At 72.7% G+C, this 112,300-nt stretch carries 98 protein-coding genes and 8 pseudogenes (1 of these 106 cut by a window edge); 48 read left to right on the forward strand and 58 right to left on the reverse strand.

Annotation, left to right across the window (positions count from 1 at the left end):
• The first annotated feature begins 379 nt into the window (after positions 1–379).
• Together ACIRNI_RS28050 and ACIRNI_RS28055 are read left to right on the forward strand one after the other, a co-directional pair.
• Complete coding sequence (locus ACIRNI_RS28050) at positions 380–2,404, forward strand: tetratricopeptide repeat protein (protein WP_403555558.1); 2,025 nt, start codon at positions 380–382, stop codon at positions 2,402–2,404.
• Positions 2,401–3,966 carry a phytoene desaturase family protein gene (locus ACIRNI_RS28055; protein ID WP_403555560.1) on the forward strand — a complete coding sequence of 522 codons (1,566 nt, stop codon included), beginning with the start codon at positions 2,401–2,403 and terminating at the stop codon, positions 3,964–3,966. The genes ACIRNI_RS28050 and ACIRNI_RS28055 overlap by 4 nt, the downstream gene beginning before the upstream one ends.
• A 64-nt stretch (positions 3,967–4,030) precedes the next feature.
• Here the strand turns inward: ACIRNI_RS28055 and ACIRNI_RS28060 are convergent, their stop codons facing one another.
• The 4 genes from ACIRNI_RS28060 to ACIRNI_RS28075 all read right to left on the reverse strand — a co-directional run bounded on the left by ACIRNI_RS28060 (position 4,031) and on the right by ACIRNI_RS28075 (position 7,408).
• Positions 4,031–4,207, reverse strand: a complete 177-nt coding sequence (locus tag ACIRNI_RS28060) for a hypothetical protein (RefSeq protein WP_403555562.1) — start codon at positions 4,205–4,207, stop codon at positions 4,031–4,033.
• A gap of 192 nt (positions 4,208–4,399) precedes the next feature.
• Positions 4,400–4,591 (reverse strand): antitoxin, encoded by a 192-nt coding sequence (locus ACIRNI_RS28065; RefSeq protein ID WP_355357711.1) that lies wholly within the window; start codon positions 4,589–4,591, stop codon positions 4,400–4,402.
• A 91-nt stretch (positions 4,592–4,682) separates the two neighbouring features.
• Positions 4,683–5,534 (reverse strand): arylamine N-acetyltransferase, encoded by an 852-nt coding sequence (locus ACIRNI_RS28070; protein ID WP_403555564.1) that lies wholly within the window; start codon positions 5,532–5,534, stop codon positions 4,683–4,685.
• A gap of 56 nt (positions 5,535–5,590) precedes the next feature.
• Positions 5,591–7,408, reverse strand: a complete 1,818-nt coding sequence (locus tag ACIRNI_RS28075; RefSeq protein ID WP_403555566.1) for a serine hydrolase — start codon at positions 7,406–7,408, stop codon at positions 5,591–5,593.
• A 150-nt stretch (positions 7,409–7,558) separates the two neighbouring features.
• Between ACIRNI_RS28075 and ACIRNI_RS28080 the strand changes: the two genes are divergently transcribed.
• The gene (locus ACIRNI_RS28080; protein WP_403555568.1) at positions 7,559–8,719 is read left to right on the forward strand and encodes a calcium:proton antiporter; all 1,161 of its coding nucleotides are present in this window, start codon (positions 7,559–7,561) and stop codon (positions 8,717–8,719) included.
• On the opposite strand, the gene ACIRNI_RS28085 is transcribed toward ACIRNI_RS28080, so the two are convergent.
• Both ACIRNI_RS28085 and ACIRNI_RS28090 read right to left on the reverse strand, forming a co-directional pair.
• Positions 8,709–11,099: a penicillin acylase family protein gene (locus ACIRNI_RS28085; RefSeq protein WP_403555570.1), complete on the reverse strand. Its 2,391-nt coding sequence runs from the start codon at positions 11,097–11,099 to the stop codon at positions 8,709–8,711. The genes ACIRNI_RS28080 and ACIRNI_RS28085 overlap by 11 nt on opposite strands.
• 104 nt (positions 11,100–11,203) lie before the next feature.
• Positions 11,204–12,295, reverse strand: coding sequence for a glutamate--cysteine ligase (locus ACIRNI_RS28090; RefSeq protein ID WP_403555572.1), 1,092 nt, complete (start codon positions 12,293–12,295; stop codon positions 11,204–11,206).
• 334 nt (positions 12,296–12,629) lie between these two features.
• On the opposite strand from ACIRNI_RS28090, the gene ACIRNI_RS28095 reads away from it, so the two are divergent.
• Positions 12,630–13,496: an RNA polymerase sigma-70 factor gene (locus ACIRNI_RS28095; protein WP_403555750.1), complete on the forward strand. Its 867-nt coding sequence runs from the start codon at positions 12,630–12,632 to the stop codon at positions 13,494–13,496.
• Between the two features lie 12 nt (positions 13,497–13,508).
• On the opposite strand, the gene paaK is transcribed toward ACIRNI_RS28095, so the two are convergent.
• Positions 13,509–14,795: a phenylacetate--CoA ligase PaaK gene (gene paaK, locus ACIRNI_RS28100; protein WP_403555574.1), complete on the reverse strand. Its 1,287-nt coding sequence runs from the start codon at positions 14,793–14,795 to the stop codon at positions 13,509–13,511.
• Between the two features lie 190 nt (positions 14,796–14,985).
• On the opposite strand from paaK, the pseudogene ACIRNI_RS28105 reads away from it, so the two are divergent.
• The 5 genes and pseudogenes from ACIRNI_RS28105 to ACIRNI_RS28125 form a co-directional block, all read left to right on the forward strand.
• A pseudogene (locus ACIRNI_RS28105) lies at positions 14,986–15,828 on the forward strand (alpha/beta fold hydrolase); the annotation flags it as partial.
• Positions 15,829–15,932: 104 nt separating this feature from the next.
• Positions 15,933–16,175, forward strand: coding sequence for a DUF397 domain-containing protein (locus tag ACIRNI_RS28110; protein ID WP_403555576.1), 243 nt, complete (start codon positions 15,933–15,935; stop codon positions 16,173–16,175).
• Between the two features lie 55 nt (positions 16,176–16,230).
• Positions 16,231–16,677 carry an ACT domain-containing protein gene (locus ACIRNI_RS28115; protein ID WP_403555578.1) on the forward strand — a complete coding sequence of 149 codons (447 nt, stop codon included), beginning with the start codon at positions 16,231–16,233 and terminating at the stop codon, positions 16,675–16,677.
• A gap of 121 nt (positions 16,678–16,798) precedes the next feature.
• A complete protein-coding gene (locus tag ACIRNI_RS28120; protein ID WP_355357744.1) occupies positions 16,799–17,299 on the forward strand; it encodes a hypothetical protein in 501 nt (166 codons plus the stop codon).
• 4 nt (positions 17,300–17,303) lie between these two features.
• Positions 17,304–17,702, forward strand: coding sequence for an RNA-binding S4 domain-containing protein (locus tag ACIRNI_RS28125; RefSeq protein ID WP_403555580.1), 399 nt, complete (start codon positions 17,304–17,306; stop codon positions 17,700–17,702).
• A 21-nt stretch (positions 17,703–17,723) separates the two neighbouring features.
• Here the strand turns inward: ACIRNI_RS28125 and ACIRNI_RS28130 are convergent, their stop codons facing one another.
• Both ACIRNI_RS28130 and ACIRNI_RS28135 read right to left on the reverse strand, forming a co-directional pair.
• On the reverse strand, positions 17,724–19,985 hold the full coding sequence (locus ACIRNI_RS28130) for a germacradienol/geosmin synthase (protein WP_403555582.1): 2,262 nt from the start codon (positions 19,983–19,985) through the stop codon (positions 17,724–17,726).
• Positions 19,986–20,118: 133 nt separating this feature from the next.
• Positions 20,119–21,861, reverse strand: coding sequence for a PP2C family protein-serine/threonine phosphatase (locus ACIRNI_RS28135; protein ID WP_403555752.1), 1,743 nt, complete (start codon positions 21,859–21,861; stop codon positions 20,119–20,121).
• Between the two features lie 241 nt (positions 21,862–22,102).
• Between ACIRNI_RS28135 and ACIRNI_RS28140 the strand changes: the two genes are divergently transcribed.
• A complete protein-coding gene (locus ACIRNI_RS28140; RefSeq protein ID WP_403555584.1) occupies positions 22,103–22,468 on the forward strand; it encodes an ANTAR domain-containing protein in 366 nt (121 codons plus the stop codon).
• Between the two features lie 68 nt (positions 22,469–22,536).
• Here the strand turns inward: ACIRNI_RS28140 and ACIRNI_RS28145 are convergent, their stop codons facing one another.
• Positions 22,537–23,655 (reverse strand): aminoglycoside phosphotransferase family protein, encoded by a 1,119-nt coding sequence (locus ACIRNI_RS28145; RefSeq protein ID WP_403555586.1) that lies wholly within the window; start codon positions 23,653–23,655, stop codon positions 22,537–22,539.
• 234 nt (positions 23,656–23,889) lie between these two features.
• On the opposite strand from ACIRNI_RS28145, the gene ACIRNI_RS28150 reads away from it, so the two are divergent.
• A complete protein-coding gene (locus ACIRNI_RS28150; protein ID WP_403555587.1) occupies positions 23,890–25,380 on the forward strand; it encodes a hypothetical protein in 1,491 nt (496 codons plus the stop codon).
• 52 nt (positions 25,381–25,432) lie between these two features.
• On the opposite strand, the gene ACIRNI_RS28155 is transcribed toward ACIRNI_RS28150, so the two are convergent.
• Positions 25,433–26,932 (reverse strand): PP2C family protein-serine/threonine phosphatase, encoded by a 1,500-nt coding sequence (locus tag ACIRNI_RS28155; protein ID WP_403555589.1) that lies wholly within the window; start codon positions 26,930–26,932, stop codon positions 25,433–25,435.
• A 417-nt stretch (positions 26,933–27,349) separates the two neighbouring features.
• On the opposite strand from ACIRNI_RS28155, the gene ACIRNI_RS28160 reads away from it, so the two are divergent.
• Together ACIRNI_RS28160 and ACIRNI_RS28165 are read left to right on the forward strand one after the other, a co-directional pair.
• Positions 27,350–28,369 (forward strand): NAD-dependent epimerase/dehydratase family protein, encoded by a 1,020-nt coding sequence (locus tag ACIRNI_RS28160; RefSeq protein WP_403555754.1) that lies wholly within the window; start codon positions 27,350–27,352, stop codon positions 28,367–28,369.
• Positions 28,370–28,519: 150 nt separating this feature from the next.
• Positions 28,520–29,443: a hypothetical protein gene (locus tag ACIRNI_RS28165; protein WP_403555591.1), complete on the forward strand. Its 924-nt coding sequence runs from the start codon at positions 28,520–28,522 to the stop codon at positions 29,441–29,443.
• On the opposite strand, the gene ACIRNI_RS28170 is transcribed toward ACIRNI_RS28165, so the two are convergent.
• The gene (locus ACIRNI_RS28170; protein ID WP_403555593.1) at positions 29,418–30,218 is read right to left on the reverse strand and encodes a VOC family protein; all 801 of its coding nucleotides are present in this window, start codon (positions 30,216–30,218) and stop codon (positions 29,418–29,420) included. The two genes, ACIRNI_RS28165 and ACIRNI_RS28170, sit on opposite strands and share 26 nt — an antisense overlap.
• A gap of 224 nt (positions 30,219–30,442) precedes the next feature.
• Here ACIRNI_RS28170 and ACIRNI_RS28175 point away from each other — a divergent pair, with 224 nt between their 5' ends.
• Complete coding sequence (locus ACIRNI_RS28175; protein WP_403555595.1) at positions 30,443–30,925, forward strand: hypothetical protein; 483 nt, start codon at positions 30,443–30,445, stop codon at positions 30,923–30,925.
• Between the two features lie 52 nt (positions 30,926–30,977).
• Here the strand turns inward: ACIRNI_RS28175 and ACIRNI_RS28180 are convergent, their stop codons facing one another.
• Complete coding sequence (locus ACIRNI_RS28180; protein WP_403555597.1) at positions 30,978–31,868, reverse strand: ribonuclease BN; 891 nt, start codon at positions 31,866–31,868, stop codon at positions 30,978–30,980.
• Between the two features lie 128 nt (positions 31,869–31,996).
• Here ACIRNI_RS28180 and ACIRNI_RS28185 point away from each other — a divergent pair, with 128 nt between their 5' ends.
• Entirely contained in the window at positions 31,997–32,998 is a 1,002-nt protein-coding gene (locus tag ACIRNI_RS28185) for a DUF3048 domain-containing protein (protein WP_403555599.1), read from the forward strand.
• Here the strand turns inward: ACIRNI_RS28185 and ACIRNI_RS28190 are convergent.
• The 3 genes from ACIRNI_RS28190 to ACIRNI_RS28200 form a co-directional block, all read right to left on the reverse strand.
• Complete coding sequence (locus ACIRNI_RS28190; RefSeq protein WP_403555601.1) at positions 32,985–33,437, reverse strand: DUF4383 domain-containing protein; 453 nt, start codon at positions 33,435–33,437, stop codon at positions 32,985–32,987. The two genes, ACIRNI_RS28185 and ACIRNI_RS28190, sit on opposite strands and share 14 nt — an antisense overlap.
• 84 nt (positions 33,438–33,521) lie before the next feature.
• The gene (locus tag ACIRNI_RS28195) at positions 33,522–34,613 is read right to left on the reverse strand and encodes a YihY/virulence factor BrkB family protein (RefSeq protein WP_403555603.1); all 1,092 of its coding nucleotides are present in this window, start codon (positions 34,611–34,613) and stop codon (positions 33,522–33,524) included.
• 30 nt (positions 34,614–34,643) lie between these two features.
• Positions 34,644–34,943, reverse strand: coding sequence for a hypothetical protein (locus ACIRNI_RS28200; protein WP_403555604.1), 300 nt, complete (start codon positions 34,941–34,943; stop codon positions 34,644–34,646).
• Between the two features lie 138 nt (positions 34,944–35,081).
• Between ACIRNI_RS28200 and ACIRNI_RS28205 the strand changes: the two genes are divergently transcribed.
• From ACIRNI_RS28205 to ACIRNI_RS28220, 4 genes are all read left to right on the forward strand, one after another.
• Positions 35,082–36,029 carry a GNAT family N-acetyltransferase gene (locus ACIRNI_RS28205; protein WP_403555606.1) on the forward strand — a complete coding sequence of 316 codons (948 nt, stop codon included), beginning with the start codon at positions 35,082–35,084 and terminating at the stop codon, positions 36,027–36,029.
• Between the two features lie 122 nt (positions 36,030–36,151).
• Complete coding sequence (locus ACIRNI_RS28210) at positions 36,152–36,343, forward strand: hypothetical protein (RefSeq protein WP_355357798.1); 192 nt, start codon at positions 36,152–36,154, stop codon at positions 36,341–36,343.
• 124 nt (positions 36,344–36,467) lie between these two features.
• Entirely contained in the window at positions 36,468–37,448 is a 981-nt protein-coding gene (locus ACIRNI_RS28215) for a TIGR03557 family F420-dependent LLM class oxidoreductase (RefSeq protein ID WP_355357801.1), read from the forward strand.
• 163 nt (positions 37,449–37,611) lie between these two features.
• Positions 37,612–38,052 carry a DUF2267 domain-containing protein gene (locus ACIRNI_RS28220; RefSeq protein WP_403555609.1) on the forward strand — a complete coding sequence of 147 codons (441 nt, stop codon included), beginning with the start codon at positions 37,612–37,614 and terminating at the stop codon, positions 38,050–38,052.
• 28 nt (positions 38,053–38,080) lie between these two features.
• Here ACIRNI_RS28220 and ACIRNI_RS28225 read toward each other — a convergent pair whose 3' ends face one another.
• The 3 genes from ACIRNI_RS28225 to ACIRNI_RS28235 all read right to left on the reverse strand — a co-directional run bounded on the left by ACIRNI_RS28225 (position 38,081) and on the right by ACIRNI_RS28235 (position 41,072).
• Positions 38,081–39,379, reverse strand: coding sequence for a phytase (locus tag ACIRNI_RS28225; RefSeq protein WP_403555756.1), 1,299 nt, complete (start codon positions 39,377–39,379; stop codon positions 38,081–38,083).
• 134 nt (positions 39,380–39,513) lie between these two features.
• Positions 39,514–39,714: a hypothetical protein gene (locus ACIRNI_RS28230; protein ID WP_403555611.1), complete on the reverse strand. Its 201-nt coding sequence runs from the start codon at positions 39,712–39,714 to the stop codon at positions 39,514–39,516.
• A gap of 95 nt (positions 39,715–39,809) precedes the next feature.
• Positions 39,810–41,072 (reverse strand): MFS transporter, encoded by a 1,263-nt coding sequence (locus ACIRNI_RS28235; RefSeq protein WP_403555612.1) that lies wholly within the window; start codon positions 41,070–41,072, stop codon positions 39,810–39,812.
• A gap of 132 nt (positions 41,073–41,204) precedes the next feature.
• On the opposite strand from ACIRNI_RS28235, the gene ACIRNI_RS28240 reads away from it, so the two are divergent.
• The 3 genes from ACIRNI_RS28240 to ACIRNI_RS28250 all read left to right on the forward strand — a co-directional run bounded on the left by ACIRNI_RS28240 (position 41,205) and on the right by ACIRNI_RS28250 (position 46,115).
• Entirely contained in the window at positions 41,205–42,308 is a 1,104-nt protein-coding gene (locus ACIRNI_RS28240) for a MerR family transcriptional regulator (protein WP_403555614.1), read from the forward strand.
• On the forward strand, positions 42,305–42,940 hold the full coding sequence (locus tag ACIRNI_RS28245) for a hypothetical protein (protein ID WP_403555616.1): 636 nt from the start codon (positions 42,305–42,307) through the stop codon (positions 42,938–42,940). The genes ACIRNI_RS28240 and ACIRNI_RS28245 overlap by 4 nt, the downstream gene beginning before the upstream one ends.
• Positions 42,941–43,028: 88 nt before the next feature.
• Positions 43,029–46,115, forward strand: coding sequence for a tetratricopeptide repeat protein (locus tag ACIRNI_RS28250; protein WP_403555618.1), 3,087 nt, complete (start codon positions 43,029–43,031; stop codon positions 46,113–46,115).
• Here the strand turns inward: ACIRNI_RS28250 and ACIRNI_RS28255 are convergent.
• Positions 46,099–47,151, reverse strand: coding sequence for a glucose 1-dehydrogenase (locus tag ACIRNI_RS28255; RefSeq protein ID WP_403555620.1), 1,053 nt, complete (start codon positions 47,149–47,151; stop codon positions 46,099–46,101). The two genes, ACIRNI_RS28250 and ACIRNI_RS28255, sit on opposite strands and share 17 nt — an antisense overlap.
• 226 nt (positions 47,152–47,377) lie before the next feature.
• Positions 47,378–48,277, reverse strand: a complete 900-nt coding sequence (locus ACIRNI_RS28260; protein ID WP_403555622.1) for an SGNH/GDSL hydrolase family protein — start codon at positions 48,275–48,277, stop codon at positions 47,378–47,380.
• Between the two features lie 320 nt (positions 48,278–48,597).
• On the opposite strand from ACIRNI_RS28260, the gene ACIRNI_RS28265 reads away from it, so the two are divergent.
• Positions 48,598–48,972, forward strand: coding sequence for a hypothetical protein (locus tag ACIRNI_RS28265; protein ID WP_403555624.1), 375 nt, complete (start codon positions 48,598–48,600; stop codon positions 48,970–48,972).
• Positions 48,973–49,102: 130 nt separating this feature from the next.
• Positions 49,103–50,029: an aminoglycoside phosphotransferase family protein gene (locus ACIRNI_RS28270; protein ID WP_403555626.1), complete on the forward strand. Its 927-nt coding sequence runs from the start codon at positions 49,103–49,105 to the stop codon at positions 50,027–50,029.
• Positions 50,030–50,088: 59 nt separating this feature from the next.
• Here ACIRNI_RS28270 and ACIRNI_RS28275 read toward each other — a convergent pair whose 3' ends face one another.
• The 3 genes from ACIRNI_RS28275 to ACIRNI_RS28285 all read right to left on the reverse strand — a co-directional run bounded on the left by ACIRNI_RS28275 (position 50,089) and on the right by ACIRNI_RS28285 (position 51,534).
• Positions 50,089–50,784, reverse strand: coding sequence for an SMI1/KNR4 family protein (locus ACIRNI_RS28275; protein ID WP_403555628.1), 696 nt, complete (start codon positions 50,782–50,784; stop codon positions 50,089–50,091).
• A gap of 133 nt (positions 50,785–50,917) precedes the next feature.
• Positions 50,918–51,040, reverse strand: coding sequence for a hypothetical protein (locus ACIRNI_RS28280; RefSeq protein ID WP_403555629.1), 123 nt, complete (start codon positions 51,038–51,040; stop codon positions 50,918–50,920).
• On the reverse strand, positions 51,037–51,534 hold the full coding sequence (locus tag ACIRNI_RS28285; RefSeq protein ID WP_403555631.1) for an NUDIX hydrolase: 498 nt from the start codon (positions 51,532–51,534) through the stop codon (positions 51,037–51,039). The genes ACIRNI_RS28280 and ACIRNI_RS28285 overlap by 4 nt, the downstream gene beginning before the upstream one ends.
• A 221-nt stretch (positions 51,535–51,755) precedes the next feature.
• Between ACIRNI_RS28285 and ACIRNI_RS28290 the strand changes: the two genes are divergently transcribed.
• Entirely contained in the window at positions 51,756–52,424 is a 669-nt protein-coding gene (locus ACIRNI_RS28290; RefSeq protein ID WP_403555633.1) for an isochorismatase family protein, read from the forward strand.
• Here the strand turns inward: ACIRNI_RS28290 and ACIRNI_RS28295 are convergent.
• From ACIRNI_RS28295 to ACIRNI_RS28305, 3 genes are all read right to left on the reverse strand, one after another.
• Positions 52,421–54,046 (reverse strand): alpha/beta fold hydrolase, encoded by a 1,626-nt coding sequence (locus ACIRNI_RS28295; protein ID WP_403555635.1) that lies wholly within the window; start codon positions 54,044–54,046, stop codon positions 52,421–52,423. The genes ACIRNI_RS28290 and ACIRNI_RS28295 overlap by 4 nt on opposite strands.
• Positions 54,047–54,207: 161 nt before the next feature.
• Positions 54,208–54,432 carry a ferredoxin gene (locus ACIRNI_RS28300; protein WP_403555637.1) on the reverse strand — a complete coding sequence of 75 codons (225 nt, stop codon included), beginning with the start codon at positions 54,430–54,432 and terminating at the stop codon, positions 54,208–54,210.
• Positions 54,429–55,625: a cytochrome P450 gene (locus ACIRNI_RS28305; protein WP_403555639.1), complete on the reverse strand. Its 1,197-nt coding sequence runs from the start codon at positions 55,623–55,625 to the stop codon at positions 54,429–54,431. Before ACIRNI_RS28305 ends, ACIRNI_RS28300 begins: the two co-directional genes overlap by 4 nt.
• Positions 55,626–55,815: 190 nt before the next feature.
• Between ACIRNI_RS28305 and ACIRNI_RS28310 the strand changes: the two are divergent.
• Positions 55,816–56,140: pseudogene (locus ACIRNI_RS28310) on the forward strand (GNAT family N-acetyltransferase); the annotation flags it as partial.
• Here the strand turns inward: ACIRNI_RS28310 and ACIRNI_RS28315 are convergent.
• Both ACIRNI_RS28315 and ACIRNI_RS28320 read right to left on the reverse strand, forming a co-directional pair.
• A complete protein-coding gene (locus ACIRNI_RS28315; protein ID WP_355357864.1) occupies positions 56,115–56,519 on the reverse strand; it encodes a hypothetical protein in 405 nt (134 codons plus the stop codon). The pseudogene ACIRNI_RS28310 and the gene ACIRNI_RS28315 sit on opposite strands and share 26 nt — an antisense overlap.
• Positions 56,520–56,528: 9 nt before the next feature.
• Entirely contained in the window at positions 56,529–58,895 is a 2,367-nt protein-coding gene (locus tag ACIRNI_RS28320) for a hypothetical protein (RefSeq protein ID WP_403555642.1), read from the reverse strand.
• A 356-nt stretch (positions 58,896–59,251) separates the two neighbouring features.
• Between ACIRNI_RS28320 and ACIRNI_RS28325 the strand changes: the two genes are divergently transcribed.
• Complete coding sequence (locus tag ACIRNI_RS28325) at positions 59,252–60,448, forward strand: hypothetical protein (RefSeq protein ID WP_403555644.1); 1,197 nt, start codon at positions 59,252–59,254, stop codon at positions 60,446–60,448.
• 18 nt (positions 60,449–60,466) lie between these two features.
• On the opposite strand, the gene ACIRNI_RS28330 is transcribed toward ACIRNI_RS28325, so the two are convergent.
• Positions 60,467–61,402 carry an AraC family transcriptional regulator gene (locus ACIRNI_RS28330; RefSeq protein WP_403555646.1) on the reverse strand — a complete coding sequence of 312 codons (936 nt, stop codon included), beginning with the start codon at positions 61,400–61,402 and terminating at the stop codon, positions 60,467–60,469.
• 61 nt (positions 61,403–61,463) lie between these two features.
• Positions 61,464–62,390, reverse strand: a complete 927-nt coding sequence (locus ACIRNI_RS28335) for an NADP-dependent oxidoreductase (RefSeq protein ID WP_403555648.1) — start codon at positions 62,388–62,390, stop codon at positions 61,464–61,466.
• Positions 62,391–62,812: 422 nt separating this feature from the next.
• Between ACIRNI_RS28335 and ACIRNI_RS28340 the strand changes: the two are divergent.
• A pseudogene (locus ACIRNI_RS28340) lies at positions 62,813–63,644 on the forward strand (phosphotransferase family protein); the annotation flags it as partial.
• Between the two features lie 99 nt (positions 63,645–63,743).
• Positions 63,744–64,340, forward strand: coding sequence for a hypothetical protein (locus ACIRNI_RS28345; protein WP_403555650.1), 597 nt, complete (start codon positions 63,744–63,746; stop codon positions 64,338–64,340).
• On the opposite strand, the gene ACIRNI_RS28350 is transcribed toward ACIRNI_RS28345, so the two are convergent.
• From ACIRNI_RS28350 to ACIRNI_RS28360, 3 genes are all read right to left on the reverse strand, one after another.
• A complete protein-coding gene (locus ACIRNI_RS28350) occupies positions 64,280–64,801 on the reverse strand; it encodes a hypothetical protein (protein WP_403555652.1) in 522 nt (173 codons plus the stop codon). The genes ACIRNI_RS28345 and ACIRNI_RS28350 overlap by 61 nt on opposite strands.
• Positions 64,802–64,885: 84 nt before the next feature.
• Positions 64,886–66,166: a bifunctional class I SAM-dependent methyltransferase/NUDIX hydrolase gene (locus ACIRNI_RS28355; protein ID WP_403555654.1), complete on the reverse strand. Its 1,281-nt coding sequence runs from the start codon at positions 66,164–66,166 to the stop codon at positions 64,886–64,888.
• The gene (locus ACIRNI_RS28360) at positions 66,163–68,052 is read right to left on the reverse strand and encodes an ATP-binding cassette domain-containing protein (protein ID WP_403555656.1); all 1,890 of its coding nucleotides are present in this window, start codon (positions 68,050–68,052) and stop codon (positions 66,163–66,165) included. The genes ACIRNI_RS28355 and ACIRNI_RS28360 overlap by 4 nt, the downstream gene beginning before the upstream one ends.
• 295 nt (positions 68,053–68,347) lie before the next feature.
• On the opposite strand from ACIRNI_RS28360, the gene ACIRNI_RS28365 reads away from it, so the two are divergent.
• The gene (locus ACIRNI_RS28365; protein ID WP_403555658.1) at positions 68,348–69,115 is read left to right on the forward strand and encodes an SDR family NAD(P)-dependent oxidoreductase; all 768 of its coding nucleotides are present in this window, start codon (positions 68,348–68,350) and stop codon (positions 69,113–69,115) included.
• A gap of 47 nt (positions 69,116–69,162) precedes the next feature.
• Positions 69,163–69,537, forward strand: coding sequence for a MerR family transcriptional regulator (locus tag ACIRNI_RS28370; RefSeq protein WP_403555660.1), 375 nt, complete (start codon positions 69,163–69,165; stop codon positions 69,535–69,537).
• A 281-nt stretch (positions 69,538–69,818) separates the two neighbouring features.
• On the opposite strand, the gene ACIRNI_RS28375 is transcribed toward ACIRNI_RS28370, so the two are convergent.
• Positions 69,819–71,021 (reverse strand): trans-sulfuration enzyme family protein, encoded by a 1,203-nt coding sequence (locus ACIRNI_RS28375; RefSeq protein ID WP_403555662.1) that lies wholly within the window; start codon positions 71,019–71,021, stop codon positions 69,819–69,821.
• Positions 71,022–71,085: 64 nt separating this feature from the next.
• Here ACIRNI_RS28375 and ACIRNI_RS28380 point away from each other — a divergent pair, with 64 nt between their 5' ends.
• Positions 71,086–72,555 carry a PLP-dependent aminotransferase family protein gene (locus ACIRNI_RS28380; RefSeq protein ID WP_403555664.1) on the forward strand — a complete coding sequence of 490 codons (1,470 nt, stop codon included), beginning with the start codon at positions 71,086–71,088 and terminating at the stop codon, positions 72,553–72,555.
• A gap of 69 nt (positions 72,556–72,624) precedes the next feature.
• Here ACIRNI_RS28380 and ACIRNI_RS28385 read toward each other — a convergent pair whose 3' ends face one another.
• From ACIRNI_RS28385 to ACIRNI_RS28395, 3 genes are all read right to left on the reverse strand, one after another.
• Positions 72,625–73,269: a response regulator gene (locus ACIRNI_RS28385; RefSeq protein WP_403555666.1), complete on the reverse strand. Its 645-nt coding sequence runs from the start codon at positions 73,267–73,269 to the stop codon at positions 72,625–72,627.
• Positions 73,260–74,243, reverse strand: coding sequence for a sensor histidine kinase (locus ACIRNI_RS28390; RefSeq protein WP_403555668.1), 984 nt, complete (start codon positions 74,241–74,243; stop codon positions 73,260–73,262). Before ACIRNI_RS28390 ends, ACIRNI_RS28385 begins: the two co-directional genes overlap by 10 nt.
• A gap of 299 nt (positions 74,244–74,542) precedes the next feature.
• Positions 74,543–75,205, reverse strand: coding sequence for a DedA family protein (locus ACIRNI_RS28395; protein WP_403555758.1), 663 nt, complete (start codon positions 75,203–75,205; stop codon positions 74,543–74,545).
• Between the two features lie 673 nt (positions 75,206–75,878).
• On the opposite strand from ACIRNI_RS28395, the gene ACIRNI_RS28400 reads away from it, so the two are divergent.
• Positions 75,879–76,403 (forward strand): EF-hand domain-containing protein, encoded by a 525-nt coding sequence (locus tag ACIRNI_RS28400; protein WP_403555670.1) that lies wholly within the window; start codon positions 75,879–75,881, stop codon positions 76,401–76,403.
• A 174-nt stretch (positions 76,404–76,577) separates the two neighbouring features.
• Here ACIRNI_RS28400 and ACIRNI_RS28405 read toward each other — a convergent pair whose 3' ends face one another.
• Both ACIRNI_RS28405 and ACIRNI_RS28410 read right to left on the reverse strand, forming a co-directional pair.
• Entirely contained in the window at positions 76,578–77,063 is a 486-nt protein-coding gene (locus ACIRNI_RS28405; protein WP_403555672.1) for an iron chaperone, read from the reverse strand.
• Between the two features lie 47 nt (positions 77,064–77,110).
• A pseudogene (locus tag ACIRNI_RS28410) lies at positions 77,111–77,422 on the reverse strand (glyoxalase); the annotation flags it as partial.
• A gap of 646 nt (positions 77,423–78,068) precedes the next feature.
• Here ACIRNI_RS28410 and ACIRNI_RS28415 point away from each other — a divergent pair.
• Positions 78,069–78,986, forward strand: a complete 918-nt coding sequence (locus ACIRNI_RS28415; RefSeq protein WP_403555673.1) for a S1 family peptidase — start codon at positions 78,069–78,071, stop codon at positions 78,984–78,986.
• Positions 78,987–79,372: 386 nt separating this feature from the next.
• Here ACIRNI_RS28415 and ACIRNI_RS28420 read toward each other — a convergent pair whose 3' ends face one another.
• From ACIRNI_RS28420 to ACIRNI_RS28430, 3 genes and pseudogenes are all read right to left on the reverse strand, one after another.
• Positions 79,373–80,494 (reverse strand): tetratricopeptide repeat protein, encoded by a 1,122-nt coding sequence (locus ACIRNI_RS28420; RefSeq protein WP_403555675.1) that lies wholly within the window; start codon positions 80,492–80,494, stop codon positions 79,373–79,375.
• The gene (locus tag ACIRNI_RS28425; protein ID WP_403555760.1) at positions 80,491–81,765 is read right to left on the reverse strand and encodes an ATP-binding protein; all 1,275 of its coding nucleotides are present in this window, start codon (positions 81,763–81,765) and stop codon (positions 80,491–80,493) included. Before ACIRNI_RS28425 ends, ACIRNI_RS28420 begins: the two co-directional genes overlap by 4 nt.
• Before the next feature lie 42 nt (positions 81,766–81,807).
• Positions 81,808–82,625: pseudogene (locus ACIRNI_RS28430) on the reverse strand (IS701 family transposase); the annotation flags it as partial.
• Positions 82,626–82,796: 171 nt separating this feature from the next.
• On the opposite strand from ACIRNI_RS28430, the gene ACIRNI_RS28435 reads away from it, so the two are divergent.
• Entirely contained in the window at positions 82,797–83,129 is a 333-nt protein-coding gene (locus ACIRNI_RS28435; RefSeq protein ID WP_403555677.1) for a type II toxin-antitoxin system PemK/MazF family toxin, read from the forward strand.
• A 42-nt stretch (positions 83,130–83,171) separates the two neighbouring features.
• On the opposite strand, the gene ACIRNI_RS28440 is transcribed toward ACIRNI_RS28435, so the two are convergent.
• On the reverse strand, positions 83,172–84,221 hold the full coding sequence (locus tag ACIRNI_RS28440; RefSeq protein ID WP_403555679.1) for a hypothetical protein: 1,050 nt from the start codon (positions 84,219–84,221) through the stop codon (positions 83,172–83,174).
• 344 nt (positions 84,222–84,565) lie between these two features.
• Between ACIRNI_RS28440 and ACIRNI_RS28445 the strand changes: the two genes are divergently transcribed.
• Positions 84,566–84,724 carry a hypothetical protein gene (locus tag ACIRNI_RS28445; protein WP_403555681.1) on the forward strand — a complete coding sequence of 53 codons (159 nt, stop codon included), beginning with the start codon at positions 84,566–84,568 and terminating at the stop codon, positions 84,722–84,724.
• 268 nt (positions 84,725–84,992) lie between these two features.
• Entirely contained in the window at positions 84,993–86,498 is a 1,506-nt protein-coding gene (locus tag ACIRNI_RS28450) for an NAD(P)/FAD-dependent oxidoreductase (RefSeq protein WP_403555683.1), read from the forward strand.
• 58 nt (positions 86,499–86,556) lie between these two features.
• On the opposite strand, the gene ACIRNI_RS28455 is transcribed toward ACIRNI_RS28450, so the two are convergent.
• Both ACIRNI_RS28455 and ACIRNI_RS28460 read right to left on the reverse strand, forming a co-directional pair.
• Positions 86,557–87,642, reverse strand: coding sequence for a DUF4253 domain-containing protein (locus ACIRNI_RS28455; RefSeq protein WP_403555685.1), 1,086 nt, complete (start codon positions 87,640–87,642; stop codon positions 86,557–86,559).
• A 40-nt stretch (positions 87,643–87,682) separates the two neighbouring features.
• Entirely contained in the window at positions 87,683–88,564 is an 882-nt protein-coding gene (locus ACIRNI_RS28460) for a barstar family protein (protein WP_403555687.1), read from the reverse strand.
• Between the two features lie 510 nt (positions 88,565–89,074).
• Here ACIRNI_RS28460 and ACIRNI_RS28465 point away from each other — a divergent pair.
• The gene (locus ACIRNI_RS28465) at positions 89,075–89,509 is read left to right on the forward strand and encodes a hypothetical protein (RefSeq protein ID WP_403555689.1); all 435 of its coding nucleotides are present in this window, start codon (positions 89,075–89,077) and stop codon (positions 89,507–89,509) included.
• A gap of 239 nt (positions 89,510–89,748) precedes the next feature.
• Here the strand turns inward: ACIRNI_RS28465 and ACIRNI_RS28470 are convergent, their stop codons facing one another.
• Both ACIRNI_RS28470 and ACIRNI_RS28475 read right to left on the reverse strand, forming a co-directional pair.
• Entirely contained in the window at positions 89,749–90,927 is a 1,179-nt protein-coding gene (locus ACIRNI_RS28470; protein WP_403555691.1) for a GDSL-type esterase/lipase family protein, read from the reverse strand.
• Positions 90,928–90,991: 64 nt separating this feature from the next.
• Positions 90,992–91,561, reverse strand: a complete 570-nt coding sequence (locus ACIRNI_RS28475) for a TetR/AcrR family transcriptional regulator (RefSeq protein WP_403555693.1) — start codon at positions 91,559–91,561, stop codon at positions 90,992–90,994.
• 110 nt (positions 91,562–91,671) lie between these two features.
• On the opposite strand from ACIRNI_RS28475, the gene ACIRNI_RS28480 reads away from it, so the two are divergent.
• A complete protein-coding gene (locus ACIRNI_RS28480) occupies positions 91,672–91,917 on the forward strand; it encodes a hypothetical protein (RefSeq protein ID WP_403555695.1) in 246 nt (81 codons plus the stop codon).
• 606 nt (positions 91,918–92,523) lie between these two features.
• On the opposite strand, the gene ACIRNI_RS28485 is transcribed toward ACIRNI_RS28480, so the two are convergent.
• Together ACIRNI_RS28485 and ACIRNI_RS28490 are read right to left on the reverse strand one after the other, a co-directional pair.
• Positions 92,524–93,939, reverse strand: a complete 1,416-nt coding sequence (locus ACIRNI_RS28485; RefSeq protein WP_403555697.1) for a vanadium-dependent haloperoxidase — start codon at positions 93,937–93,939, stop codon at positions 92,524–92,526.
• A 336-nt stretch (positions 93,940–94,275) separates the two neighbouring features.
• Complete coding sequence (locus ACIRNI_RS28490) at positions 94,276–95,319, reverse strand: saccharopine dehydrogenase family protein (protein WP_403555699.1); 1,044 nt, start codon at positions 95,317–95,319, stop codon at positions 94,276–94,278.
• Positions 95,320–95,446: 127 nt separating this feature from the next.
• Here ACIRNI_RS28490 and ACIRNI_RS28495 point away from each other — a divergent pair, with 127 nt between their 5' ends.
• The 4 genes and pseudogenes from ACIRNI_RS28495 to ACIRNI_RS28510 form a co-directional block, all read left to right on the forward strand.
• Positions 95,447–96,382 (forward strand): helix-turn-helix domain-containing protein, encoded by a 936-nt coding sequence (locus ACIRNI_RS28495; RefSeq protein ID WP_403555700.1) that lies wholly within the window; start codon positions 95,447–95,449, stop codon positions 96,380–96,382.
• Positions 96,383–96,438: 56 nt separating this feature from the next.
• Positions 96,439–96,675 carry a hypothetical protein gene (locus ACIRNI_RS28500; RefSeq protein ID WP_403555702.1) on the forward strand — a complete coding sequence of 79 codons (237 nt, stop codon included), beginning with the start codon at positions 96,439–96,441 and terminating at the stop codon, positions 96,673–96,675.
• A 19-nt stretch (positions 96,676–96,694) separates the two neighbouring features.
• Entirely contained in the window at positions 96,695–97,489 is a 795-nt protein-coding gene (locus ACIRNI_RS28505) for a hypothetical protein (RefSeq protein WP_403555704.1), read from the forward strand.
• Positions 97,490–97,512: 23 nt separating this feature from the next.
• A pseudogene (locus tag ACIRNI_RS28510) lies at positions 97,513–97,855 on the forward strand (pyridoxal-phosphate dependent enzyme); the annotation flags it as partial.
• A 348-nt stretch (positions 97,856–98,203) separates the two neighbouring features.
• On the opposite strand, the gene ACIRNI_RS28515 reads toward ACIRNI_RS28510, so the two are convergent.
• Positions 98,204–98,749 carry a hypothetical protein gene (locus ACIRNI_RS28515; protein ID WP_403555706.1) on the reverse strand — a complete coding sequence of 182 codons (546 nt, stop codon included), beginning with the start codon at positions 98,747–98,749 and terminating at the stop codon, positions 98,204–98,206.
• 260 nt (positions 98,750–99,009) lie between these two features.
• On the opposite strand from ACIRNI_RS28515, the pseudogene ACIRNI_RS28520 reads away from it, so the two are divergent.
• From ACIRNI_RS28520 to ACIRNI_RS28530, 3 genes and pseudogenes are all read left to right on the forward strand, one after another.
• A pseudogene (locus tag ACIRNI_RS28520) lies at positions 99,010–99,402 on the forward strand (flavoprotein); the annotation flags it as partial.
• Between the two features lie 304 nt (positions 99,403–99,706).
• On the forward strand, positions 99,707–99,958 hold the full coding sequence (locus ACIRNI_RS28525) for a hypothetical protein (RefSeq protein WP_403555708.1): 252 nt from the start codon (positions 99,707–99,709) through the stop codon (positions 99,956–99,958).
• A gap of 327 nt (positions 99,959–100,285) precedes the next feature.
• A pseudogene (locus ACIRNI_RS28530) lies at positions 100,286–101,397 on the forward strand (IS630 family transposase).
• A gap of 15 nt (positions 101,398–101,412) precedes the next feature.
• On the opposite strand, the gene ACIRNI_RS28535 reads toward ACIRNI_RS28530, so the two are convergent.
• Positions 101,413–101,721 carry an immunity 53 family protein gene (locus tag ACIRNI_RS28535; RefSeq protein WP_403555710.1) on the reverse strand — a complete coding sequence of 103 codons (309 nt, stop codon included), beginning with the start codon at positions 101,719–101,721 and terminating at the stop codon, positions 101,413–101,415.
• A 79-nt stretch (positions 101,722–101,800) separates the two neighbouring features.
• Here ACIRNI_RS28535 and ACIRNI_RS28540 point away from each other — a divergent pair, with 79 nt between their 5' ends.
• Positions 101,801–105,412, forward strand: coding sequence for a hypothetical protein (locus ACIRNI_RS28540; protein ID WP_403555712.1), 3,612 nt, complete (start codon positions 101,801–101,803; stop codon positions 105,410–105,412).
• A gap of 465 nt (positions 105,413–105,877) precedes the next feature.
• Here the strand turns inward: ACIRNI_RS28540 and ACIRNI_RS28545 are convergent, their stop codons facing one another.
• The 4 genes from ACIRNI_RS28545 to ACIRNI_RS28560 form a co-directional block, all read right to left on the reverse strand.
• The gene (locus ACIRNI_RS28545; protein ID WP_403555714.1) at positions 105,878–106,021 is read right to left on the reverse strand and encodes a hypothetical protein; all 144 of its coding nucleotides are present in this window, start codon (positions 106,019–106,021) and stop codon (positions 105,878–105,880) included.
• 109 nt (positions 106,022–106,130) lie between these two features.
• On the reverse strand, positions 106,131–107,306 hold the full coding sequence (locus tag ACIRNI_RS28550; protein WP_403555716.1) for an FAD-dependent oxidoreductase: 1,176 nt from the start codon (positions 107,304–107,306) through the stop codon (positions 106,131–106,133).
• A 670-nt stretch (positions 107,307–107,976) separates the two neighbouring features.
• On the reverse strand, positions 107,977–109,197 hold the full coding sequence (locus tag ACIRNI_RS28555) for a glycosyltransferase (RefSeq protein ID WP_403555718.1): 1,221 nt from the start codon (positions 109,195–109,197) through the stop codon (positions 107,977–107,979).
• 125 nt (positions 109,198–109,322) lie between these two features.
• The gene (locus ACIRNI_RS28560; RefSeq protein ID WP_403555720.1) at positions 109,323–110,195 is read right to left on the reverse strand and encodes an SMI1/KNR4 family protein; all 873 of its coding nucleotides are present in this window, start codon (positions 110,193–110,195) and stop codon (positions 109,323–109,325) included.
• On the opposite strand from ACIRNI_RS28560, the gene ACIRNI_RS28565 reads away from it, so the two are divergent.
• On the forward strand, positions 110,194–110,364 hold the full coding sequence (locus tag ACIRNI_RS28565) for a hypothetical protein (RefSeq protein ID WP_403555722.1): 171 nt from the start codon (positions 110,194–110,196) through the stop codon (positions 110,362–110,364). The genes ACIRNI_RS28560 and ACIRNI_RS28565 overlap by 2 nt on opposite strands.
• A gap of 666 nt (positions 110,365–111,030) precedes the next feature.
• Here the strand turns inward: ACIRNI_RS28565 and ACIRNI_RS28570 are convergent.
• On the reverse strand, positions 111,031–111,345 hold the full coding sequence (locus ACIRNI_RS28570) for a hypothetical protein (RefSeq protein WP_403555724.1): 315 nt from the start codon (positions 111,343–111,345) through the stop codon (positions 111,031–111,033).
• A gap of 263 nt (positions 111,346–111,608) precedes the next feature.
• Positions 111,609–112,300 carry the 3' portion of a LysR family transcriptional regulator gene (locus ACIRNI_RS28575; protein WP_403555726.1) on the reverse strand. The gene runs 265 nt beyond the window's last position, so the window shows 692 of its 957 coding nt (coding positions 266–957); its start codon lies off the right edge, out of view; it ends in the stop codon at positions 111,609–111,611.

Raw genomic sequence — 112,300 nt, forward strand, 5'->3', positions numbered from 1 at the left:
CCCTTCGGGCACGGGAGGTGCCCCCACCGCATGGACTCCCTCCTCCGCCTTGCGATCGCACGCACCAGACGCCGCTCGCTGATCCGGCCTGATCGGCAAGACACCCCCTAGCCGCTCTGCGCGGGCGGCGCGTGAAGCGCGTGAAGGGGCGGGGCCGGGGCATCAAGCCCCGGCCCCGCCCCTTCACGCCACCCGCGCGGGCCACTCGGCCGCGCCCCCTTCTCGCCCTTCGGCCCCGCCCGCGTTCCGTCCGGGCGGTGTTCGTGGCGTGGGACCGGCTCCGGGTACCCGGCCCGCCCCGTACACACTCCGGGCAGAGGCCGCCATACTGGACCGGCGGGGGAGGGGCGTGGCGAACCGACGGGGGCGAGAGCACGCTATGGGGGACACCAGGCTGATCCACGGACGCTACCGGTTGCACGAGGTGATCGGGCGCGGCGGCATGGGCGAGGTGTGGCGCGCCACGGACGAGGCGCTCGGCCGCCGCGTCGCGGTCAAGTGTCTCAAACCGCTCGGTCTCGGGCCGGGGCGCGACGAGAACCTCGTAGGCGCGCTGCGCGAGCGCTTCCGCCGCGAGGCGCGCGTCGCGGCCGCGCTCCAGCACCGCGGCGTGACGGTGGTCCACGACTTCGGCGACTGGGACGGCGTGCTCTACCTCGTCATGGAGCTCCTCGACGGCCGCGACCTCAGCAGGCTCCTGGAGGACGAAGAGCACCGGCCGCTGCCGGTCCACGACGTCGTCGACATCGCCGAACAGGTCGCCGACGCCCTCGCGTACACGCATCGTCAGGGCGTCGTCCACCGCGACCTCAAGCCGGCCAACATCGTGCGCCTCACCGACGGCACGGTGAAGATCTGCGACTTCGGCATCGCCCGCCTCGGCGCCGACATCGGCTTCACCGCCCGCCTCACGGGCACCGGTATTGCCATGGGCACCCCGCACTACATGTCGCCCGAGCAGATCGGCGGCGGGTCCGTCGACCACCGCAGCGACCTGTACTCGCTGGGGTGCGTGCTGTACGAGATGGCCACCGGGGCCCCGCCGTTCGACCTCGGCGACGCCTGGGCGATCCTCGTCGGCCACCGCGACACCCCGCCGCAGCCGCCGCGCGCCCACCGGCCCGAACTGCCCGAGTTCTTCGAGCGGATCGTCCTCGACCTGCTCGCCAAGGCCCCGGAGGACCGCCCGGACGACGCCGCCGACCTGCGCCGCCGCCTCACCGCCGCCCGAACGGCCGGTTCGGGCGACGCGCCCCCGCCGTACGCAGGTCCATGGCGGGACGGTCAGCCCGCCGGACGGCCCCTGCCGGACCGCGCGCCGCGCCTGCCCTCCTGGACGCGGTCCATGACCACCGGACCCAAGGCCGTCGGCACCAGCACCCTGCGCGCCACCCCGCCCGACCCCTCCGCCGGCCTCACCGGCCAGTGGACCGCCCCCCAGCCCCCGCCGTCGGCCCCCGAGCCGCACGCCGTGCTCGGCGCGCTCGCCGCCCGGCACCACGCGGCCCTCGGCCCCGACCACCCCGACACGCTCGCGGCCCAGCAGGAGATGGCGTACGTCCTCGGCTGCCAGGGCCGCCACTTCGAGGCGCACCAGCTGTACCGGCGCGTGCTCGCGGCCCGCGAACGCACCCTCGGCCCCGACCACCCCGACACCCTGCGCTGCCGCCACAACCTGGCGTACAGCCTCGGCCGGCTGGGGCGCCTGGAGGAGGCGTACCGCATGGCGGCCGACGTCGCCGCGGCCCGCGCCGGGCTGCTCGGCCCCGAGCACCCGGACACCCTGGCCACCCGGTACGAGGTGGCGCACACCCTCGGCCGGCTGGGCCGCTGGCCCGAGGCCCTGCACGCCTACCGCGAGGTCGCCGACGCCCGCGCCCGCACCCTGGGCCCGGACCACTCCGACACGCTCGCCGCCCGCTACGAGACCGGCATCAGCCTCGGCCGCCTCGGCCGCAGCCACGAGGCCCTGGCGCTCTACCGCGACCTCGTGGACGCACGCACCCGGGCGCAGGGCCCCGACGACCCGGAGACCCTGCGCGCCCGGCACGGCGTCGGCGTCAACCTCGGACGCCTCGGCCGCTGGGAGGAGGCGCTCGCCGAGGCCCGCGAGGTGTGCGCGATCCGCGAGCGGGTGCTGGGCCCCGACCACCCCGACACGCTCGCCAGCTGCCGCGAGGCCGCCGCCGCGCTGGGCTGGCTGGGCCGCTGGCCGGAGGCCCTGCGCGGCTACCAGCGGGTCGCCGCCGCCCGCGAGCGGACCCTCGGCCCCGCCCACCCCGACACACTCGCCGGCCGCGACGACGAGGCACACTGCCTGGAGCAGCTCGGCCGCCACGCCGAGGCCGCCGAGCTCCACCGCCGGGTCGCCGCCCACACGAGCCACCGCGGAGAGGAACCATGACGCCCTCGCGCCCGTACGACGCCGTCATCGTCGGCGGCGGCCACAACGGCCTGGTCGCCGCCGCCTACCTGGCCCGCGCGGGGAGCAGCGTCCTCGTCCTGGAACGGCTGCCCGCCACCGGCGGGGCGGCCGTCTCCACCCGGCCCTTCACCGGGGTCGACGCCCGCCTCTCGCGCTACTCCTACCTGGTGTCCCTGCTGCCGCCGAAGATCGTCCGCGAGCTCGGCCTGCGCTTCGCCGTCCGCCCCCGTCGCGTCTCCTCGTACACCCCCACCCTGCGCGACGGCCGCGTCGGCGGCCTCCTCATCGGCGGGGAGCGCACCACCCGGGAGTCGTTCGCCGCGCTCACCGGCTCGGACGCCGAGTACGCGGCCTGGCGGCGCTTCCACGCCCGCACCCGGCACGTCGCCGCACGCGTCTTCCCCACCCTCACCGAGCCACTGCCCACCCGGGACGCCCTGCGCGCCCGCGTCGCCGACGACGCGGCGTGGCGGGCCCTCTTCGAGGAGCCGCTCGGCGTCACGATCGAGGAGCACTTCCACGACGACCTGGTCCGCGGCGTGGTCCTCACCGACGCGCTGATCGGCACCTTCGCGGACGCCCACGACCCGTCCCTCGTACAGAACCGCTGCTTCCTCTACCACGTGATCGGCGGCGGCACCGGCGACTGGAACGTGCCGGTCGGCGGCATGGGGGCGCTCACCGACGCCCTCGCGGACGCGGCGCGCGCGGCGGGCGCCGAGATCGCCACCGGCCGCGAGGCGACGCGGATCGAGACCGACGGCCGCACCGCGGAGGTCACCTACCGGACCGGGGACGCCGAGGGCACGGTCACCGCCCGCCACGTCCTGGTCGGCGCCTCCCCGCACGCCCTCGCGGCCCTCCTCGGCGAACCCGCCCCGCCGCCCGCCGAGGGCGCCCAGCTGAAGGTCAACATGCTGCTCACCCGGCTGCCCCGCCTCCGGGACCGCTCCGTCGACCCGCGCGACGCCTTCGCGGGCACCTTCCACGTCTCCGAGGGGTACCGGCAGCTGGCGACGGCGTACCGGGAGGCGGCCTCCGGGCGGCTGCCGACCGCGCCGCCCGGCGAGATCTACTGCCACTCCCTGACCGACCCGTCGATCCTCGGCCCCGACCTCGCGGCACGCGGCCACCACACGCTGACCCTCTTCGGGCTGCACACCCCGGCGCGGCTGTTCACCGCCGGCAACGACGCCGCCCGCGCCGCGCTCCTGGAGGCCACCCTCGCCGAACTGGACCGCTACCTGGACGAGCCGATCGCCGACTGTCTCGCGCGCGACGCGGACGGCCGCCCGTGCGTCGAGGCGAAGACCCCGCTCGACCTGGAACGCGAGCTGCGCCTGCCGGGCGGCCACATCTTCCACCGCGACCTGGCGTTCCCGTACGCCGCCGACGACACGGACGGCGGGGAGGGACCCGGCCGCTGGGGCGTGGAGACCGCGCACCCCAACGTGCTGCTCTGCGGGGCGGGCGCGGTCCGCGGCGGCGGCGTCAGCGGCATCCCCGGCCACAACGCGGCGATGGCGGTCCTGCGCCGCTGAACCGCCGCCGGACGCACGTGGGGACGGGAACCGAAGCTCCCGTCCCCACGTACGTGGCGCTGCGTCAGCCGAGGTGGAAGTACCCGCCGTGGATCTGCCCCACGTGGACCTTGCCCGCCTTGACCTTGTAGCCGTCGAGCCAGCCGAGCTTGTAGTCGTCACCGCCCGCGGCCGCCGGGGTGGCGGAGAGGAAGCAGGCGGCCGTCAGACCGGCGAGGATCACCGAGATACGCCGAAGCATGGGTTTCTCCTTCGAGTTGAGGGGGACTCGACTCGACTGTTCACCAGCTGTCGGCGGCCCGCACGCCGAGGCGCCCGCCCGGGTGGCGCCACGCCGCACGGCACTCCCTCGTGCTTCGTCCGACCGGGGACACGGCACCGCGCCCGGGCGGGGGCCCGGGCGCGGGTGGCGAAACGCGGGGGTCGAGCCCGCTCAGGTGCGGGGCGGCTCCTGGCCGGGGTCGCGGCCGTACTGCTCCTTCAGCCTGTCCTGGCCGGTGTCGACCTGGCCGCTGTACTTGCCCTGCGTCTTCCGGTCGGCGACGTCGCCGGCCTTGTCGACGCCCTTGTCTGCCTTGTCCTCGTGGCCCTTGAGCATCTGCTTGAGCTTGTCCATCACGGACATAGGGTCATCCTCCTGGTCGTGACGTCCCCCGCCCCTCAGTCTCGCCGCAGCCTCCCGGATCCGCATCCGGGCACCCGTCCGGGTGACCGGTTCACCCCGTCGGCGCCTGTGCCCGGGCCGCGAGCCACGCCTCGTGCGCGCGCGTCACCCGCTCCCACAGCGCGGCCCGGTCCGCGGTGTCGAGGGCGTCCAGGTTCCGCCCGAAGACATCCGCGAGCGCGCCGTACCACTCGTCCGGCGTCCGCAGCGTCCGCTCGCTGCGCCCGGCCGTGTCGACGCGGGTGAGCACCCTGCCCCGGAGGACGTCCAGCCCCTTGGCGTCCCGGCGCAGCGCGGTGAAGGTCCCCAGGAAGGGGGAGTCCGGCGCGGTGGACAGCCGCACGTGCTCGGCGGCGAAGTCGGCCATCGTGGCCGGCCGCCCTGCCATCTCCATGACCGGGAACGGGCCGCCTTCGTTGAAGAAGGTCCATCCCCCCGGCTCGGTGGCGGAGGGCTCCATGCGGTACGTGAACGGGCCCTGCCGGTACGTCCCCGGCCGCAGCGGCAGCGGCTCGTGCGGCCCGTCGCCGAGCCCCGCGTCCACGAACCAGCCCTCGCCGCCGACGCGCACGGTCAGCGCCAGGTGGTTGCCGTTGGCACCCCGGCCCTCCGGGTCCTCGTGGACGCCCGCCACGTGCCGGGTCACGTCGTACCCGAGGGCCTCCAGCAGCGCGGCGAAACCGCCGTTCAGATGGAAGCAGTAGCCGCCCTGCCCGGCCGCGAACCGCCGTACGGAGAGCTCCGGCTCGATACCGGGCGGGCGGCCGAGCTGGATGTCGATGTTCTCGTAGGGAACGCGTTCGAGATGGGCGCGCTGCAGCGCGAACAGGGCTTCGACGGACGGGGCCCCCGGACGGGTGACGCCCAGGCGGGACAGGTAGTCCTCAAATGCCGTGGAGATCATGGTTGTTCACCCTAACGGGCGAGTGTTCCTGCTTGTCCGCGGGGTATGCGGCCGGCTCAGTCCATCGAGGCGGTCCAGCCGTCCAGCCGGAGGCGCGCCGCGTCCGACGGGCGCGCGTCGTCGAAGAGGACGTCGTCCCCGTCGCGCACCCGCAGCCCGTCGACGTACACCCCGCGCCCGACGTACCGCCGGTCGGTCGCGTACCGCCAGCGCAGCCGCAGCGACGGCGTGCCCCGCCAGGCCGTCAGGTCCGCGTCGAGCCGGTGCCAGACCCGCCCGGACCAGCCGGTCACCGCGCCGCCGGGGTGGGGGACCGGCTCGTCGCCGCCCGCGCCGGGCCGTACGGTCGTGAACGGCACCGGCGTCCAGGTGGCGCCCCCGTCGCCGGACCCCTCCAGGAAGAGGGCGTCCGCGCCCGGCTCGGTGTCCCACCACAGCGCGCAGCGCAGCCGGGCCCGGTCCGACACCGGCGACGGCAGGTCGGGCAGGGTGAGCGTCGCCGTGGTGCTCGACGCCATGCCCGCGTACCAGGCGGTGCGGCCGTGCGCCGGGCGCACGGGGACGGCACGCGCCATGTGGTCGGCGGCGGCGACGCGGGGCGCCGAGCCGGAGCGCCAGGAGCGCGCCGGGTGCACCGAGTTCCCGAGGACCACGAGGAACGAGTCGGTGGTCGGATCGACGACCAGGCTGGTGCCGGTGAAGCCGGTGTGGCCCGCGGTGTGCGGGGTGGCCATGGCGCCCATGTACCAGTGCTGGTAGAGCTCGAAGCCCAGCCCGTGCTCGTCGCCGGGGAAGGCGGTGTTGAAGTCCGTGAACATCAGCTCCACGGACTTCGGCTCCAGGATCCGCGCGCGGCCGTAGACGCCGCCGTTCAGCAGCGTGCGGGCGAGGACGGCCAGGTCCCAGGCGCAGGAGAAGACACCCGCGTGGCCCGCGACGCCGCCGAAACCGTAGGCGTTCTCGTCGTGCACCTCGCCCCACACCAGGCCGCGGTCGAGGCCGGACCAGGGGCGGCGGGCGTCCTCGGTGGCCGCGATCAGCGGCTTCCAGGAGGCCGGCGGATTGAAACGGGTGCGGTGCATCCCGAGCGGAGCGGTGATCTCGTTGCGGAGCAGCGCGTCCAGCGTGCTGTCGGTGATCTCCTCCAGGACCAGCTGGAGCGTGATGAGGTTCAGGTCCGAGTAGAGGTACGTGCTCCCGGGCGGGTTCGCCGGCTCCTCCTGCCACAGCCGGCGCAGCTTCCCCTCCCGCGTCGGCTCCTCGTACAGGGGGATCCACGCCCGCAGCCCCGAGGTGTGCGTGAGCAGCTGACGCACCGTGATGTCCTGCTTGCCGCCGCCCCCGAAGTCCGGCAGGTACGCGGTGACCCTCGCCTCCAGGTCCAGCGCCCCGCGCTCCATCTGCTGCACCGCCAGCACCGCCGTGAAGAGCTTCGACACCGACGCCAGGTCGAAGACGGTGTCCTCGGTCATCGCGATCCGGCGCTCGGCCGGAAGCTCCACGCCCGTGTCGGTCTTCTCGTCGTACGCCGCGTACCGCACGGCGTGCCCGATGGCCTTGTGCAGCGCCACCGTGCCGCCGCGCCCCGCGAGCAGCACCGCCCCCGCGTACCACGGGTGCTTGGGGGAGGGCTCCAGGAACCGCTCCGCGTCTGCCACCAGCCGGTCCAGGTGGGCGGGCAGCAGCCCGGCCCGCTCGGCGGATCCCAGCCGCAGCGTCGGCCGCCCGCCCCGCGCCCCGGGCCCAGTGCCCCGGCCCGGGCCGGACCCGCCGTCGTCCGCCGCGGCGGCACCCGGAATCGAACCGATCACCAGCGCTCCTCCCAGAGCCAGGACTCCACCGCCGAGCCGGCGCCGGCTGATCCCCTCCGCCATCCCCACCCCTCCAGCCTCACTGAAAGAATCCTTCCGGCACCCCCGCGGCAGGTGAAACTTTCTTACCGTCGCCCGGGACCCGTCAAGACACCGCACCCGTTGTGGCCCCCACAGCGCGCGGCGCCCACCCCGCTCTGGCAGCGTGGCCGCATGAGTACGGGCACGGAACAGGGTCCCCACCAGGGGCCGGAGGCCGGCCGGGACGAAGGCCGCGGGCCCGCGCGCCTGGCCCGGCAGTGGACCACCTGGGCGCCGGTCGTCGCCGTGGCCGTCCTCGCCGCCGGCTGGGGGCGCGACCTGCCCGGCCCGCTCCTCGCCGTCGTCGGGCTCTGCCTGATCGCCTCCGTCCTGTCGGCCGTCCACCACGCCGAGGTCGTCGCCCACCGCGTCGGCGAGCCGTACGGCTCCCTCGTCCTGGCCGTCGCCGTGACCGTCATCGAGGTCGGGCTCATCGTGATGCTGATGGCCGGGGGCGGCGGCGACGCGTCCACGTACGCCCGCGACACCGTCTTCGCCGCCTTCATGATCACCTGCAACGGCGTCGTCGGCCTGTCCGTGCTCGTCGCCGCGCTGCGCCGCCACCGGGTGGCCGTCTTCAACGCCGAGGGCTCCGGCGGCGCGCTCGCCACCGTGACCACACTCGCCGCCATGACCCTGGTCCTGCCCACCTTCACCACCGGCAAGCCGGGCCATCAGTTCACCGGCGCCCAGCTGGCCTTCGCCGCCGTCGCCTCGCTCGCCCTCTACCTGCTCTTCGTCACCGTGCAGACCGTCCGGCACCGCGACTACTTCCTGCCCGTCGCCCGCGACGGGCAGGAAGCCGACAGCGAGGAGGACCACGCCCCGCCGCCCGCCGCCCGCGCTGCCTGGACGAGCCTCGGACTGCTGCTGGTGGCCCTCGTCGCCGTCGTCGGCAACGCCAAGCTGGTCTCACCCGCCATCGAGGACGGCGTCGAGTCGGCGGGGCTTCCCCAGGCGGTCGTCGGGGTCGTCATCGCCCTGATGGTGCTGCTGCCCGAGACCCTCGCCGCCGTGCGCGCCGCGCGCCGCGGCCGCGTCCAGACCAGCCTCAACCTCGCCTACGGCTCCGCGATCGCCAGCATCGGCCTCACCGTGCCGGCGATCGCGCTCGCCTCGATCTGGCTGTCCGGGCCCCTGGTGCTGGGCCTGGGCGCCGTCCACCTGGTGCTGCTCACGCTCACCGCGGTGGTCAGCGCCCTGACCGTGGTGCCCGGACGGGCCACGCTCCTCCAGGGCGGCGTGCACCTGGTGCTGTTCGCCGCCTTCGTCTTCCTGTCGATCAGCCCCTGACGCGTACCACCCTCAGCTTCGGGTCGGACAGGATGTCCTTCTCGCAGAAGCGGGACCTCACCCACCGCTCGCCCGAGAACAGCGCCGTCTGGTCGCCGAAGTGCGGCGAGTGCGGGTTCGACGACTGGGAGTACGTCAGCAGCGTCCGCGCCACCGGGCACCGGCTACCGTCCCAGCCGACCGCCTGGACATGGCTCGTCCCGTGCGCCACCTCCGTATAGCCCCCGCCCGCGGCGTTCCACACGGCCTCGGTCTTGTTCCATATGCCGAGTGACTCCGTACCGCCGTGCACGGGGACGCGCGTGCCGCCCCGCACCACGAACTGGTGCTCCCCGAGCGGCGCGTCCAGCGGTATCCCCGCCGCCCTCAGCTCGGCGACCGCGTCCTTCAGGGCCTTGGCGAAGGCGGGCGAGGAGGTGTCGAGCGTGTGCGGCGTACGGACCGGGTCGGCCGCCGAGAAGGGCACCTTCCACAGCTGCGCCGCCGGTACGGCCGCGGTGAGCCTGCGCCAGAAGCGGTCGAAGAGCAGCGCGCCCCGGCTGCCGGTGTTCACCGTCCGGTCCCAGCGCGCGAGCACCCCGCACGCCTCCCGGTCGTCCGGCAGCGCGGCCGCGCACGCCTCCGCCGCGTCGGCCGCCGCCAGATCACCGGCCGGCGCCCGGTTGGCGAACTGCTGGTGCTGGAGGTCGGCCACCGTCAGCCGCCCTCTCGCGGCCATCGCGGCGACGTCCTCGACACCGCCCCGGGTCCGCAGCGAACGCGGCGTCGCGACCGTCCCGAACACCCGCTCGTAGCCGGTCAGCGGCCGGTCGGCGTTGGTCAGCCAGGCGCTGTCGTTGGAGTTCACGGCGTACGGCGCGTCCTGGAGCACCGGCATCCGCGACGGCCCGAAGATGCCCGGCTGCACCGCGTCCCGGTCCGACCCGAGCGCGCACTGCGTGCGCGAACCGTCCAGTACCGCCACACCCGACGCCGGATACGTCACCTTGCCCAGCGGTGTCGAGCACCGCGCGGCCAGCTCGTCGGTGATGCGCGGCAGCACCTGCGACTGGGTGAACAGCGTGTGCCCGGACGCGTCCGCCGCGACCGTGTTCACCCACGGCAGCCCCTGCGTGCGGCGCAGCACCTCGGACATCTCGCGCGTGGAGCGGGCCTTGGCGAAGCCCAGCGCGGTGTCCGTGGAGCGCAGGTTGACCGCGTTCGGGTCGTTCAGCGCGTACGCCGTCGTCGTCGACCAGGGCAGCGGCAGCGAGGCGCCGAGGGAGGTGACGACCGGCCCGTACCGCGTCCACCACTGCGTACGGGTGACGGGGGCGCCGTCCTTCACCGGGACGGTGACCGTCCGCTGCGTCATCCGTTCCCGCCTGCCGTCCACCAGGTACACGGTCGGATCGGCCGGGTCCAGCGCCAGCTGGTGGAGGTTGAGGGTGACGCCGGTGGCGACGGTGTGGCTCCACGCCACCTTCTCGGTGAACCCGATGTTGACGGCCGTACCGCCGAGCAGCGAGCCGCCCGAGACGTTCAGCTCGCCGGGAATGGTCTGCTGCGACTGCCAGAAGCGGCGTCCGCCGTGCCACGGGTAGTGCGGGTTGCCCAGCAGCAGCCCGCGGCCGTTCGCCGTGGTGGCGCCGCTGAACGCCACCGCGTTGGAGCCCATGTCGGCGCTCTCGGACGCGAACAGGGCGCGGGCCGCGTCCGCCGTCCGCACGGGATCCACGGGCGCGACGGGCGCCGCGCCCGGCGGCCGCGCCGCCGTGATGCCGTCGACCGCCCGGCCCTGCCCGCCCAGCACCGCGAGCGCGAAACCGCGCCGGGCGACGTCCAGCGCGGTGACGGGCCGCACCCAGGCGGCGCCCGCGCAGGCCGGGTCCGTGACGCGGTTCTGCCGCAGCCAGGCGTTGTAGCCGGCCGCCCAGCCGCGCATCAGCTCCTTCGCCTCGCGGCTCGGCCCGGCGGGCGCCGGAGTCGCGAGCAGCCGCTCCACGGTGCCCGCGTCGCGCACGCCCTGGAAGTACAGGTCGCTGGAGAGGTTCGTGGCGGCGGACGACAGCGCCCCGTCGGACGCCGTGCCCGCCCCGAAGTGGCGGGAGCGCTCGCCGCGTACGGTCACGAAACCGTCGGCCAGCACGCATATCTGGTCGGCGGCCTGCGCCCAGCCGGTGCCGAAGCCGAGGTTCGCGTGATCCTTGGCCACGATGTGCGGGATGCCGTACTCGGTGTAGCGGATGACGGCCGACAGGCCGCCGTCCGACGGCCGGTGACGCTCCGTCGGTACGGACGGGCCGGCGGCACCGGCCGTGGCGGCCACCGTCGCGAGCGCGACGGCGGCCGGGACGAGCCGTCTGAGACGGCTCCGCGAAAGCCCGCTGCGGACGTGCAAGGCGCCTCCCAACAAGACCGGAAAGAAAGCTTGTTGGGCCATGCACCCACCCCCGGCCGCACGCTGTCAACCGTCCGGTCGGTACGCGTGTGCGGGGATCGCCGTCAGCCGAGCGTGCGGCGCACGCACTCGGTGACCACGGACCGCAGACTCCCCTCCCGCTCCAGGAGCTCGCGCTGCACCCTGGCCCCGTTCCCGGTCTTCAGCAGCATCGCCAGCGCCTCCTGTGCGGCCGGCACGTCACCGCTCTCCTCCAGGGCGTCGCGCACATGGTCGAACAGCGCCCGCACGACGGCCTCGGCCGGCGCGGGCCGCATCGTCAGCGGGTGGATCAGCGTGTCCTCCAGGCCGGACCGGGCCGCCCGCCAGGACGCCAGCCGCAACAGCGTCACACCGTGCCGCGCGGGCGGCTCGCCGTCCCGCCACTGGCGCGCCGCGGTCTCCACCAGGCCCCGTACCAGCGTCGCCAGCAGCACCGTCGTGGACGGGTCCAGGCAGACGTCGGCCACCCTGACCTCGACGGTGGGATACGAGTGGGAGAGCCGGGCGTCGAAGTACACCATGCCCTCGTCGCGCAGCACCCCGCTCGCGACCATGTCGCGCACCTGCTCGTGGTATCGGTCGGCCGAGCCGAAGACCTCCACCGGCCCGGCGGACGGCCACCGCCCCCAGACGCGGCTGCGGTAGCTGCCGTAACCGCTGTCCTCGCCCTGCCAGAACGGCGAGTTCGCGCTCATGGCCAGCAGCACGGGAAGCCAGGGCCGGATCCGGTCGAGGACCGCCACCCCTTCCTCGTCCGACTCCACCGACACATGGACGTGGCACCCGCACGTCAGCTGCTCCTGGGCGGTGAGGCCGAAGTGCTCCTTCAGCCACTGGTGCCGCTCCCCGGTCCCGATGGTCGGACTCACCGGAAGCGGCGACGTCGCCAGCGCCGCCACCGAAGCGTTCAGCTTCTCCGCATGGCGCGCCGCCTCGGCCCGCCAGCGCCGGATCTCGACCCCGAGGTCCGCCATGGCCGTCTGCGGCCGGGTGGCGAACTCCAGTTGCTGGCGCTGCAACTCACTCTCGAAGACCTCCTCATTGCCCTGGGGGTCCCGCGAGACGGCGGCCAGCACCGCCGCCGAGAGCGCTCTGGGCTCGCCGCTCTCACGGTCCACGAGCAGGAGTTCCTCTTCGACGCCCACGCTGCGCACGACAACCGCCTTTCCACGACCGTCCGGGATGCTCCGTACACACCCGGAATGCGGCTCACCTGCCCCCGATCGAGACGTCCACTCCCCGAGACGCCCGCGCGGCCGACCGTACCGCCGACCGCGCGGTGATGTGGCGGGCATCACCGGCCGCGGGTGTCACACAGCGGTGGGGAGCGGCGTCTGGTGTACGGCGCAGTCGAGAGCGAAGGGGCGGGAGCCGGCGATGAACCACCGAACCAGGAACGAGCGGATCACGAGCGACCTGATCACGAGCGACCGAACCGTGAGCGACCCGACGGGGGACACGTCGCAGCCGGGCACCGGCGGCGACCACATGGACGGCGTCACCCGGACGTTCGTCGCCCACCGCAACCTGCTGTTCACCGTGGCCTACGAGATGCTCGGCTCGGCCGTGGACGCCGAGGACGTCCTGCGGGAGACCTGGTTGCGCTGGGTGGGCGTCGATCCCGGCACCGTGCGGGATCAGCGTGCGTACCTGGTCCGGATCACCGCCCGCCAGGCGCTGAGCCATCTGCGCGCGCTCGGCCGTCGCAAGGAGTCCTACGTCGGCCCCTGGCTGCCGGAGCCGTTGCTGACCGCGCCGGACGTGGCGGAGGACGTCGAGCTGGCCGACAGCGTCTCGATGGCGATGCTGCTGGTACTGGAGACGCTGGCCCCGACCGAGCGCGCGGTGTTCGTGCTGCGCGAGGTGTTCGACCTCGGGTACGACGACATCGCCGAGGCCGTCGGCAAGACCACGGCCGCGGTCCGTCAGATCGCCCATCGGGCACGGGCCCACGTCGCCGCACGCCGGCCGGGCGGGGCCGCTTCCGCCATCGAGGCCCGCCGCACCGCCGAGGCGTTCCAGCGGGCGGTCGAAACGGGCGACCTGCGACGCCTGCTCGACCTCCTCGCGCCGGACGTCGTCCTGCTCACCGACGGCGGGGGAGTCGTGCGGGCCGCACCGGCACCCGTCGTGGGGGCCGGTCGGGTGGCGCACGTGCTGGGCAGGATCGCGGGTGCGGTGTCGCTGTGGCCGACGCGGGTCAACGGCGACCCGGCGCTGATCGTCCGGCTGGGCGGCGAGATCGACACCGTCATGGCGCTGCGCGTCGACGGCGGCCTCGTCACCGGGCTCTACGCCGTGCGCAACCCCGAGAAGCTGTCGCGTCTGGAGCGGGAGACCGTCTTGTGCCGCTGAGCCCCAGGCCGCTCACTCCCCGCGCAGGTCCACGATCCGCCGGAGCTTGCCCACCGAACGCTCCAGCGTCTCGGGGTCCACCACCTCCACCGCCACCGACACCCCGATCCCCTCCTTCACGGCCGCCGCCACCGCTCCCGCCGCCCGCTCGCGCACCTCCGCCGTCGCCCCCGGCCGCGCCTCCGCGCGCACGGTCAGCGCGTCGAGCCGCCCCTCCCGGGTCAGCCTGAGCTGGAAGTGGGGCGCGAGGCCCGACGTACGCAGGACGATCTCCTCGATCTGCGTGGGGAAGAGGTTCACGCCCCGCAGGATCACCATGTCGTCACTGCGCCCCGTGACCCTCTCCATCCGCCGGAACACCCGCGCCGTCCCCGGCAGCAGCCGCGTCAGATCCCGCGTGCGGTACCGGACGACCGGCATCGCCTCCTTGGTGAGCGAGGTGAACACCAGCTCGCCGTGCTCCCCGTCGGGCAGCACCTCGCCCGTCAGCGGGTCGACGACCTCGGGGTAGAAGTGGTCCTCCCAGATGTGCAGCCCGTCCTTCGTCTCCGCGCACTCCTGCGCGACGCCCGGCCCGATCACCTCCGACAGGCCGTAGATGTCGACCGCGTCGATCCCGCACCGCTCCTCGATCTCGCGGCGCATCTCCTCCGTCCACGGCTCCGCGCCGAAGATCCCGGTCCTCAGCGACGTCGTGCGCGGATCGACCCCCTGCCGTTCGAACTCGTCCAGCAGGGTCAGCATGTACGACGGCGTCACCATGATGATCTCCGGCCGGAAGTCCTGGATCAGCCGCACCTGACGCTCCGTCATGCCCCCGGAGGCCGGCACGACCGTGCACCCGAGCCGCTCGGCGCCGTAGTGCGCCCCGAGCCCGCCCGTGAACAGCCCGTACCCGTACGCCACATGCACCATCTGGCCGGGCCGTCCGCCCGCCGCGCGGATCGACCGCGCCATGACGTCCGCCCACACGTCCAGATCGCCGTCCGTGTACCCGACGACGGTCGGCCGGCCCGTCGTCCCGCTCGACGCGTGAATGCGTCGCACCCGCGACCGTTCCACCGCGAACATCCCGAAGGGGTACGTCTCCCGCAGGTCCTCCTTCGTCGTGAACGGGAACCGGGAGAGGTCGGCGAGCTCGCGGCAGTCCTCGGGCCGTACCCCCGCCTTGTCGAAGGCCCGCCGGTGGAACTCCACGTTCTCGTACGCGTGGCGCAGCGTCGCCCGCAGCCGCTCCAGCTGCACGGCCGCCAGCTCCGCGCGGCCGAGCTTCTCCCCGGCGTCGAGCAGGTCCGTCATCGCCGTTCTCCCGTCCTAGAGGTCCGGTCGCGGACGGTCGACCGATCATTCGGTCGACGCGTAGGGGATCAGTTATCCAACCCGGCGGCGGGAAGGCAAGAGGCCGACAGCCGCTTTCCTTGCCGGAGCCCCTCCGCGCCGGGCGGAACTGCCTTGCGGGTCCCCCCACTCCGCTGTGAGGATCTCGCCCATGCCGAAGTTCAGCGCGTACGACGGGACCGAGCTCGCCTACCACCTGCGGGGGGAGGGCGAGCCGCTCGTCTGCCTGGCCGGCGGGCCGATGCGCGCCTCCGCCTACTTCGGGGACCTCGGCGGCCTCACCGCCCACCGCCGGCTCGTCCTGCTCGACCCCCGCGGCAGCGGCGACTCGGCGGAGCCCGCCGACCCCGGCACCTACCGCGCCGACCGCCAGGTCGACGACGTCGAGGCGCTGCGCGTCCACCTCGGCCTGGACCAGCTCGACCTCCTCGGCCACTCCGCCGGCGCCACCCTCGCCGTCCTGTACGCCGCCGCCCACCCCGACCGCCTCGCCTCCCTCACCCTCGTCACCGGTGGCACCCGGCCCGCCGGCATCGCGGCCACCGCCGAGGACCGGCGCGAGGCCGCCGACCTGCGCCAGGGCGAGCCCTGGTACGCGCAGAGCCGCCCCGCCCTCGACGAGATGCTGGCCGGGCGCGACATCGAGGAGGTGTGGGACCTCGTGCTGCCGTTCATGTACGGGCGGTGGGACGCGGCCGCCCGGGCGCACGCCGCGAGCGACGACGAACAGACCAACTTCGCGGCCGCCGACGCCTTCTACGCCGACGGCGCGCTCGGCGACCCCGCTGCCACCCGCGCCGCGCTCGCCGCCGTCACCGCGCCCGTCCTCGTCCTCGCCGGCGAGTACGACGCCGGCCCGCGGCCCGCCCGCGCCGCCGAACTCGCCACGCTCTTCCCGCACGGGCGGCTCGCCGTCCAGCGCGGCGCCGGCCACTACCCGTGGGTGGACGACCCCGGGGCCTTCGCCCGCACCATCGCCGCGTTCCTCGCCCCCACCCCCGACGACGCTCCCTCCAAGGCCCGTTGATCGCGGTCTGTCGGGGACAGGCCGCGATGACTAGGGTGTGCGCGGACGGACGAACCGGGAGGAGCACGCACGTGGCCGACAGCATCACCGCCCAGCAGCAGCTCATCGACTGGAACAAGCCGGACCTCGACCTCAGCGACGCGAACTGGCGCTCGGGCACCCAGGGCGCCGGCGATGTGCAGATCGCCTTCGTCGAGGGGTTCATCGCCATGCGCAACGCCACCCGCCCGGAGAGCCCGTCGCTGATCTTCACCCCGGCCGAGTGGCGCGCCTTCGTCCGGGGCGCCCGGGAGGGCGAGTTCGACCTCACCTGACCGCAGGCGACCGGGAGCCGGGTCCTCGCCGACGCGCCCGCCTAAGCTGGCGATCATGAGTGGAACCAACGGCGAGCGCGACCTGACCCGGCTCCTGGCCGCCCTGCGGCCCGAGCTCCACCCCGGCCGCTACGTCTTCTGCACCGTCGACGGCCCGGCCGTCCCGCCCGGCCTGCACCCCGTGGTCACGGTCGCCGAGTCCGAGGGCCTCACCGTGGTCGTCCGCGAGGAGGAGGCGGACGCGGCCTCGCTCCCGTACGACTACGTGGCCGGCTGGATCACGCTGCGTGTCCACTCCGCGCTCGACGCCGTCGGCCTGACCGCCGCCGTCGCGGGCGCGCTCGCCGACGCGGGGCTGAGCTGCAACGTCGTGGCGGGCTACCACCACGACCACCTCTTCGTGGAGCACGCCCACGCCCAGCGGGCCCTCACCACCCTGCGCCTCCTCGCCGAGCGCGGGGGAGCGGCGGGCCCGGCGGCCGGCCGTCCCCCGATGCGGTGAACCGCGCCGAGCCGCGCCCGTGCGCACGGCGGCGCGGGCCGCCCGCGTACCCGCCGTTCGGGGGGCCGTCCGCCGAGGGGCCGCCCGCCGTTCCGGGCGCCCGGGCACGTACCATGGCGGCATGTCCTTCCTCCGTCGCCGCAGCGCCGCCACACCCGCCGGCCCGGACTTCGATGTCCTGGCCATGGACCCGGGCGACTGGCCCGGCAATCTCGGCGCCGGTCTGCTCCCCGCGCCCGACGGCAGCTGCCAGGGTGTCTTCCTCCGGTACGACCTGTTCGGCGGCCGGGGCCCCGCGATGATCATCGGCAATCTCCCGGAGGGCTCCCCGGCGCGCGAGCTCGCCGAGGGCCAGGTGCCCTTCGAGGTCGCCCAGCTCCTCGCCGCGCTCGACAACGACGAGCCGGTCGAGGTCGTCGAGACCGAGGACGTGCCGGTCATGCAGGGCGACAACCTGCTGATCGTGCGCCGCCTCAAGCTCTCCGAGAGCCGCATCTCCTGCGTGCAGTTCGACCGCAGCGACAACGTCCTGGTCACCATCGCCAGCTGGGACCGCCCCATCACCGACGACCTGTACGCGCTGCTCAAGCCCCTGCCCGCGGAACTCTTCCAGCAGGGCTGAGCCCATGGCGACGACGGACGAGGGGACCACGCGGGCGACCACCCGCGTCGACAGCTGGATCTGGGCCGTACGGCTCACCAAGACCCGGTCGCAGGCCGCCGCGGCCTGCCGCGCCGGGCACGTCCGCGTCAACGGCGAGCGCGTCAAGCCCGCCCAGGCGGTCAAGCCGGGCGACGAGGTGCGGCTCTACCACGCGGGCCGCGAGCGGATCGTCAAGGTCACCCGCGTGCTCACCAAGCGTGTCGGCGCACCCGTCGCGGCGGAGGCGTACATCGACAACAGCCCGCCCCCGCCGCCCCGCGAGCACGTCGCGCTGGCCGGAGTCCGCGACCGCGGCGCCGGCCGCCCGACGAAGCGCGAACGCCGCGAACTGGACCAGCTCCGCGGCATCCGCCCCTCCTGACCAGCGCCCCGCCCCTCCCGCTCAGACCCGCGAGGTGAAGAGCTCCGCCACCCGGGCCGCCGACGTGCCCAGCCCCACCGGCCCGGTCGGCAGACCACCGGCCCGCGCCGTGCGGGACTCGGCCGGTGCCGTGGCGGTCGGCGCGCTCACGCCGCGCAGCCGTGCCGTGCCCGCGCCCGAGCGGACGTCCTCGTCGCGGTAGCGGCGCACGCTGCGGTGCCAGTTGAGGATGCCGGCCAGCCAGTCCTCCAGCTCCCGGACGTACGCGTCGAGCGCCGCCCGCCCGGTCTCCTTCAGCCCGAACTGCTCGGCCAGCAGGGGCAGTTCCTTCTCCTTCACATACAGAAACTGCCGCAGCCGCCCCCGCATCAGATCGTCGACGATCGCCACACCGGTGGGGTAGTCGCAGCCGAAGAAGGTCTGCACCACCAGCACCCCGTTGTGCACCTCGCCCTCGACCTCGATCTCCTTCTGGTACGAGAAGAGGTCGTTGAGCATCGTGGCGTAGTCCTGGGCCGCGTTCTCCAGGCTGCGCACCGGACCGCTCCGCAGCAGCTCCGCCGGCAGTCCGCCCTCGTGCCGCAGCCGCGCCAGGCTCATCGTCATGTCGGAGCCGAAGGTCTGGCGCCGCATCTCGATGTAGTCGACCGGGTCGGGCACCCGGTGCTGCGCCTGGTTGTGCAGCTCCCACATCCAGCTGTCCAGCATGCGGTCCATCGCCCCGCGGAAGGCGGCCCGGGCGTCGGGGCCCATCGGTCCGGCCGTGCGGGCCCACAGATCGGCCAGCGACCTCTCCATCGGACTGACGGCCCCGGCGGCGCCGGCCGCCGGATCCTCCACCGGCATGCACGCCTTGAGCCGCTCGGTGGACACCTTCGCCCCGGCGAGGTCGCGCGGCCGCCCGAACTTCAGCGGGTAGTAGTCGTCGCCGTACGTGCCCCAGGTCAGCCACAGCGAACTGAGCTCCAGCTCCTCGGCGGTGGCGTCCGGGTCCAGCCCCGCCGCGCACAGCGGGAGGTCGAAGCCGTCCATCATGGCTTCGTCCCAGATGTCGTCGAGCAGGCCCATCCGGCCGGCCCACGCCAGCGCCTTCGCGCGGGCGTCGTCCAGGTGGGGGCTGAGTGAGAGCGGGAAGGGCAGGTCGAAGTCCGGCAGCAGCGACGGCCCGACCTGCTGGTGCGGCACATGGGTCAGGGTGCGCAGCCGCGCGGCGGCGGGCCGCCCGAAGAGCGTGCGGATGTCGAGCGCCGACGTGCCCAGCACCCCGGGGAGCGCCGAACGGGCGCCCAGCGCGCCCTCGTTCATGTAGCGGCTGGAGCGCATGTGCCATTCGTGGCCGCCGGACTGCCAGTCCTGCAGCCCCTTGGTGTACGCGGCCACGGCGGCGCATTCCTCAGGCCCGAGCCCCTTCTCCACGCACAGCGCGGGCACCTCGGTCAGCGCCGTGTTCTCGAACTGCTGCAGCCGGGACGTCAGCAGGTCGTTGACGGCTTCGGCGGCCTCCTGCGTCGAGCAGTGGAGGAACTTCTCCAGCACCAGCACGCCGTTGCTGTTCTCGCCCTCGTCCTCGACCTCCCGCTGGTACGAGAAGAGGTCGTTGCGCAGGTGCACGGCGTCGGCGAAGGTGTCCCGCAGCACCAGCAGCGGCCGCGAGTCCGCCACCGACACCGGGACCTCGGCACCGGCCGCGTACTCCACCAGCCCCGCCGACCAGGGCGCGCCGCCGACCTTGCGGCGCATCTCGATGTACTCGACGGGGTTGGCGATCCGGCCCTCGTTGATGTTGGCGAGCTCCCACAGGGACTCGTTGAGCAGGTGCTCGGTCGCCTCGGCGAACCGGGAGCGCCACCCCGCCGACATGCTCGGCACCGTACGGGTCCACAGGTCGGCGAGGCCCGCCTCGACCGGGTTGGTCGCCTCCGGCATCCCCTGGTCGAGGTCCATCGGCATGAAGGCCGGCATTCGGTCCAGGTACGCCGTGCCGCCGGCCAGGTCCTGCGTGCGCTTGAACACCTCCAGGAAGTGGTCGTCGAAGAAGAAGACCCAGACGTACCAGTCGGTGACCAGGGACAGCGCGTCGGCGTCGCAGTCCGGGTGGGTGTACGAGCACAGCAGGGCGTAGTCGTGGGAGTCGAGGTCGTGCTCCTCCCAGACGCCCGAGCCCTCCAGCATCCCCATCCGCCGCGCCCACTGCTTGGTGTGGACGCGGGCCGCCTCCAGGTGGGGATTGAGGCGTGCCGGATACGGCACGTAGAAATCCGGCAGGACGAAGGGCTGAGCCATGCGCGCGGGGCCTTTCGGTGAAGGAGGGTGGAGGAAAGGACACTTCCGGGCCGGGCTTACCCATGTCCCATGCGTCCCACGCGACTCATGAATTAGTCATATAAGTCGTACTGGTGGGGGGTGGATGCCGTGCTCAGTCGACGCGTACGGCGAGCAGACACGCGTCGTCGTCATGGACCGTGCGCTCGTACTCGTCGGTGAGCCGGTCGATGATGCCCTGCGGCGGCAGACCACTGCTCCCGGTCAGCGCCCGCGCCAGCGCGTCGATGCCGTCCGTGATGTCCTGGCCGCGCCGCTCGACCACCCCGTCGGTGTACAGCAGCAGCACATCCCCGCCCTCCAGCGGGAACTCCGCCGTCTCGTAGTCATGGCCGGGCAGCACACCCAGCATCGGCCCCCGGTGGTCGGTCGGCAGCGCGAAGACATGGCCGTCGCGCAGCAGCAGCGGCGCCGGATGCCCCGCACACGTCCACCGGAACACCCGGTCGTCCCCGACGTGCCCCACGCACATGGTGGCCGTCGCGGGGGTGGGCTCGCTGCACACCAGCTCGTTCAGCCACGTGGTGACGTCACCGGCGCAGGCGCCCGAGTGGGCGAGCCCCGCCATCGCGTACCGCTGCTGGGCCATCCGGGCCACCGCGTCCAGACCGTGCCCGCTCGCGTCCCCGATCGCGATCAGCGCCCGGCGGTTCGGCAGCGGACGGCACTTGTACCAGTCGCCGCCGACGGCCGCGTCCGGCTCGGCCGGCAGATACGCGGCCGCGGCCGTCAGCCCCAGCTCGGCCAGCCCCTCGGAGTACGTCGGCAGCAGCGCCTCGCGCAGGGCGGAGGCGACGTGCCGCTCCGCCGCGGCCTGCTGCCGCAGCTGCTCCGTCTCCACCTGTTTCTCCACCAGGCGACGCCGGCTGCGCATCTGCGGAGTGAGGTCGCGGGCCACGATCTGCACCGCCCAGGGCCGCCCGTCCGTCCCGGCCACCGGCCGCCCCAGCAGGTCCACCGTGCGGACCTCGCCCAGCACCAGGAACCGGATCCGGGTCCAGGCGGGCTCCTCACCGGCGAGCACGGACGCGATGAACTCGCCGAACGGACTCACGTCCGCCGCCACCAGGTGGTCGCACAGCTCCAGCAGCGTCCAAGGCAGCGCCGGATCCGTACGGAAGATCCGCTGGAGCCCCTCCGACCACGACACCCCGCCCGACAGCAGGTCCCACCAGCCCCACCCCATGGAGGCCAGGTGCTGGGCGTCGATGGTGAGCAGCTCCGCCTGGCTGCGCACCGGCCGCCAGGTCGTCAGCACCTGCTCGCCGCAGGCGGCCGCGTAGTGCACCAGCTGGACGCGCCTGAGCCTGCCGTACCGCTCCTCGGTGTAGTCCACCACGAGGCCGCCCAGGGCGCGCCCCGTCTCCAGGACCTCACTGAGCGCGGACAGCAGCCCGCTTGCGGCGGCGCCGGTGCGCGCCACCTCGAAGAACCGCTGCCCGACCTGCTGGTCCGGCGGCACCAGCCACTCCACCGAGCGGATGTGGTTTCCCGCCCGGATGACGAAGTCCGTGACGGCCCCGGAACCATCCCGCACCGGCGCGAGCAGCGCGGCGGACACCGGGATGCCCGGCAGCGCGGCGCACAGGCAGCGCCACGGGTCATGGTCCTCACCGGCGTCCACGCAGCTGTGCGAGGCGCCGTGGCCCTGGCCGCACGGGCACTGCTCGGCCTCGCGGGCGCCCTCGCCGGGAACCGGCCCGTCCGGGCGCCCGGGGGCGGGCGCGACGGCATCCGTCGCCCTGCGCACATCGGCGCGGAGCGTCGCGATCTCCCGCTCGATGAAGGCCTTCAGCGACACCACGTCGGACGGCATGGTCGCGGCCTCCCGGATCATAGACACCTGCAAAACGGACATCTGCTGCGTATCCGGCACGGAGGGCGGTAAACGCCCGGCCACTCCACCGGCCGACACCGGGGCCGGTCGGCGCGGAAGAACCGCCGCCGAAGGCCCGCCCACGACGGGACGAAAGTCCCGGCCCGGACGGGCCGTACGGCGTGCTTGCGCCCTCTGCGGTCCGGACACAACCCCGGCAGGCACACACAGCAGAGGAACAGCGGAGGAACGACCCCATGACGTGGCAGCCGACCGAAGGGCGGACCCGGCCGTGACGACCGCGCACCCCGTGGAGCGCACGGACACCGCACGCCTCGCCACCGAGGTGGACCAGCTGCGCCGGGCCCTGGACAGCCGCGGCGTCATCGACCGCGCCCAGGGCATGATCATGGCGCTGACCCCCTGCCCGGCGGACCGGGCCTGGCAGGTGCTCGTGGAGATCTCCCAGCACGGCAACACCAAGCTGCGGGACGTCGCCGCCGCCCTGGTCGCCACCGCCGGCGGCACCGCTCTGCCGCCGGACCTGTACGCCCCCTTCCACCGGGCCGTCCACACGGCCCGCACCTCCCGCCCCTCCCGCGCCACACCACCGCGCCCGCGCCCGTGAAACCGGCAGTGCGCTGTGCGCCGGTGTGTCGGCACCGGTCACACAGCGCACTCCCCTCCGGGGGGCGGTCAGCGTGTGCCGACGGCGGCGCGCACGGCCCGGCGGGCCATGGCGCAGTCGTCGTGCAGCCGCCTCAGCAGCAGGCGCTGCTCCTCGCCCGCGGACAGGCCGCCCGGCTGAACCGGTACCGAGCCGACCGGCGGCGCCTCTCGTATCGTGCGCTGCACGGCCGTCTCGTACGTCCGGATCTCCCGCGTCAGCACCAGCATCAGGTTCACCAGGAACGCGTCGCGCGCCGCTGGCCCCGCCGCCTGCGCCAGCTGCGCGATCTGGCGCCGCGCGACGGGGGCGTCGCCCAGTACGGCCCACAGCGTCGCCAGGTCGTAGCCCGGCAGGTACCAGCCCGCGTGCTCCCAGTCGACCAGCACCGGGCCCGCCGGTGACAGCAGGATGTTCGACAGCAGCGCGTCACCGTGGCAGAACTGGCCCATGCCGCCCAGCCCGCCCGCGTGCGCCAGCCCGTGCAGCAGCTTCTGCAGGTCGTCCCGGTCCCGGTCGGTGAAGAGCCCCAGCTCGTGGTAGCGGGAGATCCGCGAGGCGTAGTCCAGCGGAGCGTCGAACATCCCGGCCGGCGGCCGCCACGCGTTGAGCCGCGCGATCGCCCCCAGCGCGGCCCGTACGTCCGCGCGCGGCGGCGCCTCGAAGGGGTGGCGGCTGAGCGCCGCGGGCCGGCCGGGCATCCGCTCGATCACCAGGGTGCAGTTGTCGGGGTCCGCGGCGATCAGCCGCGGCGCCCGCACCGGCGGGCGGTGCCGGACGAAGGTGCGGTAGGCCGCGATCTCATGACGGATGCGCTCGGCCCAGGCGGTGGAGTGGTCCAGTAAAACCTTGGCGACCGCGGTGGCCCGTCCCGTCGTCCCGACGAGCAGGACGGAGCGGCTGCTGCGCCGCATCAGCTGGACCGGGTTGAACTCCGGGCAGACCCGGTGCACCGACGCGATCGCCTTGCGCAACTGCGCGCCCTGCGGACCGGACAGGTCGATCCTTCCACTGAGCGGCCCCGCCGCCGGTCCCGCCCAGCGCCGGGCCCGTACGGCCTGGGGTGGATCCGGATACGGCCCGCTGCCGGCCGGGAGGGTGCGCGCGGGCCGGGGCGGGGCGGACACGGAGGACGATGCTGTGTACATGGGCGAGACAGATCCCTTCGTGTGCCGACGAGTTACGTACGCTGCCCCGGCCCGGCAACCGGCCGACACCCTGGGGAATGAGGGCCGGTTACCGGGGCGGGGTGGCGCTTTCCTACCTGACACCCGCGCGCGGGTGGCACACCATCTGGCGGACCCTGGCGAAGCCTGGCGAATAGTCGCCAGCCCTATGCCGGCGGGCTACTGTCAACTCAGCCGAGAACCTGGGGGCTTGACGTGACCGGAGAACCCAACACCCGCCTAGCAGATCTGTTCGGCCTGGCCGGCTGGTCCAAAGGAGAGCTCGCGCGGCTCGTGAACCGGCAGGCGGCGGCCATGGGCCACCCGCAGCTGGCGACCGACACGTCGCGCGTCCGGCGGTGGATCGATATGGGGGAGACCCCGCGCGATCCCGTGCCCCGGGTGCTGGCAGCCCTGTTCACCGAGCGACTCGGCCGTGTCGTGACCATCGAGGACCTCGGGTTCGTACGACACGGGCGCGCCGGGAAACGGCGGGACGTCAGGAACACCGACAACCCTGACGGGCTGCCCTGGGCGCCCGAGCGTACGGCTGCGGTCCTCACCGAATTCACGGGAATGGACCTCATGCTCAACCGACGCGGCTTGGTGGGCGCGGGTGCCGCGCTCACCGCAGGCTCCGTACTGACCAGCGCCATGCACGACTGGTTCCGCACCGACCCCGCACTCGGCGCGGACGCCCCGCGCCTCGACGACCCCCTGCACGCCGACCCGGCCGGGTTCGACCGCTACGAGGCCGCCCCCATCGGGTCCCAGGAGATCGAGGCACTGGAACGCTCCGTCGAAGTGTTCCGCGCCTGGGACGCCGCCCGCGGCGGCGGGCTCCAGCGCAAGGCGGTCGTCGGCCAGCTCAACGAGGTGGGCGGCATGCTCGCCTACCACCACCCCCCGCACATCCAGCGGCGGCTGTGGGCCGTCGCCGCCAACCTCGCCGTCCTGGCCGGCTGGATGTCGCACGACGTGGGCCTCGAACCCACCGCCCAGAAGTACTTCGTCATCGCCGCGCACGCGGCCCGCGAAGGCGGCGACCTGCCGCGCGCGGGTGAGGCGCTCTCCCGCGCCGCCCGCCAGATGGTCCACCTCGGCCGCCCCGACGAGGCCCTGGACCTGATGAAGCTCGCCCGCGCCGGTTCGGGCCCCGAGATGCTGCCCCGCACACACGCCATGCTGCACACCATCGAGGCGTGGGCGCAGGCGGCGATGGGCCACGGCCAGGCGATGCGCCGCACCCTCGGGGAGGCGGAGGAGCTCTTCGTCTCCGACCGCAGCGACGTGCCCCCGCCGAGCTGGATGCAGACCTTCAAGAAGGAGGACCTGTACGGGATGCAGGCCCTCGCCTACCGCACCCTCGCCGAGCACGAACCGGGCGCCGCGAAGCAGGCCCAGCACTTCGCGCAGAAGGCACTCGCCCTGCGCATCGACGGCCGGCAGCGCTCGAAGATCTTCGACTACCTGTCGATGGCGTCGGCGTGCTTCATCGCCGACGACCCCGAACAGGCCGACCGGTACGCGCGCCTCGCCCTGATGTCGATGGGGGAGACCTCCTCGCAGCGCACCTGGGACCGGTTGCGGGAGATGTACCGGCTCACCGGGAAGTACGCGGACTACTCGAAGATCGAGGACCTGCGCGAGGAGATCCAGGTGGCGATGCCCAAGCCCGCGAAGAAGCAGCGGAGCACCGAGATCTAAGACGTCGTTTCGTCGTACCCGGACCGTACCCGCACCGTGCCTACGAGCGTACCTACGACGGGTCGCCGATCCGGGCGACCATGACACAGGCGTCGTCCTCGCGCGGGCAGGCGCCGAACTCCTCCACCACCACCCGCACACACTCCTGCGCGTCGCGCGCCCGAGCGAACCGCGGTGCCATCCCGAGCAGCCGCTCCGTCCCCTCCGTGCCGAAGGGGTCCGTACCCGTGCCGCGCGTGAGTCCGTCCGTGTGCAGGACCAGCAGATCACCGGGGAGCAGCCGCACCTCGGTCTGCTCGTACGCCGTCTGTGAGGTCGCGCCGAGCAGCACGCCGTCCGGCCGCGTCAGCGCACGCCCCGCCCCGCCGCGGAACAGCAGCGGGGCGGGGTGTCCCGCCTGCGCCCAGGTCAGCGTGCCGGTCGCCGGGCTGTAGCGGCAGCACACCGCGCTGCCCAGCGCCGTGTGCGCCGACGTCTCCAGCAGCTGGTTCAGGTGGCCCATCAGGGGCCCGGGCCGGATCCCGGCCACGGCCATGCCGCGCAGCGCACCCAGCAGCATCGCCATCGAGGAAGTCGCCGACACGCCGTGCCCGGTGAGGTCGCCGACGGACAGCAGCGTGTCCCCGTCGGGCAGCTCCAGCGCGTCGTACCAGTCGCCGCCGATCAGCGCGCTGGAACCGGAGGGCAGGTACTGCCCGGCCAGGTCGAGGGCGGCGGGGCCGCCGTCCGGGAGGCGCAGCGAGCCGCGCCACGGCGGCAGGACCGCCTCCTGGAGCTCCACCGCCACCCGGTGCTCGGTCTGTTCGATGTCCTGGCGGCGGCGGAGCGACTCCCGTGATTCGCGGACCACCCGCTCACTGCGGCGCAGTTCGCTGACGTCCCGTAAAACGGCCCACATCGACGCCGTGCAGCCGTCCGCGTCGAGGACCGGCTCGCCCATCATGTGGAGCGTACGCACCCGGCCGTCGGTCCGGACGATCCGGAACTCGCCGTCGATCGGCTTGCCGTCGATCAGACAGCCCGTCACCATCGTGGTCAGCGCCGCCTGGTCCTCGGCGAACACCATGGACGGCAGCTCGTCCAGCGACATCGGGCCCGACTCGGGAGAGCGGCCGAAGATCTGGAACAGCTCGTCGGACCAGGTCACTTCGTCGGTGAGGAGGTTCCACTGGGCGCTGCCGACCCGGCTGAGCAGCGCACCGGTGCGCGGGGGCGCGTCCGAGGGCGCTTCCCCGGCGCTCTCGCCCTCTTCAGTCCGTTCCTCGGCGGACCGGGCGTCGGCGTCGGCGGACCGGACGTCGAGGGCGCGGTCCTCGCGCAGCCCTTCCTTCAGCTGGCCCAACTGCGCGCCGAGGTCGTCCAGTTGGTGGACGGCGAGATCGCATAGTGCGCGCTGCCAGCGGCCCTGCGGGTCGTCCTCGTCCGCGACGGCGTCCCGGCGTACGGCGTCGACGTCGCCCCGCAGTCGGCGGGTCTGCGAGATCAGCGCGTCCACCGTGCCGCGCTCGGGCGGCTGCCCGGCGGCACGGTCCGCGAACAGATGGGACGGCATGTCGTACTCCGATACGGGCGCGGTGTGGCCAGGGTCTGAAATATAAGGACCGGTTACGACTGTTGCACAGGCCGCGATGGCCTGTAAGGGGTTTGGCAACACTCGATAGGGGGGTGCTTCTGGCATATGCCAAAGGCCCGGCGATTACCGGCCAACTCCGTCCGGAACACGCCGTATCGAAGCCTTTCCGCTCCGTCACGGCAGGTGTCGAACCATGGCCTGCCCCGCGGCAGGCCCCGCTCGAGGCCGCCCCGAGGCGGGATTTTCCCTCCCACTCGTCCGAGTGCGTCCCGTGGTCGCGGCATTGACGGTGCGCACGTGGACGGCCGCCCAGCGGGTACCCGGAGCGTCCCGGCGCGTGCCGGGGCACGTCGATCCGTACGTCCGTACGATCCGTCGGAGGGCAGGACCGTGAGCATGGAAGCCGGCAAGAGGGTCGTCGTCACCGGAGCCACCGGCAACGTCGGCACCAGCGTGGTGGCGGCGCTGGCCGACGACCCGCAGATCGCATCCGTACTGGGCCTGGCGCGCAGGCTGCCCGGCTGGTCGCCGCCCAAGACCGACTGGGCGGCCGTGGACCTCGCCGAGGACACCGACCTCGTCAGGCACTTCGAGGGCGCCGACGCCGTGATCCACTTGGCCTGGGCGTTCCAGCCGACCCACGACCCGGTCAGGACCTGGCGCACCAACGTCCTTGGCAGCCTCCAGGTCTTCCGGGACGTCGCCTCCGCCGGCGTGCCCGTCCTGGTCCACGCCTCCTCCGTCGGCGCCTACTCACCGGGCCCCAAGGACCGGACCGTCGGCGAGTCGTGGCCCACGCACGGCTGGCCGGACGCCGCCTACTGCCGCGAGAAGGCGTACCTGGAGCGGGTGCTGGACTCCTTCGAGGTCCGCAACCCCGGCGTCAGGGTGGTGCGGATGCGCCCGGCGTTCCTGTTCAAGGAGGAGTCGGCGAGCGAACAGCGCCGGATCTTCGGCGGGCGCTTCCTGCCGGGGACGCTGGCCCGCCCGGGGGCGGTCCCCTTCGTGCCGGACATCCCCGGGCTGCGGTTCCAGGCCCTGCACACCGACGACGCGGCGCAGGCGTACCGCCTCGCGCTCGGCCATGAGGTGGGCGGCGCCTTCAACATCGCCGCGGAGCCCCCCATCGGCGCCGAGGAACTCGCCGACCTGCTCGGCGCCCGGCTCGTCCGCGTGCCCCGCCCGGCCGTCCGCGCCGCGCTGGCCGCCGCCTGGAACCTGCGGCTGGTGCCCGCCTCGCCGCACCTCTTCGACGCGGTGCTGCGCCTGCCGCTGATGGACTGCACCCGCGCCCGGGTCGAGCTCGGCTGGCACCCGCAGCGCAGCGCGCTCGACGCGCTGGAGGAGCTGCTGCGCGGCATGCGGACCGGCGCCGGCCAGGACACCGCGCCGCTCGCGGGCCGCAAGGTCGGCTGAAGGTCGGCCGACGCACGCGCCCCCGTCCGGCCCCCGAGCGGCGTGGCCGGATGTGACCCGATCCGTACCCTCCGCACGGGTGACGACGGCTCCCTCAGTGGGCAAGCCCTAAGGAGACAGGTGTCGGTGTCGGGTCGAAAGGGGGCCGCCGTGCCGGACAGACGACCTCGCGGCTACCAGCCCGACTGGCAACCGCGCCCGGCGACCGAGCAGTTACTCGCCGAGGTCGAGATGGTCCTCGGCCGCTACGCCGCACAGCTGCCGCTGACCATCCGGCAGATCTGGTACGCGACGGTCGCCGACGGCGCGCTCGCCAAGCAGGAGCGCACGTACAGAAGGCTGGTCGACATGCTCGGCATGGCCCGCCGCGCCGGCCGCATCTCCTGGCTCGCGATCGGCGACGACGCCGACCCCGCCGCCGAGCCGCGGACGTTCGACGGCCCGATCGGCTTCCGGCGCGCCGTCGCCGACGCCGCCCGCGCCTACCGGCTCGACCGCCAGGCCGGTCAGGAGGCGCGCCTCGAAGTGTGGTGCGAGCCGGCCGGTCTCGTACCGCAGCTGACGGCCGTCACCGACCCCTGGGGCGTGCCCGTGTACGCGGGCGGGGTCCTCACCTCCCTGTCCGGCAGGCGCGCCGCCGCGCGCCGGGCCGCGACCGGCGGACACGGCGCCGTGTGCGTCCTGCTGGTCGGCGACTGGGACCCCGGGCGGCAGCACCTCTTCACCTCCCTCGCCGAGGACGTCAAGGCCTTCGCCTCGCTCGACGCCCCCGACGTACGCGTCGACTTCGAGCGCCTGGCCGTCACCGAGGCGCAGGTCGCCGAACTGCACCTGCCGTCCGCTCCGCTGCGCGCCGGCGCCGCCGCCACCCAGGCGGAGGCCATCCCGCCGGACGTCCTCGCCGCGCTCGTACGGGAGGCCATCACCTGCCGCCGAGACGACGACGTCCTGGCCGCCGTCCTCGCCCGGGAGGAGGCCGAACGGCGCATACTGCTGGACCAGCTCGGCGGGCTGCCGGCAGGGGCGCAGCCCGCCGTGCGGGGCCGGCTCACTCCGCCAGGGTCTGGGTGGTGACGACGAACAGGCCCCCGTCCGGGTCGCGCAGGGTGGCCTCCACGCCGGGCTCGTGGTGGACGACGGAGGCGCCGTGCTCCCGCGCCTCGCGTACGCACGCGTCGACGTCCGGGACGGGGAAGTAGACCTGCCAACGCGGGCGGATCGACGGGTCCGGCGCGGCCTCCAGCGCCCCGGAGCTGAGCCGGGCGACGACGCGCCCGCCGCTGCGCAGGACGACCTCGTCCTCCTCGTACTCGACGTCGCAACCGCCGGGACGCCCGCTCGCCCAGTCCAGGATCTCGCCGTAGAAGATCGCCGCCTCGAAGGCGTCGCGGGTCTGCAGCCTCACCCAGGCGGGTGCCGCGTCCCGCCAGTTCTGCCAGCCCGACAGCAGCTGGCCCTCCCAGATGCCGAACACCGCCCCGTCCCGGTCGGCCGCGAGGGCACCGCGCCCCATCGCGAAGGACACCGGCCCGACGGCGACGGTGGCGCTGCGCTCCCTGATGCGGGACGCCGTCTCATCGGCGTTCTGCACGGCGAAGTACGGGGTCCAGGCGACGGCCATCTGCAGAGCGCCTGCCAGGGCACCCATCCCGGCCACCGGTTTGCCGTTGGCGAGCGCGACGCTGAACTCCTCGCCGAGCCGCGCCGGGCGGTACGTCCACCCGAGCACGGCGCCGTAGAACTTCTGCGCGGCGCTCAGGTCGTGGGTCATCAGGCTGACCCAGCACGGGGCGCCGTACACGGCCTCGCTCGAGGTCACGCCCTTGGTCGCTGTCGGTTTCGTATTCATGTGCAAACCGCCCTGTGTCACCATGCCGCCTCTGCCCGGATGTCCATCCTTGCACTGTTTACAAGGGCGGTCCTGTTTCGCCCGGCTGTTTGCCTGCCCACCCGCTCGGGCTCCACGCGTCCCTTCACCGGGCGCGGGCAGACGCGGCCCCCGCGGAACCACTTGGTGTGTACCTGACGCTAAAGTGCGGTGGTTCGCTCAGACGTTCGGTGAAGGGGTGGGGTATGAGCACGCAGCTGAGGGAGAGAGCCGGGGAGTTGGCCGCGGTGCTGTGGCGCGAGCACACCGTCTACCGGGACCGCGCCGGGGGAGTGGTCATCCGAGGCGAACACGTCGAGCGCTGGATCAGCCTCGCCCCCGCCGGCGGCCGCGACGAGGTCCTGCTGCGCGCCGGCCGCATCCTGGACGGCGGCACCACCGCCCCGGCGCGCTCCGAGGTGATCATGCCGCTCTCCGCCTCCACGGCGGAGCTCGCCGCGGCCTGCCGCCGCCTGCTCGCCGACACCGCCGCCGACGCCGCGCCCCGGACCGCCCACCCGGCGGACGGCCGCCGCCCCGGCCGCGACCGCAAGCCCGCCAGGCGGCAGCGCAAGCACGAGCGCCGGCAGCAGCGCCGGCAGCGGCACACGAGCCTGCGCTCGTGGATGGTTCTGGCCTGTGTGGCGGCCGTCGTCGCGTACTACCTCTCCAGCGTCGGGCTGATCTGACCGCCGACGGAGCACACCACCGGCCCGTGGCGGCTCCACGGCAAGACACCCCCTAGGGCCGCCGCCGCGCCCGGACGCGGTCCCGCCACCGCCGCGCGATCCGCTCCAGGTGCCAGCGCTCCTCGTACAGCAGACGCCCCACCAGCGAGCCGCCGAAGACCACGAAGCCGACCCCCACGAGCCAGGACTGCACGACCAGCATGGTGCCGACGGGGCCGTACGCGACCGTGTTCGAGGCGATCAGCGGGGAGAACACCAGCCGCGAGAAGCCCCGCAGGCCGGCCAGGCCGATCACGGTCGCGACCGCGCCGGGCAGCAGGGCCCTCCAGGGCAGTCGCCCGCCCAGCAGCAGCCGCTGCGACCACCAGAAGAACAGCACCCCGGTCACCACGGCCACCGTGGCCCGCCAGGTGAGCTCGCCCGCGTCCGCCGGCCGCGTGGCCACGTGAGCGGACAGCAGCAGGTAGCCGATGAGGACGGCGAGCCACACACAGTGCCGCCACATGGTGTGCCAGCGCGCCGCGGGCAGCTCCCACACCTTCTCGTACCCCGTCTGCACGACACCGCCGAAGGTCATCCCGAACACCGCCAGCGCCGCGATACCGAAGCCGGTCGTCGACTCCAGCGCCCGCCCCGGCGTCGCGAACAGCCGCCGCACCTCCATGTCCGCCGGGGTCGACACGCCGAGCCCGTCCGAGATCCAGTCCGCGAAGCCCTGCCCGTTCGCCGGGTCGGCCGCCGCCACCACGATGAGCAGCGGCACCAGGGTCAGCAGCCCGATCGCCGCGAACCCCATGGACCGGTGCATCAGCTCCAGCTCGTTGCCCCGCCGCCACCCGCGCCCGGCGGCCGAGCCGTGGAAGGCGCCGTACAGCCGGCCGAGCCGGTCCAGCCGGCCGGCCCACCACCGCCGGCCCTCGGCACCGGAAGACTTCTCGGGCATGGGAGTCGCATACCCCGGCGGCGCCCGCCGCTACGGCCGGTCGCGCAGGAGGCCCCGAATGGACGCCTCCGCACAGCTCTGTCCCGGCGCCCGTTTTCGTGGTGCACTGATGGCAAGGAGCTGGGCCGATGGGTACGAAGCGCAAGCCGGGACCAGCAGCGGCAGGGGTCGCCGTGGCGGTGTGCGCCGCCGTGACCGCCGGGCTGTACGGCTGCTCCTCCTCGGACCGGTCCGAGCCGCGCGGGGCCTCCCCGAAGCCCCCCGCCTCCACCCCGGCCGACGTCTCGCCCTTCACCGGCCTCCCGGCCCGCTCCGGCACGCCGGTCCTCGCCGTCAAGATCGACAACGTGCGCCCGGCGCGCCCGCACACCGGACTCGGCGCCGCGGACATCGTCTACGTCGAGCAGGTCGAGGCCGGCCAGAGCCGCATCCTCGCCGTCTTCTCCTCCCGGCAGCCGCCCACGGTGGGGCCGGTGCGCAGCGTCCGCGAGTCGGACATGGAGCTGCTGCGGCAGTTCGGCCGACCGGCGCTGGCGTACTCCGGCGCGCAGTCGAAGCTCCAGCCCCTCATCGACGCCGCGCCCCTCTTCCCGCTCGCCCCGTCGGACGCGCCGGGCGCCTACCTCCGCGGCGGCGACCGCCCGGCGCCGCACAACCTCTACCTGCGCCCCGACCGGGCCCTGGCCGCCGCGCCGCAGGCCGACAAGGCGCGCGACATCGGCTTCCGCTTCGGCGCCGCTCCGGAGGGCGGCCGCCAGGTCAACGAGCACACGGTTCGCTACCCGGCGGCGCGCTACACCTTCACCTGGTCGGAGAGCGGCAAGCGGTGGCAGGTGGCCATGGACGGAACGCCCGCCCGGACCACGGACGGCGGCCGGATGGGCGCCCCCACCGTCGTGGTGCAGGACGTCGAGGTGCGCCCCTCGAAGTTCCGGGACCGGTCGGGGAGCGTCTCTCCGTACACCGAGACCGTCGGCTCGGGCGACGCACTCGTCCTGCGCGACGGGCGGGCCCACGACGCGCGGTGGAACCGGCCGGCGCCCGAGAGCGGCACCACCTTCACCACACCCGCCGGGCAGCCGCTGAACTTCGCGCCCGGTCAGGTGTGGATCGTGCTCACCGCCCGCTGACCCGGGCGCGACGGCGGGTCAGCACCACGCCCAGCAGGACCATCAGGGCCCCCAGGGCGAAGTGCAGCCAGTTGTCGGCCGTGTTGACGGGCACGAAGTTGGCGCCGCTGTCGTGGTCGATGAAGAGCCCGTACAGCCACAGCGCCAGGTAGACGACCCCGCCGCCGACGAGGAACGCCCGGGCGCCGGACACGGACCTGGACATGGCGAGGCCCGCGATGCCGAACAGCAGGTGCACGAGGTTGTGCAGGATCGACACCTGGAAGACGCCCAGCAGCTTGGCCTCGGAGTGGTGCTCCGCGAACTCCATCGAGCCGTAGTCGGTGGTGATGCCCGGGATGAAGCCCAGCACCGCCACCAGCAGGAAGACCAGCCCCACCAGGAGTGCGGCTTGCTGGACGGGGCTGCGGGGAGCGGTCGTACGCGGTGAGCTGGTCATGACGGGAAGCCTCCTCGTCGGGGCTGTGCCTCCGGGCCCCACCGCGGGGCCCGCGGCGCCCGGGTACCCCTCCTCGCCGCCCGCTCACTCCATGCGGCGGCGGTCCTCATCGGTCCACTTGCTGGTGTCGCGCGGCTCCACGTACGGCTCCTCGTCCTCCGGGTGGCCGCCGTCGATGGCGCGCTGCCGGGCCAGCTCCGCGTCGAACTCCAGGCCGAGCAGGACTGCCAGGTTCGTGATCCACAGCCAGATCAGGAAGATGATCACACCAGCGAGGGTGCCGTAGGTCTTGTTGTACGAGCCGAAGTTCGCCACGTACAGGGCGAATCCGCCGGAGGCGAGCAGCCAGATCAGCAGGGCGAGCAGGCTGCCCGGGGTGATCCAGCGGAAGCCGCGGCCCCGGGCGTTGGGCGCGGCCCAGTACAGGATCGCGATCATGATGGTGACGAGCAGGACCAGGACCGGCCACTTCGCGATGGACCACACGGTCATGGCGGTGTCGCCGAGGCCCAGCGCCGTACCCGCCTGCCGGGCGAGCGTGCCGGTGAAGACCACGATCAGCGCGCTGACCAGCGCCAGGACCATCAGCGTGACGGTGAGCGCCAGCCGCAGCGGCATGACCTTCCATACCGGGCGGCCCTCGGGCATGTCGTACACCGCGTTCGACGCGCGGATGAACGCCGCGATGTAACCGGAGGCCGACCACACCGCGGCCAGCAGACCGACCACGGCCATGACCGAGCCGACCCCCGCCGAGCCCTGCAACTGCTGCACCGCGTTGGTGATGACGTCCCGCGCCGCGCCGGGCGCGAACTTCTGGAGGTTGTCCAGCACCGACTGGGTGACCGACTCGCCCGCGAGGCCCAGCAGCGAGACGAGGACCAGCAGGGCCGGGAAGAGCGAGAGCACCCCGTAGTACGTCAGGGCCGCGGCCCGGTCGGCGAGCTCGTCGTCCTTGAACTCCGCGAACGTCCGCCGCAGCACGGCCCACCAGGACCGTTTCGGCATGTCGGTGGGCTCGTCGGGGGCCCGGTCCTGGACCTCGGGGTCGGGTCCGGGGCGGTCGTCGCGGTGAGTGTCCCGGTGAACGCCGCGGTGGCCGCCGTCGTCATGGCCGGGGCCGGTGACGGGGGGCTCCGGCTCGTTCCTGTGCTGCCGTTTCGTCATCCGTGCCATGGGTTGGCGGGTAACCGCGCGGACGGTGGTTCAACCCTCCGGGGGCCGGTCCGGCTCATCCCGGGTGCCGCCGGTGCCGCCGGTCCCGCTGGTTCCGCCGGTCTCCAGGGGCTCCAGAGTGGCGGCCACGTACTCGGCCTCCCGTTCCGCCTCGGACATGTCGGGGACGAGGAAGCCGTCCCCCTGTCGCTCGGGCGACCGGCCGCCCCCGGTGAGGCGCTCCCGCCACTGCTCGGCGAGCTGCTGCTGCCGCTCCGCGGATTCCCGCTGGACGCGCGCCCGGCTGGCGGAGGTGAGGGCCGTCAGGAAGTCACGGAGAACGTCTCTCATGGTGCCAGTGTTCTCCCGTTCGACACCTGCGACACCTGCGACACCCGCGACACCTGCGACACCCGCGACTCCCGAACAGCGACGGTTCGCGTGTAAAACGGTTTGCGGGCCGTGACACCGGACACCGACAGTGATCGGATGCACGAAGCACCCCAACCGACCGTCCGGGCCGCCCGGCCGGATGACGCGCCGCTGATATGCGAGCTGCTCAACGCCGTCGACACGATCGAGACCGGCGCGCCCGACACCGAGCTCCACAGCGTCGAGGCCGACCTCGCCCACCCCGACGTGGACCTCGCCGAGGACTCGTGGCTCGCCTTCGAGGACAGCCGGCTCGTCGCCTACGCGCTCGTACTGCCCGCTTCCAGGGCCGAGCGCGTGAACATCGACCACTACGTCCTGCCCGCGCACCAGGCCGCCGGCGAACGGCTGCTGAAGCTGGCCGAGGAGAGGGCCCGCGCCCGGGCGGCCGGCAGCGGCGCGGACCGGGCGGTCGTCCACCTCCACCTGAACCACGAGCCGACCACCGACACCGCCCTCCTCGACGCCCGGGGCTGGCGGCGGGTGCGGCGCTACCACGTCATGAGCCGGGCGATATCGCCGCAGGGCGACCCGGTACCCGAGCCGCCCGCGGGCGTGACGCTGCGCGACTGCACCGACGAGGCCGACCGCCGCCGCGCCCACGCACTCGTCGAGGAGACGTTCGCGGGGCACTTCGACCACCGGAGCCGTACGTACGAGCAGTGGCTCCACGACATGGACGCCGCCCAGTGCGACTGGTCGCTCGTCTGGATCGCCGCCCTGGAGGGCGCCGGCGACGCCGCCGTGCTCGTCAGCCGCAACGACCGCGAATCCATGGCCTGGGTGAGCAACCTCGGCGTCCGCGAGGACGTACGCGGCCGGGGCATCGGCGGCCACCTCCTGCGGCACGCCTTCGGCGCGTACGCGGCCCTGGGCCGCGAGACGCTCGGCCTGGGCGTGGACACCCTCAACGAGACGGGCGCCCTGCGGCTCTACGAGGCCCATGGGATGCGGAGGGAGTACGCCGTCGACACCTGGGAGGTGACGCTTCCCGTGACGGCCTGAGCCCGAGGCGCCCGCGCGACCCCCACGACGGATCATGGGCCCGTACACTCGTGCCCTGCTTACCCCAGCGGCGGGGCGAGCGACCGAGCGACCAACACGCTTTGACGGAAAGGTATTTCGACATGGACTCCGCTGTGCTGGGCGATGCCCCGATCTACGACAGGCTGATAGCGGAAAGAGGGGACGTCCCCACCGACGTCCGCCGCGTCGCCGAGGAGACCCTCACGCAGGTGGGTCGCGCGATGGACTTCAGCGGGCTGGGGCGGCAGGCGTACACGCCCCGCATGCCCTTCCCGCCCGCCCCGACGGGCTGACGGGGCCGACGGGCCGACCGGCGGCGTACGGAGGTCCCGGCGGGCTGCACACGGTGCGGACCGCCCTCACCCGTTCGCCCCCCGTCCTGTTACGGCCGTGCCCGGCGGGGTACCCCTCAGCCCCATGGAGATCGGTTACAAGCTCGCGGCAGAAGCCTTCGGACCCGGTGAACTGGTCAGGCAAGCGGTCCTGGCGGAGGAGGCGGGATTCGACTTCGTCGAGATCAGCGACCACTTCCACCCCTGGCTGGACAACCAGGGGCACTCGCCCTTCGCCTGGACGGTGCTGGGCGCCATCGCGGCCCGGACCAGCCGGATCGGGCTGGCGACCGGTGTCACGTGCCCGACCGTGCGCTACCACCCCGCGATCATCGCGCAGGCGGCCGCGACCCTCGCCGTCCTGTCGGACGGCCGGTTCGTCCTCGGCGTCGGCTCCGGCGAGCGGCTCAACGAGCACGTCGTCGGCACCGGCTTCCCCGACGCCGTCAGCACCCGCCACGAGATGCTCCGCGAGGCCCTGGAGATCATCCGCCTGCTGTGGCGCGGCGGCTACCGCTCGTACGAGGGCAAGCACCTGCGTCTCGCCGACGCCCGCGTCTTCGACCTGCCCGCCGAGCCGCCCCTCATCGCCGTCGCCGCGAGCGGCGCGGCCTCCACCCGGATCGCCGCCGAGCTCGGGGACGGCCTCTTCGCCACCGAGCCCAAGCCGGACATCGTCCGCCAGTACCGCGAGGCGGGCGGCGGCGGCCCCCGGTACGCGGAGGTCCCCATGGCGTGGGCGCCGGACGAGCACACCGCGGCACGCGCCGCGCTGGAGACGTCCCGGTGGGCGGTGACGGGATGGAAGGTGATGAGCGAGCTCCCCAACCCCGTCAACTTCGACGCCGCCACGACGACCGTGCGCGAGGAGGACATCCTCGGCCAGTTCGCCTGCGGAACCGACCCGGAGCGCTACGTGGAAGTGGCGCAGGGCTTCGTCGACGCGGGCTTCGACCGCCTGGTCATGCAGAACGCGGGCCCCGACCCGGACGGCTTCATCGACTTCTACCGCAGCGAGCTGGACCTGCGGATGCGTCAGCTGAAGGCCAACGGGGAGGCCGCCTGAGCACGGCGGTGCGGGGTCGGAACCCGGGCGCGCCGGGTCGGAATCCAGGTGTGCGGGGTCGACACTGAGTCGAGGGTTGTCAACTTTCTCATGGGCGAGCTATATAAAAAGCCGTAGGGCATCCCACGCAGTGAGGAAGACGAGAAAGGCGACTCGCACACCCATGCTCACCACCGTCCCGGCCCCGCGATCCAACGCGCCCCTGTCGTACGACGACCTGGTCGACCACGTGAAGCGCAACGGCCTGTACGCCACACGAGCGCAGGCGGACGCCATCACGCGCAGCGTGCTGGCGGAGCTCGGGCGGCAGGTGACCGGCGACGAACGGGTGGAACTCGCGCAACGGCTCCCCGCCGAAGCGGCCCGCGCGTTCGCCTCCCAGGTCCCCGCGCCCCAGGCGGTGTCCGGATTCGGCTTCGTCCAGCAGATCGCCGCCCGCACCGGCGCGGGCCTGGGCGCCGCCCGCTGGGACACCGGCTCGGTCCTCCGGGCCGTCGCCCGCCTCGCCGGTCCGGACCTCCTCGGCCGCCTGCTCGCCCAACTTCCCGACGGCTACGCCCTGTTGTTCGGCCAGGCCCAGCTGACCCGCCCCCGGGCCGCCTGACGGCGGGGGAGGGGGCAGGTCACGCCGGTCAGTCGTCGACGGCGTCCAGTACGTCGCCGAGGTCCACGAACTTGAAGCCGGTGGCCGCGCGGTCCCCGTCGGCCGGGGTGTCGTGCCCGTCCTGGACGACGAGCAGCCCGCGCGGGTACCGGGTGCCCAGCGGGGCGTTGAGCACGGCGGCGCCGTCGCACTCCTCGGAGCCGTCCAGGGCGGCGGACGCGGCCGTGACGCGGAAGCCGCCCTCGTACTCGTTGGCGTCCGCCACCTCGCGGTCGTAGAGGGCGAAGGTGTCGTCGCCCTGGCTGGAGGCGAGGAGGTGGCCGTCGCCGTCCGGCTCGGTGAGCAGGGTCAGCCCCTCGACATCGGCCGACAGGCGTGAGCCGCCGAAGCCGGGGTCGGCCCCCGCCACGCACTCGTCGCTCTGCTCGTCGTACACCGCCGGCACTCCGTACTCGCGTACGCGGTCGACAAGTTGGGGCGTCGAGGTGAGGTCCGCGCGCAGGCGCCAGATGCCGACGTCCTCCTGGCCGGCGTACAGCACGCCGTTGGCCGGGTCGACCACCATGCCCTCGACCTGCGGCAGTTCGCCCGGCTCGGCGCACGGCGACCAGGACGACCCGTTCGGAAGCCGGAAGGCGGAGGGCAGGTCCAGCGAGCGCACCTTGCGGTAGCCCACCGTGCCGTCGGCGCCGGCGGTCAGCTCCAGCAGCGCGATGCTCGTGCGCTCGCGGCGGCTGACCAGGGCATACGAGCGGCCGGTCGCCCGGTCGCTCCAGGTGGCCAGGCCGTACGCGGTCCGCTGCTCCTCGATCTCGCTCTCGTCGGCGGAGAAGACGGGCGCGGCGGCGGGGTCGGTGATGTCGACGAGCGGGCCGCCGGGCGCGCCGGGCCGGATGCGGTAGAAGCGCAGCCGGTCGTTGCCGCGGTCCGTGGTGACGGCGATGTCGGCGCGCCCGGCGGGCAGCCGCAGACCGTGGACGAGGTCGACGTTGTTGAACCGGCCGCCGGGCGGTGTCGCGAGGGACTGCACGGGGCGGGCGTCGAGGTCGTAGACCCGCAGGCCGCCTTCCTTGGCCGTACCGATGACCAGGCTGCGCCCGGGGTCGGCCGAGTTGCGCCAGATGGCGGGGTCGTCCGCGTCGGCGTTGCCACCCGCTTCGTCGTCGTGGAGCGTGGGCGTCTCGGCCCGGGGGACGACGAGCGGCAGCGACGCCTCGGCGCCGTCACCGCTCGCCCGTGCCGGCGGTGCGGTGGTGGCGAGCGCCGAGAACGCGGCGAGCGCCGCGACCGATGCGATGACGACCGGGTGGGGACGGCGGACCCTGATCACGCATGAACTCCTTCACGACCGAGGACATCACGACTTCGCCCTGGAGCATGGTCCGCTCCCGCGTCGCCGGAACGTCTCCCTTCCGTGAAGGAGGTGTACATGACGTGAACGCGACGGATTCGGCCGAGGCTTCACGCGTCCGGCGCGTCGTCCTCTGCCGGCGTCTCCCCGCCGTCGAGGCTCGTGGTGGCCGACTCCAGGGGGCCGAGCAGGTCCGGGGTGCTCAACCCGCCGCCCCCGGGAGCGGCTTGGGCGGCGGGGGCGGGGCTGAGGGCGGCGACCGCCGCTCCGACGGCGAGGGACGCGACGGCGAGCATGCTGCGCTTCTTCATGCCCGGTTCAACCGCCGAACCCGGTCCGGCGTCACGACCCGGGCCGCCTCCGTGCGGATGTGCGAATGTACGGATGTGCTGGGGGTGTCGCGGCCTCACGGCGCCGGGTCGCGCGCGTCGTACCGCGCGAAACCGCGCCAGCGCAGCGCCAGCAGCCCCACCGCCACCACGCAGGCGACACCGCCTCCCGTCACCGCGAGCGCCGGCGTGGTCAGGTCGGCGACCGACCCCGCGACGAAGTCGCCCAGCCGGGGCCCGCCCGCGACGACCACGAGGAACACGCCCTGCAGCCGCCCGCGCATGTCGTCGGGGACCGCCGCCTGGAGCATGGTGTTGCGGAAGACCATGCTGACCGTGTCCGAGAACCCGGCGAGCGCCAGGAAGAGCACGCCCAGCCACAGCTCGCGCGTCAGCCCGAAGACCGCGACGGCGGTCCCCCACGCGGCCACCGCGATCAGTACCGCGAGCCCGTGGCGCCGGATCCGGCCCTGCCACCCCGAGAACACCCCGCCCAGGAGCGCCCCGAAGGCCGGCGCGGCCACGAGCAGCCCGGTGGTGCGCGCGTCACCGCCGTACCAGAGGACGGCGACGGCCGGCAGCAGGGCCCGGGGGTGGGCGAGGATCATCGCGCAGAGGTCCGAGAAGAACGTCATCCGCAGATTGGGCCGGGTGCCGAGGAAACGGAGCCCGTCCAGGACGGATGCCCGCCCGGTGCCGCCTTCGCCGCCCTTGCGGTCGGGGAGCATGGCGGGCAGTCGCCACATCGCGTACAGGGCCGCGCCGAAGGTGACGGTGTCGATCAGGTAGGCGGCCTCGTACCCCCACAGGCCGACGATGAACCCGCCGAGCATGGGGCCGACGAGCGTGCCGGACGTCATCGTCATGGAGCTGAGCGCGTTGGCGGCCGGCAGCTGCTCGGGCGGCAGCAGCCTCGGGATCATGGAGCTGCGGGCGGGCCCGTTGAGCGCCTGGCAGACCGCCTGCAGCGCGACGATCCCGTACAGGAACCCGACGTGGTGGAACCCCGCGAACGTGGCCGCGGTGAGCGCCGCGGACAGCACGGCCGAGCCGGTGGCGCTGCCGAGCCCCAGCTTGCGCCGGTCCACGGTGTCGGCGGCGGCGCCCCCGTACAGGCCGAAGAACAGCAGCGGCACGAGGGAGAACAGGCCGACCAGGCCGACCGAGAAGGTGGAGCCGGTGAGGTCGTACACCTGGAGCGAGATCGCCAGGGTCGTCATGCCCTGGCCGACCCAGGAGACGGTGTTGCCGAACCACAGACGCCGGAAGTGGGCCGAGGACCGCAGGGGGGTGAGGTCGGCCAGGATCCGGCGGCGTGCGGCGGTGGGTGTCGCGGTCACGACCGGTCCGCCGCGCGGCCGGGCAGGCGGTCGTGAGCGAATTCATGTGCGTGGTGCGTGCATCTGCGTATCGGCATGGGCAGCAGCATAGGGTTTGACCTTCAAGCCGCTTGAACGCCCACACTCGCAGGCATGGACGACAGGAACGACAACGACGGCAACGACGGCCTGCTGAGCATCGGCGCCTTCGCGCGCAGGGTGGGCCTGGCACCGAGCGCTCTGCGGTTCTACGACGACTGCGGCGTGCTGCGGCCGGCCCGGGTCGACGAGGTGACGGGTTACCGCTCTTACGCCCCCGGCCAGGAGCCCCGCGCCGCGCTGCTGCGGCGCCTGCGGGAGGCCGGGGTGCCGCTCACCGACGCCTCGCTGGTCCTCGACGGCCCCCCGGAGGAGGCGCGCGCGGTGCTCGAGGCGCACGCCCGGAAGGCGCGGGAGGCGGCCGACGCGGCCCGGTCGGTGATCGGGGAGATCGGGGCGGTCCTCGGCGGCCCGGCGGACGGCGCCGGGGCCACCCGGGCCCGGATCGGGGGAGCGGAACTGGCCAGCGCGGTACGGCAGGTGGCGCCCGCCGTCGCCGGCGCGGCCCTGCGCGAGGAGTTCCCCGCCCTCGGCTGCGTCCTCGTCGAACTCGACGGCCAGGAGGTGCGGCTGGTGGCCACGGACCGCTACCGGCTGGCGGTCCGGACGCTGCGGCCGCTCGTGGCCGAGGGCGGGCCCCGCCGGCTCCTCGTCGACGCCCGCGAGATGAGGGACCTCGCCTCCTGGGCCGTACGCCGGACCGAGATCGTGATCGAGGCCGGCGGCGGGGGCGACGCGCGCCTCGCGAGCGGCGGCCACACCCGGACCGTGACGCCCGTCGGCGCGACCTTCCCCGACTACCGCCTGGTCCTGGACGCGCTGCCCGCCCCCCGGACGCGGATCATCGCCGACCGGACCGCCCTGCGTGCGGAACTCGCCACGGCCGGGGCGAGCGGCACGGTCACCCTGCACACCGACGGCCGGCGCCTCCTGCTCTCCCGCCCCGGTGCCGCGCCCGTGACCCAGCGGGCCCTGCGCACCGGGGAGCCGCTGCGCGTCTCCTTCGACCCCGAGGTGCTCCTCGCGGCGCTCGACGCCGGGGTCGGCCCCGACGTGCTCCTCGAGGTCTCCTCACCCGCGGAGCCGGTCGTGGTCCGCTCCGCCGACCAGGGAAGCTTCACCGCCCTCGTGATGCCCGTCGGGGAGGAGTCGGCGTGAACCCCGAGAACCCCGTCGTCCAGCTGTGCGCCCAGGGCATGCAGGCCGAGGCCGAGGGCCGGGAGACCGACGCCCACGCCCTGTTCCGGCGCGCGTGGGAGAGCGCCGCCGACGACTACGAAGCCTGCGTCGCCGCCCACTACCTGGCCCGGCACCAGCCGACGCCCGAGGAGACGCTGCACTGGAACCAGGAGTGCCTCGACCGCGCCGACCGGGTGGCCGACGACCGCGTGAAGGGCTTCCACGCCTCCCTCCACCTGAACATGGCCAAAGCCCACCAGGACCTCCACCACCCCGACCAGGCCCGCGCCCACTACGAGCGCGCCGCCGCACACCTCGACGACCTGCCGCCCGGACCGTACGTCGACGCGATCCGCTTCGCGGTCGCCGACGGTCTGCGCACCACCGCCACCCCCGCCGAGGGCCCCCTGACGGACCTGATCTCCCGCTGGTGCGCCCGTGGCGACCTCAGGGCCCTGGCCCTGGTCCTCCCGCCCTACCTCGGCGACCTCGGCACGGACGAGGACCGGACGCGCCTGACCACGGCGCTGCACATGGTCCACGCCGGCCGCCTGCTGCCGCGCGACGAGCAACGGGCCCTGGGGCGAGTGCTGGCCTCCCCGGCGGCGTGAGGCGACCGGCCGAGATTGCTTGACGCTCCGTCAGGCAGTCGCCTGATAAGGGCTGTTGGCGGGCGAGGATCCGGCGAACGCCTGCGCCGTGGCCGCGGCTGCCCGTACCGTCTCCATCGGGGCGGGAGCACGGGCGGACGCGGGGGTGCGGATGGAGCCGGTGACGGGGGCCGCAGGCGAGCGCGGCGGCGCCGGGGAGGCGGGCCGGGGCGCGGAGTTCGGCGGCGCGCGGCCGGGCGGCGGAAGCGTGGTGAACCGGATCGGCGGGGGCACCTACCTGAACACGGTGATCCAGGCGCACACCGTCACCGCACACCTGCCACCGCCCCTCACCCCCGCCATGTCGGCACTCCCGCCCGTCACCCCCGCCTTCACCGGCCGGGACGCGCTCCTGGCGGAACTGGTCGCCCTGCTGGAACCGCCACCCGCCCCGGGCGCCGGCACGGTAAGCGGGGCCACAGCGGTACTGACAGGGCTGGCCGGCGTCGGCAAGACCGAGCTCGCCCTCCAAGCGGCCCACCGCGCGCTGAGCCGGCCGGACTGGTTCCCCGGCGGCGTCCTCTTCCTGGACCTCTTCGGCTACGACGACGAACGCCGCCTGACCCCGGCGCACGCCCTCGACGTGCTGCTGCGCGCGCTGGCGGTGCCGGCGCAGCACATCCCGCCCGACGTGCAGAGCCGCACCCTGCTCTACCGCACCCTCCTCCAGGGGTACGCCGACGAGGGCAGGCGCGTCCTCGTCGTCCTCGACAACGCGTCCACCGGCGAGGACGTGCGGCCACTGCTGCCCGCCGACGCCACCACCGCCGTTCTCGTCACCTCCCGCCACACGCTCGCCCTCCACCTCGGTGAACGCCTCTTCGACCTGAACGTGCTCGAAGCCGACGACTCCGTCGCGCTCCTGCGCCGGCTGCTGCGCCGGTCCCGGCCCGGAGACACCAGGGTGGACCGCGAACCGGAGCAGGCCGCCCGCATCGCCGAGCTGTGCGGCGGGCTGCCGCTGGCCCTCCAGATCGCCGCGGCCCGGCTGGCCGACGCGCCGGCCCGCCCCCTGGTGTCCCTGGCCGGGGCGCTGGGCGACGCGCACCGCCGCCTCGACGGGCTGCACCGCGAGGACCGGGCCGTACGAGCCGCCTTCGACCTGTCGTACCGCGTGCTCACCGGGCGGCAGGCACGGCTGTTCCGGCTGCTGGCCCTCAACCCGGGGCCCGACCTGGCGACGGAGGCGGCGGCCCGCCTCACCGGCGAGGACCCGCACGACGTCGAGGGCGTACTGGAGGAACTGGCCCGCGCTCACCTCGTCGGCCACGCCACCGCCTACGGACGGTGGCGGATGCACGACCTGGTCCGCCTGTACGCGGACCACCACGGCCGTGCCGAGGCCCGCCCCGACGGGCGGGAGGAGGCCCGCGACCGACTGCTCCGGCACTATCTCGACACCGCGGACGCGGCCGACGCGCTCCTGGGCAGGGCAGGGGAGACCCGCACGGACCGCCGCACGGACCGCACGGACCACGCGGACCACACGGACCGCTTCGCCGACGCGGCGGCGGCGGTCGCATGGCTCGACTCCGAGCGGGCCAATCTCATCGCCGCGGTGACGACGGCCCACACCGAGAACCGCCCGGACATCAGCGTCAACCTCGCCTTGACGCTCGGCCGGTATCTCAGCCATCGGCACCTCGTCGACGACTGGCTCACGATCAGCACCACCGCACTCGGCCTCTGCCACCTGGCCGCCCCCGGCAGTCTCGTCGAGGCGCGGGCGCTGCTCGATCACGGGACCGCGCTGACCCTGGCCCGGCGGTTCGACGAGGCGACGGCCGCGCTCACGCTGTCCCTGCGCGTCACGACGGAGGCCGACCACCGACCCGGCCAGGCACAGGCGTGGTTGAGCCTCGGCAACGTCCGGCTCAAAACCCGGCGCTTCCAGGAGGCCATCGCCTGCTACACCCGGGCCGCCGAGCTCTGCCGCGCGCTGGGCGACCGGCACGGCCGGGCCGGCGCGCTCGGCAACCTCGCCGCCGCCTTGCTCGACGTACGGCGGTTCGACGAGGCGATCGCCGTCATCAGCACGGTCGTGGACCTTCGAGGGCAGGACGCGGACCGCGACGACAGGGCCGACGCCCTGACGCTGCTGGGGGAGGCGTTTTCCGGGAAGCGGAAGTACGACCGGGCCATCGAGGTGTTCACCGAGGCGGCGCGGCTGTACGCGCTGGAGGCCGACGACCGCGGCGAGGCCGTCGCCCTCGCGCAGCTCGGCAACACCCTGATGAGACAGTGGCGCATCGACGAGGCCATCACCGCCCATACACGCGCGGCCGACCTCCTCCACGCGCTGGGCGACCGCCATGCCGAAGCCCTGGCACGCAACAGTCTCGGCCTGTGCTTCCTGCGCAAACGGCGGCTGCGCGAGGCCGTGCGCGCCCACACCCAGGCCGCCGAAGCCTTCCGCGACACCCGCGACCGGCACGGCGAGGGCCTCGCGCTCACCAACCTGGGCATGGCGCTGGTGCAGCTGGACCAGGCGGAACAGGCCGTGCACGAGCACACCCGGGCCGCCCGGCTCCTCCACGACAGCGACGACGACCTCAACGAGGGCGTGGCGCTCAACAACCTGGGGTGTGCCCTGCGGCGAGTGGGCCGGTTCGCGGACGCCATCGACGCACACCACCAGGCCATCCGGCTCTTCCGCCGGACCGGCGACCCGGGCTCCGAAGGCGACGCCCTCAACAACATCGGCCTCGCCCGGGGCGAGAGCGGAGACCTCGCGCAGGCCGTGACCGCCCACCGGGACGCCGCCGCCCTCTACCGGCACACGCACGACCGGCACGGCGAGGGACGAGCCTCCTCCAACGCCGCCATCGCGTACATCAGGATGGAGCGCTTCCACGAGGCGGTCGAGGCAGGCCGCGAAGCGGCCCGCGTCTTCGAGGAGATGGGCGACCCCCACGCCGCGGCGGGGGCGTACACGAACCTGGGCACGGCACTGATCGAGCTGCGGCGCTACGACGAGGCCGCCGACGCCTGCCGCCGGGCCCTGCGGCTGTTCCGCGACACGGACGATCCGGCGAGCGAGAACGCGGCGATGCACAACCTGCTGCGCGCGACGCGGGTGAAGGACGGGAACGCGAAGAGGGCCGGGGAAGGCCGGGGGTTCAGCCCGTCAGGGTGATGACGACCTTGATGTCGTCGTCCTGCGCCGCGAACGCCTCCTCGGCACGCTCCAGCGGCACCCTCCGGGTGATCATGCGCTCCAGCCAGCCCCGGTCCGCCTTGGCGAGCGCGTCCGCGGCGTGGCGGTAGTGGCGCAGGTTGGCGTTGACGGATCCCACGACCGCGTCGTTCTCCAGCACCAGCTCCCGGTTGATGGTGCCCGCGTCGACGGACAGCTGCCGCCCTTTGGGGGACACGCCCGTCAGGCACACGATGCCGTACGTGGCGGTCCCGGCCATCGCGTCGAAGACCAGGTGCCCGGCCCCGGTCGCCTCGATCACCACGTCGGGGCGCACGGAGGACGCCACCCGGTCGATGTCCTCACTGTGGTACGTCGCCCCCAGGGCGGCCACCAGGTCGGGCTTCGGCCCGTCGGTCACCCGGTCGAGGACGTGCACGTCCAGTCCGCGCTGTACGCCTAGGAGCGCGGCCAGCAGGCCGATCGGCCCGGCCCCCGTCACCAGCGCGCGCCGCGGCTCGAACCAGGCCCGTCCGCCGACCCGCTCCACCTGCTCCCACGCCTTGGCGACCACGGTGGTGGGCTCCAGCAGCACGCCGACCTCCTCCAGGCCAGGGTCGACCCGGACCGCGTAGTCGCCCTCCACGGTCCAGCATTCGCTGCCGTACCCGTGGCGTTCCTTGATGCCGCGCTCGGTGTAGCGGCCGTTGCGGCACATGTCGAACTCGCCGTGCGCGCAGGCACCGCACGGCTCCGGGTCCGGACGGCGCACCACGCCCACCACCAGGTCCCCCGCCTCGAACCCGCTGCCCGGCGGGGCCTCGCGCACCCGCCCCAGCGACTCGTGCCCGAGGATCAGCCGCTCCTCGCCCGGCGGGGCCCAGCCGTACTCGCCGGCCAGGATCTCCTTGTCCGTGCCGCAGACCCCGACCGCCAGGCCCTCGACCAGCAGCTCGCCACGGCCCGGGACCGGCTCGGGGACGTCCCGTACCTCCAGGGACCGGGCGGAAGACGGGCGGATGGTGACAGCGCGCATCGGCTTCTCCCTGGGTTTGCGCGGACTCGGAGCACAGCGGCCGGGCGCACGCGGCCGCTGTACGTCGCCTGCCTGTCGCGGGTACCCGGCCAAGGCGGGCCAAACGGCTCCAGCGAAACGGACCCGGCGGCTCGCGGGAAAGCTTCCGCCGGCTCGGCGCGAGTGCGCGAGCCGGCGGAAGCCGGAGGCCTGGGGAGGTCAGTCGACGGTGGTCAGCCGATCGTGGTCAGTCGAGGGTGGCGAGGACCGCGTCGGCCATGGCCCGCTCCCCGGCGGCGTTGGGGTGGAACGGAGCGGCGGCGTTCGTGCTGAGCGGCTCCACCCAGCGGGTGCCGACCGGCTTGCACGCGTCGTGGCCTATGGACGTGGTGTACGTGTCGACGTAGTCCGCGCCGTGCGCGGCGGCCTGCGTGGCGATCATGCTGTTGAGGCGCTTGTGGGTGTCGCGCAGCCACGGGGCGTCGCCCTTGGCGATGGAGACCACCGACGGGCAGTTGGTGCCGTCGTCCGGCAGGATCGCGGGGTAGCCCGTGACCAGGATTCTCGCCTGAGGGGCGCGCTGGCGGATGCCCTCGATGGCGGCGGCGATCTTGGGGGCGGTGGCGTTGATCGTCTGGGCCAGCCGGTCGGTGCCGGTCCAGGTGTAGCTGGTCTTGCACGGGGAGCCCGACATATTGAACAGGCCGAGGCTCACGCAGCGGACGATGATGTTGGCGAAGCCGATGTCGTTGCCGCCCACGGTGAGGGTGACCAGGTCGGTGTCGGCGCTGAGCGCGTCCAACTGCGGTGGCACGGAGGCGTGCTGGCTTGACGTCAGGTGCACGGTGGTGGCGCCTCCGCAGGTGACGTCCTTGTGGGCGGCGGGTGCCAGCGCGGCGTTCACCAGCGCGGGATAGTTGCGGCTGGAGCGCGTGCAGGTGGAGTCGGTCTGGTCCGGTACGCCGGCTGCCGAGGCGTAGGAATCACCCAGGGCGACATAGCGGTTGACCGCGGCCTCGTCGGCGAGTGCGGGGCCCGCACCGGCTCCGAGGGTGGTCGCGAGGGCGGCCGCGGTGGCGGTGAGGGCGAGGAGGGCCCGCGTACGGGTACGGGGGCGGGGGTGGCGGCTCGACGGAACTGATCGCATGACGGTGCCTCTCAAATGGGGGTGGAGCGCCTGCCGTTGGCGGTCGGGACAGGTGGGCAAGGCGCACGGCGTCATGGAGGCGAGGCGGGCCCGTCCGCCTGCCCGATGACACCGCGAGGGCACTGCGCGCGCAGTTACTGATCAGTTGTACTGGCACGTAATATGCGGTCGGCGTGACGGTCCGTCAAGGGATCTCGCAAGAAGTCGTTCAAGCGGATACTTGTTGGGCTGAGCCCCTGTCACCGCCGCCCTTCGATGAGGCAACTCGAACATCGGCAAGCGGCCCCACCCCGCGGCCGTCAGCTCCTACCGTGACGGGTATGAGCACCGACGACATCAATCCCGATGACGAGTGGCCCCTGCCTCCCGCCTGGATGTTCGACTGCGCGGACTGTGTCCGCATCTACGGAGCGATGAAACGCACCCTGGCGGAGATCGACATCCTCAGCCTCACCGTCGAACCCGGCGTGGACTACGACCCCTTCGACAGCGGCCCGGGATCACAGATCCGCCTCGCACACCATCTGGCGACCTCCCACCGCGAGCTGCTGCCCGACTGGCTCGGTGGATGCGCGCGCTGCGCCGACCATCGGAGATGGCTGACCAGGAAGGACGCGACCGGTTACGAACTGGTCGCCGCAGAGCACCGGGCCGCGCATCTGTTCATCCCGCCGAGCAGAGTGGGCCTCTTCTGAAGGCGGCGGGGCGGCAAATGAGTTGACCGGCGCCGTGCTCCTGCGTTCCAGTGGTGCCGCGGTCGGCCCCCAGCCGGGCAGCCCGGCCCGACCGTCACGGCCCCGCCTGTCACCACCCCTGGAGGAACCCATGCGCGCCGCGAAGATGCACGCGGACGAGCCGGACATCGATGCGGCTCTCGTACGCCGACTGATCGCCGCTCGGTTCCCGCAGTGGGCGGGGCTGCCCGTGGCCCCGGTCGACTCCGCGGGCACGTCCAACGCCATGTACCGGCTCGGCGAGGACATGGTCGTACGGCTGCCCCGCACGGCGGGGGCGGCCGGTGATGTGGCCGGAGAGCACACGTGGCTGCCACGGCTGGCCCCGGCGCTCCCCGTGCCGATTCCCGTGCCGCTAGGCACGGGGCGGGCCGCCGAGGGCTATCCGTGGCCGTGGTCCGTCTACCGGTGGCTCGACGGCACGAACCCGGCCATCGGGCGCATCGCCGAACCGGACGCGTTCGCGCGCGATCTCGCCGAGTTCGCCGCCGCGCTGCACGGCCTCGACACCGCCGGCGGGCCTGCCTCGTACCGCAGTGAACCCCTGTCGAGACGGGACACCGAGACCCGCGCCGCGCTCGCGCAGCTGCGCGGGACCCTCGGTACCGACGCGGCGGCCCGCGCGGCCGTGGTCTGGGACACGGCTCTGCGCGCCCCCGCCTGGCCCGGTCCGCCCGTCTGGATCCACGCCGACCTCCAGCCGGGCAATCTGCTGACCGCCCACGGCCGGCTCAGCGCCGTCATCGACTTCGGCTGCCTGGGCCTGGGGGATCCCGCCGTCGACCTGATCGCCGCCTGGTACGTCCTGCCGGCCGAGGCACGCGGCACGTTCCGGGACGCGCTGGAGGCCGACGACGCCTCCTGGTCGCGCGGCCGCGGCTGGGCCCTGTCGATCGCGCTCCTCGAACTGCGGTACTACCGCGACACGAACCCGGCCATGGCGAGGATCGCCCGACACGTCATCGACGAAGTCCTCGCCGAACAGGAGTACGCCGGCGAACCGGCACGGCCCCGGTGAGGCGGGGGCACCGGGGCACCGGGACACGGCGGCCGGCTCCGCCGCCGCCCCGGCGCTCCTCACCCCTCCAGCCAGTCTCCCGGCACCACCTCCCGCAACCGCTCCAGCGCCGCCTCCGTACGCGCCCGGGCGTACACGCAGAAACCCTCGAACTCCCGTATCAGGACGTCCTCGCCCAAGAACCAGCGCATCCCGCGCCCCACGGGCGGCAGTTCCCGGAACAGCCGCTCCACCGCCGCGATCTCCCGGTCCTCGATCTCCAGGTAGTCGCAGAACCCGCCGTCGAACAGGACCACTTCCGACATGACCATCTCGACGCAGGCCGCGGTCAGGCTCGACTCCCAGGGCTCCCAGCGCTCCTGCGACGCGTCCGCCAGATCGGTACGCATCACGGTGCCGGGCTCGTCACGGTCGAGCTCCTCCAGGGCGACGCCCCAGAAGGCGCAGCCCTGGTTCTCCACCCGGTAGACGAGCGCGCCGTCGGCGACGTACAGCTCCTCCGGCGCCAGCAGGGTGTCGTGATTGCCGGTGAGGTCGCCCCGACGCCCGAAAATCAGGTACGCCTCGCGAAGCGCCGCCGGCAGGCGCAGGCCCAGTCGCCGCTCGGCCGCCTCCACCTCCGCCGGGCTGCAGCCGTCGCCGGGGCGCAACGGCTGCTGCCAGTACGCGGCGAAGCCGGCGATGAACCGCCAGGCCTCCGCGCGGTCGTGGAGCGCCCGGGTCAGCCCGGCGTGGATGTCGAAGGTCTCAGCCATGCCCGCACCCTACGGCCGCGCACTGACATCGCCCCATGGATGTCCTGGTGCCGTCGGCGTTGACGGCCACGGTGTGGGTCGGCTCGAGGAACAGGGGGATGTCCGAGCCGGAGTCCCGTACGCGACGCAGGAGTCACGGTCGAGGCCGAGCGCCGTACGGATGCGGCAGGCACCCCAGACGGCGGGCGATCTCCAGGCCGGCGGTGGTGCCGCGCAGCAGGGTGCCGTCCATGTCGAAGACGTACAGGCGGCTCATCCCCCTGCCCACGGGCCGTCCGGCCCGTCCTGCGCGGCTGCCGGATACACGGCCCAGCCGTCCGGGGCGGGCCGGTGCAGCCAGGCGGCGAGCAGCGCCGCGCTCGGCGGGAACAGCGGCGCGGGCAGGTCCTCGGGCCGCGCCCAGAGCCATCGGTCGAGGACCTCCGGCTCGAGGACGGAGGCGACGGCGTCCTCGGCCGCGACCCGTGCCAGCACGCCCGCCGTCATGTGGGTGCGGTCGCCGGCGGTGTGCAGGGCCACGGCGAACACCCGCGCGCCGCCCGCCCCGGTGATGCCGCTTTCCTCGGCGGTCTCCCGGAGGGCGGCCTGCTCGAAGGTCTCCCCGGCCTCCACGTGTCCTCCGGGCAGACACCAGGAGGCGGGCTCCCCCTGCTTGACCCGGTGTCCGATCAGCACGGCGCCGTCGGGCCGCAGCAGTACGGCCCCGACCCCGACGACCGGCCGGGGCCCGCGCGCGGACGAGCTCGTCACCGCCGAGGGTCCGCTCCGGTGAACCTCACCCGGACCGCCTCCGCCCGTGCGCACTGTGCCCCCATCACTTCTCCGTTCTGTCACCACGAACGCATCATCGCACCGCCGTTCGGTCGGCCGGGAACCGACGGATGGACCCCTCACCGCATGGGGAGCAACCAGAGCGGCGGCGGACGGCCGGAACCCACCGCCCCGACCAGCACCGAGGGGAGAGCAACGCCGTGACGGGAAACGAACCGCTCCTGCACGCTTGGCACATCGAGGACCGGGACTACCGGCGTCAGGAGGAGCGCCGTGGCCGCCGATTCGCGTACGAGACCCTGGACCCCGCCCGCACCGCTGTGGTGGTGGTCGACATGGTCCCGTTCTTCGTCGGCGCCAACCCGTACTGCCGCGGCATCGTGCCGAACATCCGGCACCTGGCCGACCACCTGCGCGCGGCCGGCGGAACAGTGGCCTGGGTACTCCCCGGACGCACCGATCGCACCCCTGTCGGCGACGAGTTCCACGGCCCCGAGGCAGCCGAGATGTTCCGCGCCTGCGGCGGCAGCGGGCCGCTCGCCACACGCCTGTGGCCCGGCTTCAGCATCGCCGCCGACGACATCCTGGTGGAGAAGACGGCACCCAGCGCCTTCTTCCCCGGCCGCTGCCCCCTGCACGAACTGCTTCGGCAACGGTCGATCGACACTGTGCTGATCACCGGCACGGTCACCAACGTGTGCTGCGAATCCTCGGTCCGCGACGCCTGGACGCTCGGATACCGGGTCATCATGGTGGCCGATGCCTGCGCCACCGGCCGAGACGAGGACCACAACGCCACCCTCCGCACCGTCTATCGCTCCTTCGGCGACGTGCGGCCGACAGCGGACGTCCTCGCGCTGATCGGCTAACGGCCCCCGCCTGCCGCAGGCACGGCCCGCAGCGGCAGCGTCACGCGGGGCGAGCTCAGGGACATGCGGGCGCCCGGAGGGTTGTGCTGCCGGTAGACGGGGTCCGTGGTGTCGACCACCAGACTGATCCGGTTGCCGGCGGGGACGTCGTACGCCGTCGCCCCCATCTCCAACTCCACGGTGAACGGCACCCCGGGGACGCGATCACGGAACGTGTAAGGCACGTGGCTGATCAGCCGCCCGATACCGAGGGGTTCCACCTCGTAGAGGTAGGCGAACAGCGTGCCCCGGGGAGCGCCGGGTGTGACGGTCAGGGTCAGGGACGGCGTGCCGCGCACCGGCAGGGTGCGGGGACGGCCGGGGAGCAGGTCCCACACGGCCCCGCCCGCGGCCGGAACGAGCGGCATGACGACCGGCTGCGGCAGGCCGTGCTTGTCCAGCGTGGGGGACAGGCCGGGCAGCCCCGCGTCCGCGCCGGTGAGTACGCCCGCGCGGACGGTGGCGGTACGCGGCACCAGCGGCCGCAGCTCCGGCGTCCGACCGGTCATCGCCCGCCAGCCGGTGTAGCGCTCGTCGCCGTGTCCGAGGCGCGGCCGTACGAGCAGCGGCAGAGGCTCGCGGGCCCCGTCCTGCTGGTCCCGGACGTAGGTGTCGAGCCACCGTTGCGCACGCCGGCACGGTTCGAGCCGCAGGTTCAGGCCGCAGTGCAGCAGCGGCTCGACATGGTCACCCGGCCGCAGCTCCAGGTGTTTCGGGCCCTTGAGCGACGTGAAGAACCGGGCCATCTGGGCGGGAGGGGCCACGAGCATGTCGCCCCAGTTGTGCACCAGGAAGACCGCGGGCCGGCGGGCGTTGAGCGCCTTCAGGTGGTGCCGCGGAGACCGCACCTCCGCCCACGCCCGCATCCGCGCTGTGATGGTCCCGGTGAGCGCAGCCCGCGAGTACGCCGCCAGCTCGGGCGACGGACGTCCGAGCAGGTGGGCGGAGCCCGCGAGGATGGCGACCTTGGCCCGTTCCTCCGTCGTACGCCCGAGCAGGGCCTCGCCGAGGTCGGCCCAGCCACCGATCGCGGCGACCGCGTCGATGCGCGGATCGGCGGCGGCACCCAGGAGGCCGAGCCCGGCTCCGTAGGAGTAGCCGAGGACGCCGATGCGTTCCGGGTCGGCCACCCGGCCGCGTACGGCCCAGTCGATGACGGCCGACAGGTCACGGACGTCGCCGGGCCCTCCGGTGTCGATGGTGCCGGTGGACGAACCCCACCCCCGCGGGGAGTACGCGACCACCAGATATCCGGCGTCGGCGTAGTGGCGGGCCTCGAGGAGGTAGGGCAGCCGGCCGGCCATCCACGTCCCGGGCATCACCAGCAGCGGCGGCCGCGTTCCCCGGGGGCGCACGGCGCGAGCCGGGGCGTACACCCGCACGTCGAGGGTCACCCCCGGCTCGGTCGCGATGCGCTGCGCGAGCGGCAGTGCGTCGACCACCCGGGCGGTGGCCCGCGGGACCGTGGGCGGTGACGCGGACCAGGTCAGCCCGAGGGCGACGGCTACGGCCACGGCCGCCGCCCAGCGGTGACGGCGTCGGCGGTGGCGCGGGGAGCCTGCGGGATGCGGAGGCAGGGGCATGGGGTGGCATCCGTGATCAGTGCACGCGCGCGGGTGCGCGCGTGTCGGCCGGCGTGGTGTTGTGCTGGTGAACGCCCCCCCCTGCCGATGGTCACCGCCTAGAGCCTGTCTTTCGGATCAGGCCAGACCCCGCGAGCCCGGCAAGATCCGGAAGACAGGCCCTAGGAGCCGCCGGCTTCCGGCTCGTGAACCGTGAGCGCCCTGGAGGGGCACACACCGGCGGCCATCCGCGCCGCCGCGAGTGGGCCCGCGGGCGGCTCGGCGTCCAGCAGCAGTACGAGGCCGTCTTCCGAATCCTGGTCGAAGACCTCCGGAGCGGTCAGCACGCACATCCCCGCGCCGATGCAGCGCTCACGGTCGACGCGGACGTACGCCGTCGTCCTCATGACGCCCCCTCGTCCCAGGTGACCGGAAGGCTCTTCACCCCGTAGATGTCCGCGGTCGCCGGGCGCAGGGCGACCTCTTCGGCCGGTACGGCCAGGCGCAGCGTCGGGAAGCGGTCGACCAGCGCGCGGAACGCGACCCGCATCTCGACGCGGGCCAACTGCTGCCCGAGGCACTGGTGGATGCCGTGGCCGAAGGCCACATGCCCGCCGTACGGCCGGTGGAGGTCGAGCACATGGGGATCGGCGAAGCGTGCGGGGTCGCGGTTGGCGGTGTGGAACGACAGGACGACCGTCGTGCCGGCCTCGATGGTGTGGCCGCCCAGCTCGACGTCCACCAGCGCCGTCCTCATGAACGTCTGGGCGACGCTCAGATACCGCAGCAGCTCCTCCACGGCCCCGTCGGTGAGCGCGGGGTCGGCGCGCAGCGCGGCCAGTTGCTCCGGGTTGCGCAGCAGCGCGAACGTGCCGAGGGACAGCATGTTCGCGGTCGTGTCGAACCCGGCCGCCAGCAGGATCAGGCTGATGCCCTTCAGCTCCTCGTCGGTCAGATCGCTGTCGGTGAGTTCGCTGAGCACGTCGTCGGTGGGGTGCGCGCGCTTGGCGGCCACCAGCTCCGCCAGGTACTCCTGGGTCGCGGTGTAGGCCGCTATCAGCTCCTCGTCGCTCACCTCCCCGCCCATGAACGCGTCGATCTGCTCCTGGAAGGAGCCCCGGTCCTCGTACGGGACCCCCAGCAGCTCGCAGATCACGATGGTGGGGATGGGCTTGGCGAACGCGGTCACCAGGTCCGCCGGCGGCCCGGCCTCCTCCATGGCGTCCAGGCAGTCGGAGGTGATCTGCTCGATGCGCTCGGTGAGCAGGCGCATCCGCCGAACGGTGAACTTGCCCACCAGCGGCTTGCGGTAGCGCCCGTGCCGGGGCTCGTCCATGAGGAGGAACTCGCCGGGCGGCGCCGGAGGAAGCTCGAAGTCCACGACGTTCATGAGCTCCTTGCGCGAGCTGAACCGCGGGTCGGCCAGCACCGACCGGACGAGGTCGTATCCGGTGATGAGCCAGCCGGGCTTGCCGCCGGGGTGGGTGTAGCGGCTGATGGGGCTGTGCCGATGCGCGTCGATCAGCTCCGTCGGCGGGTCGAAGGGGCAGCCGGGGGGACGCGCCGTCGGCAGCGTCGTAACGGTGCGGGAGTCATCCATGGCCATTCCTCAAGTCGCGATATGACGTGTTTGGTGTTGCCTGAAAGCTATGTTGCGTTCAGCAGATCGTCAATCGTGTGGATGTCATAAACGCACGTCAACGCAGGTAAATTGATGCAATGACGTGGAAGATTAATGCAACGATGCGTTGCAATGGAGGGCGGTGAAGGCAATACTCGCGACATGCCAGGGCCGGGGTCGGCTTGTGGGCGAGCGGGATCATGAGCAACTCATGCGCTGGTGTGTGGAGTTCGCCACGGACCTCGGAGAGGACGTCTCACCCCCGCGGCCGCGGCTACGCGGGCGCCGTGACGGCCGAGGTGTGCCGGGCCGCGCCGGCCGCGGGTGCCGAGGAGGTCGTGCTGTTCACGAACGCGGCCGACACCAGCAACGCCCTCTACCAGCGCATCGGATTCGTCCCGATCACGGAGTGGACCGTCTACGACTTTCGCATGAGCCGAACCGGCCGCGGGAGGGGGCTCACGGGGCTCAGAACGACTGGATCATCCGGGTGAGTTCGGCGACGGCCGCCGCCAGGGGCGCCGCCGGCTGGGCGAAGAGCGTGAGCCGTTCGAGAGCCCGCCGTACGACCCCGGGCTCGGGCGCGTCCTCGTCGAGTTCCTCGCGCAGCCTGCGCAGCTCGGCCCGCGGCGACTCCTGGTCCGGCAGGGCGGCCCTGTGCTCGTCCAGCAGGCGCTCGACGAGCAGCAGCAGCGCGTCCACCTGGGCGCGCTGGTCCGTGCCGGGCGGCTGGATGGAGACGCGGCCGGCGACGGCCCGCGCGTGCGGGCCCACCGCCTGGTTGGCGACCTGGCTCTGGCCGCCGTACTGCTGGACACCGAAGTTGAGCACGTGGGACGGCTCGTCGGGGGACTGGGGGGCTTGACCGGACACGTGCCTCTCCTATCGCTGGGCGGAGCCACCAGACCGCGCCGGGTTCCCGGCCGTGGGCGCGGCTGTGGCCGTGGCCGACTCGGCGGTCGCCTGGGCGCCTTGGCCCACGGCCTGGTTCCCCACCACGCTGACCCCGCCCGTCTGCAGGACACCGTGGTTGAGGATCGTCTGCGTCTGGGCCCGGAAATCGGCCGTGTCCACGCCGTGCTCGTCCAGGAAGTCCCGGACGGCCGCGAGGGCATGCCGGTCGAGCGCGTTCAGCACCCGCTGCGCGTCGCCGAACTGGAAGTGGTGGAAGTACTCCGGGCCCTGGACCTCCTCGCGGACGCTCACGCGGGCGCCACGGTCGTACGCGGGGTCGTCGTCGGCCGCCATCATCTCGTGGAGCAGGCGGCGCGGCCGGCGGCGCTCCGCGAGAACGTCCGCCAGCCAGGCCCGGGGCGCACCCCACAGCGCCGGGCCGGTACGCGGCAGCGCCTTGACCGTCAGCGCGAGACGAGCGTCGCCGGGGGCGGGCAGGAGCACGTCGACCGCGTGCAGATCGCGCCGTACGGGCCCGAGGACGAAGCGCTCGCACCGCAGGTGGAGCGCCCTGCCCACCACCGCCACGTGCAGGAAATGACTGGGCACGACCTCACCACCCCACAGGGGCAGGTGGGCCGCCAGGCAGTGGCGGGCCACCCCGTCGGGGTGCGTCGCGATGCGCCGCAGCTCCTCGACGGGCAGCCGCGTGGCGGGCGCGCGCAGCGGGTCGGGCAGGAAGGGCCCGTCCTCGGCGAGCTCCCTGCCGCTGACGAAGACCCGGTCCTCCACGACGAGCCCCGCGAGGCGCGCCGCCTGAACACCGGCGTCCTGCCCCCGGTCGGCATGCCCTCTGGCGGGGCCGGGAACGACGGGCAGGCCGTCCGCCCCCTCGCGCAGCCGGCGGCGCAGCCGCTCCACGACGTCCCAGGCGTCGAAGTCGGCGACGGCCGCCGAGGGATCGCGTCCCGCTCCGGGTGACGGTTCGGCGGGCAGCAGCGGCAGCGACAGGGTCCACTGCGACTCCTGCCTGCCGTACCCGATGAACGGCGAGAAGCCGCTGTAGCACGTGACGTTGGAGCGCTGGGCCTCGGCCACCGCCGCGATCCTGGCGGCCGCCCACGGCTCCACCGCTCCCGGCCGCGGCAGGGCCTCCGGATCGAAGGCGTCACGCCGTAGCGCGCCGCGCAGCCGGGCGTCGATGTCCGCCTCCTCCGCGGTGACGGTACGCAACGCGAGTGCGCCGCCCACGATCACGGCGACGAGCGGCACGACGCCCCACGCGTACCCGCCGACCAGCCACTTCACCAGGCCCGGTAGGGGCAGCGCCGACAGCCACACGCCCACCAGCACGCCCGCCACGAGCAGGGAGACCGCCGTGCCGGCCAGCCGCCACACGGAGCCGGACGCGGACGGCAGTTCCCGCCCGCGTACCGCGTACTGCCGCGCCCGGGGCCGCGCCGCGGAGCCCAGGGCCCGAAACGCCAGCCGGGCGAAGAGCAGCCACAGAGGAGCGAACAGTGCGATGACGCCGAAAGCCACGGCCAGCCTGCGGTCCCGCTCACGGTGCAGCCGCCGGGCGGTGAGGCTGTGCCGGGCGACCGGTACCAGGTCGACTCCGGGCGACACGGCGATCGCGCCGAGCCCGTCTCCCAGCACGTCCTCGACCACGCGGCGGGCGAAGGCCGGATCGGTGTACGCGGCGACACAGAGGTAGCGGGTGGCGTCCCTCGGCTCCGTGCCGGTCGCGACGGCATCGGGGACGTCGGGGAACGGGTGGGCGTGAGCCATGGCGGTGCTCCGTTCACGGAGTTCACGCGATTGACGGAGTGCACGGGTACCCAAGGCCGTCCGGCCCCAGGTCCGGGTCAGGGTCCGGGCCCGCGGAGCCGTGTACGCATCCGTGTACGTACCCGCGTACACGACCGCGATGAGGAGGCCCAGCAGCACGCCGAAGACCAGACCGTCGACGAGGAAGGTGACCAGGATGCCGGAGGCGTCCCGGCCGTAGGCGAGGAGGACGCCGGGCCCGGCGTTCACGACCACGATCCAGGACACCACCATGCTCAGGACCGAGACGGCCACCCCCGCACCCAGAGCGGTGGCCCACCGCCCGCCCGCCGCCGGAGTGCGGGCGACCAGCCGGGGAACCAGGAGGGCGACTCCGGCCACGAGGGCCACGGTTCCCAGATTGCCCGGCCAGCCCACCTCGCGGGCGAGGGGGTCGGGCCCCGGCGACAGATCCCATTGCGGGACGAAGAGCGACTGGTGGAGCAGCGCGAGCAGGTTGTCGTCCGGCCACGATGCGAGGAGTGCCTCACGCGCCCAGGGGCTGCCCACCAGCACCAGAAGCACGCAAAGGAAGACGACTCTCCCTCTGCCACCCGTGCGTCCCACGGCATCCACCCCCGCCAGATCCGAGACTCCGTACTCTAGGAAGCGGGCGGCCGGGTGTCAGCCGAATGGGCACAACTACCGCGCGGCGCACGGAAGATGGGTGCGCTCGATGTGATCCGTGGCGGACCGGGGTGGACCAGGGCGGGCGCGGACGTACGATCGGGGCGTGACGATCACGTGCGAGTGGCGGGGCGAGGGAGCCAACACCGTGCTTGTCGTGGCCGCGGCCGAACGGTACACGGGCCCTCAGCCGTCATGTTGCGGGTCGGAGACCACGTTGCGGTCCCTGCGCGCGGAGCCGATACGGTGCTGACGTGGTGATCAATGGGCACGATGGGGCAGGGACGGCGCTGGTCCTCGCGGCGTCACCCGTCGGCAAGGGGCGGCTGATCGACGCGGTGAGCGTACTGCCGGCGCTCGCGGCGGTACCTCCGGCGGCACTGACGGGAACGGCGGCGGCGACTCTCGTCGAACTCGCCGACCCCCTGGAACCGCAGGCGGTGCTGACGCGTCTGCGCGCCGCCGTGGCCTCGCCGGGGCCGCTGGCGCTCTACATCACCGGCCAGCTCCACCTGGACCACAAGCAGCGTCTGCCGCACTTCGCGCTCGCCCGTACGACGCCCTCCACGCTGCGCTACACCGCACTGCCATGGCACTGGGTCGCCGGGGAACTCAAGCTCCGCCGCCCCGGTACCACCGCGGTGGTCGTGGACCTGGTCGCCGACGCGGCGGTGTGGGAGCGGCTGGCGGCGCGGCCGTCCGAGCTGGCGCTCGGCTACGGGATACGGCTCTACGGGCGCATCGCGCCGCCGCCGGACCGCCGTACGCTCGCGACACCCGAGTACCTGAGCGCCTGTACGACGATCTGGCGCAGCGGAGCACGCCCGTCTCTCGCCGACCTGCACGCCCAAGTCGCGCTACAGGCCGGTGCCGACGGCAGCATGCTGCTCGCCGCGCCACCCCCGCAGGGCCCCGTCGCCGTACCCGGGCAAACCGGCACCCTCACACCACGCCCAGCACCCCCAGCACCCCTGGCACCGCCGACAGTGCCGACAGTGCCGACACCCGGCAGTACGGCGGACCGGCTGCCCGGAATTCTCGACGCCGCCAGGGCCGGACGCCACGATGAGGCGCAGGCCGCCGCTCAGGCGTGCGAGCAGGAGGCCCTGCGCGCGTACGGGCCCGGTTCGCCGCAGGTCGTCCACTGGCTGGAGGTCCGCGCCGAGCTCGCCCACCTCGCCCGCGACGCGGCGCGAAGCTGCGAGCTGTGGATGGCCGCCGCCCACGCCCGCCTCCAGCGCCGGCAGGCCCCGGACGACCCGGACGTCGAAGGCGCCGTCGACCGAGCCCACCACCAATGGGAACAGCTCCGCGACGCTCAAGCCGCCCGCGCGCTGGCCCCGACGCTGGTCACCCTGCGCAGCCGGGTACCGGGGCGGCAGCGCGGCGCCCTGCACCTGCTGCGGCGCAGGGTCGAGTCCTTGCACACGCTCGCGCCGCCACCGCGGTAACACACCGGGAGGGTGTTTCTACGCCGCGCGGGACTGGCGGCGGTAGCCACCCGGGGCCTGCCCGTACTCCCGCTTGAAGGCCTTCGCGAAGGCGTACTCGGAGCCGTACCCCGTGCGGGCGGCCACGGTCGTCAGAGGCACCTCCGACTCGCGCAGGAGTCGGGCAGCCGTGGTCATCCGCCAGCGCGTGAGGTACGCCATGGGCGGCTCGCCCACGAGTGCGGTGAAGCGGCGCGCGAAGGCGGCCCGGGACAGGCCCGCGGAGCGGGCGAGGGACTCGACGGTCCACTGGGCGTCGGGCTTTTCGTGGAGCGAGGCGAGAGCCGGGGCGACGGCCGGGTCGGTGAGGGCCGCCGCCCAGCCCGTGGCCGTCGCCGCGGGCTGGGACTCCAACCAGGCGCGCAGGATGTAGAGCAGCAGCGATTCGATCAGCGCGGGCACGATGCCGGCGGAGCCGATGCGCGGGTTCTCCAACTCGGCGGCCAAGAGGCCGACCGCGGCGCTGAGTTCGGGGTGGCGGCCGAGCCCCGTGGAGAGGTGGACGATCTCGGGGAGCTGGCGGATCAGTGGGTGGGGGCGGCCCTGATCGAGGTGGTAGTTCCCGCACAGAAGGGTCGTACGGGGGCCGTCGCCACCGACGGTGAGGGTGCCGATGGGACCGCCGGGGTGGAACTGGTCGGGGCGTTCCTCATGGGCGGGGGTGGAGGGATGGTCGGCGAGCGCGTGCCCGGGGCCGTTGCGCAGGAACACCACGTCGCCGGTGCCCAGGACGAACGGCTCCTGGTGCACCTCGTCGTCCATGGGGACCAGCCAGCACGTCCCGCGCAGGACCACGTGGAACCCGGCGCCCGCGGCCGGGGGCAGGCGCAGGCCCCACGGCGCCCGGCCCTCCGTCCGTACGGAGGTGGGGACCTGGGTCCTCATCGAGTTCAGGGCCTCCGTCAGCACGTCCACTGCGCCACCTCCGCGTCTCCTGCCGCTGCCCCGCTCCGGCTACGGTCTGGTCAGGCGATGGTCAGGCTATGGTCAGGACGACCTTGCCCTGCACGCGCCCCGAGCCGACGAGTTCATGGGCCTTGGCCGCCTCTTCGAGCGGGAAGGTCTCGGCGATGTGGGGGAGCAGCCGCCCGGAGTCGACGAGAGCCGCCATGGCCTCCAGGGACGCGTAGTCCGGCTCGACGGAGACACCGGCGAAGCGGCGCCCGGCCGCCTCGATCCGCGCGGCGAGTTCCCGGTTCCAGTGCTCCATGATGCTGACGAGCGTGCCACCGGGGCGCAGGACCTCCAGGGAACGGGTGCCCTCCGAGCTGGAGTCGAAGACGACGTCGACGTCCTGGACGGCCTCGGTGTAGTCGGTGGTGCGGTAGTCGAGCACCTCGTCGGCACCGAGGGAGCGTACGAACGCGTGCTTCGGCTCGCTCGCGAGGGCGATCACCTGCGCGCCCCGGGCCTTGGCGATCTGGACGGCGAGGTGCCCGACGCCGCCCGCCGCCCGGTGGATCAGCACGCGCTGGCCCGCCTCCAGCCGCGCCGCATCGACGAGGCCCTGCCAGGCGGTCAGTCCGGCCAGGGGGAGGGCGGCGGCCTGCACGTGGTCGAGACCGTCCGGCTTGCGCGCCACCTGGCGGGAGGGGACGGCGACGTACTCGGCGTACCCGGTGGCGGCCCGAGGGAAGAACGGCATGCCGAACACCTCGTCACCCGGCTTGAAGCGGGCCCCCGGCCCCACCTCCTCGACGACACCGGAGACATCCCATCCGACCCCGAACGGTGGCTCACCGAGCAGCGGCAGCGCCCCGGAGCGTACGGCCGCGTCCACCGGGTTGACACCGCTCGCGTGCACGCGGATCAGCACCTCGGCGCCGAGGGGAGCGGGGCGGTCGGTCTCCACGACCTCCAGGACCTCGGGTCCGCCGAAGGCCTTCTGGACGACAGCGCGCATGGTGGTGCTCCTTCAAGTCGACTGGCTTCGCGGCGGGTTGTCCGGCCGCTTCTCGATGCCTCGACTCTAGGGAGATCGAATGAGCGGGTGAATGTCCTTCTGTCTCCGGAAAATGTCCCAGCGTCTCGCCGGCCGGCTGCCCTGGCCATCCGGTGCGCTCTGGCCCGAAGGGACCTGCATTGAGCGGCTCGTCAGGCTGAGTGGGGAGTCCGGCCGGGCGCACCGTGTCGAACGGTCCGCACAGCGAGTACGGGATCGAGAGGTTCGACGAGTTCCTCGGTGGCGACGGCCACCAGACGTGCCGGAGCGTCGCCGTCCAGCAATGCGCTCACGTAGCGTCCCGCATGGGCCGGGTCTCGACCAGCAATTCCCACGGCTGGACCACCCGCCCCCGGCACGTGTGTACGTGGCAGGATGAGCCCATGTGGTCGCGTCCGGCGTTCGGGGACGGGTTGCGGGCCGCGCTGGGAGCACCCCGGCGCAGCCGCCGACTGGACAGTAGCCCGCGTTCGTGTGTGTGGCGCGTCGAGCTGCCGGGGACGTCGGCGGTGGTGAAGCAGATCGTCGACGGCCCCGACGCCGACGAGCGGTACGCCCGCGAGGTCGCCGCCCTGCGGCTCGCCGCCCGAGCCGAACCTCCCGGGGTGCCCGCACTGCTGGCCACCGACCCCGACGAGCGGGTGCTGGTGCTGGAGCATCTGGAACACCGGCGACTGGATCGTCGACTACGCGGCCGCGTTGGCACGACTGCACGCCACCGCCCGTCCGGAGGACGCGGAGGCGCTTCCCCGATGGTAGGGCCCGAACGAGGCCGATACCGACGCCTTCCTCCGGCTGGCCGTGGCCTTGGAGGTGCCTGTCACGCCCGGTGTCCCCGACGAACTCGCCGCCCTCGTACGCCGGCTCGCCACCGCCCCCGGTCATGCGCTGCTCCACGGCGATCCCTGTCCCGGGAACGACCTCCACACCACCACGGGCGTCCGATTCATCGACTTCGAGCAGGCCTCACTGGGCAGCGGCCTGACGGAACTGGCCTACCTGCGCATCGGTTTCCCCACCTGCTGGTGTGTCACCTCGGCGCCGGCACCCCTGCTGGAACGGGCGGAGCGCGCCTACCGCACGGCGTGGCGCACCACCACCGGTGCCGAGGTCGAAGGCGGCCTCGCAGACGCGTGCGCCGGCTGGCTGCTCCGCGGCGACGCGCTCGTCGAGCGGGCATGCCGCGAAAGCGAGGACCACCTGGCCCGGACTCCAGCCGGTCCCGGCAAAGCGACCGTAGGGGTCGGCTGCCGCTGAGCTGTCAGTGGCAGGTGGCACAGTGTCCGAGGCCGAGGTCGATACGAGGGGGAGACGATGGGTGACTTCTTCGAGCGGATCGTGGACGTCGAGGTGACCGGCGAGGAGGCCGGGCCGCTCGCGGAGCGGATGGTCGCCTGGATGGTCGGCGAGGGACTCATCACGCGTGAACGGTCCAGTACCGGGATGTACAGCCTGACCGTGGACGAGGGCTACGTGCCGGGCCCCAACTGGACGCGGGCCGTCGCCGACTCGTCCGACCCGGACTGGCTGCCCGGCCCGGTGGCCGTCATCGTCGGGCGCGATTACCACGTCGGTGGCCAGGGAACGGACGCGGCGGAGTACGCCGTTTGCCCGCGGTGCGACAGCAGAACCGTGATCATCGACTACCCCGAGAAGTTCGAGCCGGACGACATGGCCTGGCAGCCGTTCAAGGACGCCCTCGCCACCTGGAAGGACACGGGTGAAGGCAGCGCCCCCTGCCCCGCCTGCGGTGCCTCGGTGCCGGTCATCGAGTGGCAGTGGGACTCCGCCTTTGCGGTGGGCGCCCTCGCCTTCGACTTCTGGGGCTGGCCACCCCTGTCCACCGACTTCTACGCGACGCTCGGGCGGCAACTGGGGCACCGCACGGTGGAGCACATGGGCAAGGCCTGACCTGAACCGCGTACGCAACACCGCTTCCCGAGCACGGTGTTCGCCGAGCGCGGCGTGCCGTTGCGCGAGTGGCACCCCGAGCGGCGGGCAGTGCCTCCGGCGTCGCCGGTCACGCGCCCGGCGGATCGCCCTTCCCGCGGCTCGGGCCGGGCGATCCGCCGGGCGTCCTCACAGGTCGCGGATCTCGAACGCCGACCGCGCGCCTTGCTCAGCAGGTCGTCGGCCGTCTTCTCCGCCTGCTTCCCGGCGGGCAGGGAGACCGTGAGGGTGAGCCGCTCCTGGCGGGAGGCGACCACGACGAGCGTCTTGTTGAGACGGCGGGGCGTGCCCTCGGTGGTGATCTTCCAGTCCCCGGGCGCCGCCACGGAGAGCTGCATCCGGTACTCGTCGTACCGCTTCCACCCCTCCGGCAGCTCGTCCCCGGTGAACTGGAACACCAACGTCGTGACCAGGGCGACCACCGCCGCTCCCGCGGCGGCCGCGAGCGCGTACCGCCTTCGGCGCGCCGAGCCGCCGGCAGCCGGGCAGCAGGCGCCTTCGCCGGCCTACGCCGACGCGGGACCGGCGTACGGCTGGAACACGGCGGACGGATGGTCGAGCGGGAGGCTCGGCTCCCAGGCCGCCAGGCACTGACTGCTCGGCACGAACAACGGCTGGGGCAGCGCGTCCAAAGGCCAGAATCGCCAGCCTCCGATGACCTCCTCCCGTTGCCGTGGGGTGCCCGTCCAGCTGCCGGCGACGACAGGCACCGTCAGCCGGACGACGTCGCCCACGTGGTCGAGAAGAGTGCCCAGGAGCCGTACGTCTCCGGGAGCCGTCACCAGGCCGGCCTCCTCGGCGAGTTCGCGTACCGCGGCCTCGGCGAGGGTCTCGCCGGGCTCGACGGTTCCGCCGGGGAGCTCCCACGTGCCGCTCCGGTGGCGGCCCAGCAGCACACCGTCCGGACCGTGGACGATCACGCCCACGCCCACGACAGCGTTCCGCCGAGGCGGCGCGGTCGTACGGGCCCGGCTCGGCACCCGCTCCGGACGCCGGGCCACGTACAGCCGGTACGACACGGCGTTGCCCGGCTGCGGGGCATCGACCGCCGTGACCGTCTCCACGGTGAGGCCATGCTCGACCAGAAGGTCCTCCCACAACTGCGGTGCGAGCACCCACATGTGCACCAGGTGCTCCCGTTCGGTGCCCGGCCACCGCAGAATCTCGGGGCGGGGAGCCAGGGCGGCCGAGGGCCCCTCGCCGGCGGAGTTGGTGTGCAGCGCGGAGAAGACCAGGCGCCCGCCGGGCCTGAGGGCGTTCACGAGGGCGGGCAGGACGCGACTCGGGTCCAGGAACGGCAAGCCGTTGACGGAGTAGACGAGGTCGTACGGGGCGGCCTCGCGCAGATGGGCGACGGCATCGGCGCACACCAGGCGCAGCCCGGGTGTGTCCGGGTACCGGGCGAGGGCGCGCCGGTGCTGCGAGGGTGAGGCGTCCACAGCCGTCACCCAGGCTCCGAGGGCGGCCAGGCGGGCGGCATGCCGGCCGAGCCCGCTGCCGAGGTCGAGGACGCGAAGCCCTTTCACCTGACCGAAGACCTCGATGTCCGGTCCGGTGTCCGCGACGCCCCAGTTCCACCGGTCCAGCTCGGGCGACTCGACGCCTCGGGCCAGCTGGTGTTCCCCGTAGGCGGCCCAGACCTCGGCGGTGTGCTTCTCGACGTCCGGCAACAGGTCCTCCCATGAGTAGGAGCGGTCAAGGGTGAAGGGCGCAGCAGCGCTCGGCGGCATCGCTGCGGGCGAGGCGACGACGCCCGTGGAGAAGGCCGTCGGTGTCCTCCAGGTCATCGGTCCTGCGACAGACGCAGAAGCTCGGCGAAGGTTCCGCCGGCGTGGACGAGGTCGTCGTAACGCCCGTGTTCGGTGATCCGCCCGTGTTCCATCACGACGATGTGGTCCGCGATCTTCGTGTTCTCCAGGCGGTGGGTGACCACGATGGTGATGCGCTCGGCGGCGATGGCCTTGATCCGCTCGAAGATCTGGTGCTCACCGCGGGGGTCCATCTGCGAGGTCGGCTCGTCGAGGATCAGCAGGCCGGGACGGCGGTACAGGGCCCTCGAGCAGGCGATGCGCTGCCACTGGCCACCGGAGAGCTCCGATCCGCCGAACACGTCGCGGGCGAGGAGGGTGTCCAGGCCCGCGGGCAGGTCCTCGACGGCTTCGCGCAACCCGACGGCGTCGACGGCCTCCCACACGGCTCCGTCGCCGTGGCTGCGGGGCTGGCCGAGGGTGACGTTCTCCCGGACGCGCAGCGGCCACTGGGCGAAGATCTGCGGGACGAGACCGGTGTTCGCCCACACGGTGGCGGGATCGACGTCCGCGAGGTCCGTGCCGTTCCAGGTGACCCTGCCCTTGTCGGGCAGGTAGATCCCGGTGAGGAGCCGGGTCAGGGTGGACTTGCCCGAACCGTTGGCCCCGACGATCGCGAGGATCTCGCCGCGCCGCAGCGTGAGGGACACGCCGTCCACGGCGGGCTTGTCCTTGCCCGGGTACTGGTAGACGGCTTCGTCGACCTTGATCTCCTCGACCGGAGCGGTCACGGTGCGGGGGCCGCGCCTCGGCGCACGGTCCGTGCCGTCGTCGAGGAAGGACTGCATGTCGCCGAGGTACAGGCTGGTGTGGAAGACCGCGGCGCCGTTGATGACGACCTGCGACAGGGCGGCGAGCGTCGTCTGCACCGCGACGACGGCGGTGGCGGCGACGGCGAGTTCGATCCGCCCGGTCACGGCCAGCCAGGCCAGCGCCGCCCAGGTGACGACGAGGAAGAAGCCGCCGGCCAGCGACGAGAGCAGGGAGATTCGCAAGGTCCGCGGTGTGGCGGCGAGGGTCCGCCGATCGCACCGGTCCGACAGGGCGCGGTACCAGAAGACCAGGTAGTCGGTCATCGAGTTGGCGCGGACCTCGTCCCCGTACTTCGAATTCGTGGACCACCAGCGCATCATGCCGCGCACGTTGCGGTCGGCCACGTTGGCGTAGTGGGTTTCGTAGTCCACCCGGGCGGTCAGTACGGCGCCGATGCCGGCCGGGAGGACGGCGAGCAGCAGCAGCGGCAGCATCAGCACGTTCAGCACCGACAGGACGCCGCCCGCGGTGGCCATGCGGATGAGGGCGGACATGAACCGCTGGGCGTCGCTGACCATCACATGCGTACGGATCACGCCCATCTCGGCGGCCTCCTGCCGGTCCGAGAACCCGTTCTCGGCGTAGGCAGCGGCTTCCACCCGGCACACCGCTTCCACCAGGGCGGTGTCCATCTCCGTGGTCAGCCGCGGCGTGATCCGCCGCTCGGCGTAGGTGGCCGCGGAGCCCGCTGCGCGACCGAGGGCAGCAGCCAGGGCCACCACCACCAGGGCCGGCAGGGCGCTGCGCAGCCGGTCGGCGACGGCGTTGTCCGAGAGGATCGGTTCCATGGCCGCGGCGGTCGCGGTCAGCAGGACGGCGGCCGAAACACCGGTGAGCACCTGGCAGCAGAGCAGGAGCTGCACCGCGCGGCGGTCGACCCGCCAGGACAACCGGGCGATCCTGCGCAGGACGTTCGGGATCTGCGCGCACATCCGCCGGAAGGACACCTCGGCGAGCGGGTTGACGGAGTACTGCCCGCTGTAGGTGATCTCCGCCGGCGGTGGAAAGGGCGGCGCGGTGTCCTGCTTCTCGTGGGTGTCGGCCGAGGTCACGTGGCCCCCTTGTCCGTCGCGGCTGGGTCATGAAGCTCAACGACCCCACCGGAATTTCGAACACCTGTGTTTCGGTCGGACCGCGAACCGTGCAATAGAGCGCGCGGCGGATCATGTGCGGTGCACCGACCCTTCCCGCGCAAAGGGCCGGCCCCGGACCGGCGGTGGCCGAAACGCCGAGGGTGCCCAGCCGAGCAGGCGGTGCGGCGGCCGATGGCCGAGCACGCCCACGTCCGGCTGTCGCCCAGCAGGTCCTCCAGCGGCTTGACCTTGCCATTGGCGGCAGGGTTGCACGATGACCGGCATGGACATCACCGCACCGCACACCAGCAGGATCGTCGTCGTCACCGGAGCCGGTACCGGCATCGGCCGGACGACCGCCCGCGTCTTCGCCGCCGAGGGGGCGCGCGTGGTCGCGATCGGACGACGGAGCGAACCGCTCGAGGAGACAGCGGCAGGGGACGAGCGGATCGTGCCGATGCCCGCGGACATCACTGCTGAGGGGGAGCCCGAGCGGATCGTCCACGCCGTGCTGGAGGCGTACGGCCGACTGGACGTGTTGGTCAACAACGCCGGCATCGTGCGCAGCGGTGCCCTGGGCGAGCTGTCCCCGCAGATGATCACCGCTCAGCTGCACACGAACCTCGTCGCTCCGATCCTGCTCGCCCAGGCCGCGCTGCCCTCTCTGGAGAAGTCGCGCGGAGTGATCGTCAATGTCAGTACGTCGGTGGGGCAGCGCGCGTTTCCCGGCAGCTCCGTCTACGCGGCGACGAAGTCGGCTCTGGAGCTGCTGACCCGGAGCTGGGCGGTCGAGCTGGCGCCTCGCGGGGTCCGGGTGGTGGCGGTCGCCCCCGGCGCGATCGACACACCCATCGGTGAGCACCAGGGCCTGACGCCGGAGCGGATGGCTGCGGTGCGGGAGTGGCAGCTTGCGCACACCCCCTTGGGCCGGATCGGACGACCCGAGGAGGTAGCCTGGGCGATCACCGAACTTGCCGCTCCGGCGGCGTCGTTCATCACCGGAGTCGTACTCCCGGTCGACGGCGGCGCCGTCGTGGCGTGAGCAACGCGACAGGAGTGGCCCACGAGGCGGAGGCGGAGGTGGGACGGATGCGGATCGGCGATCTGGCCAGGGCGACCGGGGCGACCGCACGTGCGCTGCGGCACTACGAACAGGCCGGGCTGATCTCCTCCGAGCGTGCCTCCAACGGCTACCGCCTCTACGACGAGCGGGCGGTGGTGCGGGTCCGCAACATCCGTCACCTGCTCTCCGTCGGTTTGATCCTGGACGACGTTCGCGTGTTCCTGCCGTGCCTGGACGGTGATGTGACCGCGGCACCGCCATCGGACAAAGGCCTTCAGGTGGCGCTGGACCGGCTGACGGTCCTCAACGAGCGCATCGCTGCCCAGATCGCGGTCCGGGACCGCCTGCAAGCAGCCCTCCGGGAGCAGGCCGGCGGCAGCCGGATCAACCTGGCGGCCTGATCGGCCGTCCGGCCTCCAGACACCCCCGAGAGGCGGGTCTCGGGGCTGTCCAGGTCCGGCAGGCCCGCGGCGGGTATCGACCGGCGGACGTCGACGGCGGTGGCTCCGATCTCCGACGGTCATGCGATCCACGCCCATGTGAAGCGGCCCGTCGTAGCCGGCCTTTCGGGTGCGGGACATGATGACGTCGTCGACCTCCGTGCCGCGACTGCCGGGCGGGCCGGGCCGAGCCGCCTGGCGGCGGAAGCGTGTGGACCAGCCCGCGCCCGCCCGGCGCCTGCTCAGGCAGCCTTCGTCACGCGGTCCAGCGCCTGCTCCACATCCGCCCACAGATCCTCGACGTGCTCGATCCCGACGGACATCCGTACCGTCCCGGGGCCGATGCCGGCCGCGTCGAGGGCAGCCGCGTCCAGCTGGCGATGCGAGGTGGAGGCCGGGTGCATCACCAGGGTCCGGACATCGCCGAGGGAGGCGGTCAGGGCGGCCAGGCGTACCGCCTCGATGAAGGTACGGCCCGCCTCGCGCCCGCCCGCGAGGTCGAAGGAGACGACCCCGCCGCCGCCCTTCGGCAGCAGCCGCCGCGCGACGGCGTGGTCGGGGTGCCCGGCGTGCGCCGGGTGGCGGACGGCCGCCACCGCCGGGTGCGCGGCGAGCCGGCCGGCCAGGTCGAGCGCGTTCGCGCTCTGCCGCTCGATGCGCAGCGGCAGGGTCTGCAGGCCGCGCAGGGTCAGCCAGGCGGCGAACGGGTCGGTGATGGCGCCCTGTTCGATCGCGTAGTGGCGGATACGGCCGTACAGTTCGGTGTCCTTGAAGACGGTGATCCCGCCGAGGACGTCCGCGTGCCCGGCCAGGTACTTCGTCGCCGAGTGGATCACGATGTCCGCGCCGTACTCGATCGGCCGGCACAGCAGCGGCGAGGCGAAGGTGTTGTCGACGGCGCTGGGGACGCCGGCCTCGGCGGCGACCGCGATCAGGGCGGGCAGGTCGGAGACCCGGGTGGTCGGGTTGGCGATGGTCTCCAGGTACAGCAGCCGCGTCCGGGGCCGCAGCGCCCGCCGCACCTCCTCGGCGTCGGTCCCGGAGACGTACGTCACCTCCACACCCCAGCGCGCGGCGAGGTCGGTCAGCATCGCGTACGTACCGCCGTAGAGGCACCGCTGTGCGATGACATGGTCCCCGGTGGAGAGCAGCCCGAGCAGAACACCGTTGACGGCGCCCATACCGGAGGCGTAGGAGAGGGCGGCGGCTCCGCCCTCCAGGCGTGCGACGGCTTCCTCCAGAGCGCGGACGGTGGGATTGCCGAGGCGGCTGTAGAGGAAGGCGTCGGGCGAGTGGAAGGCGTCGGCCATCGCGTCGGCGCTGTCGAAGGAGAAGACGTGCCCCTGGTGGAGGGGGACGCCCAGGGGCGTGCTGCCGGTGACCGGGACGTGGGGAGGGTGAACGGCGAGGGTCTCGGGCCGGAGTGCTGCGGTGTCGTGGCTCATGCAACCCAGTGAAGGGGAAAGCCACTTGCGGTCACAGGGCCAATCCCGGCAGATTGGTCTGGCGATGGAGCCAATTCCTCTTCCCCTGGACGACCTTGTCGCCCGCCTCGGCCGCTGGTCTGCGGGCCGGGGTCCGCTGTACCTCCTCCTCGCCGCCCGCCTTCGGCAGCTGATCGACGAGGGGCTTGTGCCCGCCGGGACCGTACTGCCGCCTGACCGGCGGCTTGCTGCCGCGCTCGCGGTCGGCCGGACGACGGTCGTGACGGCGTACGACACGCTGCGCCAGGAGGGGCGGGTGGTGCGACGCCAGGGCAGCGGAACACGCGTCGCCTCCGCCGCGCTTCCGCCGCGCCCCCGCGTGCGTGAGACGTCCAACCCGCTCTTCCTGCACCTGCTGGAGGCACCGGACGACGTGATCCTGTTGAGCTGCGCGGCACCGCTGGGGCCGACGTCCGAACTGGCGCGGGCTTACCGGACCATGACCCTGCCGGACGGCGATCTGGGCTATCACCCGGCCGGGCTGCCGGCCCTGCGGACGGCGATCGCGGCACGGTACGCACGACGAGGCGTGCCCACCGATGCGGCGCAGATCCTGGTCACCACCGGCGCCCAACAGGCCCTGGCGCTGCTGATCCGGCTGCTGATCGCACCCGGCGACGGGGTGCTGATCGAGTCGCCGACGTACCCGGGAGCGCTCGACCTGCTCCGGGAGGCGGCGGCGCTGCCGCATCCGGTGGCCGTGGGACCCGACGGCATCGATGTGACGCAGGCGGTCAAGGTGATGGAACGTCACCGCCCCGCCCTCGCCTACGTCGTCCCTCGCTTCCACAACCCGACCGGCACCGTACTGCCACCCCTGCCTGGGCGCCGCCTCGTCGAGGCGGCCAACCGCCTGGGAGTGCCGCTCGTCGACGACGAGGTGCTCGCCGACCTCGCGTTCGAACCCGGACCGGCGCAGCCGCCCCTGTCCTCCTACGGCGAGGTCATAGGCGTCGGATCGCTCAGCAAGGCGGTGTGGGGCGGACTGAGGATCGGCTGGGTACGAGGTCCTGCGGCACTGATCTCCCGGCTGGCCCGGCTCAAGGCCATCCACGACCTGGGCAGCGACGTGCCGGCGCAACTGGTGGCCGGCCGGCTGCTGGAGGAGTACGAACCGATCCTGGCCTCCCGGGTACGGACCCTGCGCTCGGCCCACGACCACCTCCGGGCCGAACTGACCCGCATGCTGCCGTCCTGGAGCTGCCCGCCCGCCGCGGGCGGCCAGACCCTGTGGGTCCACCTCCCGTACGGCGATGGTGTCGCCTTCACCCAGGTAGCGCTGCGCCACGGAGTGGCAGTGCTGCCCGGCGCCACGATGGACACCCTGGGCGGCAGCACCAGGTGCCTGCGGCTGCATTTCCTCCTGGCCCCCGACGTGCTGTCGGAGGCGGTACGGAGGCTGTACACGGCCTGGCGCGAGTACGCACCGAACGCCGCCGCAGCGAGCCCGTCGCCGTCGCCGGCCCCCGCGGCCCTGAACGCGATCACGCTCTGAAAGCCCCGGCCGACCCGGGTGGTGCGCGACTTCGGCGGCGGCCTGAACGCGTGAGGCGCGAGCGGCGTCCTACGATTCCAGGTACCTCAGGACCGCCAGGATCCGCCGGCTGTAACCGGTGGTGTGCGACAGCTCCAGCTTCTCGAAGATCGTGTTGAGGTTCTTCTCCACCGCGCTCACGGAGATGTGCAGCTTCTGCGCGATCGCCGCATTGGTGTGCCCCTGGGCCAGGGCTTCGAGGACGCTGCGTTCGCGGGGTGTGAGGCGGGCCAGCGGGTCTGAGTGCGTCGTACGGATGACGAGCTGGCGCACCACCTCGGGGTCGAGGGCGGCGCCTCCCGCCTGGATGCGTTCCAACGCGTCCAGGAACTCCTCGACCTGAGCGACGCGGTCCTTGAGGAGATACCCCACCCGCTGCGCGTGGGAGGCCAGCAGCTGGACCGCGTAGTTGCGCTCGATGTGCTGGGACAGCACCAGTACGCCGACCTCCGGCCACCGCTCGCGGATCTCCACCGCGGCCCGCAGACCCTCGTCGGTGTGCGTCGGCGGCATCCGGATGTCGAGGACGACGACGTCGGGCCGCCGCGATCCCACCTCCTCCAGCAGGCCACCGGCGTCGCCGAAGGCACCCAGCACCTCGTGCCCCTCCTCGACGAGGAGCCGGACCAGCCCCTCCCGCAGCAGGGTCGAGTCCTCGGCGATCATCAGGCGCATGGCAGCTCCGCGGTAATGGTGGTGGGTCCCCCTGCGGGGCTGTCGACGTGCAGGACGCCATCCAGCGCGGCCACCCGGCTGCTCAGCCCGCTCAGCCCGCTGCCCGCGGGGTTCGCGCCGCCCCTGCCGTTGTCCTGGACCCGCACCGCGAGCACCCTGCCGCGCAGCACCACCCGCACCGAGACGGCCGTGGCCCGGGAGTGCTTGGCCGCGTTGTTCACCGACTCCGACACCACGAAGTAGGCGGCGGTCTCGACCGGTTGCGGCAGAGGCCCGCCGACGTCGAACTCCGTACGGACAGGGATGGCGCACCGCTCGGACACCCCGCCCAGCGCCTCCTTGAGCCCGAGAGTGTCCAGCGCCGAGGGGTAGACCCGCCAGGTCACTTCGCGCAGTTCCGCGAGGATGTCCTGGGATTCCTGGTGTGCCTGGCGCAGCAGGGCGTCTGCTTGCTCGGGGCTGCGCTTCCTGCGTGCCCGGCCGAGCAGCATGCCCAGTGCCACGAGGCGCTGCTGGATTCCGTCGTGGAGGTCCCGCTCGATGCGTCGGCGTTCGGCGTCCACGGCCTGTACGACCGCTGCCCGGCTGGTGGCCAGTTCAAGGATGCGCCGCTGGAGCAGTTCCTCTTCGGAGGGGCCGAAACAGTCGCGGGCGATCCGCGCGTCCAGGGCGGTGAGCGAGCGCAGCCCCTGGATGTCGAGGAAGAGCAGCACACCACCCAGGAGCACCTGGATCGGCAACTCGCCCCAGTGCACGCTCTGCCGGGCTATTCCCCGCGCGAGCAGGACCGCCAGGACGATGCCGAAACCCAGCAGCCCGATCACGACGCCGCACAGCATCCCTGTGTAGGCGCGGACCGCCACGTAGCGAAGGATCTTCCGGTCGGATGCCCGGTAATGCTCGGGGAAGCGGTCGCCGAAGAAGACGGCCCGCCGGACCCGTTCCAGGCCTGCCAGCCGGCGGGCTGCGGTCACAAGGACGCCGAGGGCTCTGGCACGCGTGAGCGGCCACAGGAGGAAGGGGCCGAGCGCGGTCCCGACGACGAGGAAATACAGGGAGCCGCATAACGCCGTGACGCAACCGAGCAGCGTACCGACGCTGCGACGCGGCCAGGAGGCTTGCACGCTTGCTGGGGCATGGCTCTCGCCCTGGGTGGCGCTGCCCGCGGATTCCCCCTGCACGAGGGCCGAGCCTAGTGTGGCTGCCCAGCCGGAGCAAGATCGCTCAGGACGTGCGCTGGGCGAGGCCACGGTGCCGGAGCGGCCGTGAGGAGTCATGAAGAGCGGCGGTGCCGGGCGGGGGCGCGGCCCCGCAGCCGTACGGCCACGTAGGCCGCGAAGGCGACGACCACCAGGAGCAGCACGGCCTTGGAGAGAATCCCGACATACGTCTCCACCACCTCCCACTGGTCCCCCAACCAGTAACCGGCCATTACCAGCACTGAGTTCCATATCAGGCTGCCGAGCGTGGTCAGCATGACGAACACGGCCATGGGCATGCGCTCGACACCAGCGGGGACGGAGATGAGGCTGCGGAAGATCGGCACCATACGCCCCAGGAAGACCGCCTTGGTGCCGTGCTTCGCGAACCACTTCTCCGTGCGCTGGAGGTCGGAAGCCTTCACCAGGGGCAGCCTGGCCCAGATCCTGTGCACGCGTTCACGGCCGAAGAGGACGCCGATCCAGTAGAGGACCACGGCTCCGGCAACCGATCCCAGCGTGGTCCAGAACAGCGCCGAGGCCACGGTGAGAACCCCCTGCCCGGCGGCGAACCCGGTCAGCGGCAGGATCACCTCGCTCGGCAGCGGCGGAAAGAGGTTCTCCAACGCGATGGCCAGGCCTGCCCCGGGACCCCCCATGGTGCCGACGAGATCGACGGCCCAGCCGGCGACGCCGCCGGCGGGTTCCTGCGCGAGAGCCAAGGACATGAGCTGCATGTGAATCTCCAAGCCGTTGGACCGGTCGACCGGGACAAGTGCCCCGGCTGCCTTCCAAACTAAAAACCGCAGCTCAACACCGGTATGAGGATGGCCAGCCGATCCCACGCTGTTTTCCACACCGCTCACCCTGCGGAAAACCACACCCCTACGGCTCCAGCGGCGGGCCCGGCCAACGGGTGGTGTGCCCGGGCCAGGTCAGAAGGCGTTGATTACCGGCCACCGACCGGCTGCCGGGCCATTCCCCGCCTCCCTCCGTTTCGGCCGTACCCCGCACCCGCATGCGATCCCCCCGGACGCGGGAGTGCCCACCGTGGCCTGCCTCACGGCCTGATTTCCAGCTGTGCCTCACCGCTGCTGCCCCTGAGCCCCGACAAGAGGCACGCGGTGGGCAGCTGAGCGGGCAGGGCGGCAACGGTCCGACGGGCCGCGAGCCCTTCGCCGCGGCCCTCGACGACCCGGCCCGACAGCCTGACGACGAGGACGCCGGCGACACGAACGCTTGTGCCGTCCCCGGCTCCTTGAGTCACACCACGAGCGCACGAGGCGCGGTGCGCGTGGGGAAACACCCCCGCGCCCCCCAAGGGGGCGCCTTGATCATCAGGCCGAGGGGTAGGACAGACCACTCGGATCGAAGCACTCACGCTCGATCGCCGCGAGGGAAGGAACCACGATGGACCAAACAGCCGCGCACAAGCTCGTCTTCGCCATGCTGGACGCAGACGGAGACGGAATCGTCTCCAGGGAGGAATACATGGAGCGCACCGGGAACGTGGCACGAGCGATGGGACTCGAGGAAGACGACCAGCTCGTTGTCAGCGCACGCAACCTCGGCGAGCGCGCCTGGGCGTCGATGGACGCCGACGGTGACGGAAAGATGACCTTCGACCAGTACACGGCATGGGCCGGCGCCGAGGCGTTCGACACCGTCTGCGCACCCGTCCTCGGCGCGCTCTTCGACCTCGCCGACACCGACCACGACGGCTCCCTCGACCTCGGCGAGTTCACAGCCCTGCGCACAGCACTGAACAACCCCGCCACCAACGCCGAAGCAGCGTTCACGGCCCTGGACACCAACGGCGACGGACGCATCGGCCGCGACGACTACATCGCGTCCATCCGCGCTCATGTCACCGGCGAAGGCTCTCCCATGGGGAGGGCGCTGTACAGCAGGCCGCTGTCCGACCTCCCATCGTGATGATCAACGAACGTGGCGACGGTCAGCCCCGCGCTGCGAACCGACCCGGAAGGGACCGTTCCAGGCCTCCTCGCCAGGAGGCCGGCCACCCGACGGGCCCCGGCAGCCGGTGAGGCACCTTCTGCCGTCCCGTCCTCGACCGCCCACGGCCTGCCGGATCTGCCCCGGCGGGCCTCAGCCCGCCGCCTTCTTGACGAGTGCACTGATGCGCTGTGCATCGGCTTCGGTCAACTCCCTCAGGGCGTAGGCGGTCGGCCACATGGCGCCGTCGTCGAGTGCCGCCTGGTCGCTGAAGCCGAGCGTGGCGTACCTCGTCTTGAACTTCTCCGCGCTCTGGAAGTGGCAGACGACCTTGCCGTCCCTGGCGTACGCGGGCATCCCGTACCAGAGCTTGGGCGCGAGGTCCGGAGCGGTGGTCTTGACGATGTGGTGGATCCGCTCGGCGAGCACGCGGTCCGCCTCCGGCATCTCGGCGATCTTCGCGAGCACGTCCCGCTCCGCTGCCGCCTCCTTCTCCGCCCGGGACGCACCGCGCCGCGCCGCCGCCTTCTTCTGCTCGCGTGCGTGCTCCTTCATCGCGGCCCGCTCCTCGGCGGTGAATCCGTCGTACTTCTCGGTGGTCGTGCCGGAGTTCTCAGCGGACGGTTTCGTGGACGCCATGGCGGGTTCCTCTCGTACGGTGTGAACGTCGTGGACGGTGGGGCGAGTCACGCAGCGGCTTCCCAGGCGAAGCCGTCCGGGTCGGCGAAGGTGCCGCCGGTGCCGCCGAGGACGATGCGGTGCGAGCCGGTGCCGTCGGCGGGGACGCCGAGGTCCTTGGCCAGCCCGCGGCGCTTGTACAGCGCCAGCTTGACGGAGCTGGAGGAGCTGGTGGCGCCGGGGCGGAACTCGGCGTACTTGCCACCGAAGCTCTTGGCCACGGTCAGGCCCCGGCCGACGTAGAACTGCTTGCTGGCCTTCACGCCCTCGACACCGGGCAGGAGGGCGACCTCGTCGATCTCGCCCGGCGAGTGTCCCGTGAACGTCCACGGCGTCGCCGGCGGCGGGTCCGTCTGCGGCTCCTGCCCTGCCACCGGAATTCCCGTCCGGGGTGGAAGGGACGTGATCAGGCCACGGCATGCCGGGGAGCGAATCGGAGCGATCAAGGCATACGGGAGGCCGCGGCGGCTGACGAAGCATGACGCGTGCCGTCGCTCTCGCTGCGTACGGCGGACCGTATAAATCCGGCCATCGTGTTGACGGCGGTGTGGGCGGCTGGCGCCTCACCCGTCAGTTGTGGTTGCAAGCGCCACTGCAGCAACATGTCCGTTTATTGAAGACTGAACTGACCGTGTGGCGACCCAAGCGGCTCCAGACCAGTACCGCAGCCTTTGCCAACGGCAAACTCCACGCCTGTCACCTTTCGGCCAACCGCGCGATAGGGGCGGGACGGACGGAAAGCGGAACGTACTCCCGGCCGAGCGCCGGGCCCGGGTGTCCGGCTTCCCGTGCCCGCTGAACGCGTGTAGCGCGACCGAAAGGTGCTCTGTTGCCGCAGCGAAGCGGAGTACAGGATCCGTATCGACCGCTTGTCAGGCCCATGACGGAGAGCCCCCGTTGTGCGTCTGCGGCGGCTGCTGGTGGGCCCGTACACCCCACGGGTCCTCGACATCCATGGAGGATGCAGTGAACATCAAGCGCTTCACCCCCCACGGTGGCATCGCGAGAGGCCTGCGGCTGACCGCCGTGGCCTCGGCCCTGCTGACCGCCGCCGCGCTTGCCACTCCGAGCGCCGCGGCGGACTCGGCCCCCGCGCCCCGCGCCACCACCGCGCAGCTCGCCGCAGCGAGCGACGCGGTCCTGGGAGCCGACGTCCCCGGTACCGCGTGGTACACGGACTCCGCGTCCGGCAAGCTCGTCCTGACCGCCGACTCCACCGTCTCGGCCGCCGAGCTCGCCAAGATCAAGAAGGCTCTCGGCAACAAGAGCGAGGCCCTGGAAGTCAAGCGGACCCCCGGCACGTTCAACAAGCTCATCGCGGGCGGGCAGGCCATCTACGCCGGCGGCGGCCGTTGCTCCCTCGGCTTCAACGTCCGCAGCGGCTCCACGTACTACGCCCTCACGGCCGGTCACTGCACCAACAGCGGCAGCACCTGGTACACCAACTCGGCCAACACCGCCGTGCTCGGCACGCGTACCGGCTCCAGCTTCCCGGTCAACGACTACGGCATCATCCGCCACTCCAACGCCTCGGCTGCGGACGGCCGCGTGTACCTCTACAACGGTTCCTACCGGGACATCACCGGGGCGGGCAACGCCTCCGTCGGCCAGTCGGTGCAGCGCAGCGGCAGCACCACCGGCCTGCGCAGCGGCACAGTCACCGGCCTGAACGCCACGGTCAACTACGGCAACGGCGACGTCGTCTACGGCCTCATCCAGACCAACGTCTGCGCCGAGCCCGGCGACAGCGGCGGCGCCCTCTTCTCGGGCACCACCGCGCTCGGTCTGACCTCGGGCGGCAGCGGCAACTGCTCCTCCGGCGGCACCACTTTCTTCCAGCCGGTCACCGAGGCCCTGAGCGCCTACGGCGTGAGCGTCTTCTAGCACCCGCGCCCGGGGGCCGTCCCGCGCCCCCGGAGCACGCGGCGCCGGCCGTCACGCACCACCAGTAGCTCCGTACCAACGACGGCTCCGTGCCGCGACAGCTCCAAGCCACTGGCGGTCCGCGTCCTGCGGGCCGCCGGTTCGCCTATCGGTCGGGGGAGAGGGAGGCCTCCGTGGGCCTCGACAACCCCCGAGATGGCGCCCCGCGGGCCCGGGGGCGGTCACACCGAGCGCGTGCCCTGGCGGCGGCGTCCAGGACCACGCGCCCGGGCTCGGCGATGCGCTGCTCATCGCTCTCCATGCCCGCGGGGAGACACCCCGTATGAGGCATTTCGGGCGCCGACTCGCCCGGCGAGCGTTCTGAGCGGCGCCCGTACGCTCCCGCCTCAACCGGTCTTCGTGCGGTCGAACCACATCGTCGCCACCGCCGGCACCAGGCCTGCCCAGAACAGCACATGCGGGACCGTACGTTCCGTCCAGGGGACCTGGGTGATCAGCAGCGCGCAGAGCATGGCCCACGCCGCCTGGCCCAGGACGATCCGCGGCCATGTGCGGCGCCGTACGAGGGAGCGCAGGTTGACGCGGACGCCGGCGCGCAGGCGGCGGTACCTCAGCAGGGCGCCGAGGGCCCAGACGACGGTCATCGGGACGAGGTCCCAGAGCCGTTGGCCGAGCGGCAGCGGCAGCTCCCGCTGGGTCTCGCCCTCGGTCGCGTACAGGTCGATGCCCACAGCGGCGAGGGCCAGGCAGAGCAGGGCCAGCCAGCGGACGCCGCGCAGCAGACGGTAGGAGGCCTCGTCCAGGCCCTGCCGCATCGGAGCCGAGTCGGGGGCGGAGGCCAGCGCGTCGGCGTACAGCGTGGCGGCCTCCGCCGCCTTGACGCCGGGGGTGGCCGCCGCCCTCTTCGTCCACCGCTCCAGGGCCTGCTCGTGGTGCGGGTCGAGCCGGAGGATGGCCTCGTCGAGCTGGTCGGCGACCGTCCGGTCACCCGCCAGGTCGGCGATCACCCACGCCACCTCGTAGGCGTACACCTCCTCCGGCCCCAGCCGGATGGCCTCCTGGGCCAGTTCGGCGGACTCCCGCAGGGCCGCCTTCTGGTCCTCGGGCCGGATGTGGCCGTGGGCCTGGGCGGAACGGAGCGCCTTGATGCGCCAGAGCCAGTTGGCGAGCAGCGCGTAGCCGTGCCAGTAGTCGGGGGCGAGGCGGATCACCTCGCGCAGCACCTCCTCGGTCTCCAGGAAGCGGCGCGCTTCCCGCAGGGCGTGCGCGTGCATGACCAGCGCCCCGATGTCCTCGGGGTCCAGCGCGAGCGCCCGCTCCGTCGCCTCCAGGGCCTTGGCGCCGTCCTTCTCGTCGCACAGGTGGCTGCGGGCGAGCTTCACCCAGGCCCGTACGTCCTCCGGGGCCTCGGCGAGCCGCCGGGCCAGCAGTTCCCTTGCCTCCTCGTACCGCTTCAGGTCGATGAGCAGGTCGGCCCGCTCCACGGCGGGGTGCACGGCGGTGGTCACAGTTTGCGCCTCTTCTTCAGGTACGCGACCAGGTCGTCGTACATTCCGCCCTCGTTGGCGAACATCGCCACGTTCCGCGCGGAGGCGAACCACGGCTCGGCGGACGGGACGACCTCCTTCGCGGCGGCCAGCAGGTCCTTCATGCCGATCATGCGGACGGTTCCGGTGCGCGCCGAGTCCAGCAGCGCCCGCTCGGCCGCCGCCTCGCAGACATGCGCCAGGTCCGCGCCGGACATGCCGTCGGTGGCCTTGACCAGCTTGCCCAGGTCGACGTTCTCGATGGGCCGGTCCCGCAGGTGGTAGCGGAGGATCGCCTCCCGGGCGGCGGCGTCGGGCGGCAGGACGAGGATCGTCCGGTCCAGCCGGCCGGGGCGGCGCAGGGCGAGGTCGACGTCCCAGGGCACGTTGGTGGCGGCCAGCACGAACACGCCCTCGTTCGCCGCCGAGTCGATGCCGTCGAGTTCGGTGAGCAGCTGGTTGACCGTGTTGCGCATGCCGCTGTGCGCGCTGCGGCTGCGCTTGGCGCCGAGGGCGTCCAGCTCGTCCAGGAAGACCACGCAGGGCGCCTGGCGGCGGGCGGTCTCGAAAACCTCGTGCATGTTCCGCTCGGAGTTACCCATCCACATGTCGAGGACGTCGTTGACCGACACCGACAGGAACGCGGCGCCGAGCTCCCCGGCGACGGCCCGCGCGATGAACGTCTTGCCGCAGCCGGGCGGCCCGTACAGCAGCAGCCCGCCGCGCAGGCTTTTGCCGTACAGCTTGCGCAGTTCGGGATTGCGCAGCGGGGCGAGGAAGGCGGCCTCCAGGCGGTCCTTCACCTCCTGCATGCCGCCGACGTCGGCCAGCCGCACGGTGCCGGGCCCCTCGACGTCCCACGCGTCGGCGTCCCCAGGGTCGTCCTGCCCGTCCGAGCGGAGCGGCGCCTCGACGAACCGCGGCGGCACGACGTCCCCGACCTGCTTCTCGGCGGCCTTCCAGTCGAACCCGGGCCTCGGGCGCGGTTGTTGCTGCGCCGGCGGCGTCTGCGGCGGCTGCTGCGGCTGCTGCGTCTGCGGCGAGGTCGGCATGCCCATCGCGCGGGCCATCAGGTCCCGGGCCTGGGCGTCGCCCGGCGCGTGCTGCAGGGCCACGGCCGCCTCGGCGACGGCGGCCTCCGAGCGGCCCGCGTCCAGCAGGAGCTCGGCAAGGTGCAGTCGCAGGGGGACGTCGGCGGGGGCGGCGGCGACGGCGGTGCGCAGACTCTGTATGAGAGGGGAGTCGTCCGGCATGATCCACAGCCTAATGCCGCCGTACGGCGGGCCTTCGACCAGGTGCGGGCGCCGCCAGTCGGACCAACCGAGCCGGTGGGCGGCATCGTGGACGGGTCGGACAACGAGTGTGATGAACAGGCGCTGGATCCCAGCAGGGTGAGCGGAATGAAGGCATCGGGTGCGGGGCGGGTGTGCTCGTCTGCGCGTACGACGGCGAGGAAGGCGTGCGCGAGCATGGCGAGGGTGACCCAGCGGGACCAGGAGGCATAGCGGCGGACCTGGTGCTCGTCGAGTGCGGCCAGGCCCTTGCCCGACTGGAAGAACTCCTCCACCCGCCATCTTGATCCAGCGACTCAGCGTCCAGGAACCGGGCAACCATACGAGTGGCCAGTTCCGGCTTGGTGGCGAAGGCGGTGTCCTGGTCGAGTCCGGCATCCCGGCAGCGGTCAGGGTCGGAGGTCCATGAACGCGGGATGTACAGTTCCCGGTCCACTGCCGCGTGCCCGCGCCGGCCGGCGTAGACCAGGTAGACGGCGACCGGGGCATTTTCGGTCCTGCCCGCGGTGCCGGTGTACTGGCGCTGGACGCCGACCGTGCCGGTGCCCTTCTTCACGTCCCCGGTCTGGTCGACTACCAACTACCGCCTGGTCGCCGTGCAGGTGGTCCACCACGTAGTCACACACATCGCCGCGGACCCGGTCGGCGTCCCACTTGGCCCGCCCCAGCAGGTGCTGTATGCCGTCCGAGGTCCTCTCCCCGGCCCATTCGGCGATGGCCCAGCAGTTCTTGCGCGGTAGGTCCGACAGCAGTCCGAGCACCAACTTCCGGACCCGGAACCGGGGTTCGACCCGTGTGAACCGTCCCGCTATCCGGCTCATCAGGCCCTCGAACTCCTCCTGCCAGCGGGCAGGGTCTACGCTGTGACCTGCGGCCACCGCGTGATCGTTTGTCTTCACACACCGATGATCAACGGGTGGCCGCACCCGTCTCCACAGCGCGTCGGGGTCGCGGAGCGTCCGTCCGCCCGCCGTCCTGTGTCAGGAGGACATGTGCAACGTGGCGAAGTCTGGTGGGTGGAGTTCGACGAGCGGCGGCCGGTCGTGCTGCTGTCGGGAGACGACGCGTCCGGGATCCGGGTGATGCAGGTCGTCGCTCGGGCGGGTGCCGACATCACCGGTCTGGGCGTCGAAGTGGCAGTAGGCGCCGTGGAAGGACTGCCCTTTGAAGGCGTGCTTCGGTTCGCGTTGCCGCGTCCGGGCTTTACCCCTTGCACGTGGCTGACCACCGTGTCCCGGGACGACCTGATCGAGCGAGCGGGCGTTCTGTCCTCCGCGAAACTCAGCGAGATTGAGAACGCCCTCCGTCTCGGTGGACTCGGGTAGGCGGAGAAGGAACGGACGCCCGCGACGGCGTGGTCGGGCTCGTCAACACCAGCGGGTATGCCGGCAGGCGCTCCAGCCGTCGCCCCCGGAGCCACCTGAGCCACCTGAGCCACCTGAGCCACCTGAGCCGTTCGGGCGTCCGTCCGGGAACAACTTCGTACGGTTCCGGTCGCCCGGATACGGGTCGAGGTAGTCGGGGTCCCCGTCGTCGTCGCGGTCCGGCAGGTAGGCGTCCCGACCCTGGTCCGGGGCCGGGCAGCCGTTGCCGGGAGAGGAGAGGGAGAGCGTCACCACATGAACCTCGTCTGTGAGGGGTTCGCCCTCCGTCGGGTCCTGCCGGCAGACGCGCCAGTCGTCGTACTCGCCCTCGGCGGGCAGTACGTCGTTGCGGTATGCCGCCTCGGCACGGAGGCGGCTGTCCGGAACGCCCACGCCCACCACCTTCGGTACGGCCGTGCGCCAGGTCATCCACACCACCTCGGGCATCACCGGCCACGGGACCGGTTTGCCTTCGGCCCGGGGGCACGGTTCCTTCCTGCGTACGACGGCGAAGTCGACCGTCGGCTCCTCGACGGTGCCGCCCGCTTTCTGGAAGCACACCTTCCACAGCGAACGCGCCGTCACCTCCCGTTTCTCCGCCGAGGCGTCATGGTAGGTGACCGTGAAGCCCCTCTTCCGTGACCGGGGGAAGGCCACGTCCAGCGAGTCGCCCGTGAAGTCGGGGACGGTGGGCATCGTCGCCTCGGGCGCCGTCCGCGAGGTGCTCGGCATGAGGCTCGGGCGCGGGACGGGCTTCGCGTCGGCGGCGTCCGCCGCCCGTACCGGGGCTTTGTCCGGCTGTTCCGGAAGCACCGCCACCAAGAGCGCCACAGCCGCGACCGAGGCCACCAACCGGCCCGCCTTGGGCCAGGGGTTGCGCCACCACAGCAGCACCAGGGCGACCAGCAGCGCCAACCCGCCCAGCCGGTCGTTCAGCAGCGCCAGCACAGGCACCGCGGCGACCGCACCGACGCGGGCAACGCCGGTCTGCCACCAGCGGCGCGGTACGGGGGCAGCGGGCGGGAGCGGCTGGTGGCTCCGGGGGGCGGGCATGGTGGCGCGGCCGCCTTTCCGTTCAGGGGAGGAAGATGATCCGCGCGCATCGTACTCGGGGCCCGGAAGCCGACCTTCCGGCCGGCGGCGGCGTACGCGGGTCCATGGAGGCCTGGCTGACGGACCGAGACCCACCTCACCAAGGACTCCCGCGACCACAGGCGGCGCAGCGCCCCTGCAGGAGACCGCCTCGGTATACGAGAACGCGGGAAGAAAGCTGGCGCAGGGATGCTTCGCGGGCTCGCGGGCTCGCGGGCGACGGTGCGCGCCAGTGGCAGCGCCGGTACTTCGGAGCCTGGCTGTACGCGCGGGACCGCGGCTGGTGTGCCCCTGACGCAGGGAGCATGAGCGTGTGGTGCACCGGTGGCGGCAGTACGGCTTCGGTACGGGACGCGCCGCCGCGCTGGGACCTCGCCTCGGAAGAGGCCGAGCGCCAGGCTCTCCTCGAGCTCACCAGGGCCTGCACCGCGACCCTCATCAGCGACAAGCCCCTATCGGCCTGAGCCGCCGAAGCTGGTGCGCCCGGCATGGGGAAGCGCCACTGGATCAGGGGCCCCCGGTGAGGACGCCCCGCCATCCGGCGGCCCACTCGCCGGTGCGGAAACGGCCGTCGGCACCCGTTCGCCCCCGCTGCGCCTGCACGCTGGGCCAACGGTGGCCAGACTGGGGACGGGCTCGCAGTGCAGCGCACCGAGTCCGCCGTGACAGACAGTGACGCCGCCGTGCCCACCGTACGGCGAGCAAAGAGAGCGAAAGAGCGAGGTGGGCGCGGTGCACAGCGCGGATGTGGTGGTGGTCGGAAACGGCGCCTTGGGGCTGTCCGTGGCGGTGGAGGTGGCACGGCAGGCACCCGAGACCCGAGTGACGGTGGTGGGCCCCCCACAGCGCCCGATGGCGGCCACACCCGCGGCCGGGGCGATGCTGAACTGCTTCGGTGAGGTCACCCGTTACACCGCGCGGCACCCCGCCGCGCGGGCCCGCTTCGCCCTGGCCCGCCGGGCGCTGGACGCCTGGCCGGACTGGATGGACATGCTCGTCGACACCGCCGGGAGCGCGGGCAAGGCACTGCGCGACTCCCACGTCGAGGGCACCTTCGTGCTCTACGGCGGGCGGTCCGGGCTCGTCGCCGGAGACAACTTCCAAGCCATGCAGAACGCCGCCGCGGCACACGGCGAACCGCACGAACTGGTCGACCCAGCCACGGTGGAGGGCCTGTCGCCCCGCTGCGACGCCCGCCCGATGCAGGTCCTGCACCTGGAACGGGAGGGCTGCGTCGACGCCCGGGCCGCCCTGGCCGCCCTGGAGGAAGCCGCCCGGCAGCTGGGCGTGCGCCTGGTGCCCGGCACGGTACGCGAGCTGGTGACCGGAGCCTCCTCGGTTACCGGGGCGCGCTTGGAGGACGGCAGCGTGCTGCCCGCCGGCACGGTCGTCCTGGCCGCGGGCGCGGCCAGCAGCCGCCTGGCCGACACCGCCCTGCCGCCAGGAGCCGTGCCACCCCTGCTGCACGGAACCGGCGTGTCCCTGCTGATCACCCGGACCACCACCAGCCCGCCCGGCACCCGCCAGGTGCTGCGCACCCCCAACCGCGCCGCCACCTGCGGCATGCACCTGGTGCCCCTGCCCCAGGCCGGGCAGTACTACATCGGCGCCACCAACCTGATCACCACCGGGCCGATCACCGGCCCCGAACTCGGCTCCACCCACTCCCTGATGCGCGGGGTGTGCGAGCAGTTCGACCAGGACCTGGCCTTCGGCCGCATCCAGAGGCTGATGGCGGGTTCCCGCCCGATCCCGCTGGACTGCTTCCCCCTGATCGGCCCCTGCTCCGTGCCGGGCCTGGTCTTCGCCACCGGCACCTACCGCGACGGCTTCCACTGCTCGCCCGTCATCGCCCGTCACATTGCCGCCACCCTGACCGGCGCCTCGGACCCGGACCCGGACCTCGCCCCCTTCGCCCCCGAACGGCGTCCCATCCAGGTCCTGACTCCCGCCGAAGCGGTCAGCGACACGATCGAGCACACCGTGGACACCCTGGGAGAGCAGGGCATGCACCTGCCGTTCTGGCTCGACTGCACCCCCATGGAGCAGTGGGTACGCAGGCGCGTCGAGGAACTGTACGAACAACTCGGCGACGGTGCGGTTCTGGCACCGGAACTCGTCTACCCCCAGTTCCTCGCCCCGAAGTCGACCGATGACACACGAGCGCTGGCATCTGTGGCCGAGTACCTGCGCGCGGCCCAGGCCTACCACGGCACTGCTTCCGCGCTGCCCGTCTGACTCCCTGCTTCGGCCGTCTTGCGGTCCGAATGACGCTCCTAGCGGCGCGAGGCGTACGTCAACGACCGGGGCGCACACATCGCTCGTCGCGGTCACCGCCCGGCAAGACGGGCGGAACGCCGGTCAGGACCCGCGCGGGTGGATGCTCCTCAGCCACGGCGCGCACTGCCGGTACGCCGCAGGGTGGACCGCGACGAAACTGCGCTGGGCCCTGGCCGTCGACCTGGCCGTGCCCGACGCACTGCTCGAGCTCGCCGCCGCCGCGTGCCCCGGTACGCTGCGCCGGGCCTATGTGGTCGGCGACCGCGCTCTCTTCCGGATACGGGCTGCCGAATTCCCAGTGGTGGGCACCGGTGATCCGCTCGGCGTATGCGGCCAGTGTGTACGGCCTGCTGCCCTGCCAAATGTTGTCCGGGCAAAAGGCGAAGTGCTCGGCCGCGACCAGGAGAGCCTCGTGCTCGTCCACTGGAGGCGAAGCGACGCTGAGGTGCAGCGTGGAGAACCCGACCGCGACGACACGAGCACCGAACCGGTGCTCCCAATCTCGGACGACCGCGGAGAACTTCGCAGTGTCGTGGTCGTAGTTGCAGGGTCCGGCCCAGCCAGCGGCCGTCAGCGCCTCGGCACCGGAAGCTGCGGCGACCAGCCCCAGACGCGTCTGGGGGCAGTCAGCGAGGAACGCCTGCGCGAACTCGGCGGCCAGTTGATCGGGGTTCGTTGTCGTCTCTCGACTGGGCGCGAGACCGGGCCAGGTCTGCCCGAAGGGAGCCGTGACGGCGAGGCGCCTGGCGGCGTCGAGCATGTCGTCTTCGTCGACCGCTGTGTAGGTATCCCACCACCGTGCGAGGAGGCCGGCAGAGTCGTGGCTCGCCGGGGAGGACATCTGCTCGGGAAAGACCTCTCCGGATCCCCACGGGCGGTACTCGCCGTCGCTCGGATCCAGCGAGTCGAGCAGCAGCGGCCACAGGCCCGAACGCGCATGTTCGGCCAGCATCCCTGCCCACAACTCAATCGTGGCCGGCCCGGCACCGAGCCAAAGAGGCTGTACGTTTCCGTTGCCTTCATCGGACGTGACCATCCGACCGGGCGGAAGGCGACCCTCAGCGGAATCGGCAAGCAATTCGGTCAGGTGTCCCACGTGCATGGCGGCACCCTAACCGGGTGCACTGACAAGGATCGCCCGCTCAACAGCGACCGGCGTCGAGCGCTTCGTCGTTGTTCCACAGGACGGGCATGGCACCGACGGGCTCGAACCGGATCTGCGGGTCGTTGCTCTGGACCAGGCAGATCAGACGGCGGCGAAGTACGGCTGCCTGGCGGGCCTGGTCGGCGATGATGTCCAGGACGACCTGGGCCGCCCTGGGGCAGGTCGTCGCGAACCGATCGTAGTCAGTGAAGACGAGGACCAGTCCGGCGCCCTCGGGGGCATCGTCGTAGCCGCCGTAGCAGGCCACGTCGCCAAGGCAGTCGTCGAGCGCGTCCAGGTTGTGCCCGTAGTAGTCGGGGAAGTCCAGGGCCGCGGCCATGGCACGGTGCATGTCCCGCTCCGTGTTCCATTGGCCGGCTTCCAGGCGGATCACGCGGAAGCCGCGGTCTTCAAGACATTCGGTCGCCTGTGTGAGGAGACGCTTGCGCCAGAAGAGGGTGACGAAGGTGTTGATCATGTACTCGATGCCGGGAAGCCGAGTAGTCGTGGCGGTTGGCTCCGGACTCTGCGCCGCGTCGCTCCGGTAGGCGTCGAGGAGACGGAAGAACTCATCGACGGGAGTCGAGTCGGTGGGGGTGTTGCGCTCGATCTCGGCTGCCCAGGTGAGGGAGCTGGCGATGCCGCGATACTCACGGAGCCAGCGGCTGAAGTCGTCTTCCGGCCAGAAGGCCCAGGGTTCGTCGATGCTGTGCACGCCGAGTGCTACCCGGTAGCCGGTGAGCAGTGACTGCAGGTGCTGGAGTGAGCCGCCGGGCAGCCACATGCCGGGCCGGAGACGGATCTGGTCCAGGAATGCGTACACGTCCGTGCAGTCCTGCCAGTGCTTGGCCGTGGGGGCCGGGAGGTCTTCGGTCGACATGTTCCGACCCTACGGTGCGAACGGGTGCTGTCGTCGGTCGGAGGGGTGCCCGAGGTTCTCCCAGGCTGGATACGTGCGAAAGGCCGGCCGCCCGTACGGTGGCGACCAGTCTGGTGGAACAGCGGGACGCGGCCGGGAGGGCGGTCCCGTCCCGTAGTGCGGGTCAGCGCCGCTGATGGCACGGTGCTCTCGTGCTTCTGCCAGGCGCATGACCGCTTCGTGAAGGCTTTGAGCCTCCACTCAGCGAGGCGCAATTCAGCTGGCTGCAATCAGAGTGGGATGTGGCCTAAGCATGATCCGAAAGAGACGCTCCAGGCCCTGTCCAGCGGATCTTGGCCTGGCAGTGCCACGCCCCCCCGGTTGGAGCTGAAAGGTTGCGCCTAGGCTTTGACCATGCTGCTGGTACACGGCGGGAAAGCCGTCGCTGACGCTCCCGAACTGCGCACGGGGGGAGTGCCGCTCGTCCCGGATGGGTTCGTCTGGCCGAAATGCCGGGAATGCGGCGGCCCCATGCTGTTTTTCGCTCATCTGCCCCTCGACCTGGGCGTGATCTCGGTGTTCCTCTGCCAGAACGACCCGGGCATGTGCGACGACTGGGACGCCACCGCCGGTGCCAACCGCGCCTTCGTGTTCACAGGTCCGCTGTCGGCGGCCACCGTCCCTGCCGAGGGCGAGACGCTGCTCGGTGCGGTGACCGCCCTGCGCCCCCACCCGGCCGACACCCCAACCGCCGAGCCGGTGCTGGGACGGCTGGGTGGCGAACCCGGCTGGCTCCAGGGTGACGAGACACCCGGCTGCCCCTCCTGCAGCACCCCCATGACCTTCACGGCCGAACTCGAAGAGGGAGCCGACTTCGAGACCTCCGCCAACTTCGGCGGAGGCGGCCTCGGCTACCTCTTCCACTGCCGCCCCTGTAGCGAGGCCGCCTTCCTCTGGCAACGATGATGGTCGCCCGCAAGCTCGCGCCCGAAGCCGGAGGCGCATCGCTGCGACCCTGAGATCCGCTGGACAAACCCAACCCCGCAGGCGCGGGAACGACAACACCGTCACCTTCGGTGCCCGTCGTACACCAGCGGACTACTGGTAGCCCTGGGAATGTGTGGCCGAGTCCTGTTCGCCTACGGGGTCGTCCGGTCCGGGGGAGCCGGCCATCACGCTTTCCCCGCCGGCCGCGGGTATCCGGGTCAGCCAGTCGTGATGGCGAAGGGCCCGTTGTTTGCGAAGACGAGCTTGGCGAAGTTCTCGCCGATGCGGCGGTGTCCTTCGGGACTGGGGTGGAGCCCGTCCGGCAGGGGGAACTCGTCGTGGTCGCTCTCGCCGTAGAGGTCGAGTCCGTCGAGGTAGTGGAGGTTGGGGTCCTCGGCGGACCGCTGCTTGACGATGTCGGCCAGGACGTCACGGACGATCGTGAGCGTCAGCCGTCCGGCGGCGGTCTCGGCCGGATCACCGGTGGCCTTGAACTTCAGGGTTCCACTGGAGAGGTCCGGCATGAGAGGTCCGGGGGTGTTCTCGTGGGTCGGACACAGGACAGGGGAGACCAGGAGCAAGGGGATCGTGGGGTGGCCCTCGCGGATGGTGTCGAGGAAGCCGTGGACGGCGGGGGCGAAGGCGCGCAGGCGCATGGCGTCGCTGTTGACGACGTTGATGCCGAGCTTGAGGCTGATCAGGTCTGCACGGGCGTCGCGTATCGCGCGGGCGGTGAACGGGTCGACCAGTGCGCTGCCGCCGAATCCGAGGTTGATCAGCTCCACATCGCCTGCCGAGGCGGCCAGCGCGGGCCAGATGGTGCTGGGGAAGACGGCGTTGGATCCGTGGCTGATGGAGCTGCCGTGATGCAGCCACACCCGGCGACCGGTCTTCGGGGCCGGCTCGACGGGGGCGTCGGTGCGCAGGGCGATGACCTCGGTGATCTCCGTGTGCGGGAGCCAGATCTCGACGTCCTTCTCGCCGGCGGGGAGGTCGGTGAAGTGGGCGGTGCCGGCGGGGCCCGGGGTGAATTCCGCGGTCTGGGTCCGCATGTCGGTGATGGTCCGGAGGTTCCCGCCGTCCACGGTGGCCTGGGCGGTGAGGCGGCCGTCGACCAGGAGGTCGTAGACGCCGTCCGGCGGGGGCGGGAAGCCCCGGTAGACGCGTTTGGTCGGCAGGGTGTCCAGGCGGATGGTGGTGGCGCTCGTACGAAAGGCCAGCCGGACACCGGAGGGTTGAGCCTCGGCCACGGCCAGCAGGGCGTCGGGGACCTGGCGGCGCGCCCAGGCGGGCAGCCGGTGCGGCAGCAGGCCGTGGGCAGTCTCCTCCACGTCGAGGTGTCCGTGCAGGAAGTCGGCGGTGATGGGCGTGGTGATCAGGTTCTGTTCGGTGCTCATTGCCTCAAGCCTGGGGCGGGGTGTCGGGTGGGTGTGGAGAAGCCGTCGCGGGTGACGCGACCGGTCAGGGGGTGGACCGGCTCCGCAAAGCGGTGTCGAGGCGGTCCAGGGTCCAGGCCCAGGACTGCTGCGCGGCGATGTCGGTGTGGTCGAAGCCGCCGGCCGCCTCCAGGGAGGCGTAGCCGTGGAAGACGCTGCCCAGCATGCGGACCGCGTGCGTCTGGTCCGGCTCGGCCAGCCCGTAGCCGCGCAGGATCGCCCGAGTCATCTGCGCGTGCCGGACGCCGGCGCTGGCCGCAGCGGTCTGCGGGTCGAGCCGGTACCGCGCTGCGTCGTACCGGCCGGGGTGCGCCCGGGCGTAGTCCCGGTAGGCGTTCGCGAAGGCCGTCAGGGCGTCCTTGCCCGCGCGCCCGGCCACGGCGTCGGCGACCCGGTCGGCGAGTTCCTCCAGCGCGAACAGCGCGATCCGGGTCTTGAGGTCGCGGGAGTTCTTCACATGTGCGTACAGGCTCGCCGGTTTCACGTCGAAACGCCGGGCGAGCGCAGACAGGGTCACCTGGTCGAAACCGGCCTCATCGGCGAGTTCCGCACCAGCGAGCGTCAGCCGCTCCGGGCTCAGTCCTGCCCGAACCACAACCATCACCTACTCTCAGTATGCCTATGACCAGCAGCAATCCACCTATAGCTTATAGGCAAGTATGCATCACCTTAAGGTTTGGCGCACTCTGCCGAATGAAGGGGCCGGTGGGGAAGGGCCGGCGACCGCGCCGGAGCGCGAGCGGCACGGCGGGCCGGTCACCGGCCGCAGGATCGAAAAACCGGCCACGCCTACGACACCACCACCTGCTCGCGGCGCGGCTGGAGCAGCTGCGCCGCGAGCAGCAGGCGGTACGCACCGAGCAGACCGCCGCCGCGCCGCGGACGGGCCGGCTGCCGGAGCTCGCTGCGCGCCCGCTGGACGGCGAGGCGGCCGGGGCGGTGATCGCGTGACAGCCGAGCTGAGCGGCGTCGACCGCGCGCGCCAGGCCCTGCTCGCCGCCCGGGAGGCGGCGAAGAAGAGGTGCGCCGGCCGCACGGCGAAGCCGAAGCGGTGCACGGGCACGGCCGTACGGCGTGACGGCCGCGAGCCGGGTCGACCCCGGCCTACCTGCAGACCCGAGGGTCCCGCGCCCCACACCCGCTCCGGTCATGCAGGAGGCATGCCGAACGTGGATGCGGTTCGCCCGGTGGCCGGAGCGCGCTCAATCGCCAATAGCCTGACGCCAACGTGGAGCAGCGATTTCCTCATCCCGCGCTCAGCGCCAACTGTCCGTGGAATGCCAGCCTTGTCGATTCGCTGGCAGAAGTGCAACGGTGACGTGATCAATCTGGCCGTTTGAAGGGGACTGTCAGCTGGCGGCTGCCGGTTCAAAGACGCACCAGGTGCGCACCATTGGAGGATGCACGGCACTTTCATGCGCACCCCTCGTGGCTCCCGGAGCCGCCAAGAGGCCGTCATCGACGTCTTTCAGGGCAGGCACGCTGTACAAGTGCCCTATCGGTGACGGTGGCCTGGATGAGGGATGACGGCGCGTACGGGAACGGTCTCACCCGCTATCACTTGTGCGTGTGCAGGAAGTTCCACCTCAGTGCCCACTCCGCAACCCGCTTACCCGTGGTGCTGCCGACGACGTCTGCGGTCCTGGTGTGGATCCCGGACCATACACGCGCGTCGACGACGTCGCGGACAAAGTCGGCGGAGTTTTCGTAGTGTCGGGTGGTACCGGTGGTGACCGACTTGATGTTGAGATCGACGCGGGAGGAGCCGAACAGCACTTCCAGCGTCCGCATCAGGGCTCCCGCCCAAGTGGCGTGGCCGCTGAGGTAGTCCGGGTGCGCCGGCGTAGGGAGCAGGGGCTCCCACGCCGGATCCGGCCGGGTCGCCGGGTTACCGTCCGTGTGCGCCTCACGAATAGCGGTGATAGGCCGCCAGGAGGCGTAGTGCAGCTTGGCGTCCCAGGCGACAACCCTCGCGTCCATCATCACGGTGTTGGCAGCGGCGTACAGCCGGGCCGTTTCGGCGAGGTCGAACGCGTGCCGGGTAGCGTGGTCGGCCAGCGCCTGCTGGATGTCCATGCGGTCCGCGAACAGCGCTGTCTCCGTCTGCCGAGCGCTGCGGCGTGAACCGACCTTCCCACCGTACGCCTGCACCTCCGCCAGGTCCCGCGCGTACGGGGCCGAGGCCGGCTCGGGGGGAGGTCCAGGGCGGAACCGGCTGGGCTTGTCCAGGAGAAACGGGCGCAACCGGCCGATCCACGCCGTCGTGAAGCCCTCGTGGTCGGGTGGCGTCGGCCGCCACGAACCGGGCGCCGTTGAGGGCGGGAACGGTACGGAGGCGCCTCGCCCGTCCTCTGCGCGCAGCGCCATGATGTGCTGTGCCGCCCGCTTGCCGAACGCTACTCCCGCCTGTTCGGCCGGTCCGTCCGGGACCCTTGCCAGGGAAGCTTTCCACGCGGTCCGCAACGCCGGCCCCGATTGCGGGAAGCCGGTCCGCAGCACCTCGTACGCCGCCGTCGCGGCCGCTGCCTCGGCCGACGCACCGTGCGGAGCGCGTGCTCGCCACCGGTACGGGGCATAGCGGCCCTCGATGCCCACCACTGCGTTGTACATGGCCAGTGACACATACGTGCGCCACACCGGTGTGTCAGAAGCACGCCCGTCCGGGGACACGGTCTCGCTCACCCTTCTGGCCCACGTCGTGATCACCGATGAGGCGGTCTCCGGCTGCGGGGGAGCGGCCTCCGCCCCTGCCGGCTGCCCGGTCAGCCCTCCCATCAGCAGCAGCGTCGCGACGATCGCCGCCCTCCTTCTGCTCACCGCTTTTCCCGTGCACATCGTCCATTCCTTCTGTCCCCGGCCACTGGCATGCGCCGCCAGAACTCTTGACACCCCGGGGACAAGTGCAATCGCTCTGCCAGGGTCGAACGGCCGTCCGGGCGTTCGCACCACCCGCTCGGCGGCCTCATGCGGCACGCCGCCACCTCAGAGGAGCAGCGGTCCTGGACATCGCCGGCGCCTGTCCTCGTTTTCGGCACGGCGTGCGGACGGTACCCCCCGTTTGCGTGCCGCTCTGCCCGTCAGCCGGGAGAGCCGGGCATCCCCAGCGAGCCGCTTGTGACATGGCCCCGAGAGCTGCTCCTCTCGCGGGGGAGCGGCAGCCCGCCCTGATTGGAGGAGGACTTGCTGCTCCGCGTGGTCGTCGTACGGCTGCTATGGGTACCTGTCCGCGCCGCACTGTCATGTCTGTCCGACAGATCGGGGCGCGGTGCCCGTACCGCGGGCCCCCGACGGCCGGGCGGATGGATTGGGTCAGGCGTTCTGCTTCTGCGGATGCAGGTCGAGTGTGATGTGCGGGTCGAGCGCGTGCAGGAAGCCGGGGGCGTCGAAGATCTCGCCGGCGGAGACGACGCCGACGGTCTTGGTGCGGCCGGTCAGGACGCGCTCGAGGGCCTCGGTGACGAGGGGCGCGGTGACGGCGTAGATGTCCTGGCCGCTGGCCGTGGCCCGGCGTTCCGCTCCGCCGGAGCGGACGACGACGTCAACGAGGAAGGTCTGGTCCGAGCGCCCGCCCTCGTCGGTGGCGGTCGGGGCCGGCGTGTGGGGTGCGGCGACGTCTCGGGCCGCCTCGACGGTCATGTAGGTGGTCACGTTGGGGATGAAGAGGTGCTGGGGGACGGTGACGACGTCCGCCATCGTGAACTCTCCGATCACCGGCCGGGGCCCCATCGGTTCCGGGAAGGTCCACTCCAGGGTGGGCGCGGCGTCGGTGCGGTGCTCCCACCGCCCGCCGCTGTAGCGCAGACGGCGGTCGCCGCGTCGCTCGCGGGAGACCGCGCCCGAGAGCCGGGTACCGGCGGTGGGGTGCCAGTTGCTGAGCGCATAGGCGATGTGTGCCTCGTCGGCCTCGGTCCAGTCGCCCATCGCCGCGGTGGTCAGCAGGTCGCCGAGGCCGCCGAAGAAGGCCATGGCCGGGACGATCACCGCTCCCGCGTCCCGGGCCCGCTCGCGGTAGTGAGCGAAGGTGTCGAGGTTGGCCTCAAGCTCGGCGGCCACGTCCAGGTAGGGGATCTTCGCGCGGAGCGCGGCCTCGATCACGGGGCCGGTGGTCGATGCGAAAGGGCCGGCGCAGTTGATGACCGCCGCCGTTCCCGCCAGGGCCCAGTCCAGCGAGGCCGGGTCGTCGACCGACGCCACCCGGGCCTCCAGCCCGTGCTCGTGGGCCAGCTCCTCCAAGGCCTGCGCATTGCGCCCGGACAGCACCGGGACGAACCCACGCGCGGCCAGTTCCGCGACCACGAACCGCCCGGTGTGACCGTATGCGCCGAACACCGTCACCAGCTGACGTGACCCCATGAGACTGCTCCCTGCACTCGAACGCCCGCTGCGAGGTCCATCCGCTGCGGCCTGACACCCACATCCTGTCCGTCCGGCAGCACCCCGCGCGAGCGTCGGAAACGACATGCGGCGTACAGTTTCAGACATGCCCGCTGTTGCACTGGCTGTCACCGACGGCATGCTCCACTACGAACTGTCCGTGGCTGTCGAGGTCTTCGGATCCGACCTCACCCACATCGTGGACCCTTGGTACGACTTCTCCCTCTGTGGGAGCGGTCGGGTGCACGTCGACCGCTTCAGTCTGGAACCCGACCATGGACTCGACCACCTCGCGGACGCGGACACAGTGATCGTCCCTGGCTGGGCCGACCCCGACCGCGACCCGCCCGCCGAGCTGGTCGAGGCGGTGCGTTCGGCCCACGCGGCCGGTGTGCGCGTGGCCTCACTGTGCACGGGCGCCTTCGTCCTGGGCGCGGCAGGACTACTCGACGGCAGGCGCGCCACCACACACTGGGCCCACACGCGGGAACTGGCCCGGCGTCACCCGGCGGCCACCGTCGATCCGGACGTCCTCTACGTCGACGACGGCGACGTCCTCACCTCCGCGGGCAAGGCCGCCGCCATGGACCTGTGCCTGCACCTGGTCCGCCTCGACCACGGCTCGGCCAACGCCAACAAGATCGCCCGACGCCTGGTCATCCCACCCCACCGTGACGGCGGCCAGGCCCAGTTCATCGCCACCCCCCTGCCCGCCCCAGGCAGCCACCCCCTGGGCGAGCTCTTGCCCTGGGCGCTGGAGCGGCTGGACCAGCCGCTGACCGTGGAAGACCTGGCCCGCCAGGCCCGCATGAGCTCACGCCACCTCGGCCGCCACTTCAAGCACCTCACCGGCACCACGCCACTGCAATGGCTCCACACCCAGCGCATTCGTCATGCCCAGGAACTGCTGGAGACCACCGACGCCACCGTGGACGCCATCGCCGCAGCCACCGGCATGGGCACCGCCACCACCTTGCGCCGCCACTTCCACCGCAGCGTCGGCGTTCCACCCGACACCTACCGCCGCACCTTCCGTCCCTGACTGACTGAAGGAATAGTTCCAAGACCCCCGGAGGGTAATCGAACGCCCGACCGGCCTTGACTGTCTGGGCGGCCGTGAAGGAGGAGCTGGCCCGCCTGGAGGGGCTGCTGGCGCTGCCGGGTGGCGCGCCGCCGCTGCTGGCCGACCGGCTCACCGACCGGCTGAAGGAGACCGGCGGCGAGGCCCTGGTCGACAAGCCGTACCCGTGGCTGATCCGGCGGGGCCTGGTGCAGCGTCGGGCGTGCTCGGACCGGCGCTGCGACGCCGGGATCCGGCTGGACATGGGGGGCTGAGTGCGAGAACTGCGGCAATGTGATCCACGTCCGCCGGTCCCGGCGCGCGAAGATCGCGGCCGAGGCCGACCGGGAGCTGCCCGGCCTGAGTGACGCCGAGCGGCGCCAGGTCCTCGAGGAGCGGCTGCGTGAGCAGGCCGCCATCGAGGTGGAGGATGTCGTGCGGCGGCGCGAGCAGGCCCGCCGCGAGGCCGCCCAGGAGCAGGCCGAGCGTGACCCCGATCGTCCGGTTCGGCCCGGCCCTCAACGACTACCGCCAGGACGACGGCCGACTGGATGCCGCGCGGTACTGGCGCGACGTCGAGGCCGCCCGCGCCGCCTGGCAGCGCGCTGGCGCCCGGACCCGATCGCCGTCTCCATGGCGCGCCTCGGCTCCGTGTGGGGTGTCGCCGTCACCACGGCCACCATCGGCGGCCGGGCCGTCTTCGGCGGAACGCTCCGCGAGATCAACGCCGGGGCCCTGGTCCACTACGACGACATCAACCGCGAGTTCGCCGCAGGCCTGTTCGACCAGGGGATCGTGGCGCAGCTGGCGTTCAACGTCTGGGTGACCGTGCCGGCCGCCGGCGGGGCGACCACGGTGTGGCGCCACCGCTGGGAGCCGGCCGACGAGTGGCACCGGGAGGCGTACGGGTACCGGCCCGAGACGGTCGAGCACAGCCAGCACATCAGCCTCGCCCCCGAGCTCGGTGACGGGCTGCTGTTCAACCCGGCGAACTTCCACGCGGTCGAGCCGAACCCGACCGGGCGCCGTATCGCGTTCGCGTTCTTCCTGGGCCTGACCACCACCGGCCAGCTCATCGCCTGGTCGTAACCCCTCACCGCAGGAGCAACCTCGTGCACCAGCTCACCTACGGCGACATCAAGGCCGCCGCCGACCGGATCTCCGGGCGCATCCACCCCGTCACCCTCGCCCCCCTCGACCGCGATGCGATCCGCACCGGCCACCGCGACCCCCTTGGACGACCGCCCTCAGGAGCCCTGCGAGGTGCGGTTGGCCCTGGAGTTCATGCAGCACACCGGTAGCTTCAAGGCCCGCGGCGCCCAGAACTTCATCCAGGCCCACCGCGACGCGGGCACCCTGCCGGATACCGGGATCACCATCGCCTCGGGCGGCAACGCCGGCCTGGCCTGCGCGTGGGCAGCCCGGCAGCAGGGCGTGCGCGCCACCGTGTTCCTGGTGATTGGAGGTCGATGATGCTGGCGGTCTGAGGTTCGTCCGCCCCCGTCCCCGCGCCCGCGGCCAAGGGCCCGGGGCGGCAGGAGAACCTGGCCCGGACCATGGCCTCGTACATGGACCGCGGGGCGCTGCGGCGGGAGCTGCACCCGTCGGCCATTCCGGAGCGCCCGGCGCAGAGGCGAGCGTCAACCGCTCGCCGCCCGTGAGCGGGCGCAGACCGACGCCCGGCGCAGAAGCCGGCGAGGACCGGCCTCGTACGGCGCGGCGGCCGCGCCCGTGTTGGCGCCGGCCTGGATCAGCGCCGACGCATGGCCATGCCGCGCAGAACCTGGCGGGCGTGCTCCTCGGTCAGGCCGAGCGCCGTCGCAATGCGCGGCCAGTCCGACTCATCCTCCGGCTCACCCAGAACAGCGGCGTCGTGGCCGATGTCCATGGCAATCTCCTGCAGGCAGCGGAGCGCGCGGACCGTGGCGAGGGGCTGTCGTGGGCGAGCTTGCGCAACTCGTCATTCAGCCGATCCAGCAGTTCCACGACCGGCTCCGGGATCGGGACGGCGCGGGCCTCTACCTCACCGATGTGGTTGTCCCAGTCGTTGATCGCTGGGTCGGTGTCGATCTCCGTCTGGTGCAGGGAAGTGGAGTCGAGCGCCTCCCAGTCGATCGGGTAGAGCGTGGTGCCGCGCCAGCCGCACGAGCAGGCCGCCCGCAGGGCAGCGGCCCGGGGTCCGAGCCGGCCGTCGTACGCGGCCCAGTAGCGGGTGTGGTGGCCGGCGCCGCTGCTCATCGCGTCGAGGTAGACCGCGTCGGGTTCGGTGCCGTCGGCCAGGACCACGCCGACCCTGCCGGTGTGCGACTCGCCGAACTCGCTCGTCGTCCACTCGCCATCGTCCTGCACTCGGTCTCTTTCACCGTCGTACGGTTCAGCCGGGTCCCCGCGATGCCGGAGCCGGCCGCCTCGGTGCACGAGAACGCGGGTAGAGGCTGGGCGCAGGATGATTCGCGGGGCGCGCGGGCGATGGTGAGCGCCAGTGGCGGCACCGCCGGGTCGGGCCGTACTCGGGGTGGGCGCGGCACTGCGTTACTCCGTTGCGGGGCCATGACGGCGGCCGCCGTCACGTGGCACGAGACGCGGCCGCCGCAGGGCTGTTCGTGCCCGCTCAAGTCTTCCCCGCCCGCGGCGCCCTCGGCCTCCCGGCCAAGGCCGCCGCGGACAGGGGTACGCCGACGTGGTGACCGGCTTCCGTACGGAGGCGATCGAGCGGGACGGCGACGGGCGCCTCGTGCTCGTGGCCGAGGACGGCCGCCGCCTCGACCCGGTCGACGAGGCCATCGTCCTTACCGGCCTGCGGCCCGACCTGTCCTTCCTCACCGAGCGAGCTCCGCCTCCGGCTCGACGAACGTCTCCAGGCCCCGTTCGCGCTCGGCCTCGCTGATCGACCCCGACCAGCACTCCTGCGGCACGGTGTACCCGCACGGCGTGAACGAGCTCTCTCACCCGGAGCGGGGCGCCCCCTCGTCGGGATGAAGGTCCGGTGGGCGTCGTACGGACCGGTCGTCGGCCGCCAGGCGCCTGGGGAGCACGCCGTCCCGGAGACGGCAGCCGGTGCTGTCGACCGGCGCGGCCCGTTTGCCGTACGGCGCCGGCAGCGAATCGTACGGGCGCGGGCGGGCGGGAGTCCGCACCGCGCTGTCGCCGCGCTCCAGGGCCTGGCGGTCGATCGGGCCGGGAGCTCGGGCTTCGGCCGCAGCGGTACGCTGCTCGGCTGGTGGCCGGATATCGCAGCTGCCGTCTCGCCTCTGCCACCCACACGTCCAGGCCGTCTTCCTCCGTACGGGACCGAGGAGCTGACCTGTGCCAGGACTCCTCGGCGTACGACATGCAGCTGAGGCTGGGCACCGCGCGGTCGCGGCCGCCGTCGACGCCGCGATGTCCGGCGCCTCCGAGGACGAGCGCCGTGCGGCCGTCGAGCACCAGCTGCACCAGGACGTCTCTGCCGAAGCGTGGGCCAAGGCCCGCCGGCGGGAGGAGATCCCCACGGCGGCCGAGGCCGCAGCCCTGTGTCGGGCCCGTGCCGAGCGTGCCGCCCGGCAGGCCCGGACGTAAGCCGTGGTCCCGCAGCCGCCTGCTGCACTGCGTACGACGGCGTGATCGTGGGGAGCGCGGGGCCCGTCGCCGACCGGACCTACTGGCCGGCCGGCGCGCCGTTGCTGTCAGCGGTGTGGTTGGTCTCGGCGGGACGGAGGGCGTGTCGCGGGGGCCTCCGCCCTGGCGGTACGGACCTCCACCGCAGCGCTCGCCAGGACGGTGAGGGCCGGGGCCCGCCTGGTCCGCACCTCGGTGGCGGTGTCTAGTGCTGTGACCGCATAGGTTCACCGGGTTGCTCGTTGTGCTGGTTGGAAGTGACGACTTCCAACCAGCAGGGGAGGCGGGATGGCACCATCGGTCAAGGTCCGCAGGCTAACGGAGCAGGAGGGACAGAAGCTCCAGCAGATAGTGCGGCGGGGCAGTACGAGCTCGGTGCGGTTTCGGCGGGCGATGATGCTTCTGGCCTCGGCGGGCGGCAGCACGGTCCCGGTGATCGCGCGTCTGGTCCAGGCGGACGAGGACACCGTCCGTGACGTGATCCACCGCTTCAACGAGATCGGGCTCGCATGCCTCAACCCTCAGTGGGCGGGAGGCCGTCCCCGCCTGCTGAGCAGTGACGACGAGGACTTCGTCATCCAGACGGCCACCACCCGGCCCACCGTGCTGGGCAAGCCCTTCACCCGCTGGTCGGTCCGCAAACTCGCCGACCACCTAAGCCGGAACATCGCCCGGTCCGTCCGGATCGGCCGCGAAGCACTGCGGTGCTTACTTGCCCGCCGAGGGATCACCTTCCAGCGGACGAAGACCTGGAAAGAATCCCCGGACCCGGCCTTCGACGCCAAGCTGGAACGGATCGAGTACGCGGTCAACGAGCGTCCTGACCGCACGTTCGCCTTCGATGAGTTCGGGCCACTGGGCATCCGTCCCACCGCCGGCTCCTGCTGGGCCGAACAGAGCCGCCCCGACCGGCTGCCTGCCACCTACCGCCGCACCCACGGCATCACCACGGCTGCTACTCCGTCGGCGACGACAAGCTGTGGGGCGTCAACCGGCGTCGCAAGGGCATCGACCACACCTGGTCCGCCCTGCGGTCGATCCGCGCGGCCCGCCCGGACGGAGGGCCGATCTACGTGATCCTGGACAACCTCTCTGCCCACTTGAACTGGAAGATCCGCAGGTGGGCGGCCCGAAACAAGGTCGAGTTGTGCTTCTCCCCGACCTACGCGTCCTGGGCGAACCCGATCGAGGCTCACTTCGGGCCGCTGCGGCAGTTCACCCTGGCCAACTCGAACCACCCGAACCACGCGGTCCAGACCAGGGCCCTGCACGCCTACCTGCGCTGGCGCAACCGGAACCGCCGCCACCCCGACGTCCTCGCCGCCCAAAGACGCGAACGAGCCCGCGTCCGCAGCGAGAAAGGCGTCCGCTGGGGCGGCAGACCCACGCTCGCGGCATGAAGGCCGCCATAGCCCTTACGGGGCGCCTTCGGCGGCCCAGGCACGGAACAGCGTGAGCGCCTCGGTCAGGTTGCGGGGCCCACACGCGATATGGAACGTCTTCTCGGACGTCCAGGCCATCACCCAGTCGTGCTCACCCCGGGTGACCTGCTGCCGGGGATACACCCGGTCCGCCAAGTCCGTCTCCTCAAGGCTGATCTTGACGGTCCAGCCCGGGTTGTCGAGCGTCCCGATCGTCACGCCCCATTCGTGTTCCCAGTCGCCATCGCACTGCGAGGCATACCAGTACTGCAACCAGTCAAGGACGTTCATGGATTCGGACATGGACGCAGATGTTAAGCGAACCGAGCACGGACCGAAGAACCCGGTGAACCTTCCCGGTCACAGCACTAGCATGGCGACCATGACGCAGGTGGGGGCGGCTGGGCGGCTGCTGCGCGAGATGGCCGGGGCCGGTCAGGACGCGGAGGACGCGGGTCCGCGGAGGGGTGCGGCGCTGCCCGTGGTGGAGCGGGCGCGGCCCGCACGCTCGGTGGCTGCCAAGGTCGCCCTGGCGGGTGGAGTCGACTACGAGGCGTCCGCCTACCTCAAGCAGTTGGCGGAGCGTCACCTCGGTGCGGACGGGGGCCGCTGGCGGGGGCTGCACGACGCACTCCTCGCGTACCGCGGCAGCCTGCCTGAACTGCTCGCCGCGCCGCCGGTGCCGCCGAAGTCCGACGACACGCTCCGGCCGCCCGCGCCCCGCAGTGTCCACCGCACGCTCGGCCTGCTCCTCGAGCACGCGGAGCCGCGTCACGCCGCGTCCGCGTTCGCTGCCCTGCCCGAACCGGTGACGATGGAGCTACTGGCCGGCGGCACTCACCCGGCGCCCACCCTCGTCGCCGCCGTCGTCGAGCACGGCGACACGCGCACCCGGGCGGCCCTGGCCCGCCATCCCCGGCTCGACACCCGGGTCCTGGCTCGGCTGGTCGCGGTCGGCGACACCCAGGTCGCCGCAGCGATCTACCGCAACCCGCGCACCACGCAGTCCCTGCGCCGCGCCATCGTGGACCGGCTCGACACCGTTCCGCTCGACAACGCTCTGCGCGCCGAGCTGACGGCGCCGCACGGCCAGGTCCCGCGCACCTGGCTCGCCCCGCTGCTCGGCTCGGGCGACCCGCAGCTCGTGGTGCCGGCGCTGCGGTGCGGCGTGCGCCAAGTGGCCCAGCAATATGCCCTGCTGACCATCTGGGAGCGCACCGGCCCGGACACCGTACGCGCCCTGCTCGACGACCACGCCGCAGCCGCCTGGCTCAGCCGGGCGACCGTGGACACGGTCACCCAGGCCCTTGCCGCCCCGGACGGCGACGGGTCGCGCCGGCTGCGCGCGCGGTGCGAGCCGTACGAGGACCCCGCCCGACTGCCCGCGCTGCTCGCCACCGCCCGGGGCACCAGCACCCTGCGTCACCTCCTGTCCGAGCCGTACGCCCACGATCTCGACGCCCTCGCCGAGGCGCATGCCGCGACTCCGTTCATGCCCAAGGCCTGCGAGGAGCTGGCCCGGCACGAGGCGGCGAGCGATGCACAGCGCGAAGCGTTCCGGCTGAGCGTCCTCAACGAGCCGTGGAGGGCCGCGGGCCGTCGCGCGGGGAACACCACCCCGCCCGAGCGGCGCCTCGCCGAGGAGGAACTCGACGACAGCGCCGCCGTCTGGGCGGAGGGCATGGCGGTGGCGGGGTACCTCGATCCGATCGGGCTGATCGGCACCGCGCGCCCTGCCGCCTACGCCCTGGCCGCGCTCGCCCGCCTCGCGGAACGGGACGTGCTGAGCACGGCGGCGGTCGCCCAGTTGAGGGCATTGACGCAGACGCACCTGGCGGAGCGGCAGCGAGCCTGGGCCGCGCTCGACGTCCTGCTGCCCCACCACAGGGGAACGGTCGCGGAGCTGATCGCCGCGGCAGGGAAGGTCGCGGACGAGGCTGCCGCGCCCGAATCACCGATCGAGCCTGATACGCCGGCCCGGGACGAACCAACGGCCGAGGGCGCCGCCGGGCCCCGGACGGCGGCCGACCCCGTACCACCGGCCTCGGAGCCCCCATCCCGACGGCCTCTGCACCGGCTCGAGCGCATGCACGCTCTGGCCGCGCTCGACCTGCTCTACTCCCTCGCCCCGGACGGTGCGCCCCGACCCAAGGATCCCGAGGTGCTGCGCGCACTGACCCTGTACGAGCCGGCGACCGCGCCCGGCCTTGCCACCCCTCGCTGGTTCGCCCTCGCCTGCGCCGCCCACGGCATCCCCGCCTCCCGGGACGGTGTCGCGTATGAGGCGCCCAGCCTCGCGCAACTGCGTGCACGACTGCCCGCGACCTACGGATCGGGCGCGCAGCACATCGAGCGCGCCTACGTCCAGGGCGTCCTGCCCGCCGACGAGCTGCTCTCCCTGCTGCCCGCCCGGCGCCTGCTCCTGCTGCCGCACGACTGGCGGCGGCTCGCGTTCGCCGAAGCGTGGCGGGCCGCGCTCGCCCGTCGGCTGCGCGCCGATCTCGGCACCGACCCCGACGCTTGGCTCCGCTTGGCCGCGACCGTCACGGCGTCCGAAGCCGCCTCGGAGGACCTGACCTGGGCGCAGTTGCTGCAGCGCGCGCAATCTGGGGCGAGCCCTGCAGTCCGCCCGGGAACATCCATCGGCAGGACCAGGCCGGCCACGCCCGACGAGGCCATCAAGCTGCTGGAGCACGGCGACCATCTTTGGGCCTGGCCGGAGGGCACCCTGCTCTGCCTCGCCGACTCCGAGGTGGTCGACGCCGTACTGCCCCGACTCGGCCCCGACGGACCCTGGCTGCTCGCCGCGTACCTGCTGCGCCACGACCGCACACCCCGCACTGTCCTGGACCGGCTGCTCACCGACCGCGACCACAGCGCGCTGCGCGTCCTCGCCGCCCAGTCGCGTTGGATGGAGCGCAGCGGTGCGGTGGAGCGGCTCGTCGAGCTCGACGACCCCGAGGTCGACCTCGCCCTGCTGCGGCACTGGAACCCCTGGCCCGTCGTCCACCGGATCGTGACCCGGTCACGGCCCGACGCCGGAGGGCCGTCCCTGGGCGCCCGGGTGCTCGCCGACTGGCGTGCCGGACATTCCGCGCGGCCGGCCGGCGGTCTGATGTGGCTGTGCTCCGCGGAACCCGACCTCGTGCAGGAGCTGCTCGAAAGGGAGGGCTCGCGGCTCGGCCTCGGGCAACAACTACTCGGCTGCCTGCGCCTGCTCGAGCATGGCGGCGCGGACCGGCTGGCGCGGCTCGCCGGGAGCAACGTACTGGGACGCTCCGCCACCACCGTATGCGTGAAGGCCCTGGCGTCCGCCGACCCCGCCGCCGTCCTGCGCGCCCGGCTGGACCGCGAACTGGCACCGGAGAAGCTCGTTGGGAAGCTGCGGCGCGCCCGGCACGCCGCGCACGTACGCGACCTTGTCGAGTCCCGCGCGCCGGGTGAGCCTGTGGACTGGGCCGCTCTCGAAGCCGCCCACGCCCAAGAACCGCTCCCGTACTGGCAGGACATCGTCCGCCTGGACGGCGTCCCCGAGGACCTGAAACTGCGGCATGCGCCGCTGCTGCCCGAACCGGGCCCCGACGGCCTGCCCGGCAGCGCGCGGCTCACCCGGGAGCGGGCCCGGCACGGTCTCGGCGGCCAGTTCCACTGCCCGCCGACCACCCAGCTGGATGGGCTGCTTACGGCGGGGCTGCTCGACGGCGGAGACCTGCTGCGCCTTGCCGCCCCGGCCGCGTGCCTGCTCGCCTACCTGGGCGCCGCCGCCCGCCGCACGGACGCCCCGCCCCAGGCCGCCGAGGGCCGGACTCTCCTCGCGGACCTCGTGCGCGCCCAACTCGGCACGGACCCGACGGCCTGGCGCCGGGTCGCTGAGCGGCTGACCGGCCTGGACCCCGAGTGGAATCCGAACTCGACGGTAGAGGCGCTGCTCGCTGCCCAAGAGCCAGCGCCTGGTCAAGGCCGTGTCGCGTGGACAGGCGAGCCTGGCCTGTAGACGGCGGACCATCAGCAGCTCGCCCTGCTGCTGGCCGGAGCCGCCCGGGCGGTGGCCTGCGACGTACGCCGCGCGGCCGCCCAGTTCCCCGAAGACCACAAAGCCCGGGCGCTCGCCGACCTGGTCCTCGAGGAGACCAACCGGTGCCTGTCCGCTGGCCTGGAGGGCACCGCGTCCTGCGTCCGGGACCGCGCCCGGCTCGTCCGCGGGCAGGGCGCGGCACCGTCCCGCACGTTCCGCACGGACCTTGGCCACCCCTTGGCTCTTGGCGGGCGCGGCCGGTCTGTTCCGTAAAGTTCAGGTACTGGGCAAACGGGCGGGACACCCCTCGGACGGGGTTTCCCCGCGAGTTGCTCGCTGACGGCTCGCATCGTGCACCGGCGTCCCTTCGCCTGGTGCCCTCGCTTCCCGGAATCAGCCAGGGGCTGCGGGACGAGGGCCAGGACATCCGGCGCAGCGACGGCATCAGGGCACGCCGACCGCTGTGGGACACCGGCTGGGGCCGGGAGAGCGCCGCCCGCTACGCGCGCCGGCGTCGGTCGTACCCGGCACCTCCTTGTAGGTGATGTTCTCGGCGGGGCCGAAGGCGTGCAGGCGGATGGCGCGCATGGTGGCTCTCCCTTGCTGAGTGGGGCGCGTGCGGCGGCGTCGCGGTGTCGCGGCTCCGCGCGGTTTCGCGCCGTGCGGAAAGAGCCTTCAGCCTCAAGTCCGCGTGAGCTCAAGGCGCGGGCGTACGGGACGGGGTGACGCGGGCGGCCCGCAGGGCGAGGGAGGCCGCACCGATCGCGCTGGTGAACGACACCTCGGTCAGCACGCCGGGCGCCGAGACCTGGTCGCCCGCGAGGAGGACCCCGTCGCCCCGGTCGATCGCCGGGCGGTCGCGCCACGTGGTGCCCGGGAGGTCGACCGCTCCCGTACGGCCGTTGGCGACGGCCTCACGGCGCCAGAGGGTGCGCTCGCGCCAGCCGGGGAAGCCCTTGTCGAGCAGCCGTTCCGCGTGGGCGACACCGTCCGCCTTGGACTGCTGTGGCGCGATCGGGAACTGGCCCTGGAGGAGGGTCTGCCCGGCCGGGGCGAGGGAGGGGTCCTGGGCGGTGAACCGTTCCAGCCAGCCGGGTGCGTCCAGGTCGGAGATCACGAACGGGTCGCCGCGGTGCGACCGGAGCGCCAGGTCGAGCAGGACGGTGCGCCCGCTGGGCCAGGTGAGCGCCGGGTCCCCGAGGAGGCGGCGGGCGGCGTCCAGGGACGTGGCGACGACGACCGGGCCGTCACGGTCGGGCAGCGCGTCCACGCGGGCGGAGGTCTCGACGCGTACGCCGAGGTCCCGGGCGCGGGCGGCCATCCGGTCGATGACCCCACCCCAGCCGCCTCGCGGGTAGTGCGCCTCGGGCGGCAGCGCGGTGGCCCGGCGCAGCCGCTCCTGCACGAAGCGGGCGGAGAGCGAGCCGGGGTCGTGGTGGAACAGCGCGACGGCCGCGAAGTGCGCGGCGGCGCGGCCGGCGGGGCCGCCGGTCAGGCGCTGCGACCAGGTGGCGAAGTCCACGTCGACCGGGGCCTGTTCGGGCCTGCGGCGCGCCAGGCGGAGCATGCCGAGGGGCGGCGTGCGGCGCAGCTCGCCGTCCAGGTGGAACCGGAACCGGGCGCTTTCGCGCGGCGGCACGGCGGCCATGGGCCCGAGCAGGCCGCGCTGCGCCAGCCAGGACCAGTGCGGGCCGCGGTGGTAGAGCGCGTGGGGGCCTTCGTTCGTGCGGTACGGGCCCTCGGCGGTGCGGGCCCGTCCACCGAGGGTGCGGTGCGCCTCGTACAGGGTGACCCGGGCGCCGGCTTCGGCGGCGGTGATGGCGGCGGTGAGCCCGGCGAAGCCGCCGCCGACGATGGTGATGGGGGTGGGCATGGTGTCTCTCCCGGAGGGTGGGTGTGTGGCCGTTTCTCAGGGAGACGGGTGGGCGGTGCGATGTGTGACATCGGGGCGGGTGGGGGTGGTGCGGTGGTGCGGGCCGGGTAGACGAGCCGCTCTCCGAGGCCCTCCGCCTCCATGCACGGGGCGTACGGAAGATGGCGGCTGCACGCCCCACGGTCCGCACCACGAGCGGGTGGAGTGGGCGAAGGAGTTCACCCGCAAACTGTGGGGCTGAGGTACCCGCCACTGCGCCGCCGGGCCAACGTGGCGCTGTGCCGTTTCCAGTGGAAACGGCTCACTGGCGTGGTCCCTCTTCGGGGGCTGCTGCGGGCGCACCGCCTGGCGGTCGGCCAAGACCACGCGTGGGGCGGCGTTTCCCCGTGGGCACGGGGACCACCGCCCCTCGCGTGCGGGGCCGACGCCCTCCCGCCCACCGACCTGCCCATCGTCAGCGGCTACCCCCCGCACGTGCGGGGACGACCCTTGGAGGAGTTCTTCGAGGCCGTGGCTTCGTGCACGACTTCGGGCAGGGTTTGTTCACGACTTTGGGAGGCGTCAGGGGGACGGTGGCGTTCGAGTTGTTCGCGAGTTTCGGCAGCACGGATACGGCGGAGTGCCTCGGACGGTCTGGCACCGCAGCATGGTGGTGGAGCATTCCTCGGATTCACCCGGCGTCCCCTGAGCCGATGTGGGTGAGCACCGCGGCGGCGCCGTCCTCTGCTGCGATGCGGTGGGCGAGTTCGGTCGCGCGGCGTCGGTGGGCCGGCTCGGACAGGCAGACCGTGATCGCGTCCCTGAGAGCTTCGGCGGTCAGGTCCTGGAACGGCACAGGCCGGGGGGCTACCCCCAGCTCGTACAACCGAGACGCCCAGAACGGCTGGTCGGCCATGACGGGAACGGCCACAGCGGGCACTCCGGCCCGCAGTCCGGCTCCGGTCGTACCCGCCCCGGCGTGATGGACGACAGCGGCGGTACGAGGGAACAGCCAGTCGTGCGGGACGTCGCCGATGGCCAGGACGTCGTCGCCCCAGCCACTCAGTTCGGCCCACCCCGCCTGCACCACCGCACGCACCCCCGCCCGCCGTACAGCCGCAGCCACCAGCTCACTGAGCCGTTCCCCCTGCCCTGGCGCCATGCTGCCGAACCCGATGAACACCGGCGGCGGACCGGCCTCGAGGAAGTCGACCAGTTCGGCCGGGGGTTGCCACCCGTCCGGCCGCGCGGGCCACCAGTAGCCCGATACTTCCGCCCACGACGGCCAGTCCCCGGGGCGCGGCACCACCAGCGGGCTGAAGCCGTGGAAGACCGGCCGGATGTCCCCCGATGACGATGACGCGCCGGCGCCGGGCAGCCCGAGGTGGGCGCGCAGCCGGGTCACGGCGCCCGCGAAGACCCCTTCAGCGCGCCTCACCACGTCCCGACCTGCGGCGAGGTTGCCCTCCGGCCCCGGGCCGCCGACGGTGCTGCGTGCGTTGGGCAGCGCGAATGCTCCGGTGGCGAAAGCCGGTACGAGGTACGTGCCGATGACAGGGATGCCGAGCGCTTCGCCGGCCGTCCTGCCGAGCGGCGCCGGGCCGGAGGGCGTGAGCAGCAGGTCGGCCCCGCCCGCCACGGCTTCCGCCACCCCGTCGGCGAGCCCGTCCGCGTACGCCCTCGTCAGTGCCTGGGCCTCCTCCCGCGACGCCGCCTGGGACCAGTCCCGGATCAGCCCCTGCGGGTCTCCCGGCACAGGCCGGTAGTCGAGACCACACCCGTCGATGAGTGCGGTGAAAGACGCGTGAGCGGCCACGGCGACCTGATGGCCGGCGTCCAGCAAGCGCCGCCCCAGGCCCGTGAAGGGCGCGACATCCCCACGTGAACCGGCAGTGATGATCAGAATCCGCATGCAGCGATTCTCCTCGGCGGATGGCGCCCGGCCACGTCGCCGGCCAAGGGGATCCTCAGCGCGCCTCCAGCCCCGGGAGTGTGCTGTCGGTACTCGTGAACATCGAACACCGCCAAGTCGGCGTGCTACTCAAAGCCTACGGCAGGGAGCTGATCTTCGCGGAGGCCACGGCGTTCCTCGCGCAGTCGGCCGAGAACTAAGTCGGTGAGGGAGTCGGCCACAAGGATGGCACCGAGGCTCTTCTCGTGATCGACCAGGATGATCTGCCCGAAGTGTCCGCCCGGGCCAGGAGTCAGGTCGACGGCGAACTCGTCACCTCCGTTGCTGCCGAAGCCGATCCAGCCCGTTGAGCCGGCCAGGCCCTGCACCGCGGCGTCGGGTGCCGTACTGACCGCGCGCTTCGCGTCCATATCCCATCCGTGGTGACGGAGCGGTCCGGTGATGGCATAGAGGTAGTCCAGACCGGAGAGCTCGCAGCCGACCGCTTCACCGGCGCGATCGGCCTCCTCGAAGTCGTCTTCGTAGTCCACCCGTGTCACCCCGTAAAGCACCTTGAGTTCGTCGGACAACGTGACACCGAGGCGTGCTTCGGCGGCAGCTCTCGGGTCTGGGGAGCGGGGGAGTGGTGGCGGCGCGTCGACGGCGTCGGCGCTTGAAGGAGCAGACCCGCAGCAAACTGCAGGTCTGGGGTGCGGTGCTGTCGCTGGCCGTAGCGGTGTGGGTCGTCGGGAACTGGTCGAGGGTGTGGCCCGTCCCTGGTGGCCGTACTCGCCGCAGCCATGGTGGGCGGGGCCGGCTGGGCGCTGCTGCGGGCGCACCGCCTGACGGTCGGCCAGGACCGCGCGTGGCGGGCGCAGGAGGAGGCCCGGGCGCGTGAGTTGTCCATGGCCCAGGTCGACGCCCTGTCGTGGCAGGAATTCGAGACGTACATCGCGGAGCTGTGCCGGCGGGACGCCCCTCTGCCTGACCGCGGCACGCCAGCGGATCGAGGGATGCATGCAGCCGGCAGAGTCTGCGGAGCAAGGGGTTCTTCTCGACCAGGAGCAGGTGGAGGTGCCGGCCGCCGATGTCCTCACCGCGCTCACCCAGCTCGACGAGGCCCGGGCTGCGCTGGACACCCTGGAGCACGACCTCACCCGGGCCGCCCGCAAGCGCGGGACCTCCTGACAGCAGGTCGCCGACCATCTCGGACTGGCCACCCGCTCCAGTGCCGAGAGCCGGTTCGTCCGTCTGGAGCGCGACGCCGTCGGCTTCCGCGGCGACCGATACCCGGAGAAGCTCCGCGCCGATCGGGCCCGCGATCGGGCCGCGGCTGCCTGGCGCCGTGAGAAGAGGACCGGCTGCGCGCCGCCGCGCTGCGCCTGGCCGACGCCGCGCCGTCCTGGCCGCAGCTGGCCCGCTCTACCGACGGCGGCCGCCGCCCGCAGCGAGGTCCTGGCGCTCCTGGACGAACTGCGCGCCGCCCGGCACCGCTGAGCTGTTGCGCCTGCTGGGCGGCGGAGTGCATGTGGCGGGTCCGCCTCGCGGGGTTGTCGGGTACTCGGTGAGGGCGAACGGTGTGCGGCTGCGTGTCGGGCGGGCGGGGGCCGTGCTGGGTCGCGGGGAGGTCTTCGAGCTCCATGCCGTGCTGACCGCGTGGCTGTTGCTGAACCCGCCGGCGAGCGGCGCCGCGTCTTCGGAGGATCGGGACGTGCGGAACGGCCGTACGGCTCCAGGGTGGGCTGGTGTCCCTGTGTCCTGTGCCACTGAACCTTGAGCGTGTGCCATCGAAGATTAAGCGGGGGCGGCCTTCAACCTTCAAGAGTCCCCGCAGGGTGCCAGTTCCTTCGCCGATCAGCGGTTGGCGTAATGCGCATCCCACGCCTGCTTCTGCCAGAACAGCACAAGGAAGAGCACGAGGAGCAGCTCGTCGGACAGCGGTTCACCCTCGCCGTGCAGCCGAACTCGAATGGGGCGGCTGCCGAGTCGGTCGTAGAAGATCTCAAGAGGGCCGACGGCCTGCACGCGGTTGCCGTGTCTGTCATATTTCAGCTCATAAGGGCCGATGCGCAGCAGGCGGGTGCCGTGCTTACTGGCTTCGCAGCTCCACTGACCGACTGTGCGCGGCAGGGTGGACCACCGGCGGTAGGTGATCTCGACGCCGCCCACGGCGCGCAAAGTCGAACCGAACCGCTGATACTCGAGCGTCCATGACCCCAGGGCGCGTGGTGTGCTGTCCAGCCACCCGCTCAGGTATGCCGACAGAGTGCCCGGCCACTGGCCGCAGCGGGTGACCTCCGCGCGGATTCCGACGTTTGTGCCGGAACCCGCGTACGGCGAGTTGCGGACCCTGGGCAGGGTCCGCAACTTCCGGCAGGTGCGATTGGGCACCTCGGCCGAACGCGGGAGTTACGAGCCGGGCATGAGAGTTGTCAGGAGGGTCCGGGCAGGTCGGTCCGGTCGGTGCCCGGGAGCCACCAGGTGCGGTCGGGGAACTGGTGCCAGTGGTGGTCTTGGGCGTAGTTGTGGACGAGCTCCAGGGCGCGGTTGACGGTAGGTGTGGCTGTTTGCGTATTCCACACGGCGTGCCATGGGTAGAGCGGTACGGGGTTGATCAGGGGGCGAGCCGTGAGGCCGTGGGGTAGGTCTCCGGTGGTGAGGCCGAAGGCGGGGTAGCCGCGGGCGAGGACGGTGGCGTGGATGGCGGCGCGGCCGTGTCCGCGTACGCGCAGTGCTGCCTGGAGGTTGAAGTCGTTGATGGCTTCGTCGATCCAGTCGCGCCATTCTGCGGCTTCCTCGGCGGTGTGGACGAGGAGTGGGTGGTCGGTGAGCGCGGTGAGCGTCACCTCGTCGTGGGCTGCCAGGGGGTGATCGGTGGGCATGACGAGGCCGATGGGTTCCAGCCGGACGGGCATGGTGCCCAGGGGCGCCGGGAGGTCCTGGCCGAGGCCGTGGGGGCGGCCGAAGGAGATGTCGAGGTCTCCGGCGAGCAGGCGGGGCAGGGCGGCGGCCAGGCCCTGGCTCTGGAACACCTCGAAGGGCAGGCACGGTGACTCGCCGCGCAAGTGCTGGGTGATGAGTGAAGGGGTGAGCCCTTCGGTGAGGACGTCGATGCGCAGCGGTG

The organism is Streptomyces sp. NPDC093546, assembly GCF_044765045.1.
GTDB lineage: Bacteria > Actinomycetota > Actinomycetes > Streptomycetales > Streptomycetaceae > Streptomyces.

Bases quoted from the DNA above. Each gene is read 5' to 3' on its own strand.
- ACIRNI_RS28060 (WP_403555562.1), bottom strand. From the start codon at position 4,207: ATGCTTCGGCGTATCTCGGTGATCCTCGCCGGTCTGACGGCCGCCTGC.
- ACIRNI_RS28455 (WP_403555685.1), bottom strand. From the start codon at position 87,642: ATGCACGTGGGACACCTGACCGAATTGCTTGCCGATTCCGCTGAGGGT.
- ACIRNI_RS28375 (WP_403555662.1), bottom strand. From the start codon at position 71,021: ATGAGCCACGACACCGCAGCACTCCGGCCCGAGACCCTCGCCGTTCAC.
- ACIRNI_RS28145 (WP_403555586.1), bottom strand. From the start codon at position 23,655: ATGTACACAGCATCGTCCTCCGTGTCCGCCCCGCCCCGGCCCGCGCGC.
- ACIRNI_RS28050 (WP_403555558.1), top strand. From the start codon at position 380: ATGGGGGACACCAGGCTGATCCACGGACGCTACCGGTTGCACGAGGTG.
- ACIRNI_RS28210 (WP_355357798.1), top strand. From the start codon at position 36,152: ATGGACTCCGCTGTGCTGGGCGATGCCCCGATCTACGACAGGCTGATA.
- ACIRNI_RS28345 (WP_403555650.1), top strand. From the start codon at position 63,744: ATGGGTGACTTCTTCGAGCGGATCGTGGACGTCGAGGTGACCGGCGAG.
- ACIRNI_RS28540 (WP_403555712.1), top strand. From the start codon at position 101,801: ATGACGCAGGTGGGGGCGGCTGGGCGGCTGCTGCGCGAGATGGCCGGG.
- ACIRNI_RS28125 (WP_403555580.1), top strand. From the start codon at position 17,304: ATGGCGACGACGGACGAGGGGACCACGCGGGCGACCACCCGCGTCGAC.
- ACIRNI_RS28240 (WP_403555614.1), top strand. From the start codon at position 41,205: ATGGACGACAGGAACGACAACGACGGCAACGACGGCCTGCTGAGCATC.
- ACIRNI_RS28205 (WP_403555606.1), top strand. From the start codon at position 35,082: ATGCACGAAGCACCCCAACCGACCGTCCGGGCCGCCCGGCCGGATGAC.
- ACIRNI_RS28065 (WP_355357711.1), bottom strand. From the start codon at position 4,591: ATGTCCGTGATGGACAAGCTCAAGCAGATGCTCAAGGGCCACGAGGAC.
- ACIRNI_RS28495 (WP_403555700.1), top strand. From the start codon at position 95,447: ATGCCCGCTGTTGCACTGGCTGTCACCGACGGCATGCTCCACTACGAA.
- ACIRNI_RS28545 (WP_403555714.1), bottom strand. From the start codon at position 106,021: ATGCGCGCCATCCGCCTGCACGCCTTCGGCCCCGCCGAGAACATCACC.
- ACIRNI_RS28565 (WP_403555722.1), top strand. From the start codon at position 110,194: ATGCAGCCGGCAGAGTCTGCGGAGCAAGGGGTTCTTCTCGACCAGGAG.
- ACIRNI_RS28380 (WP_403555664.1), top strand. From the start codon at position 71,086: ATGGAGCCAATTCCTCTTCCCCTGGACGACCTTGTCGCCCGCCTCGGC.
- ACIRNI_RS28385 (WP_403555666.1), bottom strand. From the start codon at position 73,269: ATGCGCCTGATGATCGCCGAGGACTCGACCCTGCTGCGGGAGGGGCTG.
- ACIRNI_RS28130 (WP_403555582.1), bottom strand. From the start codon at position 19,985: ATGGCTCAGCCCTTCGTCCTGCCGGATTTCTACGTGCCGTATCCGGCA.
- ACIRNI_RS28275 (WP_403555628.1), bottom strand. From the start codon at position 50,784: ATGGCTGAGACCTTCGACATCCACGCCGGGCTGACCCGGGCGCTCCAC.
- ACIRNI_RS28170 (WP_403555593.1), bottom strand. From the start codon at position 30,218: ATGAATACGAAACCGACAGCGACCAAGGGCGTGACCTCGAGCGAGGCC.
- ACIRNI_RS28295 (WP_403555635.1), bottom strand. From the start codon at position 54,046: ATGCCCCTGCCTCCGCATCCCGCAGGCTCCCCGCGCCACCGCCGACGC.
- ACIRNI_RS28335 (WP_403555648.1), bottom strand. From the start codon at position 62,390: ATGCGCGCTGTCGTCCAGAAGGCCTTCGGCGGACCCGAGGTCCTGGAG.
- ACIRNI_RS28300 (WP_403555637.1), bottom strand. From the start codon at position 54,432: ATGAGGACGACGGCGTACGTCCGCGTCGACCGTGAGCGCTGCATCGGC.
- ACIRNI_RS28465 (WP_403555689.1), top strand. From the start codon at position 89,075: ATGCTGTTTTTCGCTCATCTGCCCCTCGACCTGGGCGTGATCTCGGTG.
- ACIRNI_RS28555 (WP_403555718.1), bottom strand. From the start codon at position 109,197: ATGCGGATTCTGATCATCACTGCCGGTTCACGTGGGGATGTCGCGCCC.
- ACIRNI_RS28180 (WP_403555597.1), bottom strand. From the start codon at position 31,868: ATGCCCGAGAAGTCTTCCGGTGCCGAGGGCCGGCGGTGGTGGGCCGGC.
- ACIRNI_RS28445 (WP_403555681.1), top strand. From the start codon at position 84,566: ATGAGCGTGTGGTGCACCGGTGGCGGCAGTACGGCTTCGGTACGGGAC.
- ACIRNI_RS28395 (WP_403555758.1), bottom strand. From the start codon at position 75,205: ATGCAGCTCATGTCCTTGGCTCTCGCGCAGGAACCCGCCGGCGGCGTC.
- ACIRNI_RS28195 (WP_403555603.1), bottom strand. From the start codon at position 34,613: ATGGCACGGATGACGAAACGGCAGCACAGGAACGAGCCGGAGCCCCCC.
- ACIRNI_RS28095 (WP_403555750.1), top strand. From the start codon at position 12,630: ATGGACGGCGTCACCCGGACGTTCGTCGCCCACCGCAACCTGCTGTTC.
- ACIRNI_RS28155 (WP_403555589.1), bottom strand. From the start codon at position 26,932: ATGCCGTCCCATCTGTTCGCGGACCGTGCCGCCGGGCAGCCGCCCGAG.
- ACIRNI_RS28175 (WP_403555595.1), top strand. From the start codon at position 30,443: ATGAGCACGCAGCTGAGGGAGAGAGCCGGGGAGTTGGCCGCGGTGCTG.
- ACIRNI_RS28215 (WP_355357801.1), top strand. From the start codon at position 36,468: ATGGAGATCGGTTACAAGCTCGCGGCAGAAGCCTTCGGACCCGGTGAA.
- ACIRNI_RS28425 (WP_403555760.1), bottom strand. From the start codon at position 81,765: ATGCCGGACGACTCCCCTCTCATACAGAGTCTGCGCACCGCCGTCGCC.
- ACIRNI_RS28255 (WP_403555620.1), bottom strand. From the start codon at position 47,151: ATGCGCGCTGTCACCATCCGCCCGTCTTCCGCCCGGTCCCTGGAGGTA.
- ACIRNI_RS28400 (WP_403555670.1), top strand. From the start codon at position 75,879: ATGGACCAAACAGCCGCGCACAAGCTCGTCTTCGCCATGCTGGACGCA.
- ACIRNI_RS28550 (WP_403555716.1), bottom strand. From the start codon at position 107,306: ATGCCCACCCCCATCACCATCGTCGGCGGCGGCTTCGCCGGGCTCACC.
- ACIRNI_RS28535 (WP_403555710.1), bottom strand. From the start codon at position 101,721: ATGTCCGAATCCATGAACGTCCTTGACTGGTTGCAGTACTGGTATGCC.
- ACIRNI_RS28160 (WP_403555754.1), top strand. From the start codon at position 27,350: ATGGAAGCCGGCAAGAGGGTCGTCGTCACCGGAGCCACCGGCAACGTC.
- ACIRNI_RS28280 (WP_403555629.1), bottom strand. From the start codon at position 51,040: ATGAGCCGCCTGTACGTCTTCGACATGGACGGCACCCTGCTGCGCGGC.
- ACIRNI_RS28265 (WP_403555624.1), top strand. From the start codon at position 48,598: ATGAGCACCGACGACATCAATCCCGATGACGAGTGGCCCCTGCCTCCC.
- ACIRNI_RS28200 (WP_403555604.1), bottom strand. From the start codon at position 34,943: ATGAGAGACGTTCTCCGTGACTTCCTGACGGCCCTCACCTCCGCCAGC.
- ACIRNI_RS28080 (WP_403555568.1), top strand. From the start codon at position 7,559: ATGAGTACGGGCACGGAACAGGGTCCCCACCAGGGGCCGGAGGCCGGC.
- ACIRNI_RS28365 (WP_403555658.1), top strand. From the start codon at position 68,348: ATGACCGGCATGGACATCACCGCACCGCACACCAGCAGGATCGTCGTC.
- ACIRNI_RS28260 (WP_403555622.1), bottom strand. From the start codon at position 48,277: ATGCGATCAGTTCCGTCGAGCCGCCACCCCCGCCCCCGTACCCGTACG.
- ACIRNI_RS28440 (WP_403555679.1), bottom strand. From the start codon at position 84,221: ATGCCCGCCCCCCGGAGCCACCAGCCGCTCCCGCCCGCTGCCCCCGTA.
- ACIRNI_RS28560 (WP_403555720.1), bottom strand. From the start codon at position 110,195: ATGCATCCCTCGATCCGCTGGCGTGCCGCGGTCAGGCAGAGGGGCGTC.
- paaK (WP_403555574.1), bottom strand. From the start codon at position 14,795: ATGACGGACCTGCTCGACGCCGGGGAGAAGCTCGGCCGCGCGGAGCTG.
- ACIRNI_RS28120 (WP_355357744.1), top strand. From the start codon at position 16,799: ATGTCCTTCCTCCGTCGCCGCAGCGCCGCCACACCCGCCGGCCCGGAC.
- ACIRNI_RS28230 (WP_403555611.1), bottom strand. From the start codon at position 39,714: ATGAAGAAGCGCAGCATGCTCGCCGTCGCGTCCCTCGCCGTCGGAGCG.
- ACIRNI_RS28135 (WP_403555752.1), bottom strand. From the start codon at position 21,861: ATGATCCGGGAGGCCGCGACCATGCCGTCCGACGTGGTGTCGCTGAAG.
- ACIRNI_RS28190 (WP_403555601.1), bottom strand. From the start codon at position 33,437: ATGACCAGCTCACCGCGTACGACCGCTCCCCGCAGCCCCGTCCAGCAA.
- ACIRNI_RS28070 (WP_403555564.1), bottom strand. From the start codon at position 5,534: ATGATCTCCACGGCATTTGAGGACTACCTGTCCCGCCTGGGCGTCACC.
- ACIRNI_RS28270 (WP_403555626.1), top strand. From the start codon at position 49,103: ATGCGCGCCGCGAAGATGCACGCGGACGAGCCGGACATCGATGCGGCT.
- ACIRNI_RS28355 (WP_403555654.1), bottom strand. From the start codon at position 66,166: ATGACCTGGAGGACACCGACGGCCTTCTCCACGGGCGTCGTCGCCTCG.
- ACIRNI_RS28115 (WP_403555578.1), top strand. From the start codon at position 16,231: ATGAGTGGAACCAACGGCGAGCGCGACCTGACCCGGCTCCTGGCCGCC.
- ACIRNI_RS28470 (WP_403555691.1), bottom strand. From the start codon at position 90,927: ATGAGCACCGAACAGAACCTGATCACCACGCCCATCACCGCCGACTTC.
- ACIRNI_RS28370 (WP_403555660.1), top strand. From the start codon at position 69,163: ATGCGGATCGGCGATCTGGCCAGGGCGACCGGGGCGACCGCACGTGCG.
- ACIRNI_RS28055 (WP_403555560.1), top strand. From the start codon at position 2,401: ATGACGCCCTCGCGCCCGTACGACGCCGTCATCGTCGGCGGCGGCCAC.
- ACIRNI_RS28185 (WP_403555599.1), top strand. From the start codon at position 31,997: ATGGGTACGAAGCGCAAGCCGGGACCAGCAGCGGCAGGGGTCGCCGTG.
- ACIRNI_RS28075 (WP_403555566.1), bottom strand. From the start codon at position 7,408: ATGGCGGAGGGGATCAGCCGGCGCCGGCTCGGCGGTGGAGTCCTGGCT.
- ACIRNI_RS28220 (WP_403555609.1), top strand. From the start codon at position 37,612: ATGCTCACCACCGTCCCGGCCCCGCGATCCAACGCGCCCCTGTCGTAC.
- ACIRNI_RS28460 (WP_403555687.1), bottom strand. From the start codon at position 88,564: ATGTCGACCGAAGACCTCCCGGCCCCCACGGCCAAGCACTGGCAGGAC.
- ACIRNI_RS28490 (WP_403555699.1), bottom strand. From the start codon at position 95,319: ATGGGGTCACGTCAGCTGGTGACGGTGTTCGGCGCATACGGTCACACC.
- ACIRNI_RS28305 (WP_403555639.1), bottom strand. From the start codon at position 55,625: ATGGATGACTCCCGCACCGTTACGACGCTGCCGACGGCGCGTCCCCCC.
- ACIRNI_RS28405 (WP_403555672.1), bottom strand. From the start codon at position 77,063: ATGGCGTCCACGAAACCGTCCGCTGAGAACTCCGGCACGACCACCGAG.